This window comes from Polyangiaceae bacterium (assembly GCA_016715885.1).
GTDB lineage: Bacteria > Myxococcota_A > Polyangia > Polyangiales > Polyangiaceae > Polyangium.
This window is the reverse complement of the sequence record JADJXL010000007.1, coordinates 57672-173014: the sequence shown is the minus strand read 5'-3', so window position 1 is coordinate 173014 and position 115343 is coordinate 57672. Positions and strand designations below refer to the sequence as shown.

The following is a 115343-nucleotide window of genomic DNA, read 5'->3' as shown; positions in this document are numbered from 1 at the left end:
GTACGGCAATCTCGATGCTTCCAAACGCCGTGATGGCCAGGATGACGATGCGCGGATCGGTTTTTCTCGTCCACTCGATGAGGTCGATTCCGCTGCCGTCGGGCAAACGCACGTCGGTGAGGAGCAGGTCGACGTCGCCCGCTTCGATGCGACGTTTGCCCTCGGCAATGGTCGTGGCGCGCGTCGTGCGCAAGTTGCGCTTGCTCGCAATGCCGACGAACAGTTGTGCCAGCGGTTCGTCGTCTTCCACGACGAGCAGGTCCATCGGTGCTGCGCTGAGCGATGACATGCGGGTTCCTCGAACACGTGGTTACATCGGGACAAACGGATCGGCACGTCGTGCCTTCAACCTTGCGTCGCCCGAGGCGCCTGTCAATTCTTCCTCAATGTCGGAATCTCGTCTGCTTCCTACTGAGCCACTGGAGTTCATCCAGCGGTGCGTTCGCGCCGGAAACATTTTCTGGACGCACCACGTGAACATGCGCTTTGGTGTGCGCCGGGTGACGCGCGAGATGATTCACGCATCCGCCGATTCATACGAAATCATAGAAGCGTACCCGGACGACAAGTACCTGCCGAGTTATCTTGTGCGGGGTGAACATCCAGAGGGCACGTTCCACGTTTTATTTGCGGTGGATGTCGGCGGCGACAACGTGCGAGTCGTCACGGCGTATTTGCCGGACACATCGAAATGGGATGCTGGATTCAGGCGACGGAGGCAACGCACATGATCTGCTCTACTTGTGGCGGTGATTTGGAAGAACGTGTCACTGATCTCCCCTTCAAGCTGGACGATCGGACCATCGTGATCGTGAAGAACGTTCCAGTATTGCAGTGCCCGATGTGCAACGCTTATCTGCTTCCTGATGCCGTGATGGCTGTGGTGGAGAGGTTGCTCGATTCGGCCAATCGCGATGTCGAGCTCGCCGTCATGCGCTACGCAGCATGAACCTCGCCCGCAAACGTCTCACGCGCAAGCTGCTCGCCATCTTCACGGCTCCCGTCGCCGTGGGCTTTCTCGTCGCTGGATTCGTTTCGATCCGTACGACTCGCGATGCGCTGCTCGACGCAAGTGAACGCGCGCTCGTCGACAACATCGCCACGCTTCGCAACGCGGCGCTTCCGTTCGTGAACAAAGCCGACCTCCAAGGACTCGTCGAACGCGTCGCTGCCGAAGAAACCGTGCAAGGCGTCGCCCTTTACGACGAGCATGGTGAGCTGCTCGCGTGTTCGTCCGAGCTTGCGACAAACCTTTCGAGCGTGAACGATGCTGCGAAAAATGCCCGGAAAAGCGGCACATCGGTCGAAGCCGTCGTGCACGTTGCGGGTCGAGACGTTCTCTTGCACGCGGAGCCTTTTCAAACGACTGCAGGCATCAGCGTCGTTGCCATGACCCACGAGCTTGCACCTGCGCTACGTATGGCCAACGTCGCGATGGTTCGTCTCGCCCTCACGGGCGGCACGGTCGCGGTCGTCGTGTCGATCATTGCGTTCTGGATTTCGCGTGTCCTCGGGCGCGACTGGGGCAACCTCGTGCACGCAGCAGATCGCGTTGCAGCAGGTGACCTCGACGTGCGCGTGGAGGCATCTCATCGTCTCGAGATCGATCGCGTCGCACGCGCTTTCAACGACATGACCCGTGCTCTCTCCGAAGCACGAGAGGCATTGCTCGTGGCCGAGGCCGAGCGGCTCGAGCTCGATGCCCGCATTCGACATGCGCAAGCGCTTGCCGTCGTCGGCCAAGTGGCCGGATCGTTTGCGCACGAAATAGGCTCGCCCCTCAACACCATCCTCGGGTGGTCTCGTCTGAGCGCGTCCGACGAGAGTTTGTCCGAACCGATTCGTTTGCAGTTCGAAACGATCGCATCGCAGTGCGAGCGCATCACGCGCATCGTGCAGCGTATGCTCTCGGTTGCGCGTCCACCGGCCGATCAGCGCGCCTCCGTCAACCTCGCCGACGTCGTGCGTGAAGTGACGGCGTTTCTCGCGCCAGACCTTCGCATTCGTCGGATCGACCTGCGCGTGCTCGTGGCTGCGAGTCTGCCGCCCATCGTCGGTGTTCGCGATCACTTTCTGCAGGTGGTGATGAACTTGTGCGTCAACGCCATTCAGGCTCAACCCGGCGGCGGCGTTTTGCGTATCACGCTTGCGCTCGAAGAAGCCGAATCGAAGGCGGATTCGCGCATCTGTCTCGAGGTCGCCGACGCTGGCCCCGGCGTTCCCGACGAGGATCGTGGCCGCATTTTCGAACTGTTTTTCTCGACGAAGGCCAAGGCGGGCGGTACGGGACTGGGTTTGCCCATCGTCTCCGACATCGTTCGCGATCTCGGAGGGAGCATCGAAGTAGCCACGGCTCCCGAAGGAGGAGCGCTTTTTCGCGTACGCTTGCCCATCATCGAAGCGGAGTGAGCTCTTCCCAACGAGCGCTCGACGCGTCAAGATGCACAGCTCCCCATGGATTCCGATCGCAAACGCGAGATCGACGCCGACGTTCGTAGACGCTTGGAGAGCGGCGACATCGAAGGCGCTACGTCCGTTGCTTTGCGTGCGTACGGCCCGGAAATATTCGAGTTCGTCGCGGCACTTCATCGAAACGACGCGGACGCATCCGAAGTGTTCTCGCTCTTCGCCGAGAAGTTTTGGCGCAACTTGAAATCGTTTCGTTGGGACGCATCGCTGCGCACGTGGTCGTACGCGGTCGCGCGCAGCGTGTCGCTCGATTACCGTCGCGCGGAGAAGCGTCGCGCAGCGCGGATCGTGCCGCTTCCCGACGCATCGATGTTGTCTGCGATCGAAGCGGAAGTTCGCACGGCGACGCAGTCGTTCCTTCGCACCGAGCGTCGGGATCGTTTTGCGGAGCTTCGAGCGCAGTTGCCTCCGGACGAACAAGAACTGCTCATGTTGCGCGTCGATCGCCAGCTCGCTTGGGATGAATTGGCGGTCGTTTTGCACGGCGACGGAAGCCCGCCGCTCGAGGGCGAGGCGAAAAAACGCGTAGCCGCGCGACTTCGCAAACGGTTTCAGCACGTCAAAGAGAAGCTTTACGAGATGGGGCGACGCGAGGGGCTCGTGGGGCGGGACGACGACTGAATTCCGCTACCGCTTGGGGCAATCGCCTGCTATTGAGCCGCGCGCCCATGAGCCGAATCTACCGAACGCTTCCTCCTACAGGCACGTCCCTTGGCATTGCATTCTCCGGGGGACTCGATACGCGAACTGCCGTTGCGTGGCTTTCTCGAAAGGGCCTGCGCGTCTTTTGTTACACCGCCGACTTGGGTCAGCCGGATGAAAAGACGCCCGAAGACATTCCGCCGGTGGCGCTCACGCATGGGGCCGAAAAAGCGCGTCTCATCGATTGCCGCGAAGCGCTCGTACGCGAAGGTTTTCTCGCATTGCAATGCGGAGCATTTCACCTGTCCACCGCCGGGAGAAAATACTTCAATACGACGCCTCTCGGAAGGGCCGTCACGACGACGGCGATTGTCCGAGCGATGCGAGAAGACGGCGTGCACGTCTTTGGTGATGGCAGCACGCACAAGGGAAACGACATTCAGCGGTTTTACCGTTACGGCATTCTCGTCAATCCGGATTTGCGCATCTACAAGCCGTGGCTCGACGATGCATTCGTCACCGCATTCGGTGGGCGCACGGAAATGGCCGAATACTTGAAGTCGATCGAATTGCCGTACCACATGGGCACGGAAAAGGCGTACAGCACGGATGCGAATGCGCTCGGCGCGACGCACGAGGCAAAGGACCTCGAATACCTCGACAAGAACATGACGATTGTCAACCCGATCATGGGGGTTGCATTTTGGCGGTCGGATGTGCCGATTGCCGAGGAAGAGGTGACGGTCGAATTCGAGGCTGGGATGCCGGTGGCGCTCAATGGGCAGCGTTATTCGTCGCGTTACGAGCTTCTTGCGGCGGCCAATGAAATGGGCGGTCGACATGGTCTCGGGATGAGCGACCAAATTGAAAACCGGGTGATTGGCGCCAAGAGCCGGGGGATTTACGAAGCACCTGGCATGGCGCTATTGCACATTGCGTACGAACGGCTTTTGTCGTCGACGCACAACGAGGACACGACGGACTTGTATGTGACGCTGGGCCGGCGGCTCGGGCGGCTTTTGTACGAGGGCAAGTGGTACGATCCGGAGGCGATGATGCTGAAGGAATCGCTATCGCGGTGGATTGCGGCGCCGCTCGGTGGCACGGTGCGTCTTGCGCTTCGGCGAGGTGACGATTACACGATTTTGGAAACGCGCGCGGAGAAGAGCACGTACGCGCCGGAAAAGCTTTCGATGGAGAAGACCGACGCGATGTTTTCGCCGGAGGATCGCATCGGGGCGCTCGAAATGCTGAACCTTCCGATTTTGGACAATCGCGGGCTCCTCTTGCATTACGCGCAGCAAATGGGCCGGCTTGCGTCAGGTGCAGACACGTCGCTCGGGAATTTGCTCGGGGAAGGGGAGAAGTAGGCGGCCTAGCGCAGCCCGTTGAATTATCGTCGCGAGCGCCCGAAAGCTAGGGCGACTGAGCGAGGAATACTTCAGTATTTCGAGCGATGTCGACCGACGATTTCGGGTGCGAGCAGATAAGGCACCTGTCACCTCTCACCAACAACTGCGCATCGAAGGAAAGGTCACACTTCCGCAGCGATCAGGCGCGCGACGCGGCGAAGCCAAGGCGTGGGCAGCGGCCGAAAATGCGAAAGGGCACGTGTGCGCATGTGGATGCGGCGGCACGATACGCGTGAATCCAGAGTGGTTCCAGACCGGTGTGCCGCGGTATCTGCATAGGCATCATTCTCGTGCCCAGTAGAGCTCGAGCGTACTCGTGAATGTGCTCGACAAACCACCCAAATCCATGCAGGCTCGGGCCAAGGCGCAATTGCACGAAGGCGTCAACGCGCCGACGCGGCAAGAGTCGAACAAGGCCATTGACGCATTTCAATCGACCTACGGAGACAAATATCCCAAGGTCACGAAATGCCTCGTCGACAGCCGCAACGAATTGCTGGCCTTTTTCGATTTCCCTCCAGCTCAATGGAAACACTTACGCACGACGAATCCCACCGAATCGACATTTGCCACCGTCCACTTGCGCACACGCGTAACCAAAGGGCCAGGGTCACGCTCCGCAGGGCTCGCGATTGTCTAGAAGCTGCTACTCACCGCGCAAATGACCTGGCGCAAACTCAACAGCCCCGAGCTACTGGCGCTCATCCGAGCCGGCGTACGCTTCGCCGACGGTGTACGCGTCGAGCCAACCGCGGCCCCCGCAAACACCAAACCCATGCTCACGCAAGTACGAAACAAGAAAAGGAACGACTACGCCGATAAGGCCGCCGGTTGATCAGCAACCGATCCACAACTTTTGGGGATATCTCGCTTTCCGGCTTAACGGGAAATGACCGCTTGTCGTCCCTTCCGTCAACCTCGGTCGACTGGTCGGCGACGGTCAGATCTCCTATTGGCGGACAGGCTCGAAACGCACGGGCAGACGGTTGAGCCCACGGAGGAGGAAGCTGTCGATCCGAGCATGCTCCCCATTCGGCTCCATCTTCTTGGTCCGTTCCAAAAGCACCTCAGCCGCGATCTTCGCCTCGAGACGCGCGAGTGGCGCACCCAGGCAGAGATGGATCCCAGCACCAAAGGCCAAGTGATCGGTAGGGTTGCGATCGATGTTAAACTCATCGGGTTCGGGAAAGCGCCGTGGATCCCGATTGGCCGCGCCGAGGAGCACCATCACTGGCACCCCCGCTCGGAGTTTCTTCCCGTGTAGTTCGACTTCGCTGGTGGTTGCGCGGAACAGCGCCTGTACAGGCGAATCAAAACGCAAAACCTCCTCTACGGCCCCGGGGATGAGCGAAGGTGTCGTCCTCAGCGCACGCCAAAGCTCGGGGCGAGCAAAAAACGTCAGAGCTGCATTGGCGATCAGATTTGTTGTGGTCTCGTTGCCGGCAATGAGCAGCAACACGCAGAGCATGATGATTTCCTCCGTCTTGAGGTAATCCCCTTCCTCATTGTTGCGGATCAGGAGCGAGATGAGGTCCTCCCCAAGACCCGGACCACGGCGGCGCTCCTCTAGAACCGTAGAGAAGTACATGAACATCTCCACGGAGCTTTGCGTCATTTTCTCGATGTCAATGACAGCGCCAGAGAGGACACCAACGACGTTGTCGCTCCAGCGCTTGAAGTCGGCTCGCCGGTCAGCCGGGATCCCAAGCATCTCCGCGATCACTGTCACGGGAAGAGGGACCGCGAAATGCTCGATCAAATCAGCCTTCCCCTCCTCATTGGCACGGATGAGATCGTCCACCAGCTCCTCGCAGATCTGCCGAATGCGAGGAGCAAGCAACATCATCGCTTTGGGCGTGAAGGGCTTGTTGACCATGCGCCTCAGGCGCGTATGGTCTGGGGGATCCGAAGAGATGAGCGTGCGCATCGAGGAAAGCGCGTCGTAGCCGAGCGCGCCGATGCCGCTCGGGTTTCTCGCGCGCATGAACTCACGCAGCTTTCCAGGTGCTCCAGAGCCCATGATGATCCCCATCCCTGCATGGGAAGAAAACACCATCGGATTTTTCAAGACGGCGTGGACATCGTCGTAATGGCTCACGACGTAAAAGTCGAGATCCTCCACGTAGTGCACTGGGTCCTCCTCTCGGAGCCAGGTGTAGTAGGGATACGGATCCGGTAACATCTCTGAGGAAAATGGATTACGGGCCTTCATGGCACCTCCTCTGGCGGAGGCTACTACTTACTGAAAACTAAGTAAATAGCGCATCGACAATTCGTGAAAATCATCGACAAATCAGGCATGTTCTTCGTCACGCACGGAAGGGGATGTAACGCGAGAAGGGCCTCCGCGAACAGGGGGGCGCAACAAAAGGGGCAGCAGCGCGAGGAGTTCTTGCTTTCGACGAGAGCGCCAATCGCTGGCGTGCGTCGCCTCGCTCCACAGGATGCCCAGAATAGGAACCGCTATCGTGGGATAGATGATCGCGCCGACCAGGTGGAGGAGCAGAAAATCTGCATCAAAATCCCCTCGAATCTCCCCGCTGGCTTGGGCTGCCCGAATCTCTTCGATCAGTTTTTGCTTGATTGGAAGGAGGAGCTCTTTACTCTTCGTCCGAAGCCGTGCTCCCCCTTCTATGAGTTCACGGTGAAGAACCGCAATCTCCTGCGAGTCCGTGGCAAGGATCTCCAACATCCCGGAAAGCACAAGTTCGAGCCTATCGGAAATGGTTCTCGTTTGTGAGACGAGAACATTACCCAGGCTTGCGACACGCAAGAGCGCCAGCTCAAGGACGGTCTGGTAGAGTGTCTCCTTGTCCTGAAAGTGGTGACAAAGGAGGGGAACCGAGATACCAGAGGCTTTGGCGACCTCCTTCACTCTCACCCCATCGAACCCTTTTCTAGCGAAAAGGACCAAGGCGACCTTTAGTATTCGTTGCTGGGTACCCTTGGCGTCTCGGCGTCTCTTCCCCCGCTCACTTTGCGCCGAGGAAGAGGGGGGTGCAGAGACGGAGGGGCGGGGGGGGATTCGGGGATGATGGCTCATTGGTTCTTGTGAGTCTTAGCTCGTTGCCAAGATCTCTCCTAGGTGGCTGGTGTTTTTTCGGCTCGACCACCACTGGTAGCGCATGTTGACGCTGCGTGAGCACTGCAGATAGCGTGTTCACGGAGAAAAACACCAGCACGATTTGCAATCACGCGTTCGGCGTTCGGCTCTCAGCGCGCGTGATGGCGTGCGCGTAAGATGCCATTGGTGAATTGTTTGCCGGTGCAATGCGAGTCCAGGTGACGTCGGATTACCTTCCCACCCACCCAAACGTGCAGATCGAAGGAACGCTCCACCAAAGCCTTGACACCCGCACGATCACGGGGGTAAACGCGCTTCATGCGTCATATTTCCCTGATCGCCCTTTATGTGGGCTTGACGAATCTCCTCGGAAAACGAGCCGCGGCGCTCGGGAAGTTTCCTTCCGGCACCGCCACCATCCCCACCCTGACTGCGCGACGCGACGCCATGTCGAAGCTGCCCGCAGTCTCCGCGGGCCGAGCTTTGGCTGACGAGCTCAGCACGGCAGACGACAAACACGACGCTCTCGGCTACGCCATTTGGCATTTTACCGAGGCTTATTTGCAGCATCCAACCACGCCGGCCAATATCGTCGCAGCGGCCAAAAAAGTGCGCGCGGCATTCGTCCCAACCCTGGAGGATCTTGGCGCGAGTTATGCCGCAGAAGCAAAAGCCGCGATCGACAAAGCCACGGCGCTCGCGGAGCTCGCGACCGAGCTCGCGCTGTTTCCGGTCGTCGGTGGTCAAACGCTTCATCAATGGGCCGAAGATTTCGTCGCCTCGGGTTCGAAAATCGACGAACTTCTCGCCGCACGTGCCGATATGGAGCAAAAAAATCGCAAAGCCGCGGCAACCTTGCGCGTGGAAGTCATCGGAATCCTCAATCGGCTCCGGAAAAACCTGGCGCTGGAAATGAAAGACGATCCCGCATTGCCGCGAGACCTCGAAGGACAAGTTTTCGGCTATTTGGACCTGCTCGAAAAGACCTGCGCCGACGCTCGGGCCAAGGGGGCCGAGGTCGAGCAAATTCCACCGCCTCCCGAGACATCGAGCGGCACAAACCCCTGAAATACAAAGAGATTCGGTCGCTCGGTTGGGGGTCGACGACCCGCGCCGAGCGCCATGGATACCGTCGTGCGGAGGTATCGGGGGCGCCATCGGGGGCTCCCGATACGCTCCGTGCAGGTAGGCACAGGCACAGCCGAGCATGTCGGAAACGCTCGGTGCAGGTAGGCGCCGGTACAACCGAGCGTGTCGGATGCGCTCGGATCGGGGTCGAAAGGTAAGGAAGACCTAGTCGCACTAGGTCGGATGAGGGTTGGGGTGGGTGGGTCGAGCGAGTCGAAAACGGTCGACGCGTGGCGTTTCGGGGGGGGCGAGCACATCGGAGAAGGCAGCGCGCGGCGCTTGGAGCTTGGAGCGGGCGTATCGAAGGCGGTCAAGTGATATCACGCGCGCACGTGTCGAGCGTGCACGACGATGCACCACGGCAAACGTTCGGCAAGACTGCACGTTTGCCAAGCTGCCAGGTTTTTCAGTTGTGACCGTTTGCCCTCCGTGTTAGGGCCGATCGTGGTGCGTTCGTTTGTCCGTGCGCGTGCGGCTTTGTCGCCTTTTGCAGCGATTTTTGCGTTGCTTGCGCTCGCGTGCGTTGCACGTGCCGACGAACCAGCGCCGTCCACGTCTGCCGCTTCGAACGGCGAGACCGACGATGCACGCTTCGGTAGGCTGAAAGCGGAAGGGGACCGAGCACTTGCCGAAAAACGCCTGATGGACGCGATCAAGGCGTACAAGGCTGCACGGGAGATTCGCGAAGATCCACTGATTGCGGGGCGGATGGGTCTTGCGATCTCCTACTTCGATGATCCGCGCGCGTTCGAAGCTGCGGCAATGATGCTTTACCATGCGGTACGGGACGCTGCTGGTGTGTCCACGCAAGAAAAGGATGCTTTTTTCGCAGCATACAAACGAATGCGAAAGCTCGTGTGCAAATTGGCAATTTCCACGAATGATGCAAATGCGCGCATTGATTTAGGGGAGGGATTCAAGCCGCGTTACTCCGATTTCTTTACATTCGTCAAGAGAGGCAAGGGCGAAGCAATTGCAAAGCTCGATGGTCGTGAAGACATTCGTAAAACGTGGGATTGCACGGGTGATCAAGACATTGAAATAAAATTTGAGTTTCCGCCCGCTGAAACTGCCCCTGCAAAAACGATTACTGTAGTCGAAAAGGGGAAAGAAGCGGTCAAGATTGTCCACGTACCCATTTCGGTAGAGAATCCCATTACAACGTCGAGTAAAAATCGTCTTAGCATATTGTTTGGTCCGAACGTCGTATTTGGCGTTGCTCCATCGCCTGCATACGGACTCTCGATTTCGGGTGCATACAAATTAGGAAATTGGTCGGCGATGCTTGGCGCTCGTGGCGCTTATGCATTTGGACCGATTGAAGGAAACACGATTGACGCGTTTAGCTTTACCGGTATGGTTGGACCGTGTTACCGCGAGCGTTGGTTTAGCGTGTACGTATTTGGAAGCATGAATATCGTCAAATGGATACCAACTACGCCAATTCCGGTTGATTTCAATATCCCATTGCGAGTAATGCCTGGAATCGGAATCGGTGCGCGTGGCACGTATTCGCTTTCAAATAAAATCGGACTGTATGGGGGCGGTGACGTCACTATACTTCCAAGCGATGTCGAGCTTGAATTAACCAGTCAAGATGGTCTTGCACAGGTTTGGAATGGCGCTCAGTTTTTGCTTTCAGTCTCGTTAGGGCTGGAATTGGGTCGCTAGCATGCGCATGGTGGAAAGGATGCCGTCGGCAATGAAAGATCGCAGCTACCTAATCGCAATGACTTTTTTCACGACGGTGGTTATTTGCTGTTCCGGGGTCGTGAATAGCGGTTGTGGGCTTGACTTTGGTCCGACAATTGGGTATTGCGGAACGGACGCCGATCCTGAGCATTATCCGTCCTGTTATCCGGACGCGGGTAGCAACATCGCCCCACAATCGCTAAAGTGTGAGGACCGTGGCGGTGAATGTGTCGAAATTGGCACGGGGGACTTTGATAGGTTTCCCATTTTGCTATGGATTGGCGACAGCGATTTGGATGTACCCAAATGCCCTGAACGTGCAGGCGCGGAGGATATTCTTAGATACGGGGATCTCGTCGTCGACGTACAATGTGACGAATGCAAATGCAGTGAACCTACGTGCGTTCTTCCGCACGCAATAGGCGTCGATCCACTGATCGGGTGTGGGACTGGTGTTACGGACAATTATGCCGCGCCAAACGAATGGAATGGGTCGTGTTATTCTTCGGCGATCCTGCCCGCGGGCAGCTTCGCTTCGTTTGCATTACCATCTGCGACGGTGACAGGTTGCACGCCGTCAAGTAGTCCACCCATTAAAGCGCCAGGCGTAATGGCTCCGCGGTCAGATTTCATTTTTGGCGGCGTAGGTTGGACGAAATTTGCAAAAGCATGCTCCGGGGATGCATACGGCGAATGTAGCGATTCCGGAAAAACCTGCACTCCGAATGCATTACCGCCCCCTCCGGAGTTTCGATATTGTGTCAAATACCAATCAACGAACGTGGACGAGACGAAATTGCCGCAATGCCCCGCAGCGTTTCCTGAGCAGCACATTTTCTACACCGGAATGGATGGAAAGCGAGAATGCTCCGAATGTAAATGCGGGGAACCCGTGGGAAGCCAGTGCATAGCTACGTTTTCAGCATTTCAAGATCCGGGTTGTGCCGACATGCCATTGCCATTTTTCAAGGATTACGCGGGAGCAGTCTGCACACCAGCAATGCCATGGTCGTTGGGTGCCATTTCGGCAAAAATGGCGGTAAACGAACCGGGCAAGTGCGATCCGATAGGCGGCGAACCCGCTGGCGAAATCAAACCAGTCGATCCGCGCGTCTATTGTTGCAAGCCACCACCAGATCCTCCCGACGCATCGACTGACGGACCTACGAGCATGTAACGTCGATGCGCGCACGTACGCCCCGACAGGCGTGCCGACCGGCAACACCGCGAACGCGGTCCGTTCTGCGGCATTTCGTCGGCTATCGTGGATTGGAATCTACTTCGCTGAACCTGTCGGCCGCGGCTCATCAGGGATTACTGGCGAGCCGGGCCAGGTGATGCCGACCTTTTTTAGCATGTCCTGGGCGGCAAGTAGACGCTCTGGGTCGGGCGGCGTGGGCAATAGCGTCGCGAGTTCGTCGGGCAAAAGCTCGGTGGGGCCTTTCAGCGCGCGATCGGTCACCGCATCGATGAGCGCGTGGATCGGTGCAGCCGTCGTGCGGGCGAGCTCAATAGCGAGCGCTGCGGTGTCTCGATCACCCAGCAGCGGGAGCCGCCCCTTTCCCGTTTCGTCGACCGTACCCCACGGGACAATTCGGTCGAGCGCGCCCCACGCGACGAGCCGACGTGCACCCGGTAAGGTTGGATCGTCGAAGAGCGTGCCCGCGGTGCGATCGCCGTGGAGCCAGAAACCAACGCTCGCGAGTTTCTCGCCATGGGCTCCGACTTCGAGCAGGCCAGCGGCCATTTCGAGGGCAGGCAAGAGTTCGTCGGGCAGGCCCGGCAACGCCGCGCCGAGCTGCTCGATGGGTGCGGCGCCGCGCTTGTAAGCGAGGCCGACGACGCCCGCCTCGGTCCAGGCGACGACGTCATAGTTTCCGCAGCCGTCGCCATTGAAGAAGGCGCCGCGCTGAAGGTCACCCGTCCATTTCGGCACGGCGCAGGCCGGGAGATTATGGCGTGCGAGCGGGTCGAGCGGCGCGAGGATGGTTTCTACATAGGCGCGCAGGGCCGCGCGGACGATCACCTCGCGGCTGAACTGGACGGGTCCGAAAGATTCGATCAAGTGTTCGAAGTGCTTTGGGCACACATGGGGATGCAGCGTGAACGGATTGAGACGTGGCTGCGGAGTCGCAGGGGGGAGCTCGGGCGAGCCGGGCCAGGTGATGCCTACGATCTGGAGGCTACGCTGCGCGCCAAGCAGTTGCTCCGGGCCGAGCCCGGGGTGAAGAAGCGTCTCGAGCTCGGCGGGCGTGAATTCCGTGAGACCTTTCAACCTTCGATCGACCACGGCATCCATGATCTCGTGAGCGGGGGCATCTTCCGGGCGAACGTGGTTGACCACGACTTTTCCTGGGCGTGGATGACTCTCACAAGACCGCTGCAGCAGCCGCCCCTTGTGGAGCAAACCCCACGCAGCCAGCCAGGGAGATCCGCTGTTCCATGGCTCCCCGAAGAACGTCTCTCCCAACCGTTCCCCGTAGAGCCAGAAGCCGCTCCCCACCATCCGCTCCCCATGGTCGCATCCCACGTCGAGCGTGCTGGTGGCAAGCACGAGCGCGGGCTCCAACTCCTCCGGAAGGCCCGGCAGCGCCCAGCGCACGTCGTCCGGGCCGCCCGTCACCGCGTCGGGCGCGAGGGTGCCGTGCTGGATCGGACCCGAACCGTCGGACGCAAGACCCACGATGCCTGCCTCGGTCCACGCCACGACCATGTTGTACGAATCTCGAATGTGGGACAACGCGCCCCGCTCGACGCCGCCCCTCCACGCCACCCAGTTGTAGGCTGGGGACTCAAATCGTGCGATCCCATGAAGGCAGGTTTCGACGTAGGCGCGCAGCGCGGCCCGCACGATGGCGTCGCGGTCAAAGACCAAGCGTCCGAAGTCAGGGGTCGTCCGTTCGATCACCTGCCTCGCCTAGACCACGTTGGCTTTGACGTCAAGATGCGCGCAGATGCCGACCCGCGTTAGGGCGTGTAGGTGTACGGCGGAACCTTGTTGACCCAATTCACCTCGTTCGCCGACGGGTAATAGTTCCTTAGCTTAATGTTGAGCTTTCGCGAAATGACGACCGCATTCGAGTTTGCGTTGGTGCCCCACTCACAACGGCGGAGGTCCTTCCTGCGCTGGACGTGGTGGACCTGCGCTGCCTCTGGGTCGTTCGCAGGCCCAGCTTTGAGGAACTCCGGTTCGGTACAGATCATTGGCTTGCCGCACTTGTCCTCACATGGATACATGAAGCCCGCGAGGTCGGAGCGAATCCCCCCGTCATTCGCCGCGCGATTGACCTGAAGAATCCACTCCCTCTGGTTGAGGGTGCCACCGTCGGGGCCGGGGAGGCCGGTGCTGCAGTAGAAGTCTTCCCCTGGTTTTATGGTGGTCAACTGGGGCAAATTCCGGTAGGGGCCGTTGATCTCCGTCGGGACGCCGTCGACATCGATGAGCGACGTCTCCAAAGGTGCATCGCCGAGTTTGATATCGATCTTGTTCGCGACATCCGAGCCGACTTGCACCCACCAGTCACCCGTGACCTCGTTTTTCTGGCACTTGTAGCCCTGGTCGTATTTAGCGAGTCCCGACACTTCTCCGATTCTCTTCGCGTCCCTGCACGCTTTCCCATCCTTCCCATCCTTCTCCTTCAGATCCTCCTCCTTGTACCAGCAGTTGAAGGGAGCGTTCGCGTCCGCAGGCACGTAGCACGCCGCCAAACCGAATGCGGCCCTGTACTTGGCGGCCAGCTCCGGGTTCATGCTCGGATTTCCCAGGAGCGGGAGAAAGAAACGCTTGCACCCAGTGGCCGGCGGCTTCGCACATGCGGTCGACGGCTCTTCGACCGGTGGATCATCCACAGCGGTACACTCGCCCGGCGCCGGCCCGCCCCCACCACACGCGCCCGCCATCCATGCCCCAACGAAGCCCATCATCAGGCCGCCCAACATGGCCGAGCGGCGTGTCGTCATTGCTTGCATGGCATACAGAATCGCGCGTTGAAAAGCTGGGCGACAAGGGAAAACGCGGTTCCTTGCTTCATGCGCAGAATCGAAGCGCTACGCACTTCGCGGCTGGCAAGAGCCCTTTTTCTGCCCTCTTACGCCTTGCACACCGCCTTCGAACGTGTACGCGTTCGCGTCCGCGTGCCCCTGTGCGATGCTTTTACACCACGACGAACTTAGCCGTCTGCGTCGCGGTCGCATGCAGCCGCGACGCACTCTCAGCCTACTCCGTTCGTCAGGCCGATTTCGTGCAAAAATCATTGGCGATTTCGCATTTTTTGACGCGCGTAACACTCTCACGTTCGCGGGCGTGGCGACATACGTCGTAACCATGACCAATGTGCGAGCCTGACAAACGTTTGTCAGGATCGCATTATTCGTCGGGAACAACTATCACCCGAGGACGCTTCGGTGGTTCGCAGTTGCGCCCCGCTCTGAGGAGTTGAACCAGCACGTCGACGAGGTTGTCAGGTCCGATCTCGTAGCCAGCCTCCCGCGCAATCCGGCGTACTTCGCCCGGAACGAGAAACCCACCTTTTAATTCGGCGTATTCGTCACGAAGGTGCTTCACAACCGCCAAATCGAGCCGCAATTCCATCACGATGGTGGGCACGTCCATACCCTCCTTGAGCATCTCGAAGACGCGCGCGTCCCTGCGTTGCTTTCGGGCAAACCTCGCGTCTGCGCCCGTTTTGCCCACGTACGCCGCGACATGCGCCTCGTCGTAGACCACTTTTACCCGAGGTCCGCAGCGGGGACCTTTCTTGGGTTTTTCATACCCCACCCTTGAAGGATCGTATCCTTTGAGTTTGCCCTCTTGCTCCAGTTGCCGGAGACGTTCGGCGCTGATCTTGAATTTTCGCTCGGCCTCTGCACGCGAGATAAACATGGACAATATCCCCCGAGGTTGTGTGGACCTTGTGAATTATGTGCACGAAATCGTTGATGTTACCAGCGCTTCGTTGCAGATGTACACTATGTACATCCACCAATATTGACTGCGCTCGATCTCGACCGTTTCGACAAAAGTCGGGTATCCATTGAGGCATGGCACTTGGCGTCGAACAGGTTGAGGCTCTTCTCCAGAAGAACCGAGCGCTTGCTGCACGAGAACGTGCGCGCGTGAACGAGCTGAAAGCGCAGAACGAGGACACTTTGCAGGAGATCTGCACCAGTTTGGTCGTTCCGACGGCTGCGTTCGGGATGAGTTACGCGCGCGAGTCCCTTGGCGAGAAGGCGTCGACCGCGGGAATTCCCATCGATGCAGGTCTGGGCCTCATTCTGAAAATCATCGCGGGGCTCTTCGACCTCTCCGCGACCAAGGGAGGACAGAGGGTCGGGAAGTTCCTCCACGACATCGCCAATGGTGCATTTGCGTCCTGGACCGGCGCCCTTGGCGCAGCGCTCGGCGCGAAGAAACGCATGGAGAAGCCTGTGCCGCCTCCCCAGCCACAGGCGTATACGGGCGCGGAAGCAATGCCCAAGTTCGGACCGGGGCCAATGACCCACGAGGATCTTGCCGCGATAAAAGCGGCGATGTCGACGCCAGCAACCCCGTCCACAACGCCGAACGTTGGTGCAGTTGGCTCGGTGCAAGGGACGCCCACGCGCGCTCCAGTGCCGATGGACTACGGGCACATAGCCGCGATTGCCGCCGCAATGTTGGCGCCACCGCCCATGCCGCAACAACGAGCACCGACCCCTGTGCAAGCACCCGCACCGCCAGCTCCTCAGCCGGCCCTTGGTGCCACGCAAGCCGCGCCCCCGACGGTGCCACCAACGTCGCCGCAGTCAACCCCCGGCGCACAACGGACGCCCTCTGCACCGCCCCAAAAGCCTTTTCGCTTTACGCAAGCACGGCCAACGACACCATTGCCGGATTTGGGGACCGCATTCGCAGGTGGAACCTACCCAATGCAGGACGTCGACAAGGACCTGCAATGGCTTTCGAGGGAATACTCGACCGACAAACTCGATGAAGTTCTGCGTTGGGCTCGCGCTCCGGCGTAGCTGATTCGTACGTCGAATAGCAAAACATATCAATGAGCCAGACCAATTGTTCTGGCAATGGGCGAGGTGCGTCTTTTCCTTGAAATTTGGAATTTCATCATGGCGAGCGACAAACCTTCCACGATTCCACCCCGCTCGTCTCGCTCGCGCCCGTCCGCCACGCCGCTCGTCGTAGGCGCTGGGCGGCGCACACGCAACCGTCGTGTACCGGCACGCACTGCCCCTACCGCAACACGTTCCTTCGTGGTAGACGTCCGCGCGTCGGACGAGACGAACGGCGAAGTCATGGCCCGCATTCGGCCAACCGAGGGGGCCGCCACGGGAGCGATCGAAAACGATTTTCGGTTCAGTGGGGCACTTCTGGACGTCGTCGGTGATCTTCTCGTCGAGCTCGCACGCGAAGAGGACGAAAAGAAATGAATTCCCGCCAGCACGTCATGGAAGGCATATCGCTGCAATCGTGGAACGCCACATCGTCGCCGCCCGCTCGCTATTGGGCATTTTACGTGCGGGTGACAACCGAGGAAAGCGTCAAGAAAGACCTATCCATTCCAAACCAGTGCAATCGGGCGATCGAGATTGCCAAGGCTCGGGGGTGGCACGATTACCGGATTTACGTCGAACCGGTGAACGTATCTGCCGAGCTATGGACAGACAAACGTCCTGCGTTCAAGCAAATGCTCGACGATGCTGCCGCGGGTCGCATTATTGGAATTTGCGCGCGACATACCGATCGCTTGTGGCGCAACAATGACGTGATGGGAAAACTCATCGGCGTTCTGCGACCGCACGGCGTCGAACTTTGGGATTTCAACAGTCGCTACGAATACAAAAGCGCGCATGGTCGATTTTCATTACAGGTGCTTGGTGCTGCTTCGGAACTCGAAGTCGGTTTGGTTTCGGAACGTATTCGCGAAATGAAACGGGGCAAAGCATTAAAGGGAAAGCAGAGCGGAGGTGCACCGCCTTTCGGATACACGTCTCAAACGCACCGCAAAGCTCAACTCATCGCCGACGGGTATTCGCCCGATGACGCGTATCGTCAGGCATGCGTTGAGTATCCCGTCGGAAAAACCTGGTATATCAACGAAGACGAAGCGGCTATCGTTCGACTCATTTTTGAGTTGTACACGTCGCACCAATACCGCTACGGCTGCAAGCGAATTGCACGGCACTTGAACATGGCTGGCTATCACAGGCGTCTGGCGGGGCCATTCGTGCACAGCACCGTCGTGAAGATTCTGAAGAATCCCGTTTATGCTGGGTACCAGAGTTTCGACGAAGTGGCATACGAGCGTCGTGTCCCGTCAAAATTGCCGCGGCACAAGCAGACCCTATTTGCGGGCGAACATCCGGCGATCATTGAACCGAACGTTTGGCACTTGGCCCAAGAAATCAGGGCGAGCGAAAGCAAAATCAATCGAATACGCAACTCGCCTGCGGGCGCCACGATCGAGATGTTTTCGCTCACCGGACTGTTGAAATGCCCGCTATGTGGTGGAAGTCTTCACGGCAAATGGACGACGCGGCGTGCAATACCCGAACGGAATTACCGCTACTACTATTGCTCCAGGCGTCATGATGGCGGTCCCGAAGCATGTTCGTTTCCGGCGATTCCTGCCACTCCGCTTCAAGATGCCGTCTGGAACTGGCTGCACGAGATCCTCGCGTCGCCCGAGTTCGTCATGGAGCATTTCCAGCGAATGCAAAAGGGCATGAAGGCGGAGCAGCCGGACGCCATGAAACGACTTGCCACGCTTCAACGAAAACGAGACACACTCAAGGGGGCGATTGCGAAATACTTCAAGGCATTCGAAGCCTGCCCCAACCCGGATGCGGCCGTATTGGAACGCGTTCGTGAATTGCGCGCAGAACTGCAAAATGTCGAGGGGGAAATCGTCAACATGGAATCGCGAACGCCACCTGTGGAACGCGCCTTGAATCCGGATCGAGTTCGTCATTACTTGGCGCAGCTTCGCGAACGGATCGCCGCGCGCACGGATTACCAGCGTGCAATATTCCAGGAACTGAAGCGCTCGCATGACTTTCACATACGCGTCTCGCCGAGTGGCAGGGAGTTCACACTGTCGCTGGCTTTGCCCCGAGAGGAAATGGTTGGCGAGAAGGCCGCGGACAAGCGGCTCATGTCCGTGCTTGCGCCGCCCGGCAAAAAGGCGGCGCGTCAAAGTTGTCGAGAGGTTACCGGTGAGAAATCAACGGGCTGCTACCGCCCCAACCTCGCCCGCACCTCACGCGCCGCGCGATCCCCCGATTCGAGCGCTCCTTCCATGTACCCCGTCCATTCGGTCGCAGTCTCCGTGCCTGCCCAATGAATGCGCCCCACGGGTATGCGTAGCGAAGCTCCACACGACAGCATCGCGCCAGGCGCCATGTTCGCCACGGGGCACCCGCGCGACCATTCTTCCGCAGACCAATCGAATTCCACGTATTCGACCGGCTTCCGCGCCTTGTCACCAAACATCTTGCCGAGGCTCGCCAGCACCGCTTCGCGACGCTCTTGTGCAGGTCGCGACGAAAACCGCCGCGCTTCGTCACCCATGACAAACCCGAGGAGCGAATTCACCGTTCCATCGTGAGAGCCATTGTCGAAGACCACGGACAAGGGCCCCTCGTTCGTGACCGCTTCTCCGGAAAAACCTTCTTCACGCCAAAATGGCCGATCATACACCGCAATGCATTTGGCCGCCGATCCCATAGGCATCCGCCCGGCCAATGCATCGCGTGATACGGGCAAAAGCGGACGGTAATCGATACGATTGGCAACCACCGGCGGCACCGCGACGATTGTATACTTCGCACGCACGTTGATTGCGTCGGATGCCACGACGAGCCCGTCATCCTGCTGCTCGATACGCCGCACCGGCGCCGAAAGCACGACGGAATCGCCCAGCTTCTGCGCAAGACGCAACGACAATTCCTGCGCACTGCCGACGAATCGCCGCTCTTGTGCGCCGCCCTCGATTTCGACGAGCTTCATCAGGCCGCCGCCCGCGCGCAAATACGCAAGGAAATACAACATCGACATTTCATGCGGCTCGGCACCGAAAACCACACGAACGGCGGCATTGAACAAGTCGCGCACGTCGGCTTTGGGCATCAGCTTTCGAGCGTACGTTTCGACGGTTTGTCCGTCCCATTCTGCTGCATTGGCCGCCGCCGTCGGATGATGCAGCGGCACGCTCTCCGTCAGCCGGTCCAATTTGCGCAGCGCGAGGTGCAGCGATACCAGACTTGGTAATGGCAGCGATGGGATCGTTCCCGAATACGTCGACAGCTTCCCGTTACGATAAAGAATTTTTTTTCCCGTGTGGTACGTCGGGAAGGTTTGCACCCCAAGGTCTCGGGCCAATTTTGCGAGGCGTTCCTGCCGGGGGCCAATCCATTGTCCGCCCAAATCGAGCACGCGCCCGCCGATGTTCCGCCCCAGCGTGCGACCTCCAACGCGGTCCCGCGCTTCGAGCACCACGACGCGCGCTCCCGTTTCCACGAGAGCACGCGCCGCGGACAAACCTGCAAGACCGGCGCCGACAACCACCACGTCCGCGTCGGTCTTGCGTGAAGACGTTGAATCTGGCGTCACGGACGTAGATCTACATCCGCTCGAGCACCACGGCAATGCCTTGACCGCCGCCAATGCACGCGCTGCCCACGCCGTATCGCTTTTGCAAACGACGAAGCGTGTACACGAGGTTCGTCGTGATGCGCGCTCCCGATGCACCGAGAGGATGACCCAGCGCAATCGCCCCGCCGTTGACGTTGCACTTCTCCATCGGCAATCCGAGCTCCTTCTGCACGGCAAGCCATTGCGGCGCAAATGCCTCGTTCACGTCGAATACGTCGATGTCGTCCTGGCGCAGCCCCGCTTTTGCGAGCGCCTTCGGAATCGCTGCCGCAGGACCAATGCCCATGATCGCCGGATCGACGCCCGCCGATGCCCACCCGAGCAGCCGTGCAAGCGGCACGAGGCCCTTGTCGCGAGCAACCGCCGCGCTCGTCACCACCAACATCGCCGCGCCATCACAAATGCCGCTCGCGTTTCCTGCCGTCACCACGCCGTCTTTCTTGAAGACCGGCGCAAGCTTGGCGAGCGCTTCGCGCGTCGATTGCGGACGCGGATGTTCATCCACGACAAACGATACCGGCGGCGCTCCGCGTTTGCCCGGTAGCTCGACCGGCGTGATCTCGTCCTTGAAGGCTCCCGCTTCGTTTGCGGTTGCCCACGATTTCTGGCTTCGCAGCGCGTATTCGTCGCATGCGTCACGGCTGATGCCGTACTTCGTCGCGAGGTTTTCCGCAGTCATCGCCATGGGCGAATTCACGTACGAATCGGTCAGCGCACTCCAGAGCGAATCTTCCAAGGCAGGCGCTTTGCCGAATGCATACCCCTTGCGTCCACCTCGAAGCACGTGCGGAGCTTGCGACATGTTCTCCGTGCCGCCGCAAAGAACCACGTCCGATTCGCCGAGCATTACGAGCATTGCGGCTTGCACGACAGCTTCGAACCCGGATCCGCACAGGCGATTGACCGTCAGAGCGGGCACTTCGATGGGCACACCCGCCTTCAATCCAACGTGACGCGCACAGTAGATCGCATCCGCGCTCGTTTGCTGCACATTGCCCACGACGACGTGCCCCACGTCGCTCGGCTTCACGTTGGCTTGCGCAAGTGCTGCCTTCGCTGCGTGCGCTGCAAGGTCGTTTGCCGTGATGCCTTCGAGCGCTCCGTTCATCGTCCCGAACGCCGTTCGCTTGGCGCCAACGATGACGATGTCTTTGTCCGTGTTCAACATAATCTCTCCGCTGTGCTGGTCCAAAGGTCGCGCCAGCATGCGTTGTCGCGCGCCGTCGAGCAAGGCCCGAATCGGGCTCGAAAGTTGACGTACGCCCTGGGCTCGTCGACAGTCACTTCGTATGCAGCCGAGCGACGATCCCACGCGCCCAGCCGCTTCGAGCTTTCACGAAAGCGACGACGCGACAGGGTTCACCATCATCGTCGTCGGCCCAGAAGACAGCGGACGCACGTTCGAACTCGTCGATGGACGCTATTTGCTCGGCCGCGCGCCCGAAGCCGACATCCGTTTGTCTCTCGAAACCATCTCGCGCAGACACGCGCTCATCGTCGTGCAAGGCGATCAGGTCACCATCGAAGACCTGGGTAGCCGCGTGGGCACGTTCGTGAACGGGCGTCGTGTGACTTCGTGCAGCTTGCCAGCGGGCGCTCGCATCGTGTGCGGAGGCATCACCATGAAGCTCCTCAAGGGCAAAGGATAGCCGCATCGAGACCAGATCAAGTATGCTCGCTCGTGGAGGCGCTTGGTCATGGCATTTCGGCGAAAGCTTGGTTGGTTGGGCATCGGGATCCTTGCGACGTTCGTGGCTTCATGCGGGACCGACAATCCGGACAAACCCCCGCCCACGGTGGAGCCTGCCGTCGACGTGCTTGCTCATTGCAAGTTCGAAAAGGCTCCGGCTCGTCCTGAAAAACCGGCCAACGCGCCGACGGAAATCAAAGCCGGCTACGGCTCCGTCCTCCTTCCCATCCCCATTGGTTCGCCGCTCGGTGGATACACATCGCGTGCAAAGGGCCTCATCGGAGGTCCAAACCCTGTCGACAAGCGTCCTCAGCGCTTTGCCAAGAGCTTCGTTCCCACCGTGGGCATGCACGACGGTTTGCGCGCCGAAGTGCTCGCTCTCGAAGCCGGCGGCGAACGTGTCGTGCTGGTTCGTCTCGACGCACCGTACGTCATGGAAAACACGGTGTTCGAGCTCGAATCCAAGGTGGCGCCGGATGGATCGATGCGCGGCCACATTGTTCTCAGTGGATCGCATAGCCATTCATCGTGGGGCGGGTATCAACCGAGTTTGGTGCTCATGGCAGGGTCGGACAGGCCCAAGCAGGAGCTTGCGGAGCGGTTCGTCGACAGCGTCGCGGGCGCCATCAAGGAAGCGCTCGATGGAATGGTGCCCGCGAAATTGGGAATTCACGTCGAAAAGGCATTCGATCCGATGGATGAAGTCAATCGTGATCGGCGCGGCGACAACGACATGGTGCTCGGGCCGGACGGCAATCATGCCGGCGAAGACAAGGATACCCATTTGTGGATCATGCGCGTCGACAAACTCGACGGCTCGCCGCTCGCTGCCATTGTCGATTTTCCCATTCACGGCACCGTGAGTGGTGGCGACAATCCGCTTGCTTCCACGGACGCGACGGGAGGTATCGTGCGATCGCTCGAGCACGAGCTTGGTCATCCCGTGCTTCATTTTCAGGGTGCAGCCGGGGACGTTTCTCCGGCTGGCCATGGAGGTCGCGCGGCGTGTCCAGATTCTCGACAATGCCTCGACATGCCGCGCCTCGAGACGCTCGGCGCTCGGGCGGCGGAGATCATCGCGCCGCTGATCAAAAACGTACAGACCGGCGACAAAGCAGCGCTCGAAATCGCGACGCGCACGTTTTACGTCGGTCGAGACGCCGTCGTGAAACGCCCGGATGGCCAAGAGCTCCGGTACAAGGCTTTCGATCCCGAATTCGTGGAGCCCGATCGGATCATTTTCGACGACAATGGCAAAATCCTGAGCCCCATCGACGAATTCAATGCATTTGCCGGTGCGGGCCTTTGCGGCGAAGCGAATGGCGCGGGTGCCATTGCGCCCGTTCCCGGCACAGCGGGTCTCAAGCCGTATGGCTCGTGCCTCAATGTCCAGACGGGTGGCCACATCATTCTCGATGCGTTCTACATTGGCGACTACGACCGGACGATGCCTCTCTGCGACACGTCGCGCACGACCGTGAGCGCCATTCGAATTTCGGGCACGCCGACGGGCGATTACATGGCGCTCACGATGCCTGGAGAAGCCGTGGCTCCATTTGCGAGTTACCTGCGCGCGCGTTCGCCCGCAGGCGCGGACAAAACGCTGCTCATTGGATACGCCAACGATCACGTCGGTTACTTGCTGACCGCGGAAGATTGGCTCGCTGGCGGATACGAGCCCAGCATCAATCTATGGGGACCGCTCGAAGGTGAAATCGTCATCGATGGCATTTTGGAAGCTGCGAAGACCGCATGGACTCCGGAAATCGAAGACCCCGAAGTCGATAGCTCGCGATACACCAATTGGACATACCCGGACGTCGAACCGATTACGGTCGTCACGACCAGTGAACATGGCACCGTCGCACCCGTTCCTGCGACCATTTGGTGGCCCGACACGGCCGATAAGAACGCTCCCGTTCTCGCATCCACCGTATCCCGAGCCGTCGGTGCGGCAAGGTTTGTCTGGTACGGCGGAGACGTCGCCATCGATACGCCCGAAGTATTCATCGAACACGAAACGGCGCCGGGGCAATTCGAGACGCTGAAGGATTCCAAAGGGAAAACCGTCTCGTCGTTCGATGGCGTCATCGTCACGACGTACACGCCGGAGCCGCTCGAATCGATGACGCCAGAAAAGCATATTTTCTCGGCGACTTGGCAGCCGGTTCCGGGCGATCCGATTTCCTTGAAAAACCCGATCGGACCTTATTCGCTGCCGCTCGGCAAATATCGTTTCCGCGTCGAAGGCAAAGCAAAGGCTGCGTCGGGCATCACCTCGTACAGCCTCACGAGCGAATCGTTCGAGGTCGTGGCGGCGCCGCTCGCAGCATCGTCGACGGCCACGCGGGCGTCAACGTCCGTCGACGTTACGGCAAACCTCGGCGCTGCAACGGGCATTCGCGCATTGAAGGTGGGTCCAACGGACGTGAATGTGCCGCTCTTGGGGCCGTGGACGGTCATCGTGACGTTTGCGAACAATCAGACGAAAACGGTGGACGTGATGCCCGATGCGTCAGGCAAAGCGAGCGTGCCGCTCACGATGCAAGAAGCCATCGACGCGGTGAAGGTCGACGTGCGCGATAGCGTCGGTAATGGCGGGTCGCTCGACGTGCTCTGACATCGAGCGGACGTAGGTCACTTCCCCAAGAATTCCCTAAAATTTCCGCAGACGATTACGATTTTCGTCGTTGTGCGTCGATCCAAGCGCGCGCTTCGGTTTCGGTGTTGCAGATCATCACGGGGATGTTGCTCGTGGCGAACTTCATCAATCGACCGACGCGTTGATACAGCCCAATGATTGTTCGATGGTGGAAGTCGGCGTTGAAATAGACCATCGCTTGGTACAACTGCATTCGCTCCATGACCTCCGGCAGCTTCATTGCGGCGGGATCCTGGCGACCAGCTTGGGCGGAGTCGAGCAGCGCGAAGAAGCCTTTTTCCGGCGCGGGCAAGGTATCCAGGAACGCCATCATCTGCTTGACCTGATCGACCGACATGTCGCCAATGGGCCGCGAGAACAGGATGTCCGGAGGCTCGAACCGAAATGCGTGTTTGCCAATGAAATGCCAGCCGTCATCCGCAGGTATGGTCATGGTGTTTGCTTTACGATACGTTACGTGTTCGGAGCGGAAGGATAGCAATTTTGGGGGAGGGTTCAAAGGCATTCATCCCTGTGATGTTGCCGTGGGATCTGGCGTGTGTGCACAATGTTCCTCGATCCCCTACGCATGGCGACGTACCCATCGATGCAGCGCCCCGCGACCCCTACGCGCCCAAGGAATGCGTACATTTTCTTGGGGAGACCCCTCTACCGCCAAAAATCCTCGCCGGATTTATTGGGGAGACCCCTCCACCACACAAAACGCATGAGACCGTTCTCGATACGAACCCCCTCGCGTCCTATCTCCGTGCCACCATTTTCCTGCGTCGACCCTTCGCTGCAGCAATGACCGTTGCACGCCGTGTCACGTCGACCCCTCGCGGCGGTCATGACGCGAAATCCGCACGCCATGCGGATGCCTCGCGGCGGCCTTTTGCATGGGCTCGCCCCAGTTGTTCATGCTTTTCGCGGCTTTTGGGCAAGCACCCTCATCGCCGCGCGCGGGTCTCGGTGGCTTTTTGGACCCGTTACGGAACGTCGCCGATGCTTCACGGCGGAACTGGCATCCCGGATGCCCACGTGCGGATCACCTGTAAGAAACGCTTTACATCGCGCGAACGAAGGTGTACGCGTCATCGTTCATGGGAGCACCACGAACACTCGAAATTGACGAGCCATTCGATGAAGTCGACGGCGAGCTCCGGCATACGGAGATGTTTTTGACGGCTTACCCCGTGACGGCGGCCCTTGCGCCGCCCTTTGCCGCGACGCGCACGGAGGTGCGCAAGCAGCGAGCGGAAGAAGCGACGTTGATCGACGCGATTCTGCTTTCGCGTGCGCTCGCCTTGGCAGCGGACGACGAGCTGAATCGCCTGGCGGACGATACGAAGAAGGCGGTGACCAGCGCCTTCAAGGAAGAGTATCAGGCGCCACTTTACAAGCAGCTCTTTGCGGGCCAAAGCCCGAGCGAGCTGAAGCGCCCGCTGCTCGGCGCGCAACTTGCGACCATGCGCAATTGGATTGGGCCGCTCGGCGCCACGGGTATTACGGAGTTGTCGGCCATAGCCACGCGGCTCGTTTCGGCAGTTGCAAAAGCAGACGAGGCAGAGACGAAAATGGCATTGGCGCAGCAAGCTATGGATGCATTCAAGGCTGGTCCGCGGACGACGTGCATCAATGAATGCAATGCACTGCGAAAGCTCACGTATGGCAAGCTGAGTGAAATCGTGCATGGCAATGCCGATGTGCCGAGCGATTTTGCGGATCGATTTTACATGACGACCGGCGGCTCGCGCGCGCCGACGATTGCGGAAATGACGCAGTCGGTCGAGCGATTGCGGGCGAAACTGAAGCGACACGAAACGCAGCTCGAAGCGGCAAAGGAAAAAGCGGCGCAGCAGTTGCGCGAGCGGCAGGAAGCGGAGCTCGCGGAGCGCAAAGCGCGATTCGAGGCGGCGCAAAAGCGCGCGGCCGAAGCTGCCGCGGAAGTGGCGAAACTCCAAGCCGAGCTCGAAGCAGGCGGCACGCAATAGCTTCCGCTCCTTTGCATAGAGCATATTGCGCCAGGGTTTGCCCGTAATTAGTTCCTTACTCCCAGCCGCTCTCCAAAGTCGCTACGTTCCGTTGACGTCGGAAGGACTTCGCCGTTGCTCGTATACAGCCGCGCCGGCACCGTAGGCTGGGATAACCAACGTCCTAGCTAGCCGCGGTTTCCCATCGACAATTGACGCAGCTCTGCCTTAGTCTGCTTTCCGGAGGGAATTGGCATGGTGGGCTTCCGGTCGGTGCTTCGCGTCTTTGTTGCGTCGCTGATATTGCCACTCGCATGCGGGGGTGACGACACGCCCTCGGGCACCACCGCCGGTCGCGGCAACATACAAAACCGTTTGTCCATGAACGCCATCAAGGAAATTGACCGGCGCATCCGTCGTGCGCGATGGTGGTTGCGGGACGCATTGCCATGCACTTCATTCTCCGCGCTTGGCATGCTGATCACGTGGTTTCGTCGCTTTGCGTCGACGGTCGTGGTCGCGCTGCTTGCGGGAGCGCTTGCGTTATCGAACGTGGCATGTGCGCGATCACTCGCGGCGCGATATCCCCATGCGCGCATGGTGAAGGTTTGCGGGCGGGCGCTTGATGTCGAGGTTGATGCTTTGCGATGGGTTTGTTCCGAGGAGGGGATGTGCATCTCGGATATGCATGAAGAGGTCTTCGATCGCATGGCGCGATCAAGCCGCATGGTATTCGAATACGATCCGGAATCGGACTCACGCAGCGTACTTCGCATGCCGAGCCCACACGACGAGGTTCGTTGCCGGGACCGATTTTCGATCTTGCCGCCACCGGAAGTAAAGGACGAGTGGCTTCCGCCATCGGAAGTGCTGTTGGCGGATGAGCAGAGGGGTTGTACACTTTTTGCGGAAGAAGCCGCTGATGAGAGCAAAGCGGCGGCGTTTTTTGGGCAGCCGTTGCCCAAAAAAGGCCTCACCGGTGGCTGCATGGGACCGGGACCGCTGACGGTGCGGCAACAAACCATCGCTGCGGTGAGGGGTCATTTGCAGGATCTCGGGCGGCAGTATGGAGCCGCGTTCGGGGAGTTGAATGAAACCCTGAGCAATTTCCCCCCATTGGGCCCCAAGATCGGACTCAGGGCGTTTCTCAACACTCACCCGGATATCGTGCGTATGCTCATCACGGGGCTTGACAAGAAGCTCAATGCCATCCCTGAGCTGCCGACATATGATGATCCCGAGCTAGCGGCGGTGGCCGCACGAGCATTTGAACTGGGTTATGGTGCTTCCATTGCAGAGGCTCAGCTCCGATCGCTAACGGTGCTTGCGGGATTCGAGCTGCTTCATATGGTGACAATGAATGTCGCCGTGCTCGCTGAATCTGCCAGCGGCAAAGCCTTCAACGCAGCGATGACGCGGATCCGCGGCATGCCACTGTTCGTCCCCGGAACGGCAGGCGGGGTCGGGTTCTTCTTGCGGCCAAAGGCGCTTCCGAAGCCGCCCCCTGCGAATGCAAACGCGCCTGCGCTGAAACCGGGCACGCCAACTCCGCCGGCAACGGCCCCGCCGCCGTTCGGTAACCTGTCCCGCGCGGCCGAGTTCGGCGTCAAGACATACAACCAACTGCGCATTGCGGTAAAAGGAACGGGGCTGGAAGTGCACCACCTCATCGAGCAGCGGTTTCTGCGCTACTTCAACGGTGATGAGCGCATCAACCTGAGCGTGGCAGTCACTGCGGCGGAACACCAGGCTTTCACGAATAAGTGGCACTACGCCATTGGATATGGTAATGCCGGAACGAACATAACGAACAAGGAAGCGATTCTGACCGCCGCACGTGACATCTACAAGAATTACCCTGCCATTCTGCGAGCGTTGGACCTATGAAGTTCATCCACCGAATTGCTTTTCACGTAACGAGAGCCCAGATGCAGGAACTCGGATCCTTGGGCATCAAATTCCTTCCAGGCGTAGAGAAGCATGACGAACCGGAGCCGTTCGTTGGATTCGACATAGCCGAGGATCATCCAAACTGGCTTCTGCTATGTTCGTTGCTGCAACAATGGGGCAAGAAATTAGGATACGTGCGTACCGAGTTCACCCAGCACGAGATCGATTCTGCGCGTTGGCTGCAGCTCGCGGCGTGGGGCAACGGTTACCCGCAGCCGCAGGACCTGGAGGGGTACACCAACGTCACCTACGATCTCACGCATGCGTGCATGAAATGCATGCATGGGGCGGTTCAAAACGCGCCATTCCGGATCAAAGGCGAGCCGAAGTGGAACCGTCGAGGAATCATGACGCTGATCTGGGTCTTCGAGGAATTCTTCGTTCCACCCGCGGTTTGGGAAACCGTGTTCAAACCGTTCGGCATTGGTTGCCGATCGGTTACCAATCGCAAAGGCATCGAATTGAAGACCGTCGTGCAATTGGTGGTCGATGAAGAAGTGGACGTGGTGACGGATGGCCTGACGCCCATTTCTTGCGATGCTTGCGGTCGAGACAAGTACCAATGGGTCACTCGCGGCATGTTTCCCCCGCTGGTCAAGGAGCCTGTCGCAGCGATGGCAAAAACGCGACAACTGTTCGGTGACGGATGGGGCGTGCGTGGTGTCCTCATTTCGCAAGAGCTCGCCCGAGCGCTCACGGCGCACAACGTACGCGGTGCCGAATTTACCCCGGTGGATGCAGCGCTGCCGGCACTGGTGGCGTGACAAGTCCAGTACCAATTACGGAATTAACGCCGGATCGTCGTGGTAGAGCGCGTACCAGCTGACCGACGTTGCGATCTGCGAAAAGAACCCCATCACCAAGGAGATGATGAGAATCTTGAGAATCGTCCAGCCTTCATACCGTGCAATTCGTCGTGCGATTTCCGTTGCGAGCGCGCCAAACACGAACGTCTGGGCTGTCGCAGATAACATCCCCAGCAATGGGTCCTGATACACCAGGGTGCTGCGGATGGCATCCCAGCACAGAGCGAATGGCTGTTCAAAGCCCACGAGCAAAAAGCACAATGACGTCACACACATGATCAAACCGGCGATCGGCGCCGCGAGCGGCAAAACGACCATCACGGGCAAAAAGATCCCGCCGGCCGGCGGTCGGATATCCGCATCCATTCGCCGATGAACCAAAAGAACAAGCGCAATGCAGGCAGCGAAACCTACAGCCACTCTGCCCATCTCTCGTAGTGCCGATACAAAAACGATCCCCGCAACGCGCCCCTCGGCGCTAAACGCTTTCAGCGCGTACGTGGTTTGCAATGTGAGCGTGACGCCCCAGAATATCGAAGTAGCCACCGTCGCGATGGCAAACACCTTCGCCACATATCGCCATTCGGAACGCGACAAACGCGCCACGTCCTCGGCCGACTCGGCGGAAGCGGGTGGACGATAAAGGTTTTCGGTGTCGTTCATGGCGCAGAGGCCCGCAGCCCGTCGATTACGGCGACATCGGGCGTGTCGGATTGGATGTCCTGACCATCGCGGTCACGATGGCGATTACGTGGAAGAAAGGGACCGTAGCCGGCGTTTCTACCTTCTTTTGAATCGTCCGTCGCGACCGCGATAGCGGTCCACGGTTGGGTCGTATTCGGGTTTATTTCCGGCCGCGAGCGCACCGGCCGCTATGAAGACCCCGGCAATGAGCAGAGCGCCAAGTAAACCTCCACCATCTGACTGCGTCGGCGGCGGCGACGCTGGCGGCATTGCAGGAGGTGGTGGCGATGGACTTGTACTCTTGATGATGCGCGCTAGCTCGATGATCACGTCCGCCAATGATGGTCGCACGATTGGCCAAATTGAAGCCATGCGCTTGAGCAGGATCTTGAAATCCTCCGGTGCTGCGATTGCCATCAAAGCTTCCGGTGAGCAGTAGGCCGTAATGAGCTCAATCCCAACCACCCCAAGTGAGTAGATATCACATGCGGCGGAGTAGGTTGCTCCTGGACGACTCAACTCCGGGGCCATATATCCCGGTGTGCCCCCGGCGCTTGCCGTCATTGGGGCCACTACGGTGTTCGGTCGACGCGCCAGACCAAAGTCGGCAACCTTGACAATGCTCTCGCCATTGGGAGTTCGGGACAGCAAGAGATTCTCAGGTTTGATATCGCGATGGAACCCTCCGACGCTGTGGATTGCCACAAGGCCGTTTGCTGCATGCATGAGCACCATCGCAGCTTGTTGCCATGTGGCCTTGCCGATCCATTTGCGCAGTGACCCACCGGCGCAATACTCCGAGGACCAGGTATGGTTTCGGTGCGTCGAGATCGTATCGGTAGATATCGACGATATAGGGGTTGTGGCTCTGCTCCGCGAGTATTGCTGCCTCCCGCCGAAACCGCTCCAACTCCATGTTGGGTTCATGCAGTTCCTTGATTGCAACCTCCATACCGAGTTCGTCGTCATGTGCGAGGTATACTCGTCCAAACGAGCCTCGTCCTAGTTCACGGATTTCGCGTATTCCCATGAGCCGTGAGCTAAATGATGCAAGAACCACTGTCAAGCGGCGATCCGATTTCCCTGAAAAACCATTGGATCTTGCTCGCTCACGCTTGGGTAAGCATCGATGTACGGCCTCAGGAGTGAGCGTTGGAGGTCGTGGCTGCACCGATCTCAACTCGGTCGCATATGCTACGTTCAGTCTGGTGGTGACATGGCAGCAGAGCCTGCCGGAGTCCGTACCTGCGGATGTCGCGGAGATGGCGATGAATTGGGAACAGGCCTACGAACGGTGGGAGCAAAAGACGCTGAAGAAAGGCAAGGCCGAAGGCAAGGCCGAAGCCATCGTCACGGTGCTCGAGGGGCGCGGCGTGTCGATGACCGCGACCCAGCGCAAAGAGATTCTCGAATGCAAGGACACCCGGAAGCTCGATGCGTGGCTACGCAAGGCGCTGACGGCGTCGGACGTCGACGAACTTCTCACGTCACCAGCGTCGCGCAAACGACGAACCACGCGTCGAGCTGCCTGATCCCACCCGCGTACATCACGCGCGAGCGCGTTTGCCGTGCCCCTTGTCCTTGCCGTACTTCGCGCGAAGTTCCTTGACGAACGAGCGCGCTTGTTTGCGCACGTCCTTCGCCTCTTCCTTCGTCACTTTGCCGTCCTTGCCAGCTTCTTTCGCAGCAGCACGAACCTTGGCCGCAGCAGCGTCGAAGTCCTTGCGAACCTGCGCCTTGACCGCGTCGGGCAATGCCGCCGCCGTCAAGATGCTCTCCATCTTCGAGCGGGTCTTCTCGATCTTTTTCTCGACGATCTTCTCGAACTTTGCGGGCGTCATCGGGAATTCGCCCTTGTCGTGATGCCGTTTCGCGACCTTCTCGACGCGAGGTGTCTTGTCGACTTTTTCTTCGGCAGAGGCTGCGAGCGGCGCGGCGATGGAGGCACAAGCGGCTGCAATCGCAAGGGTTCGGATGAAGGTACGAAGATTCGACATGGCGTGACTCCTCTCGGGGGCTTCCCGTGCTGTTCGGATAGACCTACGAGCACGACGCGTGCCAATGTTCGAGCGCCACGTTTGCCGCGAAATCAGCGGGATCTACCTGCGGCGTGATTGCCGCACCTGCGGCATCGAATGCAAGGTGCGCGCGCGTGTCCGCAGTGTCGTCAGCCGGCCGCTTTCTTTGCGATCTCTTCGAAAAAAGGCCGCAACGTGCGCTTGCCCCGCACCGCAGCGACGGCATCGGTCGTCGTGACGAACGCGACGAACTCGAGCATGTCGCTGAGACGCGGATGCAGTAGGCGCATCATCGCGCTGCTCATGCGAAACACGAAGGGGGGCACGTGAAACACGCGCGGCGTTTTTCCTACGACATCGAACGCGACGCGCATGATGTCCTCGCGTGTCATCGTTTCAGGCCCGCCTGCATCGACCGCCTCGGGACCTTCGTCCACGAGGTCAGCGAGGATCTCGGCCACGTCGATCGGATGAATCGGGTTTGTCTTGGCTCGCCCATCCCCCGCAACCGAGCCCATGCCCATACGCGCCATCGCGATGAGGTCCACGAGCGCCGTGAAGACGCCCGTCGGTTGCACGAAGGAAAAGGATAACCCGGACGAACGGATCCGCTCCTCCATCTCGATGTGTGCTCGCATGTATCGCGTATGGTCCCAACCCGGGCCGCCGTGTGCCGAGAGGTAGACGAATCGTTTCACGCCTGCACGTTTGGCAGCATCGAGCAGGTTGGAATTGGCGACGACGTCGACAGCGCGAAAACTTCGCCGCTCACGCATCGAGAGCGACACATTTGCACCGAGGCACGAAATGACGACGTCGATGTTCGCCATGGCATCGCCGATGGTGGATGCATCGGTCGCATCGGCGAGCACAACTTCGCTTGCCAAGGATTGGACCTTCGCGGCGTTTTGTTTGCTGCGTGAAAGCGTGCGGATGAAATGGTTTTTGGCGTGCAAGAGCCGCAAGACTTCTTGACCGATTGCACCCGTTGCGCCTGCAAGAAGAACTCTGGATGCGCTCATGAATTGGTCCCCTCCTACTTTGCAAGCATGCTCGTTACGTCATTCGCTGGTTGCTTTGATCCCAAACCTTGCCATCAAGCGTTGAAGGTGTCGCCGATCCACACCGGCTTCGCGTGCTGCGCGCGATACGTTGCCCCCCGATTGTGACAGAATCGCTTCCACGTACGCGCGTTCGAAGCGTTCGTTCCAAGCTTCTTTTGCCTCGTGATAGGGGAGTTTCAAAAGGGGCGCGTCCACGCCGCTCGATGAAGTTTCGCGTGACATGCTTTCCGGTTGTGGCGGTTCGACCGGGACACGCTCGTCACCGCGCGGGATCACCGCGGGCTCGCCTGGCGCCGCGAACGGGCCGAGCACGGCCCATCGTTCGACGATGTTTCGCAGCTCCCGCACGTTGCCCGGAAAGTCGTATCGCGCGAGCATGGCGAAGGCGGTTTCATCGAGGCGCGCAAAAGGCGGCAATCCCGTGGCTGCTCTGCGACGTGCAAGCTCGTCCTGCACGTGGTCGACGAGGAGCCGCAGGTCCTCGAGCCGCGTGCGGAGCGGCGGCACTCGCACGACGACCACGGCGAGGCGGTAGTACAAGTCTTGGCGGAATCGCTGCGCCTCGACTTCGCGCAGCAGCGATCGGTTTGTCGCGGCCACGATGCGCACGTCCACCGACCGCGAGCGATCGGAACCGACGGCCTTGACTTCACGCCGCTCGAGCGCTCGGAGCAGCTTCGCCTGCATGTCGAGCGGCAGCTCGCCTATTTCATCGAGAAACAGCGTGCCGCGATCGGCTGCGACGAAGGCGCCTTGTCTTTCGCGTACGGCGCCCGTGAACGCACCTTTTTCGTGCCCGAACAGTTCGCTCTCGAGCAGCTCGCGCGGGATCGCGCCGCAGTTGACCGTGATGAATGCGCCCGTCCGCCCGCTCGATTCGTGCAGACCTTCGGCGGCGAGCTCCTTTCCGGTGCCGGTTTCACCTTCCAAAAGCACGGTCAGATCCGTCGAAGCGACGCGTTCGAGCAGCGCGAACGTTTCGCGCATCGTGGGGCTTCTGCCCAGCATGCGACCAAAGCGTGCGCGTGGAGAAATCTCTTGTTCCACGGTTTCCGCGAGTGGCTCGAGGCGCACGACGCTGTTGCCGAGGCGCACCAGGATGTCATCGCCGAACGACACGCGTTCGACGCGCAAATCGCCCACGTAGGTGCCGTTTGTCGAGCCAATGTCCGTCAGAGAAAAACCATGCGGACCCAGGCGCACGGCGATGTGTTCGCGCGATACCGCGGTGTCTCGCAAGGTCACGTCCACATCGGGACTCGAACCCAAACGAACTTCGTCTTGCGCAAAGGTGCGCGTGAGTCCGACGTCGCGCGGATCCGGGGCGTCGACGACGACGACGTGCAGCTTGCGGATTCTGCGGAGGGAAGGGCCCATCGAGTCATCAATCACCTCGGTGACCGGCCTCTTCTTCGAGCCGCTCGGTGCGCTACCGAGCTGTTTCGTCTTCCCTTCGCCGTCGCTCATCCTCTGCGCTCCTGGTTGAACATTTGGGGCTTCGGGTTGCCTTCGGCGCCCTTCGCCCCCAACCCCTCGTCAACCGCCCTTCGACGTGCATGCAGACCGCGGTTGTTGCGTGCGGGGTGATTCCTGCGACGCATCGAGACGATCGACATCCATCGGCAAGGTGTACTCGTGTTGCGCGGCTCGCGGAAGCACGATGCGACGCTGCGTCGATTTGCGGCGCACCCATCATCGTAAGCCATACCGCGTGAGCCATGCTGCATGGCGTCGATGTCAAAAACGTTCTCGAGCGCGACGACCCTATGGTGATTTCGTGGGATTTCTGTGATGATGGGCTTTCCTTGCTTTCCTGACGAGGCAATGCCATGCGCCGAATCTCGCGAATCGCAATCATCACGCTCTCATCTTTGCTCGTGGCGTCTGCGGTCGTTGCTGTAGGCTGCGGCGACAGTCCACAGACGTCGGATGTGACGAGTGCATCCGGAAGTAGCAGCAGCAGTGGTGATGCTGGTGCGGGTGGTTTTGGGGGTGAGGGAGGCAAGGGCGGCGATGGCGGCACGGCCGGCATGGCCGGCTCTGCGGGAAGCGGCGGGGCTGGAGGTGCTGGCGGCATCGGAGGCGCCGGGGGCGCGGGCGGATCGGGAGGCGGGAGCTGCTCGGACGAGGTATGCGACGGTTTCGACAACGACTGCGACAATGAAGTCGACGAAGGTTGCCTCTGCAAAGATGGCGACACGAAATCGTGTTACGACGGCGATCCCTCCACGGTGAACGTGGGCGCATGTTTGTCGGGTACGCAGAAGTGTGACCTTACGGGAACGTTTGGCCCGTGCGATGGGCAAGTCTTGCCGTCCGCGGAAACCTGCAATGGTATCGACGACGATTGCAATGCCAACGTCGACGATGGCCTGGGGACCATTACGTGCGGAATGGGCGCGTGTCTGGTCACGGTCGAAGCGTGCGAGATGGGTGTGCCGGGCAATTGCGTGCCGCTTCCGCCGGCAGCCGTCGAAGCGTGTGACGGGAGTGACGACGATTGCGACGGCGAGGTCGATGAAGGTTGCATGTGCATCGACGGCCAGACGCAATCTTGTTACACCGGGCCTGCGGGCACCGAAGGCGTTGGTGCATGCGCTCCGGGCACGCAGACCTGCGCGGGCGGCGTATGGGGTGCGTGCGAAGGCGACGTTTTGCCTGCGGAAGAAACGTGCAATGGCATCGACGACGATTGCGATGCGACCGTCGACGAAGAGCTTGGCGTAACCGCATGTGGCGTGGGCGCTTGTCAGGTCACGGTGGACAATTGCATGGGCGGCGTGCCGCAAACGTGCACGCCTGGAGATCCCAAAGCGGAAGAGTGCAATGGCATCGACGACGATTGCGACATCGACGTCGACGAAGAGCTTGGGACGGTTTCGTGCGGCATTGGTGCGTGTTTCACGACGGTCGACGCATGCGTCAATGGTCAACCGAACACATGCGTCGAGGGGATTCCGAGCGCCGAAGTTTGCGACGGCGTCGACAACGATTGCAATGGTCAATCCGACGATGGCAATCCCGGTGGCGGCGGCGCTTGCTCGACGGGCGCCCCCGGTGTTTGCGACGCGGGCATCGAGCAGTGTACCGGTGGCCAGATCGTTTGTGCTCAAACGACGCAGCCTTCGCCCGAGGTATGCGACGCGCAAGACAATGATTGCAATGGCCAAGTCGACGACAACGCAGCGCAAGTAGGAACCTCGTGCACCACGGGCCAGGCAGGTGTGTGTGCCGCAGGAACGCTCGGTTGCACGAGTGGCATGCTCGTCTGCAATCCGGACAAGATGGCGTCGCCCGAGGTGTGCGACGGCCTCGACAACGACTGCAATGGCCAGATCGACAATGGGAATCCTGGCGGCAATCAAGCTTGCAATACCGGCAATCCCGGCATTTGCGCGGCCGGCAGCACGAGCTGCGTGAATGGTGAAATCGTATGCAATCAAAATACCGCGCCAAACCTAGAGCTTTGTGACGGTTTGGACAATGATTGCGATGGCACCGTCGACGACAATGCGGACCAAGTCGGCACGCCCTGTACGACGGGCGAGCCGGGCATCTGTTCGGCGGGGACGCGCGCGTGCACGGGTGGAGCGCTCGTGTGCAATGCCAATCAGCAGGCGACGCCGGAAGTTTGCGACGGTCTGGACAACGATTGCGATGGTAATGTCGACGACGACGCGGCAACGGTCGGCGATGCTTGCACGACGGGACAACCCGGCGTGTGCTCGCCCGGAACCAAAGTGTGCACCAATGGAATGATTGCGTGCAGCCAGACGACGCAATCATCCGCTGAAGTATGCGACGGTCTCGATAACGATTGCAACGGCACGGTCGACAACGGCAATCCCGGTGGCGGCATGGCGTGCAACACGGGTCTCCAGGGCGCTTGCGCTGCGGGGACGACGGCATGTACGAGCGGCGCGATCGTTTGCAATCAGAACACGCAGTCCACCGCTGAGGTGTGCGACAACGTGGACAACGATTGCGACGGAATGGTGGACGACAATCCGGCGACCGTCGGCGATCCTTGCAATACGGGAGTTCCCGGCGTTTGCGCTGCTGGCGTCAAGGTTTGTACCAATGGAATGATCGCATGCAGCCAAACGACGATGTCGTCGCCTGAAGTGTGCGATGGCCTCGACAACGATTGCAGCGGCACGGTCGACAACGGCAATCCCGGTGGCGGCATGGCGTGCAATACCGGTCAAAGCGGCATTTGCGCTGCAGGCACGACAGCCTGCACGGCTGGCGCCATTGCTTGCAATCGCAACAACAATCCCACGACCGAGGTGTGCGACGGCCTCGACAACGATTGCAACGGTACCGTCGACAACGGCAATCCCGGTGGCGGCATGGCGTGCAGCACGGGTCAACAAGGCGTGTGTTCTGCCGGCACGACGGCGTGTTCCGGCGGCAGCATCGTATGCAATCAAAATACGATGGCGACCAACGAAACATGCGACGGCCTCGACAACGATTGCAACGGCACGGTCGACAACGGCAATCCCGGTGGCGGAGCCGCGTGCAATACCGGTCAGAGCGGCATTTGCGCGGCGGGCACCACGTCCTGCACCAATGGCGCCATTGCGTGCAATCGTAACAACAATCCCTCGACCGAAGTGTGCGACGGCCTCGACAACGATTGCGATGGAGCGGTCGACGAAGGTAATCCCGGCGGCGGCGTGTCGTGCAGCACGGGACTCCTGGGCTTGTGCGCGACGGGCATTACCGCATGTTCGTCCGGAGCGCTCATCTGCACGCAAACGGTGTTCCCCAGCTCGGAGAATTGCGACGGCCTCGACAACGATTGCGACGGTACCACCGACGAAGGCAACCCCGGCGGCGGTATCTCGTGCAATACGGGGCAAATGGGCGTTTGCTCGGCGGGCACCACGGCATGTTCGAGCGGCGCGGTCGTTTGCAATCGGAACATCAATCCAAGCTCCGAAGTGTGCGACGGCTTGGACAACGATTGCGATGGCACGAACGACGAAGGCAATCCGGGTGGCGGCATGGCGTGCAACACCGGCCAAGCTGGCATTTGCGCGGCCGGTACCACGTCGTGCACGAATGGCGCCATTGCATGCAACCGCAACAACAACCCGACCACGGAAATCTGCGACGGGTCCGATAACGATTGCGATGCGCAAATCGACGAAATGGATCCGAACCCGACATGCGGCGCTCAAAATCCAGGAGCTGGCGGCGTCTCGACCTGGACGTGCCCCGTTGGCGCTTGCACCGTGAGCTCGTGTCAATCCGGTTTCGCCAACATGGACGGAGCTGCAAGCAATGGTTGTGAATGCGTGACCGACACGCATCCCAATTCGTGCGCCGCCGCCACTGCGACCAACGTTGCCGTCGGTGCAACCGTCAACTTCTCGGGCAAAATCGAAACGTCTACCGGCAGCGACTGGTTCCTCGTGACGTTTACGGATCGCCCCGTTGGACAAGCCTATCACCCCAAGGTCGAGCTCACGAACAACGGCGGCGGTCAATACGCGATGGACGTGCAATCGAGCTGCGGTACGCCGGCTGCCTGTTCGCCCATGGGTAATGGCAACAATACCGAGAGCGGCGTCGCTGCCAACGTTTGGGAACAATTCTACAACAAATACGTTACGGGCGCGGGCTGCTGTTCCGACAGCACGCCACACGTGACGAGCGTCTACGTGCGCGTTTATCGCAAGAATGGCGATGCCCCGACCTGCACCAACTACACCGTGACAGCCACCAATCTGTAACGGCTTTCCCCCTTCTTCCTCCTACCCACGAACATTTCGGGAACCTTTCGCGACGAGCGGCATCCAGCATGCGTCGGATCGCGGGGTCTCGTTCGCGGTCGAGGAAGGCTTCCATGAAACGCTCGCGTATTTTCGTTTCGGTTTCGGCCCTGGCCCTGCTCCTTCAAGCCTCTGCCTGTGCGTCGAAATCGGAGCCATCTGCTGCCGAAGACGCCAATCGTTCCGCCCAGCCAAACCCAGCGGCTGCGGCGCCGAATGCCGACCTCGCCGAAGAGGCGGATGACCCTGAGGAAATGCCCACGACCGTCCCCGCAACGGCGCGCGGCTTCGGTACGATCACCGGCAGGCGCCCTGCTACCAGCACCGTCGTTCCGGGCGTTCGACTTCGCGCCCATGACGTGCGTGTAACCATTCGCGACGGATTTGCTCGCACCGAAATCGAAGAAGAATTCGCCAACGATACCGACGTCGTCCTCGAAGGGCGATATGTATTCCCCTTGCCGTCAGGTGCCAGCCTTTCACGACTTGGTTTGTGGGTGGGCGAGGACCTCGTCATTGGTGAAATGGTCGAACGAGAAAGGGCGGCGCGCATTTTCCAAGGCATCGTCGACGATGTCGTGCGTCCTCGTGATCCCGCGCTCCTCGAATGGAAGGGCGGCAGCACGTTTTCCCTCAAAATATTCCCCATGCCGGCACGCCAATCACGCAAAGTCCTCCTTGCCTACGACGAGGTTTTGCCGGTCGTGGGAGGGCGCGTCAAATACACGTATCCATTGTCGCTCGGTCCCGATCGCGCCGTCAAAATGGACAATTTCCGCCTGCACGTGACCATCGAAGATGCCGGGGCCAATGCTGCGGAAACGAAAATGGCTGGTCATTCTGCATCGCTGCGCACTGAAAATGGCCGATTGTATGCCGATTTCAGCGCTGAGGGATTCGTTCCCGAAGGCGATTTCATGATCGATTACCCGCGTCCCGAATCGGATGCGGCGCCTGTGGCCATCGAAGGGGCGGCGAATGGTGGATTCTTTTCCGTGCGTATTCCCGTCCCCGCGGCGGCCGATCAATCCTTGGCCACGCATCGCGACGAAAAAGTCATCGTGCTCGACGCGAGTCACGGAATGACCGAAGCCGGATATTCCGCAGAGGTCACCGTAGCGAAAGAAATCTTGCGCCAATTGCGCCAAAGCGATCGGTTTGCATTGCTCCTCTGCGACAGCGCATGCGTTTCGTATCCCGAACGAGGCCTCGCATCGAAATCGACGGAATCCATGGACGAAGCTCATCGATTGTTGCGAGATCGTACCGTCTCCGGCTCGACCGACATTTCGTTTGCCTTGACGAGCGCATTGCAACGTCTGGGCGAAGCTCACAAAGGTCAAGTGGTGTACCTCGGCGATGGTTCGCCGTCGGCAGGCGAATTGAAAGTCGATACGATTGCGGCCCGCGTTCGCCCGGTTCTTTCCGAAAAACGCGCCGAGCTGCGTTTCATCGGAGCTGGTTCATCCGTCGACGAAATCGTGTTCCAGGGCCTTGCTGAAACGCTTTCCGCTTCGTACGAACGCCTCGCGCCCGGTGATCATCTCGGTCGCCGAGCTAAGGACATTGCAAAAAGCTTGAGCAAGCCGCTGCTCATGGGCGCAAAACTCGAATTACCGGCGGGGATGGTCGACGTCATTCCGAGTGTTCTTCCGGCGCTTCGTGCGGGCGAAGAAATCGTCGTCGTGGGAAAACTCGCGGGGGCCACGGGTTCGGAACGTGAAACCATTCGCCTCACGGGTGAAATCGACGGTCAACCAGCGACGTGGAGCCGGCCGCTTGCTTTCTCGAACGCTCCTTCAGAAAATCGAAATATGCTCGCGCGACGCTGGGCAACGGCTCGCATCGAACAGCTCGAACGGCGCGGGGACGACGAAGCCACCAAGGAAATCGTGGCCCAGTCCATCAAGTACCACGTCATGAGCCGCCACACGTCGCTCATCGTGCTCGAAAATGACCGTATGTTTGCTGCTTTCGGCATTCCTCGCACGCATGGTCATGGCAATCTTTCGTCTGCGGCTGAAATAGGCGGTTCGGCGCCGGATTTCGGTGACTCGATCGGCATCGGTGGCCTGGGTTTGTCGGGAAGGGGCGAGGGCGGTGGAGGGCAAGGGTTTGGCATGGGCATTGGGTCGACGCAAGGCTTTGGCTCGGGCCACGGAGGCTTGAGCGGGTCGCATCGCGCCAAGCCTCCATCGGTACGAATGGGCGCAACCACGGTGAGCGGTCGATTGCCACCGGAAATCATACAGCGCATCGTGCGCCAGAATTTTGGTCGTTTCCGCTTGTGTTACGAAAACGGCCTGCGCAACAATCCGAATTTGCAGGGCCGTGTGGGCGTTCGTTTCGTCATCGGGCGTGATGGCAAAGTCACGACCGCTGCCAATGGTGGATCGGATTTGCCGGATGCCGGCGTAATAAGTTGCGTCGTTCGAGCGTTCTACGGTTTGTCGTTCCCGCAACCCGAAGGTGGAATCGTCACCGTCGTATACCCCATCATGTTCGCACCCGGTGGTCAGTCGGTAGGTTCTTGGAATGCCAGCCGTCGTAATTGGGGTCGAACGTCTTGGATTGGCACATTGGACGACAAATGGCGCAGAGATTCGAGTGAAACTTTGGCAAAATTGCAAAAGACCGCGGACGAATCCAAAGAGAGCCGTCGCGCGCGTGAGGCCCTCATCAATGGGCTGCTCGTTCGAGGGCGCTTCGATGAAGCATTCCGCGAGGCCACGTCGTACGTTTCGATGGACCCTGATCGCACGATGCCCCACGAGCTTTTGGCGCGAGCTGCTGCGGCCGTTGGAAAAACCGAATTGGCCGTCGCGGCAATCGATACGCAGGCGGACATCGAGCCTTCGAGTGGCGAAATGCACAAACGCGCCGCTCGCGCATTCGAGGCAGCGGGTGACGAAATCCGGGCGTGTGCCCATTGGCGATCAACCGCCGAGCTTCGTCCTGGCGATAGTGACGCCGTCGCGGAGGCGATGCGATGCCGCAGCCGTCTGCTGGGAGAACGAGGCGAAGTGCTGAATCAAATCGCGGCCATCAAAAAACCTGGCAAGCAAATGATTGCCCTGCGTGAAACGCTGGAAACGGCCTCCGTGCGTCAATACGATGCGGGGCGTCCAGCGGGAGAACGAATTTCCGTGTCGATTACGTGTCCGGACGGCGTCGAAGGTTGCCCCGATATCGTGCTGCTCGATCCGACGGGTCGCGTCATGACGCCCGTGACGCCGGGACCAGGCCGCTCGGGTTCGTCCTGGATTGCTCTCCCGTGGGCCATGGAAGGCACCTATCGCGTGCTCGTCACGGGGGGCCTCGATTCGGCGCGCGGCAAGGTCGAGGTTCATCTGGACAACTCAATGCAGAAATTCGACGTTCGCGGTGGAAATGGCACGCGCTCCGTGGCCACGCTTTCGGTGGTCGGATTCTGAGCTGCGCGTCAAGCCGGCAATCGACCCACTTTCGCGCCCTCTCCAGCTTGTCCCGGACGTCTGTCCACGCGCTCGACCGTCCTGAGCCGGTCGCCTGCCGATAGCTTTTCGATGTCGAATGGTTTTTCCGTGTGGAACTCGAGCCCCGGGCTTCCGACCTCGGGACCTCGCAATTGAAGGTCGATCGCGGGGCGATCTTCGATGACGCGTACGATGTGCGGATCGCGCAGGCCGTCGGTTTCCACGAGGTCGGCTGGGGCGAGCACCTTGCGCCAAACCAATTCGAGCTCACCGTCGTCCTTTTTTGCGAAACGGAGCTCCTCCATTTTGCCTTCGATAGTTTTTCCGAGCAAACGATGAGAATGCGCGTGAATGGGCGTCGCCGAACCCGGTTCGCGACAAACTGCGACCAGCGCCCAGCCGCTCGAGCCTTCCCAATACGTGAGCCACCGGCAACCTTTGCCATGAGGAAGCGGGCTTTGCCGTACGGGAATGAGCTCGCCGATGGATGGATGGAGCTGGGCGAGCAATTTTCGTAATGTCGCGTCGTCGATGCGCTTTTGCATTTCGAGCGTCGAAAGAAGCATCATTGCATCGGCGAGCGACAATGGATGGCCCGCGTCGAATCGCGCTTCGAGGACATGCGTGCGGGCTGCCGGAGTCGCAATCCATCGGTACGCGACATACGATAGAGCCAGCCCAGAGACGCCGACGACGGCCGAAGCAATCGTCGCACCTCGATGAGCGAACGTGATCATGGTCAGGGACAAGGAGGCCATCCACACGGACGCTGCGCCGCCGACCGCGAGTGCGCGCGCGCCTGCAGCGAGCAGCGTTTTGATTTCGAGGTGCAAACCGATGGCCGCCGCGACAGTGGCCATGAGCCAATCCACGGCGAGCGCATCGGCTTTGATGACGAATTGCCATCCCGCATCGGATGCGAATATGCGATCGCCCGTGGCGCGCACGAGCGCGAGCGCGACGTAACCCAGGAGATAGCCCGGCAAATTGTCGACGGCGCTTTTCTTGACATCCTTGGGGGCCGTATCGCGCCGAACGAGCGCGAGCACGATCAATGCCGGAGCGAGCATGAGCACGCGTGTCGATTTCGATGCGGCGGCCATTTCACCGCCCATTTCGCCCATTTGTTTTCCGACAGCAATGGCGCTCGACAAATCGTTCACCGCAAGGCCGCTCCACAAGCCGGCGTGCGCTCCATCGAGCCCCACGAGCGATGCAATGGGACGAAATACCAACAGCGCAACGACGCTGAACAGGAAGATGGTCGCAATGGCGATCCCTTGTTCTTCACGTCGCGCTCCGGCCACGGGAGCGACGGCATTGACGGCCGATGCGCCGCAAATCATCGTGCCGCCTGCAATGAGGTCCGCCATGGGACGGCGCACGCCGAGCAGCGTGGCCACCGAATGCGTCACGAAAAACGCGCTCGGAACCGTCACGGCGGCGACGCCGAGAATCAATGCAATCTGCGCCAGCCCGAAATCCTGCGTGCGCACTTTGAATCCAAGCAAAATGATCGACGCGCGCAGGATCCACTTTCCCGTGAAACGCAGCCCCGCCGCATATCGGTCGGGTTCACGCGACAGCGTCGGCGGAGCGAGCCCGACCAGACGGCGCAGCGGCGTGTTGAAAAGGACGACCCCGATGAGCAGCGCCACGAGAATGTCCGACAGAAAGGGAGAAGGCGGCAAAAGGTGGATGACGACGAGCGAAATCGCGCCAAGCGCTCCGGCCAGAGCGACGCCGGACAAATCGGCACGGCGGGGCAACCATTGCGGCAGTCGCATCGTCAGTCGAGTCCTCGGGGAAAACTTTCACGGTGCATTTCGGGGCGCTACGCTTGGCGTCAGCATACCGAGGACAGCCGCTCGAAGGAAGGGTAAAACCCATCCCGGCAAGTCGTAAGAAAAGCGTTACATGGTCCCAGCGGTCGTGTACCATCCGGTCGTTTCGAACTGTCCCGATTGACGCGTGGCGCTGCGCCGAGGACGCACCACCGGAAGGAGAAAACGAATGCTCGACGGCCGCATGATGGACTTTCCCCTGACGTTGACGCACTTTCTCGAGCGAGCGCGAACGTTTTTCGGTCGCGCCGAGATCGTCACTCGACGCCCCGACAAGACCCTCGCAAGGTCGACGTATGCCGACTTTTACCGGCGCACGTGCAAGCTCGCCCATGCGCTCGTACGGCTCGGTGTCAAGCCTGGCGATCGCGTGGCCACACTTTGCTGGAATCACCAGCAGCATCTCGAAGTGTATTTTGGTGTACCGGCCATTGGCGCCGTCGTGCACACGCTGAATTTGCGGCTGCATCCCAACGAGCTCGGATACATTGCCAATCACGCCGAAGACAAAATCGTCGTCGTCGATCGTTCTCTATTGCCGCTCTGGCGGCGATTTGCCGATCAAGTCCGATCGGTCGAGCGTGTCATCGTCATTTCGGACGTGTCAGCTCCCGAAGGTGAATCTGGTGCCGAGCTCGATTACGAGACGCTCATTGCGCCCGAAAAAGACGAATACAATTTCCCGGCGCTGGACGAAGACAGTGCGGCGATGATTTGTTACACGTCGGGGACGACGGGCAATCCGAAAGGTGTCGTTTACAGTCATCGTTCGACGACGCTCCACACGCTCGTTGCGTGCATGACCGACACGATAGGTGTTCGTGAGTCGGATACGCTTTTGCCCGTGGTGCCGATGTTTCACGCGGCTGCGTGGGGTTTGCCCTTTGCCGCCGTCGCAGCGGGCTCGAAAATCGTTTTTCCGGGCCCGCACCTCGATCCCCCGAGCCTGCTCGACCTCATGGCGGCCGAACGCGTGACCCTCGCGGCCGGTGTGCCCACGATATGGCTCGGCATTTTGCAATTGCTCGACGAAAATCCGGGTAAGTGGAATTTGCAGGCCATACGGTCGATGGTCATTGGAGGTGCCGCAGCGCCTCCCGCGATGATCGATGGCTTCAAAGAGCGTCACAACCTCGATGTGACCCATGCGTGGGGCATGACCGAGACAAACCCGCTCGGAACGCTCGCTCGTGTGAAGCGTCGTCTTTCAGAAAAAACACCAGCGGAAACGCTTTCGATCCGAGCATCGCAAGGATATGCCGTTCCGTTCGTCGAGCAGCGTCACGTGAGCGAAGATGGCAAGGTATTGCCTTGGGATGGCGAGACCATGGGCGAGCTCGAAGTGCGTGGGCCGTGGGTGGCGTCGTCGTATTTCAGCAACGAAGGAGCGGATCGTTTTACCGCGGATGGTTGGTTCAAAACGGGCGACGTCGTGACCATCGATGCCGAGGGGTATCTACGCATTACCGACCGATCGAAAGACGTTATCAAGTCGGGTGGCGAATGGATCAGCTCCGTGGCGCTCGAAAATGCGCTCATGAGCCACCCAGCGGTGCTCGAAGCTGCCGTATTTGCGGCAAAGCACTCGAAGTGGTCCGAACGACCGCTCGCGGCCATCGTGATCAAAGAAGGAAAGTCCGTCACGAAGGACGAGCTTCGAGCGCACATCGAGCCGAAGTTTGCCAAGTTTTGGCTGCCCGACGATTACATCTTCATGAAGCAAATTCCGCGCACGTCGACGGGCAAGTTCCTCAAAACGAAATTGCGTGAGCTCCACGGCGACCACCTCGAAAAAACCGAAGCGTCGTCGTAGCGCTCAGCGCACCTTGCACCGTCCCGCGTTTCCAGCGAGCGGCCGCCCATAAAGCACTTTCGCTCCCTTCGGCTTGACGTAAACCGCTCCGCCCGATCCCGGCTTGGGAATGACTGCCCCCGATGCAACCGGTCTCCCGGGCGGCAAATGCTCGATGACGACCACGACGTCCGGCCCCTCCCGCTCGACCCCCGATATGCTCGGCCGTTCGTTCGTATCCGCGGACAAACCCGGACACGCAATTCCCTTGTCGCTCACGGCGACGATCGCAACGTCCGCTTCGAGCTTCGGGGGCGCATCGATCCACATCAAACGCGGATCCGTTGGAGCGTCCGCGACGACGATCGCCAAGCATGAACAATTCGCTTCACGTGGCGAGTCCTTCGCCATCATGAGATCGTGCCGAACACGCATCTCCGTTGGCGGTGTCGAAGGCGACGCCGAGATCGGCGTGGGCCCATCGGAACTACGCTCAGGGCCTTCGCGACCCTCCAAAGGCTGCATCGACGGATCACCGAGATCCTCGGACCAACCCGATTCCGACGGAGAAGAATGCTGCGCTCCGCCGCAACCGAGAGGCACGGCGAGCATGGTGACGAAAAGCATGGAGGCGCGCTGCATGATGGACATGGACCATCGCATCATTCGGGGCAGACAGCCAAGAAAGTTCAAGGATGAAGCGGCGGGCTCTCGCAAATGTAAGAATGCTTTTCCGTGCAAGGTCGGCAATCGAACACAGGCAAGCTGTCGCTCTTCCTATCGAGCATCACACAGTCCCGGTTGTCTCTGTTCTCCGGTTCCCCATCTTCCCATAATGCGAACGACCATGGTTGGCCGTTTGTCCAAACGAACACGCCTTCCTCGACGCCGTCGGTGCCCCCGATCCAAACATCCGACTCGATCCAATCGGCCAAAAATCCGAGCTCGTAGGCTGAATCGATGGCCACCAAATGTCCGCCGAGGTCGACGCACCGGGCCTCGGCAGATGCCCATGTGCGCTCCATGCGTCCTTGCCAATAACACCGATCTCCGACGGGGTCATGATGTTGCCATGGCGCTTCGCACGGAGCGCTCGCACCACTGCCACCGGTGCCGTTCGAGCTGCTTCCGAATCCACCGCCGCCGGTCGCTTCGCAATTCGTGTCCTCGATGCGCGAGCCATCCGGGCACAACCCGAGCTTGCCGGGTTCGATTCCGCCGATTGTATTGCAAGCGACGACGACTGCAGGGATGATCGCCATTGAGAAAAGAATGAAGTTTACGTTCGTGCTTCGTTGTTTTTGCAACCTCAAAATGCGCCTCCCACGAAAATGCCGGCGCCCGTACCCACGGCGCCGAATCCTACGTTGCGGGGAGGATTTTTGGGTGAAGTCGCATAAAGGACGATACCGCCAACGCCCGCGGCCGCGCCGACGATGAATGCCGCGGTCGCAGCATTGCCCAGCGTGATGGCATCGCGCCGAAGCTCCACGCCGGTTGCGTCGCAAAGGTTTCCGGCGGTGCAATGCCCAGCCGATTCTGAATTCCGCCGAATCGCTTGCGCCCCGAGCACCCCACCGGCGACGAGCGACACGACGCCGAGCGAGCCTATGGCGATGCCGAATCCACGCTGCAGTTGACCTGAAGCAAAGCGGCTCGACCAAGCTCCGTCGTCGAAGGGCGGAATGATGGCGGTCACCTGGGTGCCAGGTTTGCTGGGAACTTCGATTTCCGTGCGGAATGACTGTTTTCCCGCATTCGACGCCTCGATGACGTACCGACCCGGATCGACCGGCAGCGCTACGCCCCACGCAGCTCGACCGACGATTTCGCCATTTTTCTTGATTTCTATGGATTCTCCGGCGTCTTGCGGTGGGACGATCACGAGTCGCACGAGCACGCGTTCGAGCGCTGCGGCCCGTTGTTTCGCGATTTCCGCTCGTTCATATTGTTTTTTCGCCCGAGCTGCTGCCGCTGCCGCACGAAATTCTGCCCAAGCGCTTGCCGTGCGTCCGAGTTTTTCCAGACAATGGGCCAAATTGAGCAGCGTCCCGGCGGCAGGATCGATGGATTGGCTCTCGGCGAATTTGGGACACGCTTCGGCATAACGCTCCTCCGCCATGAGGGACCTCGCTTCGACGAAAAGCGCCTCGGCCAGAGCTCGGCGTTCGTGCGCGTCACGAATCGGAGGCGGCTCGGCCGAAGCGCCGACCGGCGCAAGAAGGCCTGCACATACGAGGGCCATGGCCAATGGCCTATTTCGTCGTCGGTGTCGCTCGAGCGCCGCTTTCATGTGCATGCCGACTACTCTCGATCCGCAAAAGGATTGCGTCGCCATACGGGCGTTGGGGCCCGCTTGGGCGCTTCAGGCGCCGGTTCGCGGACGATTCGAACCTGCGAAGGCTGTTTTCGCGCAGCCGCCTTCGTTTTGGGCACGGACGATGCCGCAGGTAATGGTTGTGCCGTATCGGTGCTCGTATCGGTGCTCGTTACTGGGGCAGGAGCTGCATTCGCCCCGATGGGAGTGATCGTCGCAAACGAATGCGTTGCCATGGCGGAGGCAATTCCACGGCGCGCTTCGAGCACATGTGTTTTGGGAGCGAGCCGCGAGCGCAATTCGAGGCTCGTGACCCCGACGATGACGACGAACATGGCGATCACCGCAATCGGTAACCCTCGAAGCGCGTGCATTGGGAGCGAAACGGCCAGTTGATTGAATTGTTTCGTCGTCGATGTTCCCGCCGCCGGGCGCGTCGCGCCCATGGGTACGGCCACGACTTTGTGGGCGACGAGCGTCGTATCGTCGGGGTCGGCTCGTCGTTGCGCCGACGCCGTCGTTTTGGCTTTGGACGCTGCACGCGCCAAAAGCTCGGTCGCCCGTTCGGCGGAATGCACGGCGCGCGGATGTCCGAAAGGAACGAGCGCCCAAGCAAGCTCCGCAATGTTTGCATATCGATCGTCGGGATTCTTTTCCAGACAGCGTGCCATGACGGCATCGAGCTCGGGCGGCACGGCACGAATTCGATCGCTCAGCGGCACGGGCGCATCCTTGAGAATGGCGGCGGACAACTCCGCCATGCTCTGCCAAGGAAATGGTATCTGCCCCGAAATGAGCTCGTACAGCGTCACAGCAATCGACCAGATATCCGAACGATGGTCCACGTTCCGCGTCGACCGGAGCTGCTCGGGCGACATGTACATCGGCGATCCAATCACGGCTGACGTCGTCGTCAGCACCGGGCCCATGCCGAGTTTGTCGTTCGCCAACGAGGAAAACTTGGAAATGCCAAAATCGAGCACTTTGACGATTTGCGTTCCGTCCGGGCGCGTGGCCAAAAAGAGGTTGTCCGGCTTGAGGTCGCGGTGCACGATGCCCAAAGAATGCGCTTCCGCAATCGCCTCGCACGCCTCGAGCACGTAAGTGACCGCATCCGCGATCGATAACGCCCCGCGCCTCGTCACATGCGCACCGAGGTCGCTTCCTTCGAGCATCTCGAGCACCATATAAGGCTCGCCCCCTTCGAGCCTTCCTATGTCGAGAATGCGCGTCGCATGTTCGCTGCGGATCATCGCCGCCGCTCGTGCCTCGAGCGCAAATCGAGCAAGCGTTTCTTCATTCTTGGCCCCCGACCGTGACAAGAACTTCAACGCAATTCGATGCCCGAGCTGCACGTGCACCGCGGCCATCACCACACCCATGCCGCCCCTTCCAAGCACTCGAATGATTTTATATTTTCCGTCGAGAACGTCCCCGATGGCGACGGGCAAGGCGGGCGACTCGTCTTCCCACGACGAATTCGACGCGTGATCGACCGGCATTCGTCCCCCCTGCTCAGGCCCTGGTGATGCGGGCTACTCATTCAACATAGCGCAGATCACACGCCAGGTCTCATTCGAGCCGTTGGTATTTTCTCGTACGCTGCGTTTTTTGGGTCCGACCATTTAGACCGGAACGCAGACATGCCTCGCGGCTTGCTCTTGACCGTCGTCGTCGTATGCTGCGTCCCGGAGACATCCAAACACATGGCCGTTTCGCTCATTTGTCCGACCTGTCGCGCGACCCTGGACGAGTCGCTGCGAGATCGATGCTCGTGTCCGGGTTGTGGTCGCGGTTATGGCATAGAAGATGGCGTGGTACGTCTCCTCGAGCGGACGGATGAATTTTACGAGGGCGTTTATCAGAACCAGGTGCATTTCGTTCCGCGCAGCGAAAACCTTTGGCATGTGTGGCCTTTGTGGCTCATTCACAGCGGTTATCCGTGGGCGGTGCGGAGCCACGTTCCTCGAGGTTCGACGGTCGTGGAGCTTGGTTGTGCCGGCGGCGTACGATATTTTGGCCAGCGGTATTCGATGATTGGCTGCGACATATCGTATGCGTCCCTGAAAGAGCTCGTGGGGTACGAGCGTCGGGTGCAATCGGATGCGTCGAAATGCATTCCGCTTCCCGACGGATCGGTCGATGCGGTGGTGAGTGCCTACTTTTGGGAGCACATTCCGCCGGCGGTCAAGCCGGCCATTTTGCAGGAGTGCCGGCGCATTCTGCGGCCTGGTGGTAAAATCGTTTTCTTGTACGATGTGGAGACGGACAATCCGCTGATTCGCAAGTACAAGGAGCGGAGCCTTTCGCTTTACGAAAAACTGTTCATCGAGGGGGATGGGCACGTTGGTTACGAGCGGCCGAGGGACAACATCGTTGCATTCGAGGCGGCGGGGTTTCGCGTCATCGACCATCGTGGTAAAGAGAAGACATTCTTGCAATCGCCTGCGGCGTACATCAAATTGGCGCAATTCGACGGGCCTGGTAAGCGAGTTTTCGAGGCGGCGAAAAATTTGGGCAAGTCGCCCTGGTTTTACCCGTACACGGCGCTCATTCGGGCGGTCGACGAATTGGTTTGCCCGCTGCTCGACGACGAATGGGCACGGATCGACATGGTGGTTTGTCAGAAGTAGGTTGAAGGGGCGCAGTTGAGCGCGTTTTTGGCGATCGTTGCGACGAAACGTTTTTCTTGACCGTCGGTTTGTCCGTGCTAGCGTCCGGCCGTGCGCGACGAACCTGGAAACGTTGCTGTAGGCGGAAAGGAGCAAATTCATGCTTCCCATGCATCGCCACGCGTGCTAGACATAGCGCATGACCACGACGGCACCTGGGCTTCCAAAGGTCGAACCTCAGCAGGTCAAGCCTCGGCGCGTCTCTCGTCACGTATCGGCGTTCGACGCATTCGACGCGTTCGACGACGATCCCACGGTTTACCCGGACTATGAACCCGTGGGACGAGATCACGTCGAGCACCAGGTCGTGCGATTCCTCGAGCCCGTGATCATCCGCCACTTGGCGCAGCGGGGCACGCCGCATTTCGTAGGCTCGGACGCCTTCTTTTATTGGGTCAAAGGCGACAACAAGCAGTCGGTGTCGCCGGATGTCTACATTTTGCCGGGTGTCCCAGCGAATAGCCATCCGCGAAAATTTGCTGGGAGCAAGGAAGAGGCGTGTTGGAAGACGTGGATCCATCACGTCGCACCGAGTTTTGCGCTCGAAGTAAAGGCCTGGAAAAACCCTCGCAAGGACGAGCTGCAATCGCCGCCTCGTCATGATGCTTTGGGGACAAAAGAATTGATCGTCTTCGATCCGTTTCACCATCGCCGCCGAGCGCCACGAAAACGTTTCGTCGTGTATCGACGAGATGCGAGCGGGAAGTTGGTCATCGTGCAGGCGACCAACGACGATCGGGTTCGCTCCGAAGATCTCGATGCGTTCCTCGTTGCCGAAGGCGAAGGTGATGATGCGCTCTTGCGGCTAGCGCTAGGGCCGAACGGGGAGCGACTGCTGCCGTTCGAGTCGGAGCTCGTGGAGATGGAGGCGCGACGCGCGAACGAAGCGGCGCAACGTGCGCAGCTCGAAGCGCGCAGGCGACACGAAGAAGCGCGACGTGCTGATGAAGAAGCGCGCCTTCGTCAAGAAGAAGCGCGACGTGCTGATGAAGAAGCGCGCCTTCGTCAAGAAGAAGCGCGCCTTCGTCAAGAAGAAGCTCGACGTGCCGACGAGGCGACACGCGTCGCCCAGGAGGCTGCTCGACGCACGGCCGAGCTCGAAGCGGAACTTGCACGCTTACGCGCGGGCAAGCGTCGCAAGCGATAGGTGCCAATGACGGCTTCGCTTCGCCGCCAGATACCTCCGGCGTAGCCACATCTTCTCCTTCGGCCCCTTTCTTTGCCGGACGTGAACGCACCGCGGAAAACATCGTCGAAAAAAGCTCGTCGCCGCCTTCGTACCAATACAAAAACCGCCCCACGCGTATCGCCTCTTTGTGATGCTTTTCGAGCAGTGTGAAGATGCGCGCTTGGTAGTTTCGCCATTCTTGCGTTTGCGGCGTAATGGTCCCGCCCAGCGCAGCAATGATGCCGTCCGCAAGCTTGCGCGTATTCGCCGTATCGGCCGCCCGATAGCTTTTCTTGTCACTGCGATTGTCTTCGTAATCGTCGTACATGTCCGCGAGCGCGATCTAATCATGCGCGAGGTTCTTGCTCCGAACAGTTTCATCACCATCTTCAACGTGCGGGTTTGTCCCGTCTTGTTTCTCCGTGGCACGTAGCATCGCGGCGTTCCTCCGAAGACGACCACAGAACGAATGATTTCCGGGAACCTTGCAGGCGGCCGGCAACTCTGTATGGCGCTTGCGCCCGGGCGTGTGCGTCTATGGTTGACAAGTTACTTGGATCTCAAAGAAGATGTTCGGCTATCACCATGGCCCCCTCGTCCCCGCGTAATACTACCAAAACTGAAAAACTCACGCCGAAGACGACGTCGTCGCGCAAAAGTGCTCCGGCGAAGACCACGAAAGCCCAATCGGTGAAGGCGCAGAAGCTGCTCGAAGGTGCTCCGGCCAAGTCGCGAAAACCCGATATTGTTGCGGTGCTCGCCGAGTTTGGTTTTCCCACGGGGCCTGGACGTGGGTTGTGTTTTACATGCGAGGATGCTGATCTCTTCGAACGCGGTTATCCCGAATTACGCCGGCTCACGGACGAACCGATCGAGCCCAAGCGAGCCTTCGAATTGGCGGAAAAAGCGCTCGATGCAATCGACCCATGTTTTCGCATCGACGTTCCGCGCGCAATAGCCAAGCCCTTTTTGCTGGGCTATCGAGTGGGGCCTCTTTTGTTTGTCGATAGCAATCATCCCACGAAAAATGCGCAATTGCGTGTCGAGCGCGCGGCGCTGATGCACAGTGATCGCGCCATTGACCAAAAGCTCCTCGACGAGACGCTCGAGCAGCACGGGTTTGATATGGGCGATACCTATGCGAGCTGGCGGTGGCCGAAAGTATTGTATCTGTACGAGGAGTTCATTGGAACGGAAAAGGTTGCCCGATCCGTGGCGAAGTTTCTCATTCTTGCGGCGAAAGAATTGAAGCGCTGGGGGTTTGCTGGACAAGATCCCTATCGGACGAACGCGGCAGCGCATTACATTGCCTTGACCTTGCCGTGGTTGCTTCGACGGGTGGAGTCGACGATTGCCGACGAAATAAGGGCGCAAATGCTCGAGGTGCCTGCCCCCGAAAAAATGCCCACACAATCACCGCGCGCTTTCGGGGCGATGTTGCATTGGATCGCGAATCCGTCGCGGAATGTGCACGAGACCCTGAAATGCTTGGAATTTCCGCTTGCATTGCGGCGGGACGACGCGGAGTTCGTCGTTCGGGAGTCGAAAAATCCAAAGGTGATTTATTGGAGCTTTGCTCGCGTCTGTTGGCTCATGGGGACGCGGTTGTTGGTCGATCGAGATGTGACGGTGCGGGGTCAAGACTTCCCGCGCCTCGTGGATAAGATTGCATTGTTTCGTGATCCGGGCGTGGTGCGGCTCATGGCGCAGATGGCGGCGCAACGTGCGGGGAAGAAGGCGGCGGGGGATTGGCTGAAAAAACATGCCGATTATGCTCGGCCGATTTTGGAAAAACTCGCGTCACTCGAAGACGAAAAGGAAGTCAAAGCTGCGCGTTTGGCGCTCGAACTCATCGAAACGGTACAGCAGAAGGGACCGATCGTCGAAGCACTGCCGCTCGACGATGACGCGCTCGAACGAGAGGTCGAGGGTATTTTTGAAGAGCTGGGGAAACGTTTGCGCAAGGCTCCGCATCGAGATGCGGAGGTGGCTGCGATTCGCGAGGCATACGATGCGTATGCGGAGGCGCGATCAGCGGCAGGCGATCCGATTCCCGAAGCGTACTTCACGCATCGGTTTGGAGATTTTGGACTCGGCAAATGGGCGATGCTGGCGGTGGACGCGATTGATTGAAAGGAAGCCTCCGCGGTGGCGGGCCAACATGCCCCCCCAGTCGCCCCATCTGGAACGCTTGTCAGCGCGTCGTCGCGAACGTCTGGTGATTGAGTGCCTTGCTCGCGAGTACCGTATCAATCGCTGCGAGCGCGTCGGGAAAGCACCGTGGTGGCAGGACGGGGCAACGGGGCAAGCCATGGAGGGCTCTGTCGTTTATCGAAGATATACGGCCCGCGGTGTCGCGTCGAATTTCGCGTCAGTGCTCACCCGGCTGCCGATTCGCCCGAGCTCACGCGCGATTGCCTTGTGCCAATTACGGCGTTGCTTCGCCCCCTGGCACCTGCGGCGTAGCCACCTCTTCCCCTTCGACCTCTTTCTTCGCCGGACGTGACCGCACGGCGGAAAACATCGTCGGGAAAAGCTCGTCGCCGCCTTCGTACCAATACAAAAACCGCCCCACGCGTATCGCCTCTTCGTGATGCTTTTCGAGCAGCGTGAACACGCGCGCTTGGTAGTTTCGCCATTCTTGCGTTTGCGGCGTCGTGGACCCGCCCAGTGTGCCAATGATGTCGTCCGCGAGCTTGCGCGCATTCGCCGTGTCGGCCACCCGATAGTTTTTCTTGTCGCTACGAATCTCGTTCTCGTGATCTTCGTACATGTCCGCGAGCGCAATCAAATCATTCGCAAGGTCCACGTGCCCCGACCCTGCACGAATGCCCGCGAGCAAGCCTTGCGCCTGTGCATCCGCGTCCAAGTGGTATTCGAGCACCTTGAGCATTCGCTTTCGTGTCTCGAGCGCGTCCGTCACGAGCTGCGCCGGTAACGCCGCATCGCTATGGACCGCCTCTGCCAAGTCGAGCTTGTGCCGAACGAACCATGCAGCACGCGCCACCATTGCCAGATTCGCGACGAGCTCCACGTTCACGACGCCGGCTTTGCCGAGCGCCTCCAGAATGGCCTGCTTTTCGGGCTTATCGAGCAAACCATGCGCAGCCAAAGCGACGAGCGCCCCTTGTTGCAAGTTGAAGTTCGGTTGACGAAGTGCGCTTTGCGGAAGCGCGTCGAGCGCCGGCTTCAGGGCAAGGAACGCCGCTTCGGTCGAATGCGGCGAGAGCTGCGGCTCGGGGACCGCTGGTTTCTTCGCGCTTTGCGAGTTCTTCTTACGTGCCATGGGCCACGCCTACCACATTGCGGGGCAGGTGTGGATGCCCAATTGCATGGTGCGCGGCTTTTTCGGGCAGTCCTGGGTGCCCGGAATGATGGCCTTGGGCTGCTTTTGGGCAGGGGAGGGTGCCCAAATTCATGCGGTTGCCGCCGTTGGGGGCACCTGGGGGTGCTCGAAACGGTGGTCGGAGCGGAATTTGGGGCACTTGGGGGTGCTCGGAAAAGCGCGGAAGGGGCTTTGGGGGCACTGCGATAGCGCGGAGGGGTGATGCAGGGGGATTGCATCCGCGGCGTATCAAGTACGTCAAGGCATTTGGCGCAACCAGCGTTTGATCGTCGATTCCGCCCGGCCAAACAACCTCGCCAGCTCAGCGTTGGTCCATGATCGCAAACTTTGCACTTCCTCGAGCAGCTCGCGCAGCGTTTCCCCTTTTTCGGCATCTGGCAATGCACGTAATTTCAGTTTCAGATCATCCGATAAATCGTAAAATTCTGGTGGATCATCTGCCTGATCGAAATCGATGGGATTGGATTGAATGCGCGTGGATTGGTCTCCAAGCACAGGAAGTTGCAGTCGGTGCTTTTCTCGAAAAGATCTTGGGAAGCGCATATCGAGCACATCCCACGAAAGTGCATGAAATGGCCTGTTGGGGGCAAAGAGCGAGCGCGTTGCGCGTGTCCAAACCTTTTGAAGCTCATTATCGCCCGTGTCCTCGAGTTGCTCGACCCACGGCATGACGGAGTGTTCTACGTGCTGCTGGGCATGATCATCTTCGTCGAGATTCAGGATTTTTATGGTTGCGGCTCCCCTGGCTGAATTTGAAAATGCATAGGGCAACCATTTTTGCCGTGCCGGCGACCATCGGAAACGAATATGGTCTCGCGGCTCATCGTTTTCAGGATCAACGAGCAGCGGTTTTTCCTTGTCAAGGTCGAAATCATACTCGTCGAGAGGGGCACTTCCGGGCTCGAGCGGAAACTGGTTCTTCTTCTGATGTGTATTGCACTTTCCGCAGGCGAAGAAGAGATTCTCCCAGGTCCATGCCAGCCACCAGTACCGATCCGGATCTGGCACATTGCCTTCATTCTCGACACGCGCCTTTGGACGAAAGTGTTCGACAGGATTGCCCTCGCGGCGTAGGTCGAATTCGCAATAAACACATTTGTAATTGAGACGTTCGACCAGCAGCTCTTTCATTTCCGCATAGCCACTGAAATCAACGCTCCGGCCCGCTCGTCTTGCCAAAATGGCTGCAGCGAGAAACCGCCTGCGAGCGAGACGCATCTCTTTCGGTTCCGAGCCGCGGAAGACCCGGATCACTGCACTTCCCTCGGCTCTCGCGTAAAATCCGGCTCAATCCCTTGGTCACGGAGCTGTTTCTCGAGCTGGTCGAGACGAACTTCGTCCTCGTCACTGCGGGTCGGATCTGCAGCCAAATTGCGATGCTCGCGAAGCAAATTCCCTAATTCGTTCGGGTAGAACCGCTCGATACCGAAATATTCCCGATAGATATCCGATCCCGTCATCAGGCGCGGATCCGGTTCGTGCCTCTGACCCCTCTTCATGTCGACCTGCTCGACATCGCCGGTCGTCTTGTTGATCGTTAGCCGAATAATTTCGTCCTCGTCCGGACGCAACCCAACCAGAGCAAGGGGTGAATGCGTCGTGGCGACGAACTGAATGCGGGGGAACGTATCCTTCAATGCCTGGATGAGCGTTCGTTGCCATCGCGGATGCAAATACAGATCAATCTCATCAATGAGAACGAGCCCTTCCATCTCCTTGGGATGAAGCGGCTTGTCGATTTTGGCTTCCCACAAAATGTGCCCCACGAGATCGGCGATCCAGGCGATCGTCGACTGATAGCCATGGGATAACCAAGCGGCCGGTAATTTCAATTTCCCCGAGCCCAGCTCTTGCTCGAACAAGTGGCGCTCCTGAAACGCTCGAGCAGATTGTCCGCGCAACTCGAGATTATCGAACATCGGAAGCAAGTCCCTATGCTCGAAAAGCGCTTCCTTCAAGACCTGTCGGTATGCCTTGCGTTTCTTGCTCTTCAGCACCTGATCAAATGCGGTACCAACGAGCTCGACAGGTTGAAAAATCGGCCTTAACCTATCCATGCTCGCACGTTCCAGCGACTGCTCCTCTTTGAGCGATTTCGCGGGCAAGAATCGATGCACGCCATAGCCTGCAACGAACCACAAACTCAGCTCGTCCTGGCGCGCGGCAATGAGCGGATCGCCAGCTCCGCGGCTATCTACATAGCTCGATTCGGCAACGACATCTTTGCCCTGAACGTTCACACATGACTTGATGACGACGTCGCCCAGGTCTCCCGAGGCAGAAGTCAATCCAGGATATCTCCGGATGTGTGACAGGCGCTTGTCGAGCATGAATTCCGCAGTGATCGATACTTTCGACTTGGGTGCACGTTTGTCTTTCAGCGATTCCCCATTGGGCACGAGTGTCGTCACATGTCGTCCGCCAGCGGCAGCCATCGCGATTGCTTGCAAAATTGAGGTTTTTCCCGTGCCATTCTCGCCAATGATGACGGTCCACCTGCGCGGTTTTCCGTGCTCGTCTGCAAACGACAGATCGAGATCGCGAAGGAGCTTCAAGTTGCGGATGCGCAAATCTCGGATGTACATGGCACCTCGTCGGCGGTGCTATCAAGCCGCACGTGGCGCGCAATGTCAAGGGTTGCTTTCCGCGACCACAATCACTGCGACGAACCGCTTGACGGCATGATGACCAGATGCAAACGAATATCTTGAGGCTCCCATGAAGTGGCTCGAGCGTATCACCATTGATCCGAATACATGCCATGGAAGACCAACCATTCGGGGTCTTCGCTATACGGTTGAAATGATTCTCGAGCTCTCGAGCTCGGGCATGACGACCGAAGAAATTCTTGCCGATTACGAAGATCTGGAGCGCGAAGACATCATGGCGGTGTTTGCGTACGCGGCGAAGCGTGCGCGAGTGAAACGAATCGAGTCGGCAGCAAACTGAACTGCTTCATCGCGATCAATTTGTAACTTACCCCGCAGCCACCGGCGCCCTTCGAAACCCGAGCGCCCGCGCCTGCGCCTGGCCCGTGTCACGCCTTCGCCAAAGCACCGCGTCGAGCACGTAGTGCGTGGCCTGCGGCAGCGCCAAGAGCGGCACGATGAACGCGCGCGCCGTGGGCCCGAGCAGCGGCTCGCCATGCCACTCGCCACCAAAAAGCGACGGTCGGTCATGCCAAACCAGCCGATCCCACAGCATTTCCTCGGCGAACGCGATCGCCAAAAGCGTCGCCGCAAACGCAAACACGCCGAGCGACGCGACGCGTGCAACGAGCGTCCCCGGGGTCTCGCGCCCACGCTCGCGCGTGTACACCCACAAGAGCGCCATGTACGGGAGGCCGTGCACGAGCACGTTCGTCACGGTGAACTGAAAGTCCGAGTTCGTCGCGACAATTCCGATGTACCACGTGAGCGCCGTCGTCGCGACGACGAGATGCTTACCAACGTTGGGCGTGCGTCCTGTGAAACCTTCCCACACCGCTCGTGCGGCGTACGCGACGAGCAACATCGCCCAGACGATCTGCGCTGGGAGCACGAGCGACTGAAGCCACGGGAGCGTGACGAAGTCACCATCGACGAACCAACGAAACGGTCGCGGCAAATGCGCGTGCCAGTAGAGCAGCGGAAAGCCCGTCGCCGCGTAGATCGTCGCGTCGTCGAGCAGCCGTCCTGCGCGCGATCGTTCACCTGCTCGAGCGCGATAGATGGCGACCCACCCGACTTGCTGTCGCACGAAGTGCAGCACCGCGACATACGCGAGCACGCGCCAGAACGTCTGTTCCGACGCGACGTGCAGGACAAACCCCGCGGCCCAGCACGCGATCGGCACGGCGATGTAGAGCGAGCGACGTCGAGCGAGCTCGTCGCGGTCGAAGTACGTGCGGAACAGCGTTGCGTGAACGTGCGCAACGTCGACCGCGAGCACGAACGCGAACCAGCCCCAAGTGGGCAGCGCGCCGGCGTCGCTGAGCATCGGTGAAAGCGCAGCGAGCGCGAGTGCAAGTGCCGCCGATCCACCAAAGATGGCGATGTCCGCACGCGCGCCCCAGATGAACGGACCGTTCACGACGAAACGAGACGCGCGCTTTCGCGTGCGGAGCTACCCATGGATCGCAGCGGCGATGATCCACGCAAGACCGAGGATCACAGCGCCGATCACGATGGCCAGCGCGGTGTTCTGATCGTCTTCGATCTCTTTGCGGATCGAGAACGGCGTCACCTTCACGATGATGAGGAACGCAACAGCAAACACGACCAGACCAATTCCCACGAAAATCGCCGCGGAAATCGCATTCTTGAGCAACATCGAAAAATCGATCATCGAGGCTCTCCCGAGGCCCCGAGCGGGGCGCGATTCGCAGCGTACGTCACGAACGCCTCCCGAGGAAAGAGTCATGCAGTCACGACGTAGCGTTCTTCGTGCTCGTCGTGTGTTCATGCTCACCAGGCGTCCCGTTGGTCGACGTTGCGCTTGCAGCGTTGCTCGGCGGGGTTTATGCCGGCTCTCGCCATGCCTGTTGCGACGAATGGAAAAGTCGAAATTCATTACGATGTTCTCGGCACCGATGGCCCGACGGTGATGTTCGTGTCGGGGTTGGGCATGCGCGGCGAGCAATGGACGCCGCTTTCTCGGGCGCTCGTGGGGCGAGGGTTTCGAGCAATCCAATTCGACAATCGGGACATTGGTCGTTCTTCGGCGCTACGCGGCGTCGATTACACCGTGGCCGACATGGCGACCGATACACTCGCAGTGCTCGACCATGCGGGCGTGGAAAAGGCACATGTCGTCGGCATTTCGATGGGAGGCATGATTGCGCAGGAAATGTTGCTTCGGTGTCCCGAGCGGTTTTCGCGCGCGGTCCTCATGGCCACGTGGGCCGGGGGGCAAACCATGAAAATGCCCGAATCGCGGATCGTCGAAATGCTCGTGCCGCGCGTGGATCCGACGGATGCATCGGCGGTCGAAGCGCATCTGCGGCGGCTGTATGCGGCCATCACCGCACCTGGATTTGCCGAACGAAATTCGCATCTCATTGACATGATCGTATCGTTTGCTCTCGAGCAGCGAGCGGAACCAGATGCCGTTGCGCGACAGCTTCGAGCGGTTGGTCGCTTTTCCTCGTGGGACCGTTTGCCTGATTTGAACGTGCCCACGCTCGTGGTGCACGGTGATGCCGATCCGCTCATTCCGTATGAAAACGGCGAAGAGCTTTCTCGTCGCATTCCTGGGGCGCGGCTGCGGTCGCTGCCTCGCGTGGGGCATTTGGTGCCGCTCGAAGCGCCGCTCGAAACGTTTGGCTCGATTGTCGATTTTTTGAGCTAGCACTACTGCGGGATATCGAGCTTGCCTCGTCGCACCTCACCCCCCAACCCCCTCTCCCCGTCGCAGCTACGCTGCTCCGCGGAGAGGGGGAGCCAGAAGGCGTTTTCATAACAGGGGGAGCGGAAATTATGAGCCTCTTGTTCCCCCTCTCCACGTAGCGGCGAAGCCGCGGAGTTGGAGAGGGGGCTAGGGGGTGAGGCGCCGGATGACGATGCAGACATGATCAATGTCCCGCAATGGTACTTGCAGCGCTCGCTCGCGCAGGCTTGGCGCACTGCTATGCAAGAGCTCGTTTCTTTTTCGCCCGCTCTGTGATGGCCCATGCCCTGCATGTTGCCCGTGCATGGTGGATACACGCACTACGGGTGGGATGTCGGGAGTTGCATGGGCGTGCATGATCCTCGTGATCATTGGCGCGCTCAACTGGGCTCTCGTGGGGCTGTTTCAATGGAACCTCGTCGCCGCGCTCTTCGGCCCGATGTCGGCGATCACGCGCATCATTTATGTGATTGTCGGTGCGGCGGGGCTGTACCTCATCTTTCTATCGACGAGGCTCGTACAAACCACGCGACCTTGACGGCGGGCCAAGATCTGGACGGTTTGTCGAAACGCTCTTGACGCCGGGCCAAACTTCTAGGCGGAAAACCTGCGGAGGTGATCCGCATGAATCACGGTCCGGATCGAGCAGTTCGGAGGCGACTGGGTTGTGTGCGCGTTGGGAGGGGCAGCGTCACATGGGCGCTCGCTGCGTGCGCTTCTGTGGCGCTTTTCGTAGCGCCAGCTCGTGCAGACGTGCCCATTTCCCTTCGCACGACGTGGTCGGGCTCGGTCGACTTTTTTGCCACGGGCGCGCCCATGGCCGTGGATGGTCCCGATGCCGATACCAACGTCGATACGATGGCGCAGCCAGCGACGGTAACGGTCGCCGCGGCGAACATTCCTGCGGAATCGAAGGTCGTGCAGGCGTTTCTGTACTGGGCCGGGACCATTCCCAACAGCGATTGCGTTGATCCGACCAAATTCGACGATGCCGTGGACTTCACGCCGCCGGGCGTCGCCATGCCCGCCAGCATCACGGCGGATACCTGTTATTGCTCGACCGCGGACGCTTCGTCGTACGACGTTCAGGTTTGTCGAGCTGATATCACTTCGCTGCTTGCGGGACCTCTCGAGCAATTGACGGGTGATTACACCGTCGACAAGTTCGCCGCATCCATCAACAATGGCGCGACCGATAGCGCGTCCTTTTCCGTTGTGCTCGTCTACCAAAACCCGAATTTGCCACCGCGCGACATTGCTCTGTACGATGGTATCGAGGGGCTGTCGAGTCAAACCAAAGCCACTTCGAGTTTTTCGCTCGGAGGCATTCGAGTCGACACGCCCGCGCAAGGGGACCTCACGTGGTACACGATTGAAGGCGACATTGGCGGCGGGTCGCCTGGTGTCGAGCAAGTCGTGGTGACGGGCAATCCCGGCGGCGCGTCGCTCGTGCTCTCCGACGCCATCAATCCCGATAACAATCCCATGAATCGCACGATCAATACGACGATACCCGCGCAGACCGATACGGTGGGTGTCGATATCGATCGTTTCGACATTTCCGGGGCGCTCACGTCGGGTGATACGAGCGTCGATATGCTTTACAGTGCGAACACCGACAAGTGGTGGATTGCGTACAACGTCGTTGGTATCAACGTATTCGAGCCCGTTTTCGGCGTGGGATCGAATAAAACGGGTGTACTTCATACCGATGCCGATGGCAATGGCGTGCCCAGCGTGGGAGACACGATTCGGTATACGATTCACTTGAACAATACCGGCACCGATGCGGGTGCGGTGAACGTCGTCGATCCCATTCCGCCCGAGGCTGCGTCGTGGTCGATGGTCGATACCGGTGGCGGGACCGATGTTTCCATGGCGAACCAGCTCGACGTGCAAGGCATCTTCGCGGCGGTGCAGGGCTCTGCGGATGTCGTTTTCGACATGGTCATCGCGGACGTACCGGATCAAACGGTCATTTCCAATGTGGCGACATTCGATGCAACGCCCGACGGCGACCAAGGCACGCTTGCCGCGGCCGATATCGTCGTGCGCCGCGATGGCGACAAGGACGGCGTGTGGGACAATGACGACAATTGCCCCGATGTGTCGAATGCCGGTCAAGGTGACGTGGATCAGGATGGCATGGGCGACGTTTGTGACGCATGTCCATTCGATTCTGCAAACGATGCCGATGCCGATGGTGTGTGCGCAGAAGACGACAATTGCCCTCTCGTGTCGAATCCCAACCAGATCGATTCGGATCAAGATTTCGCCGGTGACGCGTGTGATGCGTGCCCACTCGATGGAGCGAATGACGTGGACGCCGATGGCCTTTGCGCGGATGTGGACAATTGCCCCGAAGTGGCCAATGAGGGGCAGGAAGACACGGATCAGGATGGAATCGGCAATGCGTGCGATATGTGCCTCGATGTGGACGCCGATGGCGCCTGCGACGACGTCGACAATTGTCCGGGGCTCGCCAATCCAACGCAGGCCGATGGTGATGGCGACAAGATAGGCGACGCGTGCGACGATTGCGCGGGGACCGACGACGATGGTGACGGCGTTTGCGACGCCATCGACAATTGTCTCGGCCTGGAGAACCCTGGTCAGGCCGACAAGGATGGCGACAAATTCGGGGACATGTGCGACGCGTGTCCCGAGGACGCGAAAAACGATATCGATAGCGACGGCGTTTGCGGCGATGCGGACAATTGTCCGGGCGATGCCAATCCCACGCAGGTCGACGAGGATGGCGATGGGATTGGGGACGCTTGTGACACGCCCGTCGTGACTACGCCTCCTCCCGACGTTCCTGCCGAAGGCAGTTGCGATTGTCGTATGGCTGGCACCGAGCGCGAATCGTCGGGGCTTTGGGCCTTCTTGGCGCTTTCTCTCGCGGGGATGCTGCGTCGTCCGGCGCGGCGCGTAATGGGCAGATAGGACAAATTACGTCCCATCTCCTGTCCGATTTTTTCCCACGTCGTTTCCGGTTGTGCATCTAGGACGATCAATGTCCTAGCATGCATTGTTTTTCCTGGCGGGTTCGTCCCATTCGGTGCATTGTCGGATTCGTGGTTGCTCTCGACGCTACTGCAGAGGCGCGGTAGGTCGAGACGACCGGGTGGGAGCCCCTGGAAAACTCCCCATCATTCGGCGCAAAGGACGCCGGTCGGCTGCATTTTGCGCAGCCGAGAAAGATAGCACCATGCCGCGACGTTCCACTCCCGAGCCGTTTGCACTTCAGGTTGGCGCTCGTATTCGCGAGCTTCGTCGTGAACGAGGGATGTCTCTCGGCGCGCTTGCCGACGCCAGCGCACTTTCCAAGGGCCATCTTTCGAGCGTCGAGCACGGCCTTGCCGCGATCACGATTCACACGATTTGCCGCTTGGCCGAGGGCTTCGAGGTGCCTCCGATGTATTTGCTGACGTTCGCCGAAGAGGACGAACGAGCGCATACGGCGGAGCTGCTTCGTAATCTGCCCAAAGCGCAGGTCCGCAAATTCCGCCGGCAAATTCAGGCGCAGCTCGGCGCGCGCCGCTGATCCAGCGGCAAACCAAAGCTCTGTTCTCACGAACGCCGAATGGCCCTCCAGCCATTCGGCGTTCGACTATTTTGTCGCCGAAAATCAACGGCCTACGGGTCGGACAATCAATGTCCCATGCATAAACGTTTTCCCTTGCGGGCGCGAGTAGCTTATGCATATCGGACAATCAATGTCCGATCGCCATGACGATTTCGTTCGCCGGTTCGTCCAATTGGATGCATATTGGCTTTCGTGATCGACGCGGGGCCAACGGACTGCACGAGATTGGCCCGACGATCAGCGAGTCAACGAATCGAAAACGAAACCACTTTGGCCATTGAAAGAGGCCATCGGCACTCCAAAAAGAAAGCCGAAAAGGACACGACCATGCCGCGACGTTCTACTCCCGATGCATTCGCTCTCCAGGTTGGCGGTCGCATTCGCGATCTTCGCCGTGAACAAGGTTTGTCCCTCGGGGCGCTCGCCGACGCGAGCGGCTTGTCGAAGGGCCACCTTTCCAGCGTCGAACATGGCCTCGCCGCCATTACCATCCACACCATTGCGCGCTTGGCGACGGGCTTCGGCGTGCCCCCCATGTATCTGCTCGCATTCTCCAAAGAAGACGAACGCGCACACGCCGCGGAGCTTCTGCGTTACCTGTCGGTCGCCGACGTCAAAAAAGTCCGCCGCCAGCTTCAACAGCAAGTCGCCGCCGCCGCAAAGAAGTAATGCGTCAAGGCTGCAAAACGCGCAGCGATCCCTTCACGACACCATAACCGCCCTCCGTCCGGAGGGCGCGGATCGCTTCCGATACGCCGAGCTCGCCCGCCCATAATCGACGGTACGTCGTAACAATCCGCTCGACATCCTTTGCGTTTTCACGCACGAGCTCGATGCGAAATCGCTTCGTGCCGCATCGTTTTGCCGTCTCGAATACACTCGCCGCGCTTTGCGCCGCCGCGTGAAACACCGTGTTGCGACAACCCACGTCCGCTTCGACCGGGTGAATCATCCCCGCTCGATCCCGCAATGATATTTTGTGTTTTTCGCACGGCCTTCCGCAATCGCGATAATCCTTCCCGGATGAAAGCAGTGCCGCAATGACGCAATGTTCCATGTGAAAAAGTGGCATGGGATGATGCACCACCACTTCCGCAAATGGACCGAAGGGCGAATCGAGCAGCCTTTCGAGCTGCTCGGCATCCAAATCGAACGACGGGGTAAACGCCGAAACGCCCCGAGAAAGCACTTCCGCCGCGCTCAGCCGATTCGTCACGTTCAGCGAAAAGTCGGCAATTCGCATCGCATTCGTCGGCCCGCCGTCCCGCAGCGCACCGAGCCCTCGAACGAGCACGATGTTCGGCTCGAGCGACGCGAGATACCGATCGATTTTTTCTTCACCCGGCTTGCGAATTCGCGGAGGCGCTACGCCAATCTCGACGTTTGGATGCGCCGCCCGAAGCGCTCGAACGGCTGACCCCGTCCCCACGAGCTCGAGAAAATCCAAATACACGCCGTCCGCACCGGCATCCACCGCGGCTTCGGCTTGTTCGAGCGTCCGGCACAAGACGAAAAGACCTCGAGGCGGCGGAGATCGATCGGGCGGTGAGGCTTCCGCGACGAGCTTTCGCCACGAAATGTTTGTCACAGCAAACGTTCGCGTCGCGTTCGTTGCAAGCTCTGCGGCGATGGCGCGCCGAGCGCGATTGATCGACGACGGAGGAATCATCGCACCGCTCGGAAGATCGACCTCGAGCTCACCCAGTTCGAACGGCGTATCCCCAAGGCGCCCGAGTTTGTCTCGTAGAACATCGATGATCGGCGCGCCGCGTGACGCTTCGGTCACGGCCGCATCACCTGTGACCGAACACGAAAGGCCCGCGTCGGTGCGCGCATCGAACCGTGGCATCTCGCCCAAGCGCCCGCTCACACGCACGTGGATACGCGTGCGCCGCGGCGATCGTTCAGCTTCGGCAAGCGTCGCCTTTTCGCGACTCGGATCGTTTGTTCTCCAAACGTTTCGCCCGGGTTCGGCGAGACCAACGTTCGCGTCGGGGCCGAACCACACGAGGACGCTGCCCTCGGCATCCGCACGAGGAACGTCTTGTCCGCCGCGAAGGATGGTCCACACGCGGCCGCCCGCTTCGCCTTTGCCCGCGTATCCGCCTTCGACGAGCAGCCCGTCGCCACGGCTGATGGGCCGAGACAAACGCAGCTTCAAGTAGTCGCGTCCGCGCATGCGCTCGACGCTCTCGAGGTTTCCGACGAGCAGCCCGCGATGATCGCACGCGCGTCCTTCGACGAGTCGTTGGTGATCGACGCCTGCGAGAAATCCGGGGCCTGCGCCGCGGGAAAACGCTTGCTGTGCAGCATCGCGCAAGGTGGGCACGTCGTCGTGCGAATCGCTCGCAAGAGCCGCACGGTAAAGGCGTGTCGTGGCGGCGACGTAGTCGGGGCCTTTCAAGCGTCCTTCGATTTTGATCGACGCAACGCCAATGTCCCTGAGGCGCGCAACGACGTCGCTCGCATCGAGATCCTGCGGGGACAACAGGTACGCCCGGTCGCCGAGGTCCCGTGTTTCTCCGTCGACGACGAGCTCGTACGGCAGGCGGCAAGCTTGCGCGCATGCGCCGCGGTTGGCGCTCCGCCCGCCGATCGCTTCGCTCGTCAAACACTGTCCGGAGTAGGCGATGCAGAGCGCGCCGTGAACGAACACTTCGACGTCCATATCGGTCGAGCGCTTGATGGCCTCGATGTCTTGGATCGACAACTCGCGCGCGAGGATCACGCGCTCGGCCCCGAGCTCGCGGGCCATTTCGACGGCGCCCGCGTCGGTGCACGTCATCTGTGTCGATGCGTGGATCGGCAAGTGCGGCGCGATGGCTTTCGCCATTTTTGCAACGGCAAAGTCCTGGACGATCACGGCATCGACGCCTGCTTTTGCGCACGTTCGGATGGCTTGTTCGACGCTTTCGAGCTCGTCGTCGAACACGAGCGTGTTCAGGGTGACGTACCCTTTCACGCCGTGATCGTGCAAAAACTTCATGGTTTGCCCGAGCTCTTCGCCATCGAAATTTTTTGCGCGGGCTCGAGCGTTGAAATCTTTGAGTCCAAAATATACGGCGTCCGCCCCGGCGGATACGGCGGCGCGCATGGCGGCTTCGTCACCGGCGGGCGCGAGAATTTCAGGGAGGCGCAGGACGCTCGGGGGATGCATGAGCGCACCGTATAACGCGCCGGCTCGCGCGTGGCCACGCCCGAAAAACGGATTGTCGAGGTCGAACGATTATCGCTGCGAAGCGGAAACCATCGCAAGTATCGCGAAACCGAGGCGAAGAGGGCGCATGTCGGCTACCCTGGGCGTATGGCTGCTCTACCTGCCGAAGTCGCGACTTCGCGTGCGTCCATCGACGACATCGATCACGCGATCGTGGAGCTTCTTGCACGAAGGCGAGCGCTCGTGCTGGACCTTTTTGCGAAGAAACGAGCGCTCGGTTTGCCCCTTTTCGACGAAGCGCGCGAATCTGCGCTCATCGCAGAACGCTGCGAGTATGCCGAGCGCCTGGGCGTTCCAGCGAGGTTCGTCGAGGCCGTTTTCAGGCAGGTTTTGGAGGATAGTCATAATCTTGACGTCGTGGACTGACGCATCCGCGTGTCGGTACGGTAATGGTTCGCTTTTGTCCTGACGTAGGTGCGCTGACGACCCGCGCGACACGTTGACAAACAGCACGGCATGTCGACATCTCGTATCGCCCATCAAAGCGTCCTCGGCTAGAGTACGGCCCGTGGATTCGGATGTCTTCGGCATCGTAGGTTCGACTCAGGCCGGATTTTTCCGCATCGATCGTGTCGTCGCCGAAGGCGGTTTCGGGGTCGTTTACCAGGCATTTCACACGGCATTTCGAGCGCCGGTGGCGCTCAAGTGTTTGAAGGTGCCGGACACGATGACCCCGGCCGATCGGGACCAATTTCTCGAAAGGTTCCGCGAAGAGGGCGAGATGTTGTTTCGACTTTCTTCGACGAGTCCCGCGGTCGTTCGCCCGCTTCACGTCGACGCGCTCACGCTCGAAGGTGGGCGGTTTGTCCCGTTTTTGGCGCTCGAGTGGCTCGAGGGCGAACCGTTCGACGTGATCATTCATCGTCGTAACAAACAAGGGAAAGCCCCTTTCGGCATTCGAACGCTCGTGCCGTTTCTTCAGCCGGTCGCGCATGCGCTCGCGCAAGCTCATGCACTCTCGACGTCGGCAGGGCAGGTGGCGATCATTCATCGGGACATCAAGCCCGACAACATATTCATCGTTCGGCAGCACGGGCGCGAGAGCGCGCGAATCTTGGATTTTGGCATTGCCCGGGTGAAAAGCGCGGCATCGCTGCACGTGGGGCAATCGACGTCGAGCTCGGCGCTCGATGCGTTCACGCCGCGGTATGCGTCGCCCGAGCAATGGCTCCCCAAACGATTTGGACAAACCGGTCCGTGGACCGACGTTTGGGGTATGGCATTGACGATGGTCGAAGCGCTGACGGGAGAGCCACCGATTGCAAACGACGACGTCGCAGCCATGATGGGCATTGCGCTCGACCCGGCGTTTCGACCGACTCCGCGCACCTTGGGAGCGCAAGTGCCCGACGCCGTGGAAGCGGCGTTTTTGCATGCATTGGCGGTGGATCCACGTGAGCGGACACAATCCATCGAAGCGTTTTGGACCGAGCTCGAAACGGCGCTGGAAATGCCTTTGTCATTTCAAACAACCATGCGGCCCGTATTGTCTTCGGCGGCATCCATTCCCCCGCCGCCCATGTCGCGGAGTTTGGCCGAGACGCAGCTTGCCGCGAATTCCGCTCCTTCTGAAGCCGCATTGCTCCCCATCGATGCCATTCGCGTGACGCCAAACGAGCGCTTGAGTCCATTGCCGCCTGCTCGCATCAACGTGACGCCGCAAGAGCGTGCGAGCCCATTGCCTGCTCGAATCAACGTGACGCCGACCGAGCGCACGAGTTCATTGCCGCAGCCTCGGATCGACGTCGTGCCGACCGATCGCACGAGCCCTCTGCCGCGAGCTCGTGTCAACGTGACGCCGAACGAGCGTATCAGTTCGCAACCGGTCGATCCATTGCTCGTGGATGTGGACCTGACCGCAAAAACCGCCGCGCAGCGAATGCCAGCGGTGGAAAAAGCGCAAACTCGGCCATATCGACAGGAGGTGGCGGCCCCGGAATCGGTCCTTCCAGAATCGCAACGCGCGCTGGATTGGACGGATATTTGGGCACGATTGCGTTGGCCTGCGTATGTCATGCTGCTCTCGCTCGGGATCATCATTGCCGAATTGTATTACCCGCGCATGACCAGCAGCGCGCTCGAGTCTTTTGGCGTACGACCCATGTGGGCAGCAGCAGCCGTCGCGACCGTGGCCTTGTCGTGGGCGTGCGTTCGCCTTTTCTTCGGGCGGTAATTCCCTTTCGACGTCAACATCAAAAATATGTGCTCTACAGTACGTCCCATTCCATGCGGGACAATCGCTGCCGTTCGTGCTAGCCCAGTCGTTCGATGATTCCGCTGCTCGATACTGTTCGCAAAGCTTGTCTGCCGGGTCTTTATGCCGAGGGAGTAAATCTTGCCCGTGATGGCGCGGTGGTTGTCGAAGAAGAGTTGCCATCGGAAGTCACCTTGCGGATTCGTGTCCCGGGGGTCGTCGTTGCACCGACGGTCGTGCTGTTCTTGGACGATGGCGAATGGGGGTGCGACTGTGGTGGGCGATTCGATCCTTGCCAGCATGTTGCGGCGGCGGCGATTTTCGTGGCGCAAAACCCAATAGCTGCGCCGGTGAAGCAGAAAAAGAGGACGAGCACGGCAAAAGCAGCGGCCGAGGACAAGCCGCCCAAGGAAGCTCCTGCCAAGCTCGGTTATAAATTCACCAAAAAAGCCGGAACTTTGTTCCTCGATCGCGTGATCTTGTCGTCCGATGGTCCCGAACAGCCATTTCGAGGGTCGCTCACGACGCGCGTGACCAAAGGTGATTTGCCTTTTTTGCCCACCCACGAAGACCTCACGATCGATCGCATGATGACGACGTGGAAGGGGAACGTCGTTCCTACGGGTCGCATTCGTGAGCTCTTTGGGCTTCTCGAGACGACGAAGACCATTTTTCTCGATGGCAAACCCATTGCCGTTTGCAAGGAAATCGTGCGTCCGACGACCATCGTGCAAGATGGCAAAGAACAGGGCGTGCAGGTGCGTGTCGAAAAAGACCCGTCCGTCGATGCGGTGATTGCGCGCGGGGTGGCTCGATGCGGAAACGTCCTGCGGCCGCTTGGCGATACGACGTTACCTGGCGAACAATGGGAAAGGCTGCCGCTCGAACGATTGGTCGGTCGCGAGCAGCTCGGGCAGTTCGTGACGAAGATATTGCCGGACCTCGAAAAGCAAACGCATTTGTCGGTCGTGACGAAGCGGCTGCCCGGCGTGGGCAAGAAAAGTCGCCCGCGCATCGAAATGGAGTTGTCCCAGGACAAACATGCGCTCTCCGTATTGCCGAGGCTCGTGTACGGGCGTCCGGTCGAAGCGCGTGTGGATGGTAACATGCTCGTGCACGTGCAGGGGCCCGTGCCCATGCGCGACGAAGCCGAAGAACGTAAGCTTGCGGCAAAATTGCGCGACGAGCTCAATATGGTTTTCGGGCGGCGCGTGCATTTCGATGGGGACGCGGCGCTGCGTTTCGTCCAAAAATTGAAAGATTTTCGGGCCGGCGAACAGGGCGAAACATTCGAAGAAATGTTCGGGCATCGGGAGCTCGTGCCGCGGTTCGACGTGCAGGGCAATTCGTTCGACGTCACGTTCGATTGTGCGCCCGAGGAAGGCGATGGAGGCGAGCCGCGTCGAGCCTTGGGGGATGCCGTCATTCGCGCCTGGAAAGATGGTCTCGACATCGTGCCGCTCGAAGGTGGAGGTTATGCGCCATTGCCTTCGGATTGGCTCGACAAGTACGGTGAACGCGTGGCGGATCTATTGGCCGCGCGCGCGGAGACCGACGATCACTCGATTCCGCCGGCCTTGCTTCCGACGCTCGCGAAACTGTGTGACGAAATCGATGCTCCCAAGCCGCCCGGGCTATCGATGCTTCTCCCGCTGCTCGATGGTTTTGCCGGAATACCCGAATCTCCCTTGCCCGAGGGGCTTCAGGCGACGCTGCGTCCGTACCAAAGCCGCGGCGTGGATTGGTTGTCGTTCGTGCGTGACACGGGCCTTGGATGCATTTGGCCGATGACATGGGTCTTGGTAAAACCCTTCAGGCACTGTGCGCGATTCGCGGGCGAACCCTGGTCATTTGTCCCAAAACGGTGCTCTTCAATTGGGAAGCGGAAATTCGCAAATTCCGGCCAAATTTGTCGACGCAGATGTACCACGGGCCAAAACGATCGCTCGATGCTTCGGTCGACGTCACGCTGACGACGTATTCGATGCTGCGTATGGATGTGGACATTTTATCGAACATCGAATGGGATGCCATCGTGCTGGACGAGGCGCAAGCCATCAAAAATCCCGACAGTCAAGTATCGAAGGCGGCGTTTACGTTGCGCGGTCATTTCAAGTTGTCGCTGAGCGGTACGCCCGTCGAGAATCGTCTGGACGAACTTTGGAGCCAAATGCATTTTGCCAACCGCGGGCTGCTCGGCGGGCGAAGCGATTTTCGCGAGCGATATGCTCTTCCCATCGAAGGCGGCGATTTGGATGCATCGCGGCGTTTGCGCGACAAGATTCGCCCGTTCGTGTTGCGGCGCATGAAACGCGAAGTGGCGCCCGAATTGCCGCCGCGAACCGAGCGCGTGCTCACGGTGGAGCTCGATGAAAACGAGCGAGCCGTCTACGATACGGTCCGAGCGGCGACGCTCCCCGAAGTGGTGAAACGTTTGTCCGAGGGCGGCAACGTGATTCTGGCGCTCGAGGCATTGCTTCGCATGCGGCAAGCCTGTTGTCATGCGGCGCTCGTGCCTGGACAAAAGGCGTCGGGGTCGTCCAAAATCGAGGCGCTCGTGGAGGCGCTTTCCGATGCGGCGGCCGACGGCCACAAGGCGCTCGTATTTTCGCAATGGACATCGCTCTTGGATTTGGTCGAGCCTCATTTGGCGGCGGCGGGCATTACGTGGAACAGGCTCGATGGGTCGACGACGGATCGCGGCTCCGTGGTGAATGCATTCCAAGCGGAAGGTGGCCCGTCCGTGATGCTCTTGTCGCTCAAAGCGGGCGGCGTAGGCTTGAATTTGACGGCGGCTGATCACGTGTTCTTGCTGGATCCTTGGTGGAATCCGGCCGTCGAGGATCAAGCGGCGGATCGTACGCATCGTATTGGTCAGGACAAACCCGTGTTCGTTTATCGTCTCGTCGCGAAAGACACGGTGGAGGAGCGGATTTTGACATTGCAGGAGAAGAAGCGGGCGATTGCAGATGCGGCGCTCGGCGAAGCGGGTCGCGCGACGAGCATCACGCGCGAGGATTTGATGGCGCTGTTTTCGTGAGCTTCAAGGCTTCGCCCGTAATGAGCATCCGTGAACACCCACCTCCTCGAAAACGCCAAACACGCTCGTGAACGCATCGAGCGTGGTGAAAGCGCTGCATCGTGGTTTTCCGAGGCGCTTTCAAACGTGCCGCCGCTCGACCGTGATGCGTGGATCGACGAGGTATTCAATCTGGGCACGCTTCCGGAAGATGGCCCCGCGCTGCCGAGTGGATGCGTGCCGTACCTCCCGTGCTCGGTCGATGCGCTCTTGCGCACGGCAAAACATGCACGCATCGGTCCGCACGATGTATTCGTCGACATCGGTGCGGGCGTGGGGCGAGCTGCGGCATTGATGCACCTTCTGACGGGCGCGTCGGCCATTGGAATCGAAATTCAGCCGGGGCTCGTCGCTCGTGCGCACGAGCTTGCGACGCGCCTTCGATTATCGCGTGTTTCGTTCGTGCAAGGCGACGCCGTGGAGCTTGCCAGCGAGTTTGTCCTGGGCACGGTGTTTTTCCTCTATTGCCCATTCAGTGGGCAGCGCCTCGTCAGAATGCTCGGTCGACTCGAAGCCATTGCGCGTGCTCGGACGATTCGAGTCTGCTGTGTGGACTTGCCGCTGCCTCCGTGTTCGTGGCTCGAGCTCGAAGCGCCGCATTTTCCGGATGTTGCCATGTACCGCAGCACGCGATTGCAATGAACGTCAAGGAATGTCCACTTCGACCTTCGTTTGCGTGGGATACTCGAATTTCGTTTCGTATTCCGTGAGCGTCAGGTCTTCTTCGTACACGCGCACGGTCAGCTTGTATTCGCCTGCGTCGCCATCTTGCCGGCGCACGCAATTGGAAAAGCACGAAGCGCCTGCATTGGCTGCGGGACACCCCTCTTGCGCCGCATCCACCGAAACGTACACGACGCCATCCCACGTGAATGACTTCGACCCGCCGGGCTCGAGCGGCATCAGGCCTACGTCCATGCATGTCGAATCGCAGCTTGCTGGGGCCGTGTTGCAGAGCAATACCGACGGGTTTGCCGGAGCGTAACCAAACGTCGGCGAAAGGACGCGAAATGGGGAATCGCACTTCGTGGCGTAATGCCGAGGTGTCGTGGCGCCACTGCGGATGACGATTTCCACGGGCGTCGCCTTGCCCGTATCGGCATGGTCACAAGCGGTCAGAGGAGGTGGGTCTTCGCTGCAACCGGCAAGAATGACGGATACTGCAGCGAGGGCGAGGGGAAATGGAATGTAGTGTTTGATAAGCGAAGTGGGCATGGGGCAACGTGCCCATCTTACCGCGTGATGGGCGCGGCGCCGCTATCGTCGAGCTCTTCGTTCACGTCGACGGGGTCGCTTTCTGTTTCAGCTTTGCCGTCCCGAGCCGGTGGATGGTCGCTGTCTCCGCTCAATGCATCGGCGAGCGCCCACAAAGATGGTGGAACTTCGGGATCCGCATCTGCTTTTGCGGCGCGTGACAAGAAAATGCCCGCGGGCTTGTCCGTCGCAGCAGCTTGGGGTCGAGGCGTGTGCGCTCGAGTCGGCTTGGGCGTGGTCGCAACGCGTCGTGGAGGCGTGCGCATCGCCGCCCGCTGTTTGCCCTTTTTCGCGACCCGCGCTTTGCTCGGAGCACCCTTGGCGTACTCCACGCACGTCTTCTTCATCGATGACGGGCACGAGATCCGCACGTGAAAATGATCGTCGTGCGGCAGTCCTCCCGTCGGTTGCATCATCGCGATCGCCGCGCGCACGTAGACCGCACGCGACACGCCACGCGATCGCGCATGCGCAAGCAGCGCGTGTTTGATCGGTTCCGCGACGAACACGTGACTGACGCGCGCTTTGCGATCGAGCAGCAAATTCTGCAAAAATAGCCAGTTTTTTGCGACATCGAAACGAGCGCCGGGGATGCCTTCGGCCGCGAGCTTGTCGTCGATCTTCACGAACGACGGCCGCGCCAGAGGTTTTCCCCGCGCATCGACGAGGTAGAAACCGACGTCGGCATCACGACCGCTCTCGTGCGAATGATGTCGCGCAAGCTCGCCGCCGCCGCGTCGTGACAAGTCGCCGACGCCGAGCACCGCGCCCGGATACTTCTTCGCGACGGCTTTGGCTGCGTTCTCGATCGCGTGTACGAGCGCGGGCAATCCCCAGCGCGTATCGCGAGCTTGGTGCGTCGATATGCCACGAAGGTACGGCTTCGACAGATCCAGACGAATGCCGCCTTCGAGGCGTCCTTCGTTCGGAGGCCCGACCGAATCGGATCGCACGGGCGGCGGTGCAGGTATGGTCGCCTTGGGTGCCGAGGCCTTTGCCGTGCGTCCTGGGCGCGCTGCCGTCGATGCTTCGGCTTTTGCGCGTCGCTGGGTGCTTTGCGGCTTCGGAGCGCTCGCTCGCGACGTGGCTGCTTTGGGGGCTGCTTCTGCCGGCTGAAAGGGCACGCTGCAGAGCGCCAGAGTGAAGGTGAGGGCGAGAAATCGAAGGGGGCTTCGCACGAATCGGGACATACGCCCCTCGGTTCGGTGGGGCCAAGTTTCGCGACCGATCATGATTCGCTCTGGCTACCTGCCCTCGGCTCTGGTAGCACTCGGCGCGTATGAACAAGGTTTACCAGAGCGCGCTCGATGCATGTCGGGACATCCCCGATGGCGCGACGATCCTTGCCGGGGGGTTTGGCCTGTGCGGCATCCCCGAGAATTGCATCGCGGCGTTGCGGGAGCTCGGCACCAAGAACCTCGTGGTCGTGTCGAACAACTGCGGCGTCGACGACTTCGGCCTGGGCATTTTGCTCAGGAACAAGCAAATCCGAAAGATGATCTCGTCGTACGTCGGCGAGAACAAAGAGTTCGAGCGGCAGTACCTGACCGGTGAGCTCGAAGTGGAGCTCACGCCGCAAGGAACGCTGGCCGAACGCATTCGTGCCGGTGGCGCGGGCATTCCGGCGTTTTATACGCCGACCGGGGCGCACACGGCCATCAGCGAAGGCGGTTTGCCCGTGCTCTACAATCCGGACGGCTCGGTCAAAAGTATTCCGACAAGAAGGAAATCCGCTCGTTCGATGGTCGCGATTACGTCCTGGAACCTGCCATTCGCGGTGATTATGCCATCGTGAAGGCGTGGAAGGCGGACAAGAGCGGCAATCTCATATATCGTCGCACGGCGCGAAACTTCAATCCAATGATGGCCACGGCGGCCAAAATCACGATTGCCGAGGTCGAAGAGATCGTTGAAATCGGACAGCTCGATCCGGACACGATTCACACGCCGGGCATCTACGTGCATCGCTTGATCAAGGGCGAGAAGTACGAAAAACGTATCGAGCGTCGGACGGTTCGAAAGCCTGCCGGGGCGGTATAAGGAGTCATCATGGGCCTTTCGCGAGAGCAGATTGCACGCCGCGCGGCAGCCGAGCTTCGGGACGGATACTACGTCAACCTCGGCATTGGTATGCCCACGCTCGTGGCGAACTACATTCCTGCGGGAATGAATGTCGTATTGCAGAGTGAAAACGGGCTGCTTGGAATCGGGCCGTGGCCCGACGAAGGTTCGGAAGACGCCGACCTCATCAATGCCGGCAAAGAAACGGTGACGATGACGCCGGGTGCAGCCACGTTTTCGAGCGCCGAGAGCTTCGAGATGATTCGAGGAGGCCACATTGATTTGGCCATTCTCGGGGCGCTCGAAGTGTCCGAAAATGGGGACCTTGCCAATTGGATGGTTCCGGGCAAGATGGTCAAGGGCATGGGTGGTGCGATGGACCTCGTCGCATCGGCCAGGCGTGTGGTCGTCATCATGGATCATGCGGCCAAAAATGGTGCGCCGAAGATTTTGCGAGAATGCGCGTTGCCGCTCACGGGGCGTCGCGTGGTGCATAGGATCATCACGGATCTCGCGGTCATCGACGTGACGGGCGAGGGGCTCATTTTGCGCGAGCTTGCGCCGGGCGTGAGTGCGCGTGAGGTGCAGGGAAAGACCCAGCCATCGCTGCTGATACCGCACGACGTCAAAGAAATCGATCTCGGCGGGTGACGATGAATTGGCCGGGGAAGACGTCGCCGGGCGCGCACGAAAAACGCACGATTGGCGCGGGTGTATTTCGGCGTTGTGAAGGTTGCGCGGAAACGATCACCGCGGACGATCTCGAAGCGAATTTCGAGGTTTGTCCGCGGTGCGGCCACCATCACAAGCTCGATGCATCGGGTTTTCGGCGATTGTTATGCGACGACGGTGAGCTCGAGCCTTGGGACGAACACCTCGAACCTTGCGACCCATTACACTTCAGCGATGGACGCGCGTACAAGGAACGCATCGCGATTTCGCAGAGGAAAACCGGCGTCCGTGAAGCGATCGAGATGGGTCGAGCGCGACTCGACGATCGCCCCATTGCGTACGGTGCATTCGTTTTCGCCTTCATGGGCGGCAGCATGGGATCGGTCGTGGGGGAAAAGATCACGCGTCTTTTCGAACGAGCGGCCGATGAAGAATTGCCCGTGGTGCTCCTGTCCGCGTCCGGGGGCGCGCGCATGCAAGAGGGCATTTTGTCGCTGATGCAAATGGCGAAGAGCGTCTCGGCGCTCGAAAGGTTTCGCCAGCGAAAACTTCCATTCATCTCCGTGCTTTTGCACCCGACGACGGGGGGTGTCGCGGCAAGTTTCGCATTTTTGGGGGATGTCAATATCGCCGAGCCCAAGGCGCTCATTGGTTTTGCCGGACCACGCGTCATTGAAAACACGATACGACAAACCCTTCCGCCTGGATTTCAGCGGGCCGAGTTTTTGCTCGAGCATGGAATGGTCGATCTCATCGTTTCACGCCTCGAGATGAAGCAATCGATTGCGTTGCTCCTCGAACATTTGCGTAATGGTACGCAGCTTCGGCGGGAGCGCGGTTCTTCTCCACGGCGATGACCTCCGCGCGCCTTTTGCCCTTTCTCGAATCGCTACCACAGCGGGCTCGATTCGGCATGGTGCTCGGTCTGGACCGCATGCACGAGGCGCTGGCCAAATTGGGCGATCCTCACCTTTCCATTCCGTTCATTCACATTGCGGGGACGAACGGCAAGGGCTCGACGAGTGCCATGGTCGAGTCGATCCTGCGAGCGGCAGGCTTGCGTACGGGGCTTTATACGTCGCCGCATCTCTGTCGATTGGCGGAGCGCGTGCGCATCGATGGCGAGCCTTCGGACGACGACATGTTTGCCGAGGCGCTCGAAAAGGCGACGGCGGCAGCCCCTGAAAATGGTACTTTTTTTGAAATTTTGACGTTGGCAGCGTTTGTCACGTTCAAACTTGCGCGTGTCGATGTCGGCGTGCTGGAGGTTGGGCTCGGTGGGCGTCTCGATGCGACGAACGTCGTGCCGCGGCCGCTTGCGACGGCGATTACGTCGATTGCATTCGATCACGTGTCGATTCTCGGGTCGTCGCTTGCCGACATTGCGCGGGAAAAAGCGGGCATTTTTAAAATGGGCGTGCCCGTGGTGCTCGGGCCGCTTGGCTCCGAAGCGCAGGCCGCGGCGCTCGAAGTAGCGACGAACGTGGGCGCATCGCCCGTCGCGTCTGTGGGGCGTGAAATCAGCGTCGCAATGGCGGCGGATTCTGTGGAAATCGTCCTGCCATCGGGCCGTCGTGTGCAAAGTGCGTTGTCGCTCGAGGGAGCACATCAAGCGGCAAATGCGGCGGTTGCGGCGGGTTTGTCCGAATTTGCGGCGATGTCGTTTCCGCAGATTGGGCCGGCGATCGACAAGGGTTTGTCGCTGACGCGTTGGCCTGGCAGACTCGAAAGGATCGATCGAGACGGTAAGCAAGTGCTGCTCGATTGTGCGCACAATCCAGATGGGGTCGCAGCGCTCGCGGCGCACGTGCGTGCTCGGGGCTTTTTGCCGGACAAAATTGTGCTTTTGTTTGGGGCGCTTGGAGACAAGGCATGGACGACGATGTTGGACATGCTGGGTCCGCTTGCGAATCGTCGCGTGTATGCAGCGCCGAAGGGGCGAGCGCCGGCGCCGCTATCGGAAATGGCGGAGCGGCATCCGGGGGAGGTCGTGAGTGATCCGCGTGCGGCGATAGGCCGAGCGCTTGAAATGGCGAGGGCAGGGGATTTGGTGCTCGTGGCGGGGTCGATTTTTTTGGTGGGAGAAGTGCGAGCCGAGCTTTTGGGGCTCGAATGCGATCCGATCGTGGCGCTATAGAATTTGCGAGCTAGCCCTTTGCTCGTTTTTCCCATCACTTGCACATCCTCGCCTTCCCACGTACCATCTGCGGCCATGAGTGTTCGCGCGTTCGACGTCATCGTGATTGGCACGGGTCCCGGCGGGGAAGGGGCCGCGATGAAGTGTGCCAAGGAAGGCAAGCGGGTATGCGTGATCGACGAGCGGTCCGAAGTGGGCGGCGCATGTACGCATACCGCGACGATCCCTTCGAAGGCGCTTCGTCACGCGATTCAGCGTCTCGTCGAGATGCGTGACGTGCCAGGTATGCGGGGCGTCTCGGTTCAGCCATCGTTCGGCGAGCTCTACAGGACGGCCAGCAGCGTCATTGGGCGACAAACCAGCATGCGCCAGACGTTTTACGAGCGAAACGATGTGGAAGTCGTCGAAGGACACGCTCGGTTCGTCGATCAACGTACGGTCGAGGTGGACCAACCAAAAGGCGCGACCGATGTGCTCACGGCCCAGCATTTCTTGATTGCATGCGGCTCGCGTCCCTATCACCCGCCCGACGTCGATTTTACGCATCCACGCATTTACGATTCGGATCGCATTCTCAACATGCAAGAAACGCCGCAATCGATGATCGTCTACGGCGCGGGCGTGATCGGTTGCGAATATGCGAGTATGTTTCGAATGCTCGGCGTGAAGCTGAATCTGGTCAATACACGTGATCGGCTGCTGTCGTTTTTGGACGACGAAATCGTCGATGCGCTCGCGTATCACTTGCGTGATCTAGGGTGCTTGATTCGACACAACGAAGAATACGAGCGTGTCGAGGGGCTCGATGATGGCGTCATCTTGCACATGAAAAGCGGCAAAAAAATCAAGGCCGACGTTCTTTTGTGGGCCAACGGTCGGTCCGGCAATACGAATGACATGGGCCTGGAAAAACTGGGTATCGCCGTTGATTCACGCGGAAACATCAAAGTGAACGAGGCGTACCAGACGGCGGTGCCGCATATTTACGCCGTGGGTGACGTGGTCGGTTTCCCTTCGCTCGCAAGCGCAGCCTACGATCAGGGCAGGTTTGCCGCGACGCACATCGTCGAAGGAAGGCTCGAATTCGGTCTCGTGGCCGATATTCCAACGGGCATTTACACGTCGCCTGAAATTTCGTCGGTGGGAAAAACGGAACGCGAATTGACCAAAGCAGGCGTACCCTACGAAGTGGGACAAGCTCAGTTCAAGTCGCTCGCGCGCGCGCAGATCACGGGTCGCACCGTGGGAATGCTGAAGATTCTGTTTCATCGCGAAACGCTGGAGCTTTTGGGGGTGCATTGTTTTGGCGACAATGCGAGCGAAATCATTCACATCGGCCAAGCCATCATGTCGCAGCAAGGAAAAGCGAATACGCTCCTCTACTTCGTGAACACGACGTTCAATTACCCGACGATGGCCGAGGCGTATCGAGTTGCGGCGCTGAACGGGCTCAATCGCGTGTTCTGAATCCGTTCGTTTACATTGGATTCGAGCGCGCGGCCGACTGTGATTCCAATTCACATCACCTTGGAATTTCGAGCGGAGCATTACCGAATGCAGCGCGAAGTTCCGGTGGCGTCTCATTGGGCTTGATACCCAGAGACAAGAATGGAATGGTGCCCGCTGGAGGGATCGGTTTCATGCTTTTGACGAATGCCAAAGATGGTAACAAAATTGCGTATCGAAAATTTGGCGAAGGCTCTCGCGTGGTCGTGCTCGTTCACGGCTGGACGATGTCGGGCGCGGTATACGACAGCCTGCTCGACCATCTCGATCGCGCGGGCCTGACGCTGCTCGTCGTGGATTTGCGCGGCAGCGGCGCATCGGACAAACCCGACAGCCCCGATGTCTACTCGCTCGCGCATTACGCAGGCGACGTGCTCGCCGTCGCCGACGCGGAAAAGGCCAAGTCCTTCGTGGTCGTGGGGCACAGCATGGGTGGTCAAATCGCGCAGTGGCTCGCGGCGCATCATTCAGACCGCGTGGCAGGTGCCGTGCTGCTCTGCCCCGTTCCCGCATGTGGTATCCCGTTGCCCGATGATGCCGCAGCTCTCTTCTCGAACTCGGGCGGCAATCGCGAAGCGACCAAGACCATCCTGACGATGGCGTGCAAAGATCTGCCCGAGGGCGCGCTGGATCGTTTGATCGAAGATGCGATGCGCACCTTGCCGACGGCCGTGAAGTCCGCATTCAAGACCTGGACGACCGGCGGGTTCACCGATGCGCTTACCAATATCCGCGCACCGCTGCTTTGCATCGGAACCGACGATCCGTTCCTTCCTCCCGCATTTTTGCGCGCTGAAATCATCGCAAAAGTAACGGGCTCGCGTTTCGCCTATCTCCCGGGGCCCGGGCATTACGTGCAAGTCGAGCGGTCGCGTGAAACTGCGGCATTGCTCGAAGCATTCCTTGCGGCACTTCGCACGTGAGCCGGTCGCCTCGTCTTCGGGGGCGGATCATTGCGGGGGTTAGGACGCGTCGCGCGCGCAGGGCCGAAAGTGCGCGCGACGCCTCTTCTTCGGTTTTTTTCGACATCCTGGCACGCAGACGCGACGATATCGCTGAACGGGCCACGGATTGGGTCGTGGGCACCTCGCCGGACCTTCAGGGCAAACGGCCTCGCTCGGAAACCAAGCGCCTCGTCGAACGCGTGATCGAGGTCAACGTTGCGGTCATCGAAAAGGGCGATCGCGAGCCGCTCCATGCATTCGTCGAGTACGTCACGAGTCTCCGCGCGTCGCTCGAGTTTCGCGTGTCGACCATCTTGCGCGGATTTCTTTCGTTCAAACGCGGTTTGTCCCAAGTTTTGAAGGACGAACGCGTGGCCGCGCGCGACAAACTGGCCATTTTTTCACTCGTAGACGAAGTCTATTACGAAGCCATATTCGAGATATCCGACGTATACGGCGCAAAACTCGTCCACACCATCAAAACTCGGCGCGACGAGATCGAAGTCGAGCTGGGTCAAAAGAGACGGGAGCTCGATCATACGGTCGACATGATCGAGCGGTTGCGGGCTCAGCTCATCGCGCTTTCGCTGCCCATTCTTCGCATTTGGGCCGGCGTGCTGCTCGTGCCGCTCATCGGCGAGATCTCACCCGAAAGAGCCGAACATGCGCGAAAAGAAATACTCGACGCCGTGGCCAGGCATCGTGCACGCGTCGTGTTGATCGACGTCACGGGTCTCAGCCTCGTCGATGCGCATGCTGCACATGCTCTCGGATCGATCATTCGTGCGACGTCGCTCTTGGGAGCCGAGGCGATGATCGTGGGTGTGCGAGGCGAAGCGGCTCGGGTGTTCGTTCATCTCGGAGAGGTTTTTCCAGGTACACGTACCTTCGCGACGCTCGACGAGGGGCTCCGCCTTGCGCTCCGGATTGGGAAAGCCGCCGAGCGTTCTTGAGGAGACATCACGGGGCTTCTATGCAGCGCAGGCGTTTGCTAGATGTCGATCGTGGCAAGTTCACCCAACGAATGTCTCGCGAACACGTATCTCACGCTGTGCGACGACGTGTTTTTCCTCATCGCATCGACGGCTCGTCTCGATGACGACCTGATGCGTGATTTTTCCAAGCGTCGATCGTCGGTGCTCCAAGCAATTGCGCGCGGAGCATCACCCGAGCAGATGGGACAATGGGAAAGCTGGCTTTTGCGGATGTCGGCTGCGATTGCGCCGATCGCTCCTCCGCGATGGCTCGCGATGTCCGACGTGATCGACGAAGGCGTGTCGCTCGAACATGGCGCGCGGGGCGTGCGATCGTTGTTCACGAGCAAGCCGAGCGAGAAGGACGTGGCGCGGGTGCAATCGTTCGGTGGTTTTGCCGCGCGAGCGCTCGCGTCGGTGCTTGCGGCGACGGGCGAATTTCATCCTGAAGCGCGGGCGCAGCGAGGGTGTTTCGTGGCATCGCTCGGTCTTCCAGAGGCCGAACAAAAGGCGCTTGCGAGCGAAGAGCCCATGCCGGTCGGGGCGCTCGAAGTGCCCGAAGGATTGCCTCCCAAGCTTGCTCGAGCGGTGCTTCGTGGTGCGTTTGTCGCGGCCATGCTCGAAGGAACGGATCCTCGCGAGGAGCAAGCGGTGCTCGTGATTGGCAAGAAGACGGGGCTGCCTGCGGAAGAGATCACGGCAGCGCATGGTGAAGCGCGGCAGCGCATGGAAGCGGCGAAGGCGTTCCGGGTTGCCTGCTGTGGACGCCATTCGTTACGTGCTCGAAGGCGACCGAGCGACGAGCGATATGTTGGCTGTGGCGGCGGCGAAGTTGACGTTGCCGATGAGTCAGCGGACGGCGGCGCTGACGGCGGTGAACGTGGTGGGCAAGGTGGTGCTCGCGAAGAAGCACGTGGTGGATCGCAAGGTGCGGGAGGCGGTGTTGGGTCTTTCGTGGATAGGTGTGCTCAGGATCGATCCGTCGTTCGTACGTCGTGCGGAGCTTTCGATGCTGCACGATCACGTCGCGGCAGACTTGGGGGATGCGGATGCAGGCAAGTACGCGCGGGCGGTCGTGGAGCGGTTTGTCGAGGACGAGTTACGGAGTGCCAAACCGTTATTGCCGCCGCCGATGCCGTGAGGGATTGCTGACTGATTTGGAATATGTTTCGTCAGCGCATCTGCAGCGCAGGCGCGGAGCCTCGGACCGAGCTCCACACCATGAGGACCACGACCTCACCGGCGTCCGTGTCATGCACGTAGTAAACGTGGTACCGCGTTCGCGTGAGGTAGAACCGCCGGACGCCGGAGATCGTGCGATGCGGATACGGCGCACCAATGTCGGGCGCTTCGACCAGTAGCGCCAGCGCTGCAGCAAATTCTTCGAGAAACAGGTCGGGCGCGGCCAGCCGGTTTGCGCGCCACCACGAATCGATTTGCTCCACTGCCTCGTCGGCCGCGGCGGTGGTGCGGAGTCGGATGGTCATCGTTTGCGGCGTAGCCGGTCGAGCAGCTCGTTGGCCGGGCGAGTCTGTCCGGCGCGGGCCTGTGCCCAGGACTGCGCGAGCATATTGTCAAGGTGCGCGCGCTCCACCGCGTCGAGATTATCCCCGGGATCCACGATAGCCACATCCACCTGCGTCCCCTCCGGAAGCTGAACGGGCGCATCAATGACGAGGCGTCCATCGGTTACGCGACCCTTGAGCAGATGCAGGTTCATCGGGGAGAGCTTACCATGAGGACTTGCGATCGTCGATGCGTTTCAGGATGCACCCATCGGCATGCTGACGCAAGCATGGTTTTTCTTGGCGCATCGCCTCGTGCGATCACACTGCATCTCGTTCAGCCCGCGGCGCTCGCGTGATCTGCACGAGCGTTTCCTTTGGCATTTCCGTCTGAGGTTCTGGCGCTGAAAACGGCTCCTCCACGATCTCGAATCGTCCGTGGTCAAACGGTTTGCCCTCGGCCGCCGTCGTGGGCACGAGCCGTTCGCGAATGTTTTGGGCTGCCAGCGTTCGCGCTCGAAAATGGCAATAGGGATTGTTCCCGGGCCTTCCAAATAACGCGTGGGCCGTGAACGAACAGCCGCCCATGCATACTTCGGCAAATGGACACGTCCGGCAAAATCCCCACAAATCGTCCACCGTGCGATTGCGCGTGAATGTGAGCTCCGGGGTTTCGTTCCAGATTTCGGAAAGTGGTTTGTCCCGAAGATTTCCCCCGACATAGGCGTAACTCTGCAATGAAGGACAGCCTTTGACGCCGCCGTCGGATTCGATACCCAGAACGCGCTGCCCCGCTTGGCACCCCACGAAATGATCTTTTCCGCCTTCTTTCAGGGACCTCAAAAGCGCCTCTTCGGGGCCGAAGTACCCGAGGTTATTGCCTGGCATCACGATAATTCCGTCGCGATAGGCACGTTTTTTCAATGCAACGATTCGCGGAACGACGTCCAGCAAATCATACGGTTGTAGCAGCATCGCAGGGCGATCGGCCGCTCGTCCCAAGGCCGCCGTGATCTGTACCTGCCAAGCCGTGATGCCGCACGTTTTCAAGTGCTCGTAGAGCGCTTCGAGATCCCCGCGATTGATTCGATTGATGTGCGTGTTGGCCGCAATGCGAATTCCCGCACGACGCAAATGTTCGAGCGCTCGGGTTGCACTTTCAAAACTCGATTTTGCCCGCCGAATCAAGTCGTGGCTGTGCGAAAGACCATCGATGCTGACGGATACCAAGTGAATGCCCGCGTCCTTCATGGCATTCGCCAGCTCCGCGTCGATCCCTCGACCACCCGTCGTCATCGTGGGACGAATTCCTGCTTTCCGCAGCGCGCGCACGATATCCAGAAACCCCTCGTGCAAATACGCTTCGCCCCCAATCAGCACGACCTCGCGCGTTCCTTGCTTGCGCAATTGCTCGACGACCCCGAACGCCTCGTCCGTGGATAACTCGCCGGTCCGCGGACCTCCTGCGCGCGAGCCACAATGCGCACAGGGCTGATCGCATCGCAACGTGATTTCCCAGACGACATACGCTGGGTAGAAGTTGCCCGCGACGATGGGTACACGACGAAGCGCCATTCGACTATGCTAATGCAATTGGCGCGCTGATGAAATGAGCGCGCTTCAAAAAAGGATCCTTATTCATGCTTCTCACGTGCACGCATTGTGAAGGGTTCGTTCCGACGAACGCGGCCGCGTGTCCGCACTGTGGCGCGGAATCGTTGGACGTCAAAGTACCTTCGAAGCTCGGCGGCCTCGTCAAGGGCGTCGCCGCGGCTGCCACCGGCGGCCTCGTCGCCGTCACGCTGATGGCCTGTTACGGCGGCCCACCAGGCGACAGCTTCGATTTCGATGGCGATGGATACCCGGACTACGCCGACTGCAACGACAACGACGCGTCGATGAATCCCGGAGCGACCGATACGCTTGGCGATGGCATCGATCAGAACTGCGATGGCGTCGATGGTGTTTCGAGTTCGAGTCGAGCTCTTCGAGTGGAAGTGGTGGAAGTGGCGGTGGCGGCGGAAGCGGCGGAAGCGGCGGCGCGTGCACTACGTGTGATCAAGCGGTGAAGGCAACGGGCCTCGGTGCTCCTGCCGATCCGTTCTGCACACCTGCAAGCGAAGCGGCGTTCGATGCGCTGAAGACGTGCACCTGCACGGACTGCATGACCGATTGTGGGAGCAACATCTGCACGGGAGCCGCGGCGACGACCGAGTGCTCGACGTGCGTCATGACGAACTGCTCGACGCAAAACCTCGACTGCGCCGCAAACTAAACATCAACGAAAGAACGTCACGACAAACCCACACGTCGTGACGCTCGCCGCAACCAAGCCCCAGCCCACCTTGCGCAAGTGCTTCGTATGCACGGGTGCGACGAGCACGCCGAGGCCCAGCACTTCGAACGGTACAAGCGCGATCGGCACGGACATCGGAAGTTGACCCGCGAGTGCCAAACCGACGCTCGCCACGATCGATCCGACGAGCGCAACATACGCCGTGACGATCGGCAAAGGACCGGCATGTTTCGCTCGGGCAATCACGGCTCGTACCGCGACGGTTGCGAGGGCAAACGCGACGGCCCAGACGACCCACACGAGCGCTGCGCGGAAGAGGTCGACGCCTTCGGCAAGCGCGATGGGAAAACCCACGCCCGACAGAGCCGTTGCTGCAACGACTTCTCCCGCTGTCGGTAACGAGTCGAGCGAGTGTGCCGCAATGCGGTCACGTCGGCAATAGCGACGGACACGCTTACGGACGGAGGATCACCAACGTCATCTGAATATGGATCGTCGTAGGTGCGCGGCCCGTTCTATTCTTGCTTGTGGCGATGCTTCCTGGCGATGTACCTTTGGAAGTCATGTGCCGAACTCGGTCTGCATGGGTAGCTCTTTTCTGCATGGCGGGAAGTGCTGCAGGAACGACGGTTGCATCAAGCAGCCATGCCAGCGACGAAGCGCTGATGAGCGCAGACGAACGTGCGTTCACATGTAGTGGTGGCGGTGCCGCCAATTCCGCGGATGTACCTGAAATGGTACGACCACGGCTCCAGTTGATCGCACTGCAGAATGACTCATCGCCTGAAAGCGCGCCTGACAATGATCACCTGACGAGCGAAAGTGATGCAATGAATGGCGAGCACGGTATGCAAGACATATCTGAGTATGTGAATTTGGAGGATATTTGGCAAGCGTGCTTTGATGAATCGCTTGATGAATTGGCAATATCACCCAAGTTTGAATGTGGTGATCAAGGTTGCGCCATGAATGCCCGCTGCGCCATGGGCGCGCCTAGCGTCCGTCATATGTGCTATGTTGATGCGTGTGGTGACGCAGGTTGCCGTGGTTGTCCTAGTTGGATCGCCGAAGTTCTCAAACATATCGTGTTCAAAAAGTGGTGTTCCTATGTGTGTGTAGAGACTGGCACGTCGCCGCTGAAGATTGTGGCTGTCGGCGCAGGCGCAATCTCATCATTCAAGGACGTCTTTGTTGGACCGTTCTGCATACCGTATTGAAGGATAGAGCCAATGAGCGAAGATAGTGAGCCGGATCAGGCGCGTACCGATCAATCCAGGCTAGAGCAGCAAACGCGGCTGATACGTACGTTGAGTGGAGTTTTAAATCTTATGACCGTATTTGCCGCACCGTGATATCTTGCGCAGATCGAGGATTCCAAACTGGCTACGCACGAGGAGGTTCTGGCGCTTTTCGATGACTTTCTTGCCATGTTCGACAGGCCCGAAAATAGGGTGAAAGATGCACGCATTCTAGGACCAGCGCGTGCAATGCGAACGCTTCTGAATACATGGTCAATCAGTCGGGTCGCTCCAGGAGCTATCATTACCGTCGCTCGCGAGTTTTTAGCTGGTATCGGCGTTCCAGCACCGGACGAGGGATGGGACCTGTGGAAGCCTCCACAAGAAGAAACGCCATAAGTAGGCGGCGATCTTCGCACCACGTCGATCTTTATGCTGAAGAGGTGCGGACAGCGAATTCACGCGATGGGCTTGGTGTCATTTTTGAGCGTGGGATTGGAGAGGGTGTTGCGACGCGGAAGTGTGCCGCCAGTTGACTGCCGCGACTACACCGGCGCGTCCGACACTTCGGGGACGGCTGTATCTGGCGTAATCGAGGTATCTTCGCCTTTTTGTGCATCTCGGCGCGCCGCTGCGGCTCGATGTGCGTCGAATGGTTTCAATGCTTCCTGCGCTGCGGATCGCGCTTCATTGGAAGCTTCTTCATCGACGCACACCGATACCAATTGCACCGCATACAGCGTCATTGCGGCGCCCACGTCACGGAGCGGCTGCGCGAGGCTCGGTACGGGCGATTCGCTGCGCGCTTTCGTCACACCAATGGCTTCGCCATAAAGCTTGTGAATGCGCCGCACTTCCTTGAGAAACTCGGGACCTGCAATGGCATTGATGTCGTCCTCGAGGTTTTCTTCGTCGATGCGCTCGATACGCTTTTGCGTCTCGGCCCATTGGCTAGCATAATCGCTTTTTAGAAACGATGCGCCATTCGGAAATAGCGTCCCAAGGATGCTCTGCGCTCGTGCCGCCAGCGGGTACGTTTCCGCAGGAAGTCCCGCGTAATCTTCGATGCGCCCGATGAGGCGGCTCATTGCATTGTCCGCGGAGACGTCGATGGGCCGCGGGTCGGGGCGTTTTTCGACGCGATCGCGCGCCTTCCACGCTGATTGCAAAGCGATGGTCTTGGCGCGGAGCGCCTTTGCGGCCTTTTTGACGGGCGCAGGCGCTTTTTGGGGCATGGCCGCGAGCAGCTTGATGGAAAGCGCAATGGCGCTTGGCACATCGAGCTTAGGAGCACGCGCATACCGCGACGGATCGAAATCGTCGTCCATAAAACCTCCAGGTTGAATACGAGCGCACTATGCGTGCGGACGACCGGCGTCAAGGTGGATCGAGTGTCCAGGCGGACGATTTTGGCGGAAACTCCGATCGTGCAGGTGAAACCAGACCTCGGAAGGATGTGCGGATTGCTGGCGAAGGTCCAGGGAAGTCGCCATGGCGATGCGCACGTGGATGGCCGAAGGTGCGCGGACCTCGGCGGTCAAGCGAACATCGATTGGGAAGGTTCGGGGAGGTGGCCAAACGACGTGAACATGCATGGCCGAAGGTGCGCGAACATCGGCGCGCGGTGCACATATCGATTCAGCATCTCCACGCTATCTGATGCTCCCTCGTGCACGCATTCTGATGCCTTCGCCCTCGTGCACGCTATTTGATGTCCGCGCATCTGAGCAGGCAAATTGATGCCCCGTCGTCGTGTGCACGGTGTTTGATGCTTTGCTCGAGGTAGCGCGCTATTTGATGCTTTGCATGCAAATTACTCATGCACGCTATTTGATGGATTCGGGGCTTAGAAAATCGAGTCGTCGAGGGCGACGCGCTTCGGCTCCGCCACTGCATCCACAGCGGCAAAGTAGCGCTCGAGCGAATCTGTGAGCTCATTGAATTGGTCGAGCAATTCGCGAGCGTGAGCGAGCGTCGGTGGATCGAAGAGCCGCGGATCGTCACGCGATTGGACGCTCGGATGTTCGACCACGAGCGCGCGAGCCGCTACGATGAGCGCGGCTTGCAAAATCACGAGCGACGCACGCTCGGGCGCAAATCGGATATCGTTGACCGATGGAATGACCAGCGGCGGCGAGCGCATCATCGGCGTTTTCCTCCGGTCTTCGGGCGCTGCAGATGAAATACGTCGAGGAAGAGCTTTTCGTCGAGTTGCGCTGCATTGCGCTCGGCGCCCGGCCGCCAAGAGCTCGTCGCCCATGTGCATCATGATGCGGTAATTGCCGACCGCATGCTCGACCAGCGTCGCTTTGAGCGCCGATGACATCAATGTCGCATTACCCGCAGCCGCAAGCAAATGATCGAGACACGCGGTAATGTCTTCGTTCGAGGCTTGCTCCAGGTTCAATCGCCGGCGAATTCGACTTCCGAGCGGCACGAGCTCCGGCCTCCGGAAATCGATTCGGCAAGCGAATGTCACCCGCAAATACGACACAAAACAGCGACCGCGAATCGAAGTCCTTGCTCGCCAAGAGACGCAATTCGGACAAGACATCATCGTGCATCTCCTGCGCCTCGTCAATCGCGAGGACCGGGCGCATCAAGGTTTGTCCGATGTGCTCTGCCCACCGCCCTCGCAATGCTTTGAAGCCACCCCACCGATTGCTTGCTCGAAGCGGCACAGCAAAATGTCGCCGAGCTCGCGATAGAAATCCGGTACGCGACTTTGCGGGTGATCGATGGATCCCACCACGACATCCGGCAACCGCTTGATTTGGTGAGCAAGCAATCGCAAAACGACCGATTTGCCCATTCCCGGATCACCCGTAATCATGACGAATCCGCCATCTTGCACGGCGGCCGCCGTACGCTGGCAAAAAGATTCGATGGCGGGCGATGCGTAGATCGCTTCAATCGGCACGTCCGGGCGAAATGGATTGAATTTTAGCCCGTAAAGCGTCAAGAGTTTCGACTTCATGTGTCCTCTTTCAGAAAATTCCGTTACTTCCTCGTGAGCGAGGTATGCCGGGGGCAACCCGGTCGCCGCGTATTCGGCAATGTATTTCTGTAGCAATGGCGTGATTCCAGGCGCGTCCCCTGCGTGGTCGGTCGGCTTTGCGTCCGATTGAATCACTCGCCGTTGTCGGTCGGCATTTTGGCCTTGTCGAGCGGCAAAAGCGTGCACAGAGACTTTCCCGTACGCTCGTCGCACAGTTCCACCGACGACAAGTCCCATTTGCATATCGGACGTGGACGCGCTTCAAAGGCCGATATCGCGCGGGAATCTCGAAACGAATCCCCTCGAGGCTCAGCGTGCCGTCGCCTTGTCTCTGCGCGCGTCGTGGACCGACGAAATGCCTGGCGCAATTCGTCCAGCTCTGGACTCGGGCGACTCGTATTCGGCCCATCGAGAAATCGTGCAATGGGCGCTTGCTTGGTTTCGCTGTGGATGGACCGATTGTATTCCTGTTCGACCCACGCTTGCGTCGCCTGGTTCAGCAATGCCAAAGTCAGCGTAGGCTCGCCGCGAAGCATCGCCATGAGCCGACCTTCGACCTGAGCCCAAAACACTTCCTGCTTGGCGTTTTGCTCAGGACCATACGGCCGCGTGTGATCGTACACGATACCGAGTCGCAACAGTCCCTCACGCGTTTCGGCGGCAACCATGGCCCCGCCATTGTCGGCGTAAAGCGCCCAGGGCAATCCGCGTTTCATGATCGCTTGGCAAAGGCCGTGAATCAGCGTCTCCGCGCTCGGAGCGAGGTACCATTGCGCATGGCAAACCAATCGTGACCGATCATCGAGCACGCACAAGAGCACCGGCTTGTGCCGTTCGCCCGATGGCAAGCAGAGGCTGCGTGAGCATTCGTGAAAATCCAAATGCCACAGCCCATTGACGTGCTCCACCTCGAAGGAGCGCGTTTCCCGCACCTCGAAAGCTTCGCCCGTATTCGACTTCTTCTGCCGGATCTTGGACGACTTTGCGCGCAAGAGTCCTGGCTCTTCATGTATCGACAAATCGTCGAATACGACGGAATCGGATGGATGGTCGGATCCTTTTCCGCGAGAGCCAGATGTTGTCGTAATGAAGCTGAAACGACAGCCACGGGAATTGCTGGTGCAGGCGCCGAATGGTCTCTTTGAGCACGGCATGGATGCAGGGTTGTTTTCCTGCATCACCACGCACTTTGCGCGCGAGCGATTCCATCGTGTCGACGGGCGACGCTTTGGCTTGGTAGTACCATCGCTCGATGGTGGACGCGCCAAACTTGACGCATTCTCCCGTCGTGGGATGGCGCCATTGCTTCTTGGCGAGCTCCTCGATGGCAATCGATAACTCGCCATGATCGGGCGGAGCCGCAAAAAGCGTTCCTATGATTTGAAAGCGCAGACGAGCCCATCGCATGCGCATCGGCACGCCCTCTCATTCGTTCATAAGGTCACCTCGATGACCGGAGCGCGGGCTACATTGCCGCCTCCGGACAACCGGGGACTACCTCAGAATCGGTTTTACCGCAAAAACCAAGCTCTGCGTATCGACAATCGAGTATCGGATAGCGTGCTCGATGACTGGGCGGCTTCGTAACCATTGCGACAAACCGCAAGGCGTGCATGAGTTGGTCTCGGGGATCACCGGAAAACCTTTCGAGGAGCGACAGGGGCAAGCGCGTTTCGTTGAGGGGAGGCATGAAACGCGAGCGTTCGGCGATGAAGCCGGACAGCGATGGCAGAATGGACACGAAAAACGCAAGCCAGCGACGCTGGGTTCGTCGGGGGATGTCGAATGATTCTGCGGCGGTTGTCGCGGCACGACGAGCGCTGTCGGCGCCGCGCTGCTGCCAGTACGTTGCAGCCGCCAGCAGGATGATGGCGAAAACGTACACGGAGCGAGAAACAAAGCGGATCGAGAGCGGCGTCGTGCGTGCTCGGCAGCCTTCTCGAGCGCAGCAAAAGCTGATGCGGCGGCTGAACAATGGTTCGGCGTCGGCCACGATGCCGCGTGGTTTTCGCGGGTAGTCTGCTCGGTGAAGTTTGCCCCCGCACGCGCATCCAGCCGCGCTGGCCTCTTGTGCGATCGCTTCGTCAAGCTCGACAAGCGTCAAGAAAAACTTGACGTCCGGCAAAAGCCGTGCCACATAGGACTCCTCCGTTGCTTCGCAACTTCGAGTCCAGCCCTCTCGAGGAACTTTTTCAAGCTCTTTGAGGGGGCTGTGGTTTGTCCATCACGAAGCGTGCTTGGAGGAGGCCGGGGGAGCATCGGTTTTGTTGGTGGTGCTGAAGCCCGAAGCGGGGATCGCGCAGGTTCGTCTTGCCATGTCAAGCCCCCCGGGCGGAGCGACGTCGTGAGCTCTCATCCTAATGGCCTCAAAGCCCATACTTTCGTCTGGAGCGGGCGCAGTACAGCGACCACCTTGTCGTATTGGTCATCACGTAAGAGTACATCTTTGGTATCCAAGTTTTCAACTCTACCCCCAAAGTTGACCCCCCATGTGCTCATAGTTCCCAGGATGAGCTGCGTTTCTGAGGGCAAGGCATCTCGTATGAATCGAAATATTCGTGTACGGTGCTGGGCGTCCTGGTCACTCTGATTTGGCGAATCGATAACGACGGGAAACACCACGCCTTGTGGGCGCTTACGAATCAGGTGAAGCAATGTGTACGCATATGCCAACGAAATGCGCGGCTTCTCGCTCCCTGTTCCTTCAACAAAGGATGGCGTCAAGGAAGTGAACATGTCCGAGCGCTGGGATTGTGACACGTCCAGAGAGTCGAGATGCCGGGAAAATAGCTCCCTGTAATCCTTGAGGATATCCTTTCGAAGTTGCTTGTTGATGGCTGATCTGGTCCAGCGCCGGCAATCTTCGATTTCGGCCGCCAAACGTAGTCTTCCCTGAGATAGCGAATCGATTTCTGTTTTCAATCGGGCTCTGAGCTCCTTCTTGCCCTCGGCGGCAATCAAATCTTTAAGAGTGATCTCCTTCTTCCTCCTGTCGAGCAATTCCTGCACGCGGGAAAGCTCTTCAGCATTGCGCTGGTAAGAAGCCTGTGTTTTTGCGATCTCGCGCTCAATGGCAATCAAGTCGCTCCGGAGTCGAGTAGCGATCTGCAGGCAGACGTCCTCGTCTTGAGCGAGGGACGCGCGCGATGCCATCGTATTTGGGCACGAAGCTCCGCACAGCGGACACTCGATGCGTTCCGCCACCTGGCCCATCGCAAAGAGGTAATCAAGATGAAGCTCCTTGGCTATTGAGCCCACCACATCGACCTGAGCAAGTATGGCCATCTTGCGATTATTTAGATTGACGAGCTTTTCCTTGAATGCATCGTCCTGCGCTTGGAGATTTCTGCATCTCTGCAAAATTTCATCGACCTCTGTGGTGAATTGGTCGAATTCTACGACGAAACCGTCGAAGCGGTCGCCGATACTCGTATACGTCTTGCTTATGACCTTGAGCTGCGCATCTGTGGCGTGCAAGTCTGCTTCTAGCCTGGTTTCGCGGGCTCGGTATTCGTAGTATGCATTCGGCTTCAATCCGACGTGGAAGTCTACTAATTCCTCTCGCAGGCCCGAGATGGCACTCCGAATCTTTAGTCCCGTCCAGGGCCGGATCCAGCTCTTGTCTTGGTCTATGTAATACGGGAGATACATGTATGCAGGGGGCGGAACCGATGCGCCTGCTGAGGGGATCATGAGGCCGTAGCCGAAAAATTGCGAAAAGTATTCCGAACACTCAGGCGAACCTGCTTCGACCACTCGTATCAATTGATCGCGTCCAGCGAATAACGCAATTGTATCGCCATTGCGTAGAACAGTGTAATCGCGGTCGTCGATAGCAAATTCGACGGCACTGACGGTTGCTGCACGCTCCCACCTGCTGCTCGTGGTGGAAGGCGATGCACCGAAGCAGTGCCATATCGTTCGGATCAAAGACGATTTGCCTGTTCTATTTTCCCCCTGAATTACGGTCACTTTGCGATCCAGTTCTACCATTCGGGCTCTTCTCTCCCGGGGAGACTGGATGTAAATTCGGCGCAACAACAAGCTTCTCATGGAGCCTTCTCCTCAGGCTGCGAATTAGACGGTTGTAATCCGCTCTCGGGAGCGGCGTCATGGGTGTCTGCTCTATCCGTTTCATCGTACTCCAATCGATAGAATTCCATCAGCACGGCTGCGGCAAGCAAGTCTAAGTCGCGGTATTTTAACGGCAAATGCTCTATCTCGGGCAAAACGTCGCGTACGCCACGCTCAATTAGATCACGATAGCTGTCCCAGGATTCGTCTCGTTTCGCGCTTTTGGCGAAGCGCTGAACCTCTTCCCGCACCGCACGAATTGATGCATCGTGTGGATCGCGAACGCGAGCGGCATAGGTACGCCATGCAGTCCTGATGCTTGATCGTTTACGATCCGAGTAGCCGTTTTGCGCTAGGGTAGGCTCTAGGTGCTGGAATGCTTGTTCAGGATCCATTCGTGGATCGTATTCCTTCAGCGTGTCCGTCAGTTCGCGGCGCGTTAGGGTTTTGAACCTGAATAGATCTTCGGCATTTTTGATGTTATGTAAATATTCGAATTTTGTGCGGCGTTCTACTTCAAGGCACAGGTGTCTGTATGCACCCACCGAGTTGAACCTCTGGTCGCGACAATGAGAAAATGTCTTCGCTAGGCACTTGTTGACTTCGCCAAGCAGGAATGTTTCCTGGTCTTCTAGTGGCAATGCTGTGACGATGAAGCGGACGACGTCTTTGGCTTCTTGCGGTTCTATCGTTTCACCGATCGACGCAACGTCCTTGTGAGCGCGATCCATAAGCTTGTCGAACGTCTCAGTATCAATGTCGGCGAAGCTGACTTCGTTCAAGTGATCCGAAGGCACTCCCGTGGTAAGCTTGAGGCCAAAGGTCTTATTCGAGACGAGGGCTACGAGGTGAACGTAGCCTCGGAATTTAACAATATGCAAGCATAGCTTTCCGAAAACGCTACCCGAGGGTCCGTCCGCCTCCAGCAGGGTCCCCAGCGTCCAGTGGGGGTCGGTTCTGGTTTTAACTTGATAAAACTCTGCGCGTTGCGGGGCGTCGGCAGGCTCGAAAACCACGATGTCGTCGTGAAAGTCGAACAGGACGGCGTAATCGCGTGGCGTTTGGTGCAGCGTTAGCGTTTTCCAAAGGCCCCAATGCACTTGAAAGCTCAGACGGTTGGTGGCGCGCGAACCGTCGATCTCTCTAGGGGGTCCTAAGAGCCGTTGCAGAAGGCCCGTTAGGGTCTGGTCATTATCGGGTTTGTCGGACATATGGCCAACTTAGCCTGCCTACCGAGCAGGGCGTACTACACAGGTGGATGCGGCATCAGTCAAGGTTTCTATATTCCGTGTGGGCAAATTCATCATGGCGGCGATGACCGGGACGCAGCCGGCATGTAAAAGCGCCACGAAAGGTATGCGACGAATCCGTTCGCTATTCTCGGGCCTATAGACGCGTGCAGCCTATGAGCGCGCTTCAAAAAAGGATCCTTATTCATGCTTCTCACGTGCACGCATTGTGAAGGGTTCGTTCCGACGAACGCGGCCGCGTGTCCGCACTGTGGCGCGGAATCGTTGGACGTCAAAGTACCTTCTGAAGCTCGGCGGCCTCGTCAAGGGCGTCGCCGCGGCTGCCACCGGCGGCCTCGTCGCCGTCACGCTGATGGCCTGTTACGGCGGCCCACCAGGCGACAGCTTCGATTTCGATGGCGATGGATACCCGGACTACGCCGACTGCAACGACAACGACGCGTCGATGAATCCCGGAGCGACCGATACGCTTGGCGATGGCATCGATCAGAACTGCGATGGCGTCGATGGTGTTTCGAGTTCCGAGTCGAGCTCTTCGAGTGGAAGTGGTGGAAGTGGCGGTGGCGGCGGAAGCGGCGGAAGCGGCGGCGCGTGCACTACGTGTGATCAAGCGGTGAAGGCAACGGGCCTCGGTGCTCCTGCCGATCCGTTCTGCACACCTGCAAGCGAAGCGGCGTTCGATGCGCTGAAGACGTGCACCTGCACGGACTGCATGACCGATTGTGGGAGCAACATCTGCACGGGAGCCGCGGCGACGACCGAGTGCTCGACGTGCGTCATGACGAACTGCTCGACGCAAAACCTCGACTGCGCCGCAAACTAAACATCAACGAAAGAACGTCACGACAAACCCACACGTCGTGACGCTCGCCGCAACCAAGCCCCAGCCCACCTTGCGCAAGTGCTTCGTATGCACGGGTGCGACGAGCACGCCGAGGCCCAGCACTTCCGGAACGGTACAAGCGCGATCGGCACGGACATCGGAAGTTGACCCGCGAGTGCCAAACCGACGCTCGCCACGATCGATCCGACGAGCGCAACATACGCCGTGACGATCGGCAAAGGACCGGCATGTTTCGCTCGGGCAATCACGGCTCGTACCGCGACGGTTGCGAGGGCAAACGCGACGGCCCAGACGACCCACACGAGCGCTGCGCGGAAGAGGTCGACGCCTTCGGCAAGCGCGATGGGAAAACCCACGCCCGACAGAGCCGTTGCTGCAACGACTTCTCCCAACGTCGTTTTCTCTTCCTTGCGCCAGACGAACCACACGACGATGCACGCGAGGAGCAGCGGGGGCAGGGCACCGAGACGCGCGATCGTTGGAGCAAAAAACAATCCCACGCCGCCGAAGACCACTGCGATGGTGCCCAAGAGCTTCAAGCGTTTTGCAGCTCGTGCGCCGTCTTGTGCACGTGCTCTCGCGCCGCGTTGACCGAGCAACACCAGGAGCGGTTCGTGCGCAAAGAACGTTGCGAGCGCTCCGACGGCAAGCCCGATCGATGCGACGTTGGGCGTTCCCAGCGCGAGCCCTGCGATGAGCGGCACGCCGAGCTGTCCGTACGCTCCGTGCTCACGAGGCGCGAGCGAACGTGGTGAAGACGCGGAAGTAGCGTGAGGAGTAGTCACCGACGTTCATGGATTGCACTCCGCGCACGCACTTTCAACCGTAGCGGTGATGGCGACTCGGTCGCGGGCTCCTTGCACGTTGCATCTGCGGATCTCCGCGTGCTTGCCGCGGGACTCGAGCATCGTGCATGGATGTTCGTCCGATATCTTGCCACGCGCGCGGGTTCATGCGACACGTGATCCAGGAATTGTCGCTCGAGGTTCGTCCTATGCGACCGAAGGAAATCGTGAAGCAGCTACGCCAATTCGTCGCCCTTTGCGTGCCATTTGCCGCTGTTGTGTTCGCTGGTGGTCCGCTCGGCTGCCAACTCCTCGGTCTGCCGCAGTTGCCGACGATCCCCGAGCCTCCGAAGTTCGAGCTGCCTCAAATGCCGCAGGCTCCCGAGATGCCGCAGGTGCAGGCGCCGAGTGTCCCGTCGCCGTCGCTGCCATCGGCGCCCGAGAAGCCCAAGGTCGACGTACCGCTCGATGACGACCAAGCCATCTGTTGCTTGCGCAGTGGACCGGTGCAGCAAGTGTGTGGGCCCGGCACCGAGCGTTGCTGCACGATCAAGTTCGAGCGTGACGACTGCGAAGCGCAAGGCGGCCTTTGGTTTCACTCGGTACGCGGTTGCGCTGGGGCTTGTTGAGAGCGCCGTTCAGTTTGGCATAAGGCAAATCGGGGGGTATGGGGGGTCCGAGCCTCGCCGTGCTTTTGCGAAGCAAAAGCACCGGGAGGCTCGGACCCCCCATCGTAAACTAAGCCTCGCGAAGCGCGCGTCCCACGCGCGCGAAGCGAGCGTGCAAATCCAGGCCCGCTATCAGACCGATCGCTTCCATAACGCCGGTCGATAACTCAGCTCCGTCATCAGCCGCAGGAAGTCGTCGATCTTCATGCTGCAATGCCCTTGCGCGTCGTGAATCGTGACTTCGGCACCGTCGAACCAGCTTTGCGTCGGATCCATCGGATCGTCGTAGTGGATCGAGCGGTTCGTCCAATCGATTCGAAGGACGCGAACCTTGTGCGGCGCATCGTGCAGAACCGCAGGCTCTGCGCCCGGAATGGGATTCGGCACCGAAGGCAATTGCAGCGTGACGAACACGTGATCGCCTTGGCGCGTCGATTGATCGATGATCGAAAGCCCATCTCGAACGATGTCGACGACGTCGTGCGTGTCCATTCCCAAGCGCGAAAACATGCTCGCCATGCGCGTATGCGCGACGGAAATGGTTTTCCACGTTTCGCCCGTGACCGCTGCGAGAAGCCGTTCGAAGGCGTTCATTTCGAGTCCCGAACCAACGTTCTCGTCGCCGTCGAAATGGCCATCGACGACATTGTCGTAATCCATGTTTGGATAGGCAAACTCCATGCACGCCGCTTGAAAAACGCGACTCACCGGATTGCGCCCTTGTTCGAGCGGACCTGGGCCCAGCACGTCTTCGTCGCATACGAGCTCTTCGCCGCTCTTCAGCGTCGCGCGTCCATCGCGTGTCACGAGTCCCGTCACGATGCGTGCGTATTCCGCCGGATCACGCTCTGCCATGTACCCTTCGATGCACGCGGCTCCGCAAGTTCCTTTGAGTCCTTGATTGATACGTTTCGGGTCGGCCAAATTGAACACCAGCTCGCCAAAGATTCGAGTTCGTCCGGGCTCGCGGGCAAATGGTTCCCACAAGGTGCCCTCGGCGACCGTGACGAGCGATTCCGTCAGTGGATTTTCGAGTGAATCTCGTTGATCGAGCACTCCATTTGCTTCGAGGCGTTCGAGCGCATTGACGATCTGCTCTCGCCATGCAGCGCGTTCCACGCTCGATTCTTTCGGCGCTAGAGGCGGCACCGTTCGCTGCTCTCTTCGGTCGAAGTGCGCGACGAGTCTTTCGATCGTGGCAGAAGCCATGCAAGCCGCCTTTATTTTAGGATGGCCCCGATCATCGTACTTTTCCAGGAAGAAAATGGGTGGCTTCGTTGTCCTTGCGCGTCATCTGCTATCGATTGGCGCTTGCGTATCCGCGTGTGAGGGCGGTATCGTGACCCGAGCGCGTTTCGATTAGGACGTTCATGGCGATTTCGGCGAAGCATTGGAAGCGTTTATCGCGGCTTCTCTTGGTAGGCTTGTTGCTTGCGTTTCCCTTCGTCGTGATGCGCGTGCCGCTCGTCCGCCGAGCGCTCGTGGACCTTGTCGAATTCATGCGCGAAGTGCCGCTTTTGGGCGTGGGACTTTTTTTGGTCATCGAGACGATTGCGCTGCTCGTGACGACGCCCCTTTGGCTCATGTCCGGACTTGCTGGATACGCGTATGGTTTTGGGTGGGGCCTTTTGCTTGCGTGGCCAGGCGTAACGTTGTGCGCGTGTATCGTATTTCTCGTGGGGCGAACGTTTGCGAACAAAATATTTTTGGCGCGCTCCGCTGAAACTCATTTTTGGCGTGCGGTCGATCATGCCGTGCGCACGAGCGGTTTCAAGATTACGCTTTTGATGCGTTTGGCCGTGACATTCCCGCAAAACCTCGCGACGTATATGCTTTCGGCGACGTCATTGAAGTTGCGCGATTTTGCGCTGGGAACATTTTGCGGGTTATTTCCGGCGACGGTGGTGCACGCGTACATTGGCTCGAACGTGGAGAGCGCCGCGGCGCTCGTGTCGGGTGAGCATTCGGCGCGCGGGCCATTGGCATGGGTGACGATGGTGCTGGGGCTCGCGTTGACGTTGGCTGCTGTATTCGTCGCGTCTCGATATGCGCGCCGGGCGCTCGATCAGGCGCTGGCCGAGGCTGCGCGAGCCAATCACTGATGCTGGGACAGGGTCAGCGCATTGCCATCGGGATCGTTGAAAAATGCGAGTTTCACCTTCCCATCAGGTGACGTCCAAATGCCGAGCGCATCCTGGCCCATGCCTTCGTAAATCGTGCACTTGACGCCTTTGGCGGCGAGCTCTTTCACCGTAGCTTCAATGTCTGCAACCTCGAAACCGAGCACGGGATGCGTTCGTGGCGTGAAGTCCGAAGCCTCGGTAATGCGGAGCGGCGCGCCTGCCAAATCGAAAACGGCGGAAGCATGATCCGTGTACAGGTGCGTCAAGCCAAGCGTTTCACCATAAAAGGTTGCGGATGTCTTGCGGTCGCGCGTCATGATGTAGTTGACGGGTTTTGCGGTGGATAGCATCGTCATGAAAAACCTCCCTGAACGAGTGAACGGTGTCCTGCTTTATCAAAACACGACGTGAATGCCTACCACAAAAGCAAGTTGGCTCGACAACCCTTCTCATTCGTCCCTGAAAAACGCCTCGACGTCTTCCGCAAACTCCTTCGGCGTGTCCAGCGTTACGACGTGCCCGGCATCGTACCGTGGAAACCGTATGTACCTCGTCTCCCCGTCCGCATAGTCGACTCGAATGCGACCAGGTCGCAATGAGCGCGCCGGGTCTTCATTCTCCTCCGTGACGGACGCGACCGTGTGCAATCCAAGCGCCGGAGCAATGGCTGGCGAATAGATCACCATGTCTCTCGATGCTGCCGTAATGAGCGTCCGCGTGTGGCGCAAATTGTCGAGGAACAGATCACCCCACCGCGCGTCGGGGATGTCCACGGAAAGCGCCACCGCTTCGGGGCCGCGAAAGGTAAATTCATGAGGTCGAAAACTTCCACCAAAAATATCGATCCACGACGGCAATGCTCCAAGCGCCGCATCGAGCGGTGAGGAGACGCATTGGCTGCATTGACGACGCGAAAGGCTCCTTTTCGCGATGCAGCCGAAAGTCCTTCGATTCGCTTCGGATCTACGCCAAGGCATTTTCCCAATACGTCCGGTAAAACCATTCTGTCAGTCAAGTCATCGAAGCGGCCAAACATATATCCCGAAGGACGCTCCATGTCGTACATGTCGCGGCCCACGGCATCCAGATGGTCGAGCGCATTTCGATATGCGTCACACGGCGGAGGTTTGTCCGAGCAGCGCACGAAAGGTACGCCCGTTTCGAGCGCGATATCGTCCATCACCGAGCCGGGGGCTTCCAGCAAAATGCCCGTATACGTTGCTTGATGCTCGGTCAGCCGCGGTTGCAGGAGCACTTGCGTGCCGAATTGCTCGGCGACGCGTGCCGGATCGACCGCCGCGCCTTTTTCGGCTGCGCCGGTCACTTCGAGGTGCGTGCGAATTTCATTGGAAAGCGCATTGTCTTCGTACGGTGCGGAGCCATCGCCGTACATGTCCGGATGCATCAAGAGGTGCAGCACGATCGAAGCTCGCGTGCCTCCGTAGCTTTCGCCGACGAAGGCCACTCGTGAACGTTCGAGCGTCGGGTGCGTCGCAAAAAACCGTAAGAGAACTCGTACGAAATCGGCCGCATCGAGCCACGCATTGTGGTTTCGCAATGCAAACTCGTTCGCGCGTGCGGCGGCATCGGACGGATCGTCGAGCAATCCATAAGAAAAACCTGCTCCGCGAGCGTCGATGTAAAGTGTATTTGCGAATGCGGTAAAACGGGCGGGGTTTGGCCCGACGATCGATCCGCCATTCCATGCTGGATCGATGCTCGAGCGGCCCGTGCCGAGGGCGAGCAGAACTTCGCTAGCTGCGCCGGGGCCGCCGTTCCAAAACACGGCGAGCCTTTTGTCCTCAGGTGATTCGTCGGCGGGTTGAAATGCGTAGAAGAGCCGCTGCGGAGGAACGGAACGAGCGCGTACCGAAATCGCCGTGGAGCGCGTAATCGACGGGCTCGATCTCGACAAAGCCAGCTTCGTCGATGAGATTGCTCTTTGGGAAGAGTGGCCCATCGTCGGAGCAACCACCGAGGACGAGGGAACCACAAAAGAAAGCTGCTCGAAGATACGTCATTGCATCCCATCCTATCTATTTCGTACGATGGCGTGTGAGGGAGGCCGTCGTCGATGTGCATCAACCTGAAGCGCTTTGCATGTCCACTTGTTTTCGCCGTCTCGATGACTGGATCGGCATGGGCGGACGAGCCACACGAACCGATTGCGCCGACGGCGTTGCCCGAACCGCCACTGCCTCCTCCGACGCTGCCTTTGACTCCACCGACCACGCAACCGCCGCCGCCGGTGCAAGCGCCTCCACCCTATCCGCATTACAATGTCCAAGCTGCGGGAATTCAACAACCGGCTCCCCAGGTTTCTTGGTATGGCTGGCAATCACTCATCGGTGTCGTGCCGACGCACCTCATGGCGGCTGGTGGACTTTTCGGTGGAGGGTTTTGGCTGCTCATTCCCACGGTCATTGGCGGCGTGTTCACGACGCCCATCGTGCACGGGGGTAAATGGGAATACGGGTCGTATGTATCTGAGCTTCGGAGGCAACGTTTTGGCGCCGCTGGCAGGTTGGGCCATTGGAAGTGCCGTGGATTCCCATAGTTGGTTGCCAATCTTGGGTCCATGGCTTGCCGCAGGTTTGTGGCAGGCTACCGATATCGCGTTTCTGCATTACAAGGAAACACCGGCGGCGGCACCGCGCAAGGTCGCTGGAATCGAAATTCCGATGTTTTCCGTCGCACCGATGATGGACCGCGATCGGAAAGGCATTTGGATCATGGGGCAATTTTGAAGTGTTATAAAACACGAGTTGCAGGCTTGCGTTCGTCTCTCTTTCAGGCCACCCTTCCCGTCATGGCGCCTCGGAAAAACACCTTCGACGATAAGCTCGCTCGACTTCGCAAGCTCGCGGATGCGCCCGAGGCGGAAGCCATTGTCGAATTACGTAAGCTATTGGCCGACGACAACGTCTTTTTCATTGGCGAAGCGGCGAAACTCGTCAAAACGCTCGAAGCCCGGGCGCTCGAAAAGGACCTTGCCGACGCATGCAAACGACTGCTCGCGGGAGAAGTTGCCGATCGTGGCTGCATTGCCAAGCGATTGCTCCTCGATGTGCTCGTCATGTTCGAGGCGCATGTGCCCGAATTGTACTTGGAAGGTTTGCGGCACAAGCAGGTCGAATTTACGCCGCCCGGGCCGCCGACGGATACGGCCGGAGCCGTGCGGGGTTATTGTGCGCATGCGCTCGTGCGGATCGATCATCCCGACGCGATTCTGGAAGTGGCGCCGCTTCTATTTGACGACTTGCCGGAAGTGCGGATGGCTGCCGCGGAAGCGCTTGCATCGACGGGAGAGCAAAATTGCGCCGCGATTTTGCACGCGCGCCTGTTGGCGGGAGAAGACGAAAGCGATGCTCTCGGCGCGATTTATCGAAGCCTTCTTGCATTGGCGCCGAAGAGGTACTTGCCACTCGTGGGCGAGGCTTTGCGCGACGGACAGGATGCCGCCGCGCTCGCTTTGGGTGAATCACGGTTGCCGGCGGCATTGCCGGTGCTGAAAAGCGGTCTCGAGAGAGCGTCCGGCGACCTCGAAGGGACGATCCTTTTGAGCATGGCGCTTTTGCGCATGGAGGAAGCGACGGCATATTTGCGCGAGCTCGTGGAGAAGGCGCCCGAAAATCGAGCAGCGAAGGCCATTGAGGCGCTCGCGCTGCACCGGCACGACGCGCGCGTTTCGGATCGAGTTGCCGAAATCGTGAAGGCTCGCAAATCGAAGAAGCTGGCCCGGATGTTCAGCGAAAAGTTTGGCCGGGATGTTTGATGGTGGTGCCAGCACATTGACGATCTGCCTGCGAATATCGATTCGCGCTGCAAAGAATCGTTTGCACTCAACCGAATTGTAGGGGTGGATCCCGAAAAAAATCGATTTCGTCGTGGACAATGCACATGGACTGCCCGTATTCTGGGATTTCCGCCATGTCGAACACCACGCGTCGTAGTCATCGTTGTTCGTTTCGCGGGGGGGTTGTACATTGGGAGCATTGGTCTCCTCGAGGGGGCCGGGAGCATGCGGGCAAACGCCCGGCCATATTGCTACATGGCCTGGCTGACACATGCCGCACGTGGAACCACATTGCGCCGGTGCTCGGGCGTGATCGCCATGTGTATGCGCTCGACCTGCCCGGACACGGGGATTCGTCGCGTTACGATGGATCGTACGACGTGCATTGGTATGGCGAGCTGATTGCGGAATGGATTCGGTCGCTCGACGTGCCTGACTTCGACTTGATGGGTCATTCGCTCGGTGGTGGCATTGCGATGCGCGTGTTGCTCGAGCAGCCGGGTCGCGTGCATCGATTGGTGCTCGTGGCAGCGGGCGGCTTGGGCCTCGAAGTAGCGATGCCTTTGCGGCTGGCGGCCACGACGGGGCTGCTCGGTGCGGCCGCGCCCGCGCTGATGGGCGTGGGCACGCATGCGGGCGTGCGCGTGCTTGGAGGCAACTTCAATGCGGACGAGCGGCGGCATTTGGCGGAGGTGAATGCGCGACCGGGAACGGCGAGGACGCTTGCGCGCACGCTACGCGGGGCGCTCGATATGAAGGGCCAGCGCGAGCACATGATGGATTACGCGCATCGGATGAAAGATTTGCCTCCGATTGCGGTGTATTGGGGTGACGAGGATCCGGTTTTACCAGTAAAACACGCGGAGCTCGTGCACGAATACATCGAAGGCGCCATCGTGCGGCGTTATCCGAACGTGGGGCATTATCCGCATCGCGAAGCGGTGCCGGAAATGCTGCCGGATTTGTTGAAGTTTCTGGATCAGCCGCAAAAGGCGCCGCGTTTCCGGCACCGAGCAAAAGCGCCCCGGGCAGCCGAGGAAGCGCGGTTTTCACTGTGGCGAAGGTTTGCCGAAGCGAAACCTTAAAACCTCAAATCCTTCCGCAGCTCGTCCCCCGGCAAGTCCAACGCTTCGGCCGCCTTTTCCAATGCCGGATCATCTCCCGTTGGAATCCGAATCATAAACCGCACGTACAAATCCCCCGGCTCCTTGCCTTTGCGCGCCACGCCTTTGCCCTTCAAACGCACTTGCTGCCCACTTTGCGCGCGCTGCGGCACCTTCAGCGTCACCTCCCCGTCCGGCGTCGGCACACGAATCTTGCCCCCCGCATAAGCTTCGTGAACGCTGATCGGCACCTCCACTTTCAAATCATCTCCATCGCGCTGAAAAAGCGGATGCGGCGTCACGTGAATCGTAATGATCACGTCACCAGGTGGAGCATTGCCCATGCCCGGTCCACCTTGACCCGCAACGCGAATACGACTGCCTTCACTCGCACCCGCAGGAATCCGAATCGTCTTCGCCTCACCCCCCTCGGGACGAATGTCGATCATCGTTCCTTTGATCGCGGAGACGAAATCAATCGTGACCTCGGCCTCGACGTCCTGCCCTTTTCTCGCGCGCGCAGGTCCACCTCGACGTCCAAACAAATCTCCAATGTTGCCGAACAAGTCCCCCATGTCGGCACCCCCACCAAAATTTCCTGCACATTGAACCCAGGCCCGCCCGGCCCCGCAGGTCGAGGCCCCCGACCTCCGCCGTATTGACGAACGAACCTCGCACGCTCCGGGTCGAACCCCTGCTGCAAACTTTGCTCTCCAAATTCGTCATAAAGCGCACGTTTGCCCTTGTCCGAAAGGACCTCGTACGCCTGGTTGATCTCCTTGAACTTCGCTTCGCTTGCTTTTCCCGGGTTCTTGTCGGGGTGGTACTGCACGGCAAGCTTACGAAAAGCCTTCTTGATCGCGTCTTCATCGGCATCTTTTGCAACACCGAGGACCGAGTAGAGATCACGCGCCATAACGTTCTTCTGCAAAGCGAACGACGAGCGGCCGTTCGAGTGGATTTCCGCCGACGAGACGACCCCTGAGCCCAGGGAGCCGTCCCGTCAGGCCCCGAAAGCCTAAATCTCCGATGCGACTCCGTCTAGGCTCCGATGCGCCACGTCGTTCCGGTCGGGCCGTCGGCAACTTCGATGCCGAGCGCCTCGAGCTCCTTGCGGACGGCATCGGAGCGGGCGAAGTCCTTTGCTTGTCGAGCTTGGTTGCGCTCTTCGATGCGCGCATCGATGTCCTCGGCGGTCTTGCCGAGCAGCGACAAACGTCGCGTGCGCGTGCGCGCTCGGTATTCTTCGAGCGGCGTTTGCATGATGCCGAGCGGTTCGACGCACGACCACAGCGCCCTCGCCAGCATGCGCGCAACGAGCGGCGCGCTCTTGGCAACTTCCGGATCCTTGCGACGTTTCTGCGCCAAGTCGACCACTTCGTTGCCCGCTCGAGCCACTTCACCAATCACCGCCAGCGCGACCGGCGTGTTGAGGTCATCGTCGAGCGCCGCATCGACTCGACTACGCGCCGTCGACGCAAGCTCCATGAGCGGCGCCATTTCCTTCGGCATCCGCGTCGTTTGCGCCGGCCCCGATTCGTCCACGCCCCCGGACAGCTCTGCGAGCGTGACGAGGCGACCAATCGTTTGGTACAGGTAATCCATGCGCCGCTCGGCCTCGAGCACGCCAGGAAAAACCACGCGACCATCCTCCAGTTTCTCCGTCTCGAACTGTATGGGCCCGCGGTAATGCACCGTCAGCAGGAAATATCGCAATGCTTCGGGATCGTTGCGGTCGTAGACGTCGCGGATCGTGACGAAGTTACCCAGCGACTTCGCCATTTTTTCTTTGTCGACGTTGACGAATCCGTTGTGAATCCAAATATTTGCAAATGATCCTTCACCTGGATGTGCCGCTTCACTCTGTGCAATCTCGTTTTCGTGGTGCGGGAACACGAGATCCATCCCGCCGCAATGCACATCGAAGCCAAATCCGAGATACTTTTCGGCCATCGCCGAGCATTCGATGTGCCAGCCCGGACGCCCTCGGCCCCACGGACTTTCCCAACCCCACGCATCCGCGGCCGCGCCTTTCCAGAGCGCAAAATCCAGCGGATCACGCTTGATTTCGGACACTTCGACGCGCGCGCCCGAAACCAAGTCGTCCAAGTTGCGATGCGACAGCTTGCCGTATTCGCGGAACGTCCGAACCGCGTAATACACGTCCTTCACGCCGCCAGGCATGTCGACCGCGTACGCTGCGCCTTTGTCGATGAGCACCTCGATGATCTGAATGATCTCCGCGATGTGATCGGACACGCGCGGCGTGTGATCGGGCGGCTTGCAACCGAGCGCTTCGATGTCTTCTCGGTACGCTTCGGCCATGCGCGCCGACAGCGCCATCGGCGCTTCGTTATTTTCCTTCGCACGCGCCAAGATCTTGTCGTCCACGTCCGTGATGTTGCGCGTGTACACCACGTCGATTCCTTGGCCGCGCAAGTGCCTCACCAAGATGTCCGGGGCGAGAGCCGCGCGAGCATGCCCGACGTGCGAAATGTCGTAGGTCGTCGGACCGCAACAATACACGCGCACCTGGCCGGGCCGTTTGGGGACCAGCGGCACGAGTTTTCCGGTCATCGTGTCGTATAGGCGCAGGGCGATATGGGGCATGACGCAACTCGTCTAGCGCCGCTCGCGCCGGCAAGCAACCGGCGTCTGCCAAGGGCTATGCAATCGCAATCATGGTAAGGGTGCTTGGCCATGCTCCCGATCCGCGATCGCTTGCCCACTCGACGTCCGCCCATCGTCAACTGGCTGCTCATCGCCATCAACATCGGCGCCTTCGTCTGGATGCAGGCCCTGATCTCGGTCGCGGGCGCTCGCGGCGCCGAAGCTCGCGCGCACGAGCTCGTCTCGCACTGGGGACTCGTTCCCGCCTTCATCATGCGTGATCCCGTCGCAGCGCTGCCGAGCGTCCTGACGAGCATGTTCACGCATGATCCATCGGGTTTCGCCCATATCGGCGGAAACATGCTTTATCTGTGGATCTTCGGCGACAACGTCGAAGACGCATTGGGGCACTTCAAGTACGCTCTGTTCTACCTGCTTTGCGGCGCATTCGCGGCGCTCGCACAAATCATCGTCGACCCGAGCTCCACGATTCCCATGGTCGGCGCATCGGGCGCAATCTCTGGAGTTCTTGCAGCGTACGGATCGCGCTACCCACGTTCGCCCATCACCGTCATCAATCCATTCTTGCCACTTTGGTTCATCTTTGGGTTTTTCCTGGAACTGCCAGCGTGGTTTCTCATCCTCCAGTATTTCGTCGTCAACCTCATCAGCGGCATCGCGTCGGTCGGTTCACAAGGTGGAGGCGTTGCTTTTTTCGCGCACCTTGGGGGCTTCGTTGCGGGCGCGATTCTCATTCGCTTTCTTTTCCAAGAACCGCCCCGAACCTACGAACACTGGTCACATTTTCGCACGCAGCGGTCCCAAGCGCGTAGGGATGCAGCGCGTCGAGGGCGCGGAGATCCCTGGTCTTGGTGAGTCAAGGCGACGTTTCGTCACAGGACGGTCATGCCGAACAGTTTCCAGCGGTCATCAAGCGCGAGCGTGATAGGTTCCGCTCCGCGATGGGAGCAGCCATCCGCAACGTAGCGAGATTTCGGTCGATCGGGTGGCTTTGGGCCTTTGCGCTCGTGAGCGCGATGGGCTGCACGGGCGCGTCGTTCAGCGGCTCGGTCTATCGCGGTCAAGGATTCGCGTTCCGCGTGCCCGAAACGCCTCCGACGTGGAAGCGCATCGACGTCGATGGCAAGGCACTTTCCTTCGTGGACGAATCCAGCGGAGCGCTCGTCGCTGCGTCCGGCAGGTGCAAAGTCGACGGTGAAGACGTGCCTTTGCGGTCGCTCGTCCAGCATCTCTTCTTGCAATTCACCGAGCGCGAAGTGGTGCTCGAAGAGACCGTTCCTTTCGACGGACGCGAAGCGATGCACACGGTCGTCGTCGCGAAGCTCGATGGAGTGCCCAAGCAGTTCGATGTGTGGGTGATGAAGAAAGACGGCTGCGTGTACGACCTTTACTACATCGCCGATCCTGCGGAATTCGCCGAGTCCGTCGGGTCTTTCCGCAAGTTTGTCCAAGGTTTTACCACGGTGTCTGCCGATGACGACTAGCGTTGCTCCCGAGCCTGAGCGACCGAGCGGCGAGCGCCCGCGGCACTTGCCTTTGCCTCCGCCACCGCCTCCGATGTGGATGCAGTTCATTCGGCGCACGGGCAATTTCCTCGTTCACATGGGCCAGATCGGTCGCATGTTCTACGAAGCGATCATCGCGATGTTTCGCAGACCGTTCGAGTTCGAATCAACGGTCTACCAACTCGAGCAGCTCGGCGTGCGATCGCTTGGCATCGCGGTGGCGACGGCGGTGTTCACGGGCATGGTCATGTCCGTGCAATTTGCCTTTAGTTTGCAGCAGTTCGGCGGCATGGAGTACACGGGGCGCGTCATCGGTTTGTCCTTCTCGCGCGAGCTTGCGCCGACGCTCACGGCGGTGATCGTTGGAGGTCGAATCGGTTCGGGCATCGCGGCGGAAGTTGGTTCGATGGCGGTGACCGAGCAGATCGATGCGATCCGCGCGCTTGGTGCGGACCCTGTGAAGAAGCTCGTCGTGCCGCGGCTTTTGGCGGGCACGATCCTCATGCCGGTGCTCGGTGCGCTCGCGCTCGTGCTGGGTTTTTCCGGGGCGATGTTCATCGCCGACTTGCAGTTCGGCATCCCGTCGGGGTTTTTCCTGCGCACGGCGCTTGGGTCCATTCGTTTTCGCGACTTCGCCATGGGCATCATGAAGTGCCCGTTCTTCGGCGCGATCACCGCCATCGTCGGTTGTCACTTTGGACTCATCACGCGCGGAGGCACCGAAGGCGTGGGTCAGTCGACCACGCGCGCGGTCGTGGCCGTGACGATCTCGATCCTGATCTCCGACTTCGTCTTGACGAAGCTCGGCATCGTCATTTTTGGTTGATGGTTGCGTCGGACTTGGATGATGTATCGGCGCCGATGAACCATGCCGATTGGCTCGCACTGAAGGACCGTTTGCGGGTCCGCATTCAATGGGACCCGGAGCGGGGCGAGTGTTTGGGCCGGCGAGTTTGAAGCCGCAACTCAGCGACTCCCGTCTGAAACACCTTACAAGCTGGAGCTAGACTGCCCCTACAATTGGCTTCGTTGACAACCTGATTTCCAACGGGCGCTCCACAATTTCAGGAGCGCCGTCCGATGTACAACGCTTCAACTCCTGAAAGATTGTCACGATCTCAGCGCGGTGCCCAGGACGATACAGCCCTTTGTAGCTGCTATTCTCTGGCACCATACTCCATGAAAAATATTGTCCGTCATCCGTCTTCATTCGGAACGAATTGTGCTGCCGGTCGCTGTCCATACCTGCGTAATACGTTTCAGTTATTAGGCCCTCGTACTTCGCCTTCGGGATAACGCCGGTCTCGACGTTGCGCCACCACTCCTCCGATCCGTACAACCCCAGGCGAGTGCTAAAGCCTGCCCAGTTCATTTTGCGATCCAAGCTGACTTGCTGGATCTGCTTCAGCCCTTCTGGATCGCTCTCCAGTTCCCGTCGCAACGAATAGACGGTGAGCATCTTTGGCATGGGATCAGTCTTCCAGAGTCACCACTGACCGGAAAGGGCCGGCGCAGGCCGTAGCGACGAAATTCGCGACCGTCCTCGCCTCTCCAAAGCCGCCGGCGGTGCTCTACCCGACTAATCGGCTCACGATCGTAGAGTCGGGATGTGGCGCAGTGGTGTTAGGTCGGGCGTAGCTGGCGCCGCCTCTTTCGTTTGGCGGCGCCTGAAGAGCTCTCGACGGGCCGCGGCCAAGTTGGGTCAAGCGTACCTCGGGGCGCTCGTGGGCTGGTGACGCCGCTGGCGAAGCTGCCACAGCGCGAGTCACCGCTCGCGCGGACGAAATGAAGCGCCGACCCTAGGGGACGAGTTTCTTGGAGACGAAAATGGTCCGCCCCCGTGGAGAGACGCTGGGCACACGAGGCGCGGAATCACCTGGCTCGAATAGCCGTCACCACCAATTGATGACATCCTCCGCAAAACCCAACACGCGGTTCACCGGCAGCGTCGTTCCGTCATCGAGTACCACTGTACCCGTGAAATACCCAAATACCTGGTGTTGAATCGAGCGCAGTAGACCAAGGTTGATCGTCGCCTTCCGATCCACGATGGGCGTAAACTGCATCTCGAAACGCCGATCCGAGCTCGAAAAACGACACGGCTTCATGTAATCGCGTTCGTCGAAATGGAACGTCACATCCGCCAACTTGTGGGCCACGCCATCGACGAAAAGCGTATTTTCCGTCGCTGGAGTTCGGTCGGAAAAACCATATCCGATGTTCCACCCCAGCACCTTCGCCCCAACGCGCGCGGATGCCGATCCCCAATACCAACGATTCTTGTAGGTCCAGTTGCCTCGTCCCCAATCAAGCGCCCCGAAATCTTCCTCGGGTGCAAAGACGTACTTACGCTTCCCGATGGTGAGCTCGCCCGATGCCGGCAGACAATTGATCTTGCGGTTGTAATAAAAAGCGCGGCGATTTTCAGCCCACGACGTCGCAATGTTCATGCTTTGCAGCTCGGGCGGTTGGTCGAGCGTAATCGTTCCGGAGATACCCTGGTCACCTTGAGCATTTCGTAGTTTCGGAGCAGAAAAACTCAGCGTGCGCCGCCCCTCGGCATAACGGAACTCCAAGCGCAGCTTCTTGTCCTCGAATCGTAACAGTCCCTCGTCACTTTTTTCGGGAAAACCGCATTTGCCCAAAGGGAAAAGCGTGACCGCCTCGACTTGGTGGTAAAACCCTCGCTCGAAATCCAAAAAAGAAATGGCAAATAGGCCGAGATACCCGAGGTCGCTCATCGTGAGACAGACGCCGAACTTTTGGCGGCTCGACAGGATGCTAAAATAATCCCATTCTTTGATACGCCATTTGGGGGCGGCAATGGCCCGACGATCGTAACGCCAATAAGGCTTCCGGGCCCAGCCCTCGGTCGTGATGTGCCCTCGAGAATCGAGCAAGTCGAGAGGTTTGGTGATTTCGTTCTGCATGGGTGAGGCCTGGGCGATGGTCGCATCGGTCAAGATTCCCGAGCTTCGACCGCTGGCGGAGCGAACGAAACCGGCACGCGCCGACGCATTCGTTCGTACTGTTCAATGTACGCTTGGGCGACTTGCGGCGCGTGCACTTCGAACTTGAAACATGGTGCTGTGATCATCACCTTCAACGGGCTCGGGGAGTTTGCCGAAAATCGTGGCGAATACCATGAAGGCGAGCTTTTGAGCGTGTGGATCTCCAATCTTCGCGACGGGTTGTGAAGAACCGAATTCGCTCTCCCAGCAAACACGCCCCTCGTACGCATCGATGATCACGACCCGAGCATCCAACTTGGCGCTCTTGTAAACATCCCCCGCCGCCGTGATTTCTACAGCGGTTGGTCCATATCCCATGAGCGCGGTGTCGAAGGGGTTGTTCACGAGACCCCAATCGACCGTGGTAAAAACGACGTACCGCACGCCAAGCTTGTCCGCGAATTGTTTGATCATGGCCAGGCTTATCTGTTTCGTGCGGGCAAGATTGACGATCGCCTCGTACGTTTCGGGATCTTGAAGGGCCTGCAGGACTTCCCCGTTCGAGACGCGTTTGATCCCGTTCGCTCGTTGGTCGAACGCGCGGCCGATGTACATGTCGAGCCACTGCAGATCGTAGAGAGGAACTTGATCGAGCTGCGCCGCGACGGGCAAGAGCGCTACGCGGCCGTTGGCAAGCTCGTGATGCCTGAGTGTCGACCCAGCGGAAACAGTTGGTCCGGTCGTTATAGCGGACCCACAACCTGCGAGAAACATCGCTCCAATCAAGACTGCCAGGCGAAGTTTTGAGCACATGTGGCTACCTCCCTCCAGGTCATGCGGCAACCCGACCTTTGTCATGTTTTCGCAAATTAAGAAAGTTGCGCAAACAAAAAATGGTGCGACATGCATTTGGGGCAATGTTGTGATATTTGCAACGTTGCGTGGCCGTCCATGTGCGAACGTGTCGTTTCCAGCAGACTGGAGACGATGCAAATCGAGGAACCGAATCCGTATGGCTGGTGCAAAGGGACGTGGGGATGCACGTGCCGGCCCGGTCTGTGTGGAATGGGTATCCGACCCCAAGGACGGCGCATTCACCGGACGCGGAGCCTTCGCCGATGGCGTTGGCGGCATCGTTGTCACAGGTTTTCGCAAGGCCGGCACAACCTGACGAAATTACCCCGGGCTCAAGCAACGACTCGGCCACTCCGAGCGACTTGATCCAACGCACGATCGGCGTATAGACGGCGCGACTGAGCAGGAACAACAGTGCGAACAGCAACATCCACCAGCCGTTGCGCAGCCGGCCGGTATTGTCGAAAAAAGCCTGTTTCATGCCATGCCCTGTCGGTTGTGCGAAGGTTGAGCCCGGGCCACCAACGCCCCACCCATGTGTCTGTGAACTCTATCTTTACGTGAAGATTCTTTGCAATGATACACTTCAGCGGAAGTCACATTCGCGAATGTCCGACGCTCCAAGGCGAGCTGGCAGTGCAAGGCACCGAAATCGTGACGATTTCATGAAGCTTTCGTCCGGCGCTGCGTGGTGATAAGAGCACTTCATGCCTTCTGGATTCCTCGGTACGCACGGCGATTTGCTCATGGATCTCGTCGTCTTGTCGTTTGCATGGATTATCCCCATCTTGGCCTGGTCGTACCGCACGACACGGGTTCGTCAATATGGAAACACAAGCGGATTCAGGTCATCCTCGCCGCCATATTGGCCATCGTCATCGTCGCATTCGAAGTGGACATGCGTTTGTCGGGCGGCATCTTCGAGATGACGAAGGAAAGCCGTTTTGCAGGAACGCCGTTTCTGAATGCCTCGATCGGCGTACACGTGCTCTTGTCGATCTTGACGACGATCTCATGGATCGTCCTCATTACGTTGTCTTTGCGCCGATTTCCGAATCCACCGATTCCCGGACCATTCAGCCGTGCACATCGCTTCTGGGGCAAGTTCGGAATGCTCACGATGGCGTTGACTGGAATTACGGGAATCGAGCTTTACGTGATTGGATTCGCTTTCTAGCAGCGGACGGCGAAACGGGTGGTTCACAATTTGCGTGGAACTGCATCATGCAGAAAGCTTCAAACGCCCGTCGTGCCTCCCGTGTTGCCCTGAAGCTGCACGGAGCGGCATCAAGTGCTTTGTCCGGCGCCGTGGACGTGCACAATCGAGTCGAACAGCCGTTCGGCGCATCCGTGGACGTGCACAGCCATGTCGAACAGCTATTCGGCGCGTCCGTGGACGTGCACAATCGAGTCGAACAGCCGTTCAGCGCGTCCGTGGACGTGCACAGCCATGTCGAACAGCTATTCGGCGCGTCCGTGGACGTGCACAATCGAGTCGAACAGCCGTTCAGCGCGTCCGTGGACGTGCACAATTCGAGGGAACGCTTGTTGTGCGTCGTCGTGACGCTGTGAGGCGGCGAATTACGAAGTAAGCACCATGCTCAGGCGTGACGTTGGGGGGTGACCTACGTTTGCTTGACTTGCAGCAATTCCACTCTGTAGCCTGCCTACCGCGGGAGACAGCTTGCGATGACGGCATGGCTTCGCTGGGCAGCTTGGGCATGGTTCGCTTGGGCGCTGGTGGTGCGGCGATGGGCTTGTGCCTGTGCGCTGGTGCTCGTGATGCCAGCGACGAATGCATGGGCCGCGCCGGCCCCGGTCGAAGTGTGCTGGAGGCCTGACAAATTGGCGGCGGATGACGACACGTTCGTCATCGTCAAGGATGCGAATGGGTGGAGGGAGGTCGGTGCATGGAGGGGGCCGAGGACCGATCATCATATTGTTTACAAGCACAACCCAAACCTCGGCACCGATAGCCTCAATAGGTTTCCCGAGGATATCCGCAAGATTGCGTGGACCTGCAAGCGAGCACCCGCGGTTCACCCGCCGGCGGCGGCGGAGCCGCCACCTCCGCCGCCCCCGCCAAAGCCGCCGCCGAAGAAGGTTACGCCGAAGCCGCAAGCGGCTCCGCGCAAGGTGAATGGTCCGAAACCGTTGCCCAAGCCGATAACGCGTCCAGCGCAAAAGCCTGTTGCAAGGCCAGAGCAGCCGCGGAAAGCGCCGTCGGTGTTGCCTGGTGGCGAGCGGTTGCTGCCGAAGGACGAGCAGGCGCGCGTGCTGCCGGATGCAAAGGACGCGCCGCCATTGCCTCGGCCGTCGCTTTCGCATTTCGCGGTGAATTGCGCGGACGAAAAGGCGCGGTGCAAGCGTGACGTGGAGCTCATGCCGGCCGAGCTGCGAGCAACGCTCGAGGCGATCTTGGCGCAGTCGTGTCGAGACAATGCCCGCCCGGATCCTCGACATGTGGGGCA

Annotated in this window: 105 protein-coding genes and 5 pseudogenes (2 of these 110 cut by a window edge); 61 read left to right on the top strand and 49 right to left on the bottom strand. The window is 59.6% G+C overall.

All coding sequences use genetic code 11. The features are described from left to right. On the bottom strand, positions 1 to 265 hold the beginning of the coding sequence (locus IPM54_11395; protein ID MBK9260427.1) for a sigma-54-dependent Fis family transcriptional regulator. It extends 1091 nt beyond the left edge of the window; 265 of the gene's 1356 nt are visible here — the first part of the coding sequence; its start codon is at positions 263 to 265; the stop codon falls past the left edge of the window. A 121-nt stretch (positions 266 to 386) separates the two neighbouring features. Between IPM54_11395 and IPM54_11390 the strand changes: the two genes are divergently transcribed. From IPM54_11390 to IPM54_11360, 7 genes are all read left to right on the top strand, one after another. Further along, a complete protein-coding gene (locus IPM54_11390; protein MBK9260426.1) occupies positions 387 to 731 on the top strand; it encodes a DUF4258 domain-containing protein in 345 nt (114 codons plus the stop codon). After that, positions 728 to 949, top strand: a complete 222-nt coding sequence (locus tag IPM54_11385) for a type II toxin-antitoxin system MqsA family antitoxin (GenBank protein MBK9260425.1) — start codon at positions 728 to 730, stop codon at positions 947 to 949. The genes IPM54_11390 and IPM54_11385 overlap by 4 nt, the downstream gene beginning before the upstream one ends. Then, positions 946 to 2409, top strand: a complete 1464-nt coding sequence (locus IPM54_11380) for a HAMP domain-containing protein (GenBank protein MBK9260424.1) — start codon at positions 946 to 948, stop codon at positions 2407 to 2409. Before IPM54_11385 ends, IPM54_11380 begins: the two co-directional genes overlap by 4 nt. Before the next feature lie 45 nt (positions 2410 to 2454). Next, entirely contained in the window at positions 2455 to 3090 is a 636-nt protein-coding gene (locus tag IPM54_11375; GenBank protein ID MBK9260423.1) for a sigma-70 family RNA polymerase sigma factor, read from the top strand. A gap of 47 nt (positions 3091 to 3137) precedes the next feature. Then, entirely contained in the window at positions 3138 to 4481 is a 1344-nt protein-coding gene (argG, locus tag IPM54_11370) for an argininosuccinate synthase (GenBank protein MBK9260422.1), read from the top strand. 358 nt (positions 4482 to 4839) lie between these two features. Next, positions 4840 to 5163: a transposase gene (locus IPM54_11365; protein ID MBK9260421.1), complete on the top strand. Its 324-nt coding sequence runs from the start codon at positions 4840 to 4842 to the stop codon at positions 5161 to 5163. Between the two features lie 21 nt (positions 5164 to 5184). Beyond that, complete coding sequence (locus tag IPM54_11360; protein MBK9260420.1) at positions 5185 to 5358, top strand: hypothetical protein; 174 nt, start codon at positions 5185 to 5187, stop codon at positions 5356 to 5358. Positions 5359 to 5472: 114 nt separating this feature from the next. Here IPM54_11360 and IPM54_11355 read toward each other — a convergent pair whose 3' ends face one another. Both IPM54_11355 and IPM54_11350 read right to left on the bottom strand, forming a co-directional pair. After that, complete coding sequence (locus tag IPM54_11355; protein ID MBK9260419.1) at positions 5473 to 6735, bottom strand: cytochrome P450; 1263 nt, start codon at positions 6733 to 6735, stop codon at positions 5473 to 5475. A gap of 81 nt (positions 6736 to 6816) precedes the next feature. Beyond that, positions 6817 to 7437, bottom strand: a complete 621-nt coding sequence (locus tag IPM54_11350; GenBank protein MBK9260418.1) for a TetR/AcrR family transcriptional regulator — start codon at positions 7435 to 7437, stop codon at positions 6817 to 6819. Between the two features lie 468 nt (positions 7438 to 7905). Between IPM54_11350 and IPM54_11345 the strand changes: the two genes are divergently transcribed. The 3 genes from IPM54_11345 to IPM54_11335 all read left to right on the top strand — a co-directional run bounded on the left by IPM54_11345 (position 7906) and on the right by IPM54_11335 (position 11584). Beyond that, positions 7906 to 8655 (top strand): hypothetical protein, encoded by a 750-nt coding sequence (locus IPM54_11345; protein ID MBK9260417.1) that lies wholly within the window; start codon positions 7906 to 7908, stop codon positions 8653 to 8655. Positions 8656 to 9159: 504 nt separating this feature from the next. Then, a complete protein-coding gene (locus IPM54_11340) occupies positions 9160 to 10386 on the top strand; it encodes a hypothetical protein (protein MBK9260416.1) in 1227 nt (408 codons plus the stop codon). Between the two features lie 802 nt (positions 10387 to 11188). Further along, a complete protein-coding gene (locus tag IPM54_11335; protein MBK9260415.1) occupies positions 11189 to 11584 on the top strand; it encodes a hypothetical protein in 396 nt (131 codons plus the stop codon). A 99-nt stretch (positions 11585 to 11683) separates the two neighbouring features. On the opposite strand, the gene IPM54_11330 is transcribed toward IPM54_11335, so the two are convergent. The 3 genes from IPM54_11330 to IPM54_11320 form a co-directional block, all read right to left on the bottom strand. After that, complete coding sequence (locus IPM54_11330; protein ID MBK9260414.1) at positions 11684 to 13315, bottom strand: hypothetical protein; 1632 nt, start codon at positions 13313 to 13315, stop codon at positions 11684 to 11686. Between the two features lie 59 nt (positions 13316 to 13374). Then, positions 13375 to 14367 carry a hypothetical protein gene (locus IPM54_11325; GenBank protein MBK9260413.1) on the bottom strand — a complete coding sequence of 331 codons (993 nt, stop codon included), beginning with the start codon at positions 14365 to 14367 and terminating at the stop codon, positions 13375 to 13377. A 406-nt stretch (positions 14368 to 14773) separates the two neighbouring features. Then, positions 14774 to 15289 (bottom strand): hypothetical protein, encoded by a 516-nt coding sequence (locus tag IPM54_11320; GenBank protein ID MBK9260412.1) that lies wholly within the window; start codon positions 15287 to 15289, stop codon positions 14774 to 14776. Positions 15290 to 15447: 158 nt separating this feature from the next. Here IPM54_11320 and IPM54_11315 point away from each other — a divergent pair, with 158 nt between their 5' ends. The 3 genes from IPM54_11315 (at position 15448) to IPM54_11305 (ending at position 18743) form a co-directional block, all read left to right on the top strand. Continuing rightward, positions 15448 to 16410: a hypothetical protein gene (locus IPM54_11315; protein ID MBK9260411.1), complete on the top strand. Its 963-nt coding sequence runs from the start codon at positions 15448 to 15450 to the stop codon at positions 16408 to 16410. Between the two features lie 243 nt (positions 16411 to 16653). Further along, positions 16654 to 16830 (top strand): hypothetical protein, encoded by a 177-nt coding sequence (locus tag IPM54_11310; GenBank protein ID MBK9260410.1) that lies wholly within the window; start codon positions 16654 to 16656, stop codon positions 16828 to 16830. Then, positions 16827 to 18743 carry a recombinase family protein gene (locus tag IPM54_11305; GenBank protein MBK9260409.1) on the top strand — a complete coding sequence of 639 codons (1917 nt, stop codon included), beginning with the start codon at positions 16827 to 16829 and terminating at the stop codon, positions 18741 to 18743. Before IPM54_11310 ends, IPM54_11305 begins: the two co-directional genes overlap by 4 nt. Here IPM54_11305 and IPM54_11300 read toward each other — a convergent pair. Together IPM54_11300 and IPM54_11295 are read right to left on the bottom strand one after the other, a co-directional pair. Beyond that, positions 18635 to 20047 carry a flavin monoamine oxidase family protein gene (locus tag IPM54_11300; protein MBK9260408.1) on the bottom strand — a complete coding sequence of 471 codons (1413 nt, stop codon included), beginning with the start codon at positions 20045 to 20047 and terminating at the stop codon, positions 18635 to 18637. The genes IPM54_11305 and IPM54_11300 overlap by 109 nt on opposite strands. Then, positions 20022 to 21221, bottom strand: coding sequence for an acetyl-CoA C-acetyltransferase (locus tag IPM54_11295; GenBank protein ID MBK9260407.1), 1200 nt, complete (start codon positions 21219 to 21221; stop codon positions 20022 to 20024). Before IPM54_11295 ends, IPM54_11300 begins: the two co-directional genes overlap by 26 nt. Before the next feature lie 121 nt (positions 21222 to 21342). Between IPM54_11295 and IPM54_11290 the strand changes: the two genes are divergently transcribed. Both IPM54_11290 and IPM54_11285 read left to right on the top strand, forming a co-directional pair. Next, a complete protein-coding gene (locus IPM54_11290; GenBank protein ID MBK9260406.1) occupies positions 21343 to 21702 on the top strand; it encodes an FHA domain-containing protein in 360 nt (119 codons plus the stop codon). A gap of 48 nt (positions 21703 to 21750) precedes the next feature. Continuing rightward, positions 21751 to 24363, top strand: a complete 2613-nt coding sequence (locus IPM54_11285; GenBank protein ID MBK9260405.1) for a neutral/alkaline non-lysosomal ceramidase N-terminal domain-containing protein — start codon at positions 21751 to 21753, stop codon at positions 24361 to 24363. A 55-nt stretch (positions 24364 to 24418) separates the two neighbouring features. On the opposite strand, the gene IPM54_11280 is transcribed toward IPM54_11285, so the two are convergent. Further along, the gene (locus tag IPM54_11280; protein ID MBK9260404.1) at positions 24419 to 24838 is read right to left on the bottom strand and encodes a hypothetical protein; all 420 of its coding nucleotides are present in this window, start codon (positions 24836 to 24838) and stop codon (positions 24419 to 24421) included. A gap of 649 nt (positions 24839 to 25487) precedes the next feature. Between IPM54_11280 and IPM54_11275 the strand changes: the two genes are divergently transcribed. From IPM54_11275 to IPM54_11265, 3 genes are all read left to right on the top strand, one after another. Then, entirely contained in the window at positions 25488 to 26378 is an 891-nt protein-coding gene (locus IPM54_11275) for a hypothetical protein (GenBank protein ID MBK9260403.1), read from the top strand. Between the two features lie 234 nt (positions 26379 to 26612). Beyond that, positions 26613 to 28244 carry a hypothetical protein gene (locus tag IPM54_11270; GenBank protein MBK9260402.1) on the top strand — a complete coding sequence of 544 codons (1632 nt, stop codon included), beginning with the start codon at positions 26613 to 26615 and terminating at the stop codon, positions 28242 to 28244. 41 nt (positions 28245 to 28285) lie between these two features. Beyond that, complete coding sequence (locus tag IPM54_11265) at positions 28286 to 29071, top strand: hypothetical protein (protein ID MBK9260401.1); 786 nt, start codon at positions 28286 to 28288, stop codon at positions 29069 to 29071. A 15-nt stretch (positions 29072 to 29086) separates the two neighbouring features. Here the strand turns inward: IPM54_11265 and IPM54_11260 are convergent, their stop codons facing one another. From IPM54_11260 to IPM54_11250, 3 genes are all read right to left on the bottom strand, one after another. After that, a complete protein-coding gene (locus tag IPM54_11260; GenBank protein ID MBK9260400.1) occupies positions 29087 to 29776 on the bottom strand; it encodes an ABC transporter permease in 690 nt (229 codons plus the stop codon). Between the two features lie 117 nt (positions 29777 to 29893). Next, positions 29894 to 30523: a protein kinase gene (locus IPM54_11255; GenBank protein ID MBK9260399.1), complete on the bottom strand. Its 630-nt coding sequence runs from the start codon at positions 30521 to 30523 to the stop codon at positions 29894 to 29896. Then, positions 30456 to 30827 carry a protein kinase gene (locus IPM54_11250; GenBank protein MBK9260398.1) on the bottom strand — a complete coding sequence of 124 codons (372 nt, stop codon included), beginning with the start codon at positions 30825 to 30827 and terminating at the stop codon, positions 30456 to 30458. The genes IPM54_11255 and IPM54_11250 overlap by 68 nt, the downstream gene beginning before the upstream one ends. A gap of 232 nt (positions 30828 to 31059) precedes the next feature. On the opposite strand from IPM54_11250, the gene IPM54_11245 reads away from it, so the two are divergent. Next, on the top strand, positions 31060 to 31329 hold the full coding sequence (locus IPM54_11245) for a hypothetical protein (GenBank protein MBK9260397.1): 270 nt from the start codon (positions 31060 to 31062) through the stop codon (positions 31327 to 31329). Positions 31330 to 31344: 15 nt separating this feature from the next. On the opposite strand, the gene IPM54_11240 is transcribed toward IPM54_11245, so the two are convergent. The 3 genes from IPM54_11240 to IPM54_11230 all read right to left on the bottom strand — a co-directional run bounded on the left by IPM54_11240 (position 31345) and on the right by IPM54_11230 (position 34346). Further along, complete coding sequence (locus IPM54_11240) at positions 31345 to 31794, bottom strand: hypothetical protein (protein ID MBK9260396.1); 450 nt, start codon at positions 31792 to 31794, stop codon at positions 31345 to 31347. A gap of 170 nt (positions 31795 to 31964) precedes the next feature. Further along, positions 31965 to 32837, bottom strand: a complete 873-nt coding sequence (locus IPM54_11235; GenBank protein MBK9260395.1) for an SDR family oxidoreductase — start codon at positions 32835 to 32837, stop codon at positions 31965 to 31967. A 39-nt stretch (positions 32838 to 32876) separates the two neighbouring features. Then, positions 32877 to 34346, bottom strand: coding sequence for a sigma 54-interacting transcriptional regulator (locus tag IPM54_11230; protein ID MBK9260394.1), 1470 nt, complete (start codon positions 34344 to 34346; stop codon positions 32877 to 32879). A gap of 362 nt (positions 34347 to 34708) precedes the next feature. On the opposite strand from IPM54_11230, the gene IPM54_11225 reads away from it, so the two are divergent. Both IPM54_11225 and IPM54_11220 read left to right on the top strand, forming a co-directional pair. Beyond that, on the top strand, positions 34709 to 38623 hold the full coding sequence (locus IPM54_11225) for a hypothetical protein (GenBank protein MBK9260393.1): 3915 nt from the start codon (positions 34709 to 34711) through the stop codon (positions 38621 to 38623). 113 nt (positions 38624 to 38736) lie between these two features. Then, positions 38737 to 42096, top strand: coding sequence for an AgmX/PglI C-terminal domain-containing protein (locus IPM54_11220; protein MBK9260392.1), 3360 nt, complete (start codon positions 38737 to 38739; stop codon positions 42094 to 42096). Positions 42097 to 42104: 8 nt separating this feature from the next. Here the strand turns inward: IPM54_11220 and IPM54_11215 are convergent, their stop codons facing one another. Beyond that, entirely contained in the window at positions 42105 to 43904 is a 1800-nt protein-coding gene (locus IPM54_11215) for a putative sulfate exporter family transporter (GenBank protein ID MBK9260391.1), read from the bottom strand. A gap of 226 nt (positions 43905 to 44130) precedes the next feature. On the opposite strand from IPM54_11215, the gene IPM54_11210 reads away from it, so the two are divergent. Then, positions 44131 to 45774: a long-chain fatty acid--CoA ligase gene (locus IPM54_11210; GenBank protein MBK9260390.1), complete on the top strand. Its 1644-nt coding sequence runs from the start codon at positions 44131 to 44133 to the stop codon at positions 45772 to 45774. A gap of 3 nt (positions 45775 to 45777) precedes the next feature. Here IPM54_11210 and IPM54_11205 read toward each other — a convergent pair whose 3' ends face one another. Genes IPM54_11205 through IPM54_11190 form a run of 4 tightly spaced genes read right to left on the bottom strand, consistent with a single transcriptional unit; the run spans position 45778 to position 49572 of the window. Beyond that, positions 45778 to 46395 carry a hypothetical protein gene (locus IPM54_11205; protein ID MBK9260389.1) on the bottom strand — a complete coding sequence of 206 codons (618 nt, stop codon included), beginning with the start codon at positions 46393 to 46395 and terminating at the stop codon, positions 45778 to 45780. Between the two features lie 47 nt (positions 46396 to 46442). Further along, the gene (locus tag IPM54_11200) at positions 46443 to 47015 is read right to left on the bottom strand and encodes a C-type lectin domain-containing protein (GenBank protein MBK9260388.1); all 573 of its coding nucleotides are present in this window, start codon (positions 47013 to 47015) and stop codon (positions 46443 to 46445) included. A gap of 47 nt (positions 47016 to 47062) precedes the next feature. After that, a complete protein-coding gene (locus IPM54_11195) occupies positions 47063 to 48052 on the bottom strand; it encodes a hypothetical protein (GenBank protein ID MBK9260387.1) in 990 nt (329 codons plus the stop codon). Positions 48053 to 48057: 5 nt separating this feature from the next. Next, complete coding sequence (locus tag IPM54_11190) at positions 48058 to 49572, bottom strand: serine/threonine protein kinase (GenBank protein MBK9260386.1); 1515 nt, start codon at positions 49570 to 49572, stop codon at positions 48058 to 48060. Between the two features lie 141 nt (positions 49573 to 49713). Here IPM54_11190 and IPM54_11185 point away from each other — a divergent pair, with 141 nt between their 5' ends. The 3 genes from IPM54_11185 to IPM54_11175 all read left to right on the top strand — a co-directional run bounded on the left by IPM54_11185 (position 49714) and on the right by IPM54_11175 (position 54043). Next, positions 49714 to 50703: a methyltransferase domain-containing protein gene (locus IPM54_11185; GenBank protein ID MBK9260385.1), complete on the top strand. Its 990-nt coding sequence runs from the start codon at positions 49714 to 49716 to the stop codon at positions 50701 to 50703. Positions 50704 to 50881: 178 nt separating this feature from the next. Further along, a complete protein-coding gene (locus tag IPM54_11180) occupies positions 50882 to 51889 on the top strand; it encodes a hypothetical protein (protein ID MBK9260384.1) in 1008 nt (335 codons plus the stop codon). 606 nt (positions 51890 to 52495) lie between these two features. Further along, complete coding sequence (locus IPM54_11175; GenBank protein ID MBK9260383.1) at positions 52496 to 54043, top strand: hypothetical protein; 1548 nt, start codon at positions 52496 to 52498, stop codon at positions 54041 to 54043. A gap of 295 nt (positions 54044 to 54338) precedes the next feature. Here IPM54_11175 and IPM54_11170 read toward each other — a convergent pair whose 3' ends face one another. The 3 genes from IPM54_11170 to IPM54_11160 all read right to left on the bottom strand — a co-directional run bounded on the left by IPM54_11170 (position 54339) and on the right by IPM54_11160 (position 57841). Next, positions 54339 to 55196 (bottom strand): hypothetical protein, encoded by an 858-nt coding sequence (locus IPM54_11170; protein MBK9260382.1) that lies wholly within the window; start codon positions 55194 to 55196, stop codon positions 54339 to 54341. A 297-nt stretch (positions 55197 to 55493) separates the two neighbouring features. Then, positions 55494 to 56510, bottom strand: a complete 1017-nt coding sequence (locus IPM54_11165; protein MBK9260381.1) for a hypothetical protein — start codon at positions 56508 to 56510, stop codon at positions 55494 to 55496. Continuing rightward, the gene (locus tag IPM54_11160) at positions 56507 to 57841 is read right to left on the bottom strand and encodes an AAA family ATPase (protein ID MBK9260380.1); all 1335 of its coding nucleotides are present in this window, start codon (positions 57839 to 57841) and stop codon (positions 56507 to 56509) included. Before IPM54_11160 ends, IPM54_11165 begins: the two co-directional genes overlap by 4 nt. 133 nt (positions 57842 to 57974) lie before the next feature. Here IPM54_11160 and IPM54_11155 point away from each other — a divergent pair, with 133 nt between their 5' ends. Beyond that, positions 57975 to 58205 (top strand): DUF433 domain-containing protein, encoded by a 231-nt coding sequence (locus IPM54_11155; GenBank protein ID MBK9260379.1) that lies wholly within the window; start codon positions 57975 to 57977, stop codon positions 58203 to 58205. Positions 58206 to 58232: 27 nt separating this feature from the next. Here the strand turns inward: IPM54_11155 and IPM54_11150 are convergent, their stop codons facing one another. Together IPM54_11150 and IPM54_11145 are read right to left on the bottom strand one after the other, a co-directional pair. Beyond that, entirely contained in the window at positions 58233 to 59327 is a 1095-nt protein-coding gene (locus tag IPM54_11150; GenBank protein MBK9260378.1) for a hypothetical protein, read from the bottom strand. A gap of 33 nt (positions 59328 to 59360) precedes the next feature. Further along, positions 59361 to 59582, bottom strand: coding sequence for a DUF350 domain-containing protein (locus IPM54_11145; protein MBK9260377.1), 222 nt, complete (start codon positions 59580 to 59582; stop codon positions 59361 to 59363). A gap of 189 nt (positions 59583 to 59771) precedes the next feature. Between IPM54_11145 and IPM54_11140 the strand changes: the two genes are divergently transcribed. The 5 genes from IPM54_11140 to IPM54_11120 all read left to right on the top strand — a co-directional run bounded on the left by IPM54_11140 (position 59772) and on the right by IPM54_11120 (position 64881). Then, positions 59772 to 60584 carry an alpha/beta fold hydrolase gene (locus IPM54_11140; protein MBK9260376.1) on the top strand — a complete coding sequence of 271 codons (813 nt, stop codon included), beginning with the start codon at positions 59772 to 59774 and terminating at the stop codon, positions 60582 to 60584. 370 nt (positions 60585 to 60954) lie between these two features. Further along, positions 60955 to 61161 (top strand): DUF378 domain-containing protein, encoded by a 207-nt coding sequence (locus IPM54_11135; protein ID MBK9260375.1) that lies wholly within the window; start codon positions 60955 to 60957, stop codon positions 61159 to 61161. Positions 61162 to 61376: 215 nt separating this feature from the next. Continuing rightward, the gene (locus IPM54_11130; protein ID MBK9260374.1) at positions 61377 to 63569 is read left to right on the top strand and encodes a thrombospondin type 3 repeat-containing protein; all 2193 of its coding nucleotides are present in this window, start codon (positions 61377 to 61379) and stop codon (positions 63567 to 63569) included. Positions 63570 to 63834: 265 nt separating this feature from the next. Further along, positions 63835 to 64170 carry a helix-turn-helix transcriptional regulator gene (locus tag IPM54_11125; GenBank protein MBK9260373.1) on the top strand — a complete coding sequence of 112 codons (336 nt, stop codon included), beginning with the start codon at positions 63835 to 63837 and terminating at the stop codon, positions 64168 to 64170. A gap of 369 nt (positions 64171 to 64539) precedes the next feature. Further along, the gene (locus IPM54_11120; protein ID MBK9260372.1) at positions 64540 to 64881 is read left to right on the top strand and encodes a helix-turn-helix transcriptional regulator; all 342 of its coding nucleotides are present in this window, start codon (positions 64540 to 64542) and stop codon (positions 64879 to 64881) included. A gap of 4 nt (positions 64882 to 64885) precedes the next feature. Here the strand turns inward: IPM54_11120 and IPM54_11115 are convergent, their stop codons facing one another. Further along, positions 64886 to 67306: a U32 family peptidase gene (locus tag IPM54_11115; protein ID MBK9260371.1), complete on the bottom strand. Its 2421-nt coding sequence runs from the start codon at positions 67304 to 67306 to the stop codon at positions 64886 to 64888. Between the two features lie 93 nt (positions 67307 to 67399). On the opposite strand from IPM54_11115, the gene IPM54_11110 reads away from it, so the two are divergent. From IPM54_11110 to IPM54_11095, 4 genes and pseudogenes are all read left to right on the top strand, one after another. After that, the gene (locus IPM54_11110) at positions 67400 to 67795 is read left to right on the top strand and encodes a chorismate mutase (GenBank protein ID MBK9260370.1); all 396 of its coding nucleotides are present in this window, start codon (positions 67400 to 67402) and stop codon (positions 67793 to 67795) included. Positions 67796 to 67937: 142 nt separating this feature from the next. Then, a complete protein-coding gene (locus tag IPM54_11105; GenBank protein ID MBK9260369.1) occupies positions 67938 to 69602 on the top strand; it encodes a serine/threonine protein kinase in 1665 nt (554 codons plus the stop codon). 95 nt (positions 69603 to 69697) lie between these two features. Then, positions 69698 to 72663: pseudogene (locus IPM54_11100) on the top strand (DEAD/DEAH box helicase). A gap of 30 nt (positions 72664 to 72693) precedes the next feature. Then, positions 72694 to 73344 (top strand): methyltransferase domain-containing protein, encoded by a 651-nt coding sequence (locus tag IPM54_11095; protein ID MBK9260368.1) that lies wholly within the window; start codon positions 72694 to 72696, stop codon positions 73342 to 73344. A gap of 3 nt (positions 73345 to 73347) precedes the next feature. Here IPM54_11095 and IPM54_11090 read toward each other — a convergent pair whose 3' ends face one another. Further along, on the bottom strand, positions 73348 to 73917 hold the full coding sequence (locus IPM54_11090; protein ID MBK9260367.1) for a hypothetical protein: 570 nt from the start codon (positions 73915 to 73917) through the stop codon (positions 73348 to 73350). Between the two features lie 17 nt (positions 73918 to 73934). Next, positions 73935 to 75134: a penicillin-insensitive murein endopeptidase gene (locus IPM54_11085; GenBank protein MBK9260366.1), complete on the bottom strand. Its 1200-nt coding sequence runs from the start codon at positions 75132 to 75134 to the stop codon at positions 73935 to 73937. A gap of 101 nt (positions 75135 to 75235) precedes the next feature. On the opposite strand from IPM54_11085, the pseudogene IPM54_11080 reads away from it, so the two are divergent. The 8 genes and pseudogenes from IPM54_11080 to IPM54_11045 all read left to right on the top strand — a co-directional run bounded on the left by IPM54_11080 (position 75236) and on the right by IPM54_11045 (position 83402). Then, positions 75236 to 75996, top strand: a pseudogene (locus IPM54_11080) (CoA transferase subunit A). 9 nt (positions 75997 to 76005) lie between these two features. Beyond that, complete coding sequence (locus tag IPM54_11075; GenBank protein ID MBK9260365.1) at positions 76006 to 76668, top strand: CoA transferase subunit B; 663 nt, start codon at positions 76006 to 76008, stop codon at positions 76666 to 76668. Between the two features lie 2 nt (positions 76669 to 76670). Further along, positions 76671 to 77546, top strand: a complete 876-nt coding sequence (locus IPM54_11070; protein ID MBK9260364.1) for an acetyl-CoA carboxylase carboxyltransferase subunit beta — start codon at positions 76671 to 76673, stop codon at positions 77544 to 77546. After that, the gene (locus IPM54_11065) at positions 77543 to 78826 is read left to right on the top strand and encodes a bifunctional folylpolyglutamate synthase/dihydrofolate synthase (protein MBK9260363.1); all 1284 of its coding nucleotides are present in this window, start codon (positions 77543 to 77545) and stop codon (positions 78824 to 78826) included. Before IPM54_11070 ends, IPM54_11065 begins: the two co-directional genes overlap by 4 nt. Before the next feature lie 75 nt (positions 78827 to 78901). Continuing rightward, complete coding sequence (sthA, locus tag IPM54_11060; GenBank protein ID MBK9260362.1) at positions 78902 to 80293, top strand: Si-specific NAD(P)(+) transhydrogenase; 1392 nt, start codon at positions 78902 to 78904, stop codon at positions 80291 to 80293. A 173-nt stretch (positions 80294 to 80466) separates the two neighbouring features. Further along, positions 80467 to 81255, top strand: a complete 789-nt coding sequence (locus IPM54_11055; protein MBK9260361.1) for an alpha/beta hydrolase — start codon at positions 80467 to 80469, stop codon at positions 81253 to 81255. Between the two features lie 155 nt (positions 81256 to 81410). After that, positions 81411 to 82229 (top strand): STAS domain-containing protein, encoded by an 819-nt coding sequence (locus IPM54_11050; protein ID MBK9260360.1) that lies wholly within the window; start codon positions 81411 to 81413, stop codon positions 82227 to 82229. Between the two features lie 51 nt (positions 82230 to 82280). Beyond that, positions 82281 to 83402, top strand: a complete 1122-nt coding sequence (locus IPM54_11045) for a hypothetical protein (protein MBK9260359.1) — start codon at positions 82281 to 82283, stop codon at positions 83400 to 83402. Positions 83403 to 83422: 20 nt separating this feature from the next. Here the strand turns inward: IPM54_11045 and IPM54_11040 are convergent, their stop codons facing one another. The 3 genes from IPM54_11040 to IPM54_11030 all read right to left on the bottom strand — a co-directional run bounded on the left by IPM54_11040 (position 83423) and on the right by IPM54_11030 (position 85330). Continuing rightward, positions 83423 to 83737, bottom strand: a complete 315-nt coding sequence (locus IPM54_11040; GenBank protein MBK9260358.1) for a type II toxin-antitoxin system RelE/ParE family toxin — start codon at positions 83735 to 83737, stop codon at positions 83423 to 83425. Further along, on the bottom strand, positions 83734 to 83970 hold the full coding sequence (locus IPM54_11035) for a hypothetical protein (GenBank protein ID MBK9260357.1): 237 nt from the start codon (positions 83968 to 83970) through the stop codon (positions 83734 to 83736). Before IPM54_11035 ends, IPM54_11040 begins: the two co-directional genes overlap by 4 nt. A 106-nt stretch (positions 83971 to 84076) precedes the next feature. Then, the gene (locus IPM54_11030; GenBank protein MBK9260356.1) at positions 84077 to 85330 is read right to left on the bottom strand and encodes a radical SAM protein; all 1254 of its coding nucleotides are present in this window, start codon (positions 85328 to 85330) and stop codon (positions 84077 to 84079) included. Positions 85331 to 85395: 65 nt separating this feature from the next. Here IPM54_11030 and IPM54_11025 point away from each other — a divergent pair, with 65 nt between their 5' ends. Then, positions 85396 to 85824, top strand: coding sequence for a putative metal-binding motif-containing protein (locus IPM54_11025; protein MBK9260355.1), 429 nt, complete (start codon positions 85396 to 85398; stop codon positions 85822 to 85824). Next, complete coding sequence (locus tag IPM54_11020; protein ID MBK9260354.1) at positions 85821 to 86030, top strand: hypothetical protein; 210 nt, start codon at positions 85821 to 85823, stop codon at positions 86028 to 86030. Before IPM54_11025 ends, IPM54_11020 begins: the two co-directional genes overlap by 4 nt. 3 nt (positions 86031 to 86033) lie before the next feature. On the opposite strand, the gene IPM54_11015 is transcribed toward IPM54_11020, so the two are convergent. Beyond that, entirely contained in the window at positions 86034 to 86405 is a 372-nt protein-coding gene (locus IPM54_11015) for a hypothetical protein (protein MBK9260353.1), read from the bottom strand. Between the two features lie 248 nt (positions 86406 to 86653). Between IPM54_11015 and IPM54_11010 the strand changes: the two genes are divergently transcribed. Further along, positions 86654 to 87268 (top strand): hypothetical protein, encoded by a 615-nt coding sequence (locus tag IPM54_11010; protein MBK9260352.1) that lies wholly within the window; start codon positions 86654 to 86656, stop codon positions 87266 to 87268. 566 nt (positions 87269 to 87834) lie between these two features. On the opposite strand, the gene IPM54_11005 is transcribed toward IPM54_11010, so the two are convergent. The 4 genes and pseudogenes from IPM54_11005 to IPM54_10990 form a co-directional block, all read right to left on the bottom strand. After that, a complete protein-coding gene (locus tag IPM54_11005; GenBank protein MBK9260351.1) occupies positions 87835 to 88617 on the bottom strand; it encodes a hypothetical protein in 783 nt (260 codons plus the stop codon). 518 nt (positions 88618 to 89135) lie between these two features. Further along, positions 89136 to 89435: a hypothetical protein gene (locus IPM54_11000; GenBank protein MBK9260350.1), complete on the bottom strand. Its 300-nt coding sequence runs from the start codon at positions 89433 to 89435 to the stop codon at positions 89136 to 89138. Beyond that, a pseudogene (locus tag IPM54_10995) lies at positions 89432 to 90266 on the bottom strand (ATP-binding protein). The gene IPM54_11000 and the pseudogene IPM54_10995 overlap by 4 nt, the downstream one beginning before the upstream one ends. 39 nt (positions 90267 to 90305) lie before the next feature. After that, positions 90306 to 91700 (bottom strand): annotated as a pseudogene (locus IPM54_10990) (transposase family protein). Between the two features lie 36 nt (positions 91701 to 91736). Between IPM54_10990 and IPM54_10985 the strand changes: the two are divergent. Together IPM54_10985 and IPM54_10980 are read left to right on the top strand one after the other, a co-directional pair. Then, entirely contained in the window at positions 91737 to 91874 is a 138-nt protein-coding gene (locus IPM54_10985; protein ID MBK9260349.1) for a hypothetical protein, read from the top strand. Between the two features lie 101 nt (positions 91875 to 91975). After that, positions 91976 to 92305, top strand: coding sequence for a hypothetical protein (locus IPM54_10980; GenBank protein MBK9260348.1), 330 nt, complete (start codon positions 91976 to 91978; stop codon positions 92303 to 92305). 334 nt (positions 92306 to 92639) lie between these two features. Here IPM54_10980 and IPM54_10975 read toward each other — a convergent pair whose 3' ends face one another. Both IPM54_10975 and IPM54_10970 read right to left on the bottom strand, forming a co-directional pair. After that, on the bottom strand, positions 92640 to 94340 hold the full coding sequence (locus IPM54_10975; GenBank protein MBK9260347.1) for a hypothetical protein: 1701 nt from the start codon (positions 94338 to 94340) through the stop codon (positions 92640 to 92642). Next, positions 94337 to 95572: a DUF4297 domain-containing protein gene (locus IPM54_10970; GenBank protein ID MBK9260346.1), complete on the bottom strand. Its 1236-nt coding sequence runs from the start codon at positions 95570 to 95572 to the stop codon at positions 94337 to 94339. The genes IPM54_10975 and IPM54_10970 overlap by 4 nt, the downstream gene beginning before the upstream one ends. A gap of 289 nt (positions 95573 to 95861) precedes the next feature. Here IPM54_10970 and IPM54_10965 point away from each other — a divergent pair, with 289 nt between their 5' ends. Then, positions 95862 to 96434 carry a putative metal-binding motif-containing protein gene (locus IPM54_10965; protein ID MBK9260345.1) on the top strand — a complete coding sequence of 191 codons (573 nt, stop codon included), beginning with the start codon at positions 95862 to 95864 and terminating at the stop codon, positions 96432 to 96434. Between the two features lie 17 nt (positions 96435 to 96451). Here the strand turns inward: IPM54_10965 and IPM54_10960 are convergent, their stop codons facing one another. After that, the gene (locus IPM54_10960) at positions 96452 to 97159 is read right to left on the bottom strand and encodes a YwiC-like family protein (protein MBK9260344.1); all 708 of its coding nucleotides are present in this window, start codon (positions 97157 to 97159) and stop codon (positions 96452 to 96454) included. A gap of 248 nt (positions 97160 to 97407) precedes the next feature. On the opposite strand from IPM54_10960, the gene IPM54_10955 reads away from it, so the two are divergent. Beyond that, positions 97408 to 97869 (top strand): hypothetical protein, encoded by a 462-nt coding sequence (locus IPM54_10955; protein MBK9260343.1) that lies wholly within the window; start codon positions 97408 to 97410, stop codon positions 97867 to 97869. A gap of 171 nt (positions 97870 to 98040) precedes the next feature. Here the strand turns inward: IPM54_10955 and IPM54_10950 are convergent, their stop codons facing one another. After that, positions 98041 to 99117 carry a hypothetical protein gene (locus IPM54_10950; protein MBK9260342.1) on the bottom strand — a complete coding sequence of 359 codons (1077 nt, stop codon included), beginning with the start codon at positions 99115 to 99117 and terminating at the stop codon, positions 98041 to 98043. 161 nt (positions 99118 to 99278) lie between these two features. Between IPM54_10950 and IPM54_10945 the strand changes: the two genes are divergently transcribed. Then, positions 99279 to 100010: a VTT domain-containing protein gene (locus tag IPM54_10945; protein MBK9260341.1), complete on the top strand. Its 732-nt coding sequence runs from the start codon at positions 99279 to 99281 to the stop codon at positions 100008 to 100010. Here the strand turns inward: IPM54_10945 and IPM54_10940 are convergent. From IPM54_10940 to IPM54_10930, 3 genes are all read right to left on the bottom strand, one after another. Then, complete coding sequence (locus IPM54_10940) at positions 100004 to 100387, bottom strand: VOC family protein (GenBank protein ID MBK9260340.1); 384 nt, start codon at positions 100385 to 100387, stop codon at positions 100004 to 100006. The genes IPM54_10945 and IPM54_10940 overlap by 7 nt on opposite strands. A 93-nt stretch (positions 100388 to 100480) precedes the next feature. Beyond that, positions 100481 to 100717 (bottom strand): hypothetical protein, encoded by a 237-nt coding sequence (locus IPM54_10935; protein MBK9260339.1) that lies wholly within the window; start codon positions 100715 to 100717, stop codon positions 100481 to 100483. Further along, complete coding sequence (locus tag IPM54_10930) at positions 100711 to 101946, bottom strand: hypothetical protein (GenBank protein MBK9260338.1); 1236 nt, start codon at positions 101944 to 101946, stop codon at positions 100711 to 100713. Before IPM54_10930 ends, IPM54_10935 begins: the two co-directional genes overlap by 7 nt. Positions 101947 to 102156: 210 nt before the next feature. On the opposite strand from IPM54_10930, the gene IPM54_10925 reads away from it, so the two are divergent. From IPM54_10925 to IPM54_10910, 4 genes are all read left to right on the top strand, one after another. After that, a complete protein-coding gene (locus IPM54_10925; GenBank protein ID MBK9260337.1) occupies positions 102157 to 102588 on the top strand; it encodes a hypothetical protein in 432 nt (143 codons plus the stop codon). Then, complete coding sequence (locus IPM54_10920; GenBank protein MBK9260336.1) at positions 102575 to 102778, top strand: hypothetical protein; 204 nt, start codon at positions 102575 to 102577, stop codon at positions 102776 to 102778. Before IPM54_10925 ends, IPM54_10920 begins: the two co-directional genes overlap by 14 nt. A gap of 62 nt (positions 102779 to 102840) precedes the next feature. After that, the gene (locus IPM54_10915; GenBank protein MBK9260335.1) at positions 102841 to 103806 is read left to right on the top strand and encodes a HEAT repeat domain-containing protein; all 966 of its coding nucleotides are present in this window, start codon (positions 102841 to 102843) and stop codon (positions 103804 to 103806) included. A gap of 155 nt (positions 103807 to 103961) precedes the next feature. Next, the gene (locus IPM54_10910; protein ID MBK9260334.1) at positions 103962 to 104912 is read left to right on the top strand and encodes an alpha/beta fold hydrolase; all 951 of its coding nucleotides are present in this window, start codon (positions 103962 to 103964) and stop codon (positions 104910 to 104912) included. Here IPM54_10910 and IPM54_10905 read toward each other — a convergent pair. Beyond that, positions 104909 to 105846, bottom strand: a pseudogene (locus tag IPM54_10905) (DnaJ domain-containing protein). The gene IPM54_10910 and the pseudogene IPM54_10905 overlap by 4 nt on opposite strands. Before the next feature lie 125 nt (positions 105847 to 105971). Next, positions 105972 to 107531 carry a cysteine--tRNA ligase gene (locus tag IPM54_10900; protein MBK9260333.1) on the bottom strand — a complete coding sequence of 520 codons (1560 nt, stop codon included), beginning with the start codon at positions 107529 to 107531 and terminating at the stop codon, positions 105972 to 105974. 99 nt (positions 107532 to 107630) lie between these two features. Here IPM54_10900 and IPM54_10895 point away from each other — a divergent pair, with 99 nt between their 5' ends. The 3 genes from IPM54_10895 to IPM54_10885 are packed head-to-tail and all read left to right on the top strand — an operon-like array spanning position 107631 to position 109892. Further along, a complete protein-coding gene (locus IPM54_10895; protein ID MBK9260332.1) occupies positions 107631 to 108416 on the top strand; it encodes a rhomboid family intramembrane serine protease in 786 nt (261 codons plus the stop codon). Beyond that, positions 108413 to 109045, top strand: a complete 633-nt coding sequence (locus IPM54_10890) for a hypothetical protein (GenBank protein ID MBK9260331.1) — start codon at positions 108413 to 108415, stop codon at positions 109043 to 109045. The genes IPM54_10895 and IPM54_10890 overlap by 4 nt, the downstream gene beginning before the upstream one ends. Then, positions 109035 to 109892 (top strand): ABC transporter permease, encoded by an 858-nt coding sequence (locus tag IPM54_10885; GenBank protein ID MBK9260330.1) that lies wholly within the window; start codon positions 109035 to 109037, stop codon positions 109890 to 109892. Before IPM54_10890 ends, IPM54_10885 begins: the two co-directional genes overlap by 11 nt. A gap of 177 nt (positions 109893 to 110069) precedes the next feature. Here the strand turns inward: IPM54_10885 and IPM54_10880 are convergent, their stop codons facing one another. The 4 genes from IPM54_10880 to IPM54_10865 all read right to left on the bottom strand — a co-directional run bounded on the left by IPM54_10880 (position 110070) and on the right by IPM54_10865 (position 113353). After that, positions 110070 to 110534, bottom strand: a complete 465-nt coding sequence (locus IPM54_10880) for a hypothetical protein (GenBank protein ID MBK9260329.1) — start codon at positions 110532 to 110534, stop codon at positions 110070 to 110072. A 424-nt stretch (positions 110535 to 110958) separates the two neighbouring features. After that, on the bottom strand, positions 110959 to 111996 hold the full coding sequence (locus IPM54_10875) for a DUF2804 domain-containing protein (GenBank protein MBK9260328.1): 1038 nt from the start codon (positions 111994 to 111996) through the stop codon (positions 110959 to 110961). Positions 111997 to 112098: 102 nt separating this feature from the next. Then, a complete protein-coding gene (locus tag IPM54_10870; protein MBK9260327.1) occupies positions 112099 to 112830 on the bottom strand; it encodes a hypothetical protein in 732 nt (243 codons plus the stop codon). A gap of 19 nt (positions 112831 to 112849) precedes the next feature. Further along, complete coding sequence (locus IPM54_10865) at positions 112850 to 113353, bottom strand: hypothetical protein (GenBank protein MBK9260326.1); 504 nt, start codon at positions 113351 to 113353, stop codon at positions 112850 to 112852. A 291-nt stretch (positions 113354 to 113644) separates the two neighbouring features. On the opposite strand from IPM54_10865, the gene IPM54_10860 reads away from it, so the two are divergent. The 3 genes from IPM54_10860 to IPM54_10850 form a co-directional block, all read left to right on the top strand. Continuing rightward, positions 113645 to 114049 (top strand): DUF420 domain-containing protein, encoded by a 405-nt coding sequence (locus IPM54_10860; protein MBK9260325.1) that lies wholly within the window; start codon positions 113645 to 113647, stop codon positions 114047 to 114049. Positions 114050 to 114096: 47 nt separating this feature from the next. Then, the gene (locus IPM54_10855; GenBank protein MBK9260324.1) at positions 114097 to 114444 is read left to right on the top strand and encodes a hypothetical protein; all 348 of its coding nucleotides are present in this window, start codon (positions 114097 to 114099) and stop codon (positions 114442 to 114444) included. A 117-nt stretch (positions 114445 to 114561) separates the two neighbouring features. Further along, positions 114562 to 115343, top strand: the beginning of a protein-coding gene (locus tag IPM54_10850; GenBank protein MBK9260323.1) for a hypothetical protein. 1135 nt of this gene lie beyond the right edge of the window; 782 of the gene's 1917 nt are visible here — the first part of the coding sequence; its start codon is at positions 114562 to 114564; its stop codon lies beyond the right edge, outside the window.

Bases quoted from the DNA above. Each gene is read 5' to 3' on its own strand.
- IPM54_11390 (MBK9260426.1), top strand. From the start codon at position 387: ATGTCGGAATCTCGTCTGCTTCCTACTGAGCCACTGGAGTTCATCCAG.
- IPM54_11385 (MBK9260425.1), top strand. From the start codon at position 728: ATGATCTGCTCTACTTGTGGCGGTGATTTGGAAGAACGTGTCACTGAT.
- IPM54_11380 (MBK9260424.1), top strand. From the start codon at position 946: ATGAACCTCGCCCGCAAACGTCTCACGCGCAAGCTGCTCGCCATCTTC.
- IPM54_11375 (MBK9260423.1), top strand. From the start codon at position 2,455: ATGGATTCCGATCGCAAACGCGAGATCGACGCCGACGTTCGTAGACGC.
- argG (MBK9260422.1), top strand. From the start codon at position 3,138: ATGAGCCGAATCTACCGAACGCTTCCTCCTACAGGCACGTCCCTTGGC.
- IPM54_11360 (MBK9260420.1), top strand. From the start codon at position 5,185: ATGACCTGGCGCAAACTCAACAGCCCCGAGCTACTGGCGCTCATCCGA.
- IPM54_11355 (MBK9260419.1), bottom strand. From the start codon at position 6,735: ATGAAGGCCCGTAATCCATTTTCCTCAGAGATGTTACCGGATCCGTAT.
- IPM54_11345 (MBK9260417.1), top strand. From the start codon at position 7,906: ATGCGTCATATTTCCCTGATCGCCCTTTATGTGGGCTTGACGAATCTC.
- IPM54_11325 (MBK9260413.1), bottom strand. From the start codon at position 14,367: ATGACGACACGCCGCTCGGCCATGTTGGGCGGCCTGATGATGGGCTTC.
- IPM54_11320 (MBK9260412.1), bottom strand. From the start codon at position 15,289: ATGTTTATCTCGCGTGCAGAGGCCGAGCGAAAATTCAAGATCAGCGCC.
- IPM54_11315 (MBK9260411.1), top strand. From the start codon at position 15,448: ATGGCACTTGGCGTCGAACAGGTTGAGGCTCTTCTCCAGAAGAACCGA.
- IPM54_11305 (MBK9260409.1), top strand. From the start codon at position 16,827: ATGAATTCCCGCCAGCACGTCATGGAAGGCATATCGCTGCAATCGTGG.
- IPM54_11295 (MBK9260407.1), bottom strand. From the start codon at position 21,221: ATGTTGAACACGGACAAAGACATCGTCATCGTTGGCGCCAAGCGAACG.
- IPM54_11290 (MBK9260406.1), top strand. From the start codon at position 21,343: ATGCAGCCGAGCGACGATCCCACGCGCCCAGCCGCTTCGAGCTTTCAC.
- IPM54_11285 (MBK9260405.1), top strand. From the start codon at position 21,751: ATGGCATTTCGGCGAAAGCTTGGTTGGTTGGGCATCGGGATCCTTGCG.
- IPM54_11280 (MBK9260404.1), bottom strand. From the start codon at position 24,838: ATGACCATACCTGCGGATGACGGCTGGCATTTCATTGGCAAACACGCA.
- IPM54_11275 (MBK9260403.1), top strand. From the start codon at position 25,488: ATGGGAGCACCACGAACACTCGAAATTGACGAGCCATTCGATGAAGTC.
- IPM54_11270 (MBK9260402.1), top strand. From the start codon at position 26,613: ATGGTGGGCTTCCGGTCGGTGCTTCGCGTCTTTGTTGCGTCGCTGATA.
- IPM54_11265 (MBK9260401.1), top strand. From the start codon at position 28,286: ATGCAGGAACTCGGATCCTTGGGCATCAAATTCCTTCCAGGCGTAGAG.
- IPM54_11260 (MBK9260400.1), bottom strand. From the start codon at position 29,776: ATGAACGACACCGAAAACCTTTATCGTCCACCCGCTTCCGCCGAGTCG.
- IPM54_11255 (MBK9260399.1), bottom strand. From the start codon at position 30,523: ATGCATGCAGCAAACGGCCTTGTGGCAATCCACAGCGTCGGAGGGTTC.
- IPM54_11250 (MBK9260398.1), bottom strand. From the start codon at position 30,827: ATGGGAATACGCGAAATCCGTGAACTAGGACGAGGCTCGTTTGGACGA.
- IPM54_11245 (MBK9260397.1), top strand. From the start codon at position 31,060: ATGGCGATGAATTGGGAACAGGCCTACGAACGGTGGGAGCAAAAGACG.
- IPM54_11240 (MBK9260396.1), bottom strand. From the start codon at position 31,794: ATGTCGAATCTTCGTACCTTCATCCGAACCCTTGCGATTGCAGCCGCT.
- IPM54_11235 (MBK9260395.1), bottom strand. From the start codon at position 32,837: ATGAGCGCATCCAGAGTTCTTCTTGCAGGCGCAACGGGTGCAATCGGT.
- IPM54_11230 (MBK9260394.1), bottom strand. From the start codon at position 34,346: ATGAGCGACGGCGAAGGGAAGACGAAACAGCTCGGTAGCGCACCGAGC.
- IPM54_11225 (MBK9260393.1), top strand. From the start codon at position 34,709: ATGCGCCGAATCTCGCGAATCGCAATCATCACGCTCTCATCTTTGCTC.
- IPM54_11220 (MBK9260392.1), top strand. From the start codon at position 38,737: ATGAAACGCTCGCGTATTTTCGTTTCGGTTTCGGCCCTGGCCCTGCTC.
- IPM54_11215 (MBK9260391.1), bottom strand. From the start codon at position 43,904: ATGCGACTGCCGCAATGGTTGCCCCGCCGTGCCGATTTGTCCGGCGTC.
- IPM54_11210 (MBK9260390.1), top strand. From the start codon at position 44,131: ATGCTCGACGGCCGCATGATGGACTTTCCCCTGACGTTGACGCACTTT.
- IPM54_11205 (MBK9260389.1), bottom strand. From the start codon at position 46,395: ATGCAGCGCGCCTCCATGCTTTTCGTCACCATGCTCGCCGTGCCTCTC.
- IPM54_11200 (MBK9260388.1), bottom strand. From the start codon at position 47,015: ATGGCGATCATCCCTGCAGTCGTCGTCGCTTGCAATACAATCGGCGGA.
- IPM54_11195 (MBK9260387.1), bottom strand. From the start codon at position 48,052: ATGCACATGAAAGCGGCGCTCGAGCGACACCGACGACGAAATAGGCCA.
- IPM54_11190 (MBK9260386.1), bottom strand. From the start codon at position 49,572: ATGCCGGTCGATCACGCGTCGAATTCGTCGTGGGAAGACGAGTCGCCC.
- IPM54_11185 (MBK9260385.1), top strand. From the start codon at position 49,714: ATGCCTCGCGGCTTGCTCTTGACCGTCGTCGTCGTATGCTGCGTCCCG.
- IPM54_11180 (MBK9260384.1), top strand. From the start codon at position 50,882: ATGACCACGACGGCACCTGGGCTTCCAAAGGTCGAACCTCAGCAGGTC.
- IPM54_11175 (MBK9260383.1), top strand. From the start codon at position 52,496: ATGGCCCCCTCGTCCCCGCGTAATACTACCAAAACTGAAAAACTCACG.
- IPM54_11170 (MBK9260382.1), bottom strand. From the start codon at position 55,196: ATGGCACGTAAGAAGAACTCGCAAAGCGCGAAGAAACCAGCGGTCCCC.
- IPM54_11160 (MBK9260380.1), bottom strand. From the start codon at position 57,841: ATGTACATCCGAGATTTGCGCATCCGCAACTTGAAGCTCCTTCGCGAT.
- IPM54_11155 (MBK9260379.1), top strand. From the start codon at position 57,975: ATGAAGTGGCTCGAGCGTATCACCATTGATCCGAATACATGCCATGGA.
- IPM54_11145 (MBK9260377.1), bottom strand. From the start codon at position 59,582: ATGATCGATTTTTCGATGTTGCTCAAGAATGCGATTTCCGCGGCGATT.
- IPM54_11140 (MBK9260376.1), top strand. From the start codon at position 59,772: ATGCCTGTTGCGACGAATGGAAAAGTCGAAATTCATTACGATGTTCTC.
- IPM54_11135 (MBK9260375.1), top strand. From the start codon at position 60,955: ATGTCGGGAGTTGCATGGGCGTGCATGATCCTCGTGATCATTGGCGCG.
- IPM54_11125 (MBK9260373.1), top strand. From the start codon at position 63,835: ATGCCGCGACGTTCCACTCCCGAGCCGTTTGCACTTCAGGTTGGCGCT.
- IPM54_11120 (MBK9260372.1), top strand. From the start codon at position 64,540: ATGCCGCGACGTTCTACTCCCGATGCATTCGCTCTCCAGGTTGGCGGT.
- IPM54_11115 (MBK9260371.1), bottom strand. From the start codon at position 67,306: ATGCGCGCCGCCGTATCCGCCGGGGCGGACGCCGTATATTTTGGACTC.
- IPM54_11090 (MBK9260367.1), bottom strand. From the start codon at position 73,917: ATGCCCACTTCGCTTATCAAACACTACATTCCATTTCCCCTCGCCCTC.
- IPM54_11075 (MBK9260365.1), top strand. From the start codon at position 76,006: ATGGGCCTTTCGCGAGAGCAGATTGCACGCCGCGCGGCAGCCGAGCTT.
- IPM54_11070 (MBK9260364.1), top strand. From the start codon at position 76,671: ATGAATTGGCCGGGGAAGACGTCGCCGGGCGCGCACGAAAAACGCACG.
- IPM54_11065 (MBK9260363.1), top strand. From the start codon at position 77,543: ATGACCTCCGCGCGCCTTTTGCCCTTTCTCGAATCGCTACCACAGCGG.
- sthA (MBK9260362.1), top strand. From the start codon at position 78,902: ATGAGTGTTCGCGCGTTCGACGTCATCGTGATTGGCACGGGTCCCGGC.
- IPM54_11055 (MBK9260361.1), top strand. From the start codon at position 80,467: ATGCTTTTGACGAATGCCAAAGATGGTAACAAAATTGCGTATCGAAAA.
- IPM54_11040 (MBK9260358.1), bottom strand. From the start codon at position 83,737: ATGACCATCCGACTCCGCACCACCGCCGCGGCCGACGAGGCAGTGGAG.
- IPM54_11035 (MBK9260357.1), bottom strand. From the start codon at position 83,970: ATGAACCTGCATCTGCTCAAGGGTCGCGTAACCGATGGACGCCTCGTC.
- IPM54_11030 (MBK9260356.1), bottom strand. From the start codon at position 85,330: ATGGCGCTTCGTCGTGTACCCATCGTCGCGGGCAACTTCTACCCAGCG.
- IPM54_11025 (MBK9260355.1), top strand. From the start codon at position 85,396: ATGCTTCTCACGTGCACGCATTGTGAAGGGTTCGTTCCGACGAACGCG.
- IPM54_11010 (MBK9260352.1), top strand. From the start codon at position 86,654: ATGGCGGGAAGTGCTGCAGGAACGACGGTTGCATCAAGCAGCCATGCC.
- IPM54_11005 (MBK9260351.1), bottom strand. From the start codon at position 88,617: ATGGACGACGATTTCGATCCGTCGCGGTATGCGCGTGCTCCTAAGCTC.
- IPM54_11000 (MBK9260350.1), bottom strand. From the start codon at position 89,435: ATGATGCGCTCGCCGCCGCTGGTCATTCCATCGGTCAACGATATCCGA.
- IPM54_10985 (MBK9260349.1), top strand. From the start codon at position 91,737: ATGACCGGAGCGCGGGCTACATTGCCGCCTCCGGACAACCGGGGACTA.
- IPM54_10980 (MBK9260348.1), top strand. From the start codon at position 91,976: ATGAAACGCGAGCGTTCGGCGATGAAGCCGGACAGCGATGGCAGAATG.
- IPM54_10975 (MBK9260347.1), bottom strand. From the start codon at position 94,340: ATGAGAAGCTTGTTGTTGCGCCGAATTTACATCCAGTCTCCCCGGGAG.
- IPM54_10970 (MBK9260346.1), bottom strand. From the start codon at position 95,572: ATGTCCGACAAACCCGATAATGACCAGACCCTAACGGGCCTTCTGCAA.
- IPM54_10955 (MBK9260343.1), top strand. From the start codon at position 97,408: ATGCGACACGTGATCCAGGAATTGTCGCTCGAGGTTCGTCCTATGCGA.
- IPM54_10950 (MBK9260342.1), bottom strand. From the start codon at position 99,117: ATGGCTTCTGCCACGATCGAAAGACTCGTCGCGCACTTCGACCGAAGA.
- IPM54_10945 (MBK9260341.1), top strand. From the start codon at position 99,279: ATGGCGATTTCGGCGAAGCATTGGAAGCGTTTATCGCGGCTTCTCTTG.
- IPM54_10940 (MBK9260340.1), bottom strand. From the start codon at position 100,387: ATGACGATGCTATCCACCGCAAAACCCGTCAACTACATCATGACGCGC.
- IPM54_10935 (MBK9260339.1), bottom strand. From the start codon at position 100,717: ATGGTGATCTATTCGCCAGCCATTGCTCCGGCGCTTGGATTGCACACG.
- IPM54_10925 (MBK9260337.1), top strand. From the start codon at position 102,157: ATGACTGGATCGGCATGGGCGGACGAGCCACACGAACCGATTGCGCCG.
- IPM54_10915 (MBK9260335.1), top strand. From the start codon at position 102,841: ATGGCGCCTCGGAAAAACACCTTCGACGATAAGCTCGCTCGACTTCGC.
- IPM54_10910 (MBK9260334.1), top strand. From the start codon at position 103,962: ATGTCGAACACCACGCGTCGTAGTCATCGTTGTTCGTTTCGCGGGGGG.
- IPM54_10895 (MBK9260332.1), top strand. From the start codon at position 107,631: ATGCTCCCGATCCGCGATCGCTTGCCCACTCGACGTCCGCCCATCGTC.
- IPM54_10885 (MBK9260330.1), top strand. From the start codon at position 109,035: ATGACGACTAGCGTTGCTCCCGAGCCTGAGCGACCGAGCGGCGAGCGC.
- IPM54_10880 (MBK9260329.1), bottom strand. From the start codon at position 110,534: ATGCCAAAGATGCTCACCGTCTATTCGTTGCGACGGGAACTGGAGAGC.
- IPM54_10875 (MBK9260328.1), bottom strand. From the start codon at position 111,996: ATGCAGAACGAAATCACCAAACCTCTCGACTTGCTCGATTCTCGAGGG.
- IPM54_10870 (MBK9260327.1), bottom strand. From the start codon at position 112,830: ATGTGCTCAAAACTTCGCCTGGCAGTCTTGATTGGAGCGATGTTTCTC.
- IPM54_10865 (MBK9260326.1), bottom strand. From the start codon at position 113,353: ATGAAACAGGCTTTTTTCGACAATACCGGCCGGCTGCGCAACGGCTGG.
- IPM54_10860 (MBK9260325.1), top strand. From the start codon at position 113,645: ATGGATTATCCCCATCTTGGCCTGGTCGTACCGCACGACACGGGTTCG.
- IPM54_10855 (MBK9260324.1), top strand. From the start codon at position 114,097: ATGCAGAAAGCTTCAAACGCCCGTCGTGCCTCCCGTGTTGCCCTGAAG.